General features: G+C 39.5%; 105 protein-coding genes and 1 other RNA gene (1 of these 106 running past the window's edge). 51 read left to right on the forward strand and 55 right to left on the reverse strand.

Features of this window, described 5'->3' with window-relative positions; genetic code table 11:
- Positions 1–68: 68 nt before the first annotated feature.
- The 5 genes from AACH28_RS11785 to AACH28_RS11805 form a co-directional block, all read right to left on the reverse strand.
- Positions 69–857 carry a GLPGLI family protein gene (locus tag AACH28_RS11785; protein WP_070562299.1) on the reverse strand — a complete coding sequence of 263 codons (789 nt, stop codon included), beginning with the start codon at positions 855–857 and terminating at the stop codon, positions 69–71.
- Between the two features lie 18 nt (positions 858–875).
- Positions 876–3,599, reverse strand: a complete 2,724-nt coding sequence (locus tag AACH28_RS11790) for an outer membrane beta-barrel protein (protein ID WP_341833021.1) — start codon at positions 3,597–3,599, stop codon at positions 876–878.
- 188 nt (positions 3,600–3,787) lie between these two features.
- Positions 3,788–4,141, reverse strand: a complete 354-nt coding sequence (locus AACH28_RS11795; protein WP_070562294.1) for a hypothetical protein — start codon at positions 4,139–4,141, stop codon at positions 3,788–3,790.
- Entirely contained in the window at positions 4,134–4,685 is a 552-nt protein-coding gene (locus tag AACH28_RS11800) for an RNA polymerase sigma factor (RefSeq protein WP_070562291.1), read from the reverse strand. The genes AACH28_RS11795 and AACH28_RS11800 overlap by 8 nt, the downstream gene beginning before the upstream one ends.
- A gap of 7 nt (positions 4,686–4,692) precedes the next feature.
- Positions 4,693–5,007: a hypothetical protein gene (locus AACH28_RS11805; protein WP_139144912.1), complete on the reverse strand. Its 315-nt coding sequence runs from the start codon at positions 5,005–5,007 to the stop codon at positions 4,693–4,695.
- 107 nt (positions 5,008–5,114) lie between these two features.
- Here AACH28_RS11805 and AACH28_RS11810 point away from each other — a divergent pair, with 107 nt between their 5' ends.
- The 16 genes from AACH28_RS11810 (at position 5,115) to AACH28_RS11885 (ending at position 22,688) form a co-directional block, all read left to right on the forward strand.
- Positions 5,115–6,485: a dipeptidase gene (locus tag AACH28_RS11810; RefSeq protein ID WP_112373775.1), complete on the forward strand. Its 1,371-nt coding sequence runs from the start codon at positions 5,115–5,117 to the stop codon at positions 6,483–6,485.
- 61 nt (positions 6,486–6,546) lie between these two features.
- Positions 6,547–7,449: a LysR family transcriptional regulator gene (locus AACH28_RS11815; protein ID WP_070562282.1), complete on the forward strand. Its 903-nt coding sequence runs from the start codon at positions 6,547–6,549 to the stop codon at positions 7,447–7,449.
- An 80-nt stretch (positions 7,450–7,529) separates the two neighbouring features.
- Positions 7,530–8,510, forward strand: a complete 981-nt coding sequence (locus AACH28_RS11820) for a c-type cytochrome (RefSeq protein WP_341833022.1) — start codon at positions 7,530–7,532, stop codon at positions 8,508–8,510.
- 31 nt (positions 8,511–8,541) lie between these two features.
- The gene (locus AACH28_RS11825) at positions 8,542–9,012 is read left to right on the forward strand and encodes a DsrE family protein (RefSeq protein WP_286710146.1); all 471 of its coding nucleotides are present in this window, start codon (positions 8,542–8,544) and stop codon (positions 9,010–9,012) included.
- A gap of 4 nt (positions 9,013–9,016) precedes the next feature.
- The gene (locus tag AACH28_RS11830; RefSeq protein WP_341833023.1) at positions 9,017–9,931 is read left to right on the forward strand and encodes a substrate-binding domain-containing protein; all 915 of its coding nucleotides are present in this window, start codon (positions 9,017–9,019) and stop codon (positions 9,929–9,931) included.
- Between the two features lie 66 nt (positions 9,932–9,997).
- A complete protein-coding gene (locus tag AACH28_RS11835; RefSeq protein ID WP_286710145.1) occupies positions 9,998–10,789 on the forward strand; it encodes a 1-acyl-sn-glycerol-3-phosphate acyltransferase in 792 nt (263 codons plus the stop codon).
- Complete coding sequence (locus tag AACH28_RS11840) at positions 10,771–11,529, forward strand: ABC transporter ATP-binding protein (protein ID WP_112373780.1); 759 nt, start codon at positions 10,771–10,773, stop codon at positions 11,527–11,529. Before AACH28_RS11835 ends, AACH28_RS11840 begins: the two co-directional genes overlap by 19 nt.
- Before the next feature lie 122 nt (positions 11,530–11,651).
- The gene (locus AACH28_RS11845; protein ID WP_028072584.1) at positions 11,652–11,873 is read left to right on the forward strand and encodes a DUF2795 domain-containing protein; all 222 of its coding nucleotides are present in this window, start codon (positions 11,652–11,654) and stop codon (positions 11,871–11,873) included.
- Between the two features lie 151 nt (positions 11,874–12,024).
- On the forward strand, positions 12,025–12,492 hold the full coding sequence (locus tag AACH28_RS11850; RefSeq protein WP_312482048.1) for a hypothetical protein: 468 nt from the start codon (positions 12,025–12,027) through the stop codon (positions 12,490–12,492).
- Positions 12,493–12,853: 361 nt separating this feature from the next.
- Positions 12,854–13,843, forward strand: a complete 990-nt coding sequence (gene trpD, locus AACH28_RS11855) for an anthranilate phosphoribosyltransferase (protein WP_070562080.1) — start codon at positions 12,854–12,856, stop codon at positions 13,841–13,843.
- Between the two features lie 28 nt (positions 13,844–13,871).
- Positions 13,872–14,471 carry a phosphoribosylanthranilate isomerase gene (locus tag AACH28_RS11860; RefSeq protein WP_376745392.1) on the forward strand — a complete coding sequence of 200 codons (600 nt, stop codon included), beginning with the start codon at positions 13,872–13,874 and terminating at the stop codon, positions 14,469–14,471.
- Positions 14,468–15,652, forward strand: a complete 1,185-nt coding sequence (gene trpB, locus AACH28_RS11865; protein ID WP_286710142.1) for a tryptophan synthase subunit beta — start codon at positions 14,468–14,470, stop codon at positions 15,650–15,652. The genes AACH28_RS11860 and trpB overlap by 4 nt, the downstream gene beginning before the upstream one ends.
- 3 nt (positions 15,653–15,655) lie before the next feature.
- Positions 15,656–16,417: a tryptophan synthase subunit alpha gene (gene trpA, locus AACH28_RS11870; protein WP_341833024.1), complete on the forward strand. Its 762-nt coding sequence runs from the start codon at positions 15,656–15,658 to the stop codon at positions 16,415–16,417.
- A 184-nt stretch (positions 16,418–16,601) separates the two neighbouring features.
- The gene (locus AACH28_RS11875; RefSeq protein WP_341833025.1) at positions 16,602–19,067 is read left to right on the forward strand and encodes a phosphocholine-specific phospholipase C; all 2,466 of its coding nucleotides are present in this window, start codon (positions 16,602–16,604) and stop codon (positions 19,065–19,067) included.
- A gap of 350 nt (positions 19,068–19,417) precedes the next feature.
- Positions 19,418–19,837 carry an HYC_CC_PP family protein gene (locus AACH28_RS11880; RefSeq protein WP_341833026.1) on the forward strand — a complete coding sequence of 140 codons (420 nt, stop codon included), beginning with the start codon at positions 19,418–19,420 and terminating at the stop codon, positions 19,835–19,837.
- Between the two features lie 265 nt (positions 19,838–20,102).
- Positions 20,103–22,688 (forward strand): TonB-dependent receptor domain-containing protein, encoded by a 2,586-nt coding sequence (locus AACH28_RS11885; protein ID WP_341833027.1) that lies wholly within the window; start codon positions 20,103–20,105, stop codon positions 22,686–22,688.
- 52 nt (positions 22,689–22,740) lie between these two features.
- On the opposite strand, the gene AACH28_RS11890 is transcribed toward AACH28_RS11885, so the two are convergent.
- Both AACH28_RS11890 and AACH28_RS11895 read right to left on the reverse strand, forming a co-directional pair.
- Positions 22,741–23,319, reverse strand: coding sequence for a Maf family protein (locus AACH28_RS11890; protein WP_341833028.1), 579 nt, complete (start codon positions 23,317–23,319; stop codon positions 22,741–22,743).
- Positions 23,320–23,321: 2 nt separating this feature from the next.
- Positions 23,322–23,840, reverse strand: a complete 519-nt coding sequence (locus tag AACH28_RS11895) for an HAD family hydrolase (protein ID WP_286896804.1) — start codon at positions 23,838–23,840, stop codon at positions 23,322–23,324.
- A gap of 527 nt (positions 23,841–24,367) precedes the next feature.
- Here AACH28_RS11895 and AACH28_RS11900 point away from each other — a divergent pair.
- From AACH28_RS11900 to AACH28_RS11955, 12 genes are all read left to right on the forward strand, one after another.
- The gene (locus tag AACH28_RS11900) at positions 24,368–24,562 is read left to right on the forward strand and encodes a hypothetical protein (protein WP_341833029.1); all 195 of its coding nucleotides are present in this window, start codon (positions 24,368–24,370) and stop codon (positions 24,560–24,562) included.
- Between the two features lie 30 nt (positions 24,563–24,592).
- Positions 24,593–24,958 (forward strand): transposase, encoded by a 366-nt coding sequence (locus AACH28_RS11905; RefSeq protein ID WP_149525777.1) that lies wholly within the window; start codon positions 24,593–24,595, stop codon positions 24,956–24,958.
- Between the two features lie 115 nt (positions 24,959–25,073).
- Positions 25,074–25,922: a transposase gene (locus AACH28_RS11910; protein ID WP_341831486.1), complete on the forward strand. Its 849-nt coding sequence runs from the start codon at positions 25,074–25,076 to the stop codon at positions 25,920–25,922.
- Between the two features lie 27 nt (positions 25,923–25,949).
- A complete protein-coding gene (locus AACH28_RS11915) occupies positions 25,950–26,150 on the forward strand; it encodes a hypothetical protein (protein ID WP_341833030.1) in 201 nt (66 codons plus the stop codon).
- The gene (locus AACH28_RS11920; RefSeq protein ID WP_341833031.1) at positions 26,143–27,126 is read left to right on the forward strand and encodes a transposase; all 984 of its coding nucleotides are present in this window, start codon (positions 26,143–26,145) and stop codon (positions 27,124–27,126) included. Before AACH28_RS11915 ends, AACH28_RS11920 begins: the two co-directional genes overlap by 8 nt.
- Positions 27,127–27,584: 458 nt before the next feature.
- Positions 27,585–31,016: a response regulator gene (locus tag AACH28_RS11925; RefSeq protein WP_341833032.1), complete on the forward strand. Its 3,432-nt coding sequence runs from the start codon at positions 27,585–27,587 to the stop codon at positions 31,014–31,016.
- The gene (locus AACH28_RS11930; protein WP_341833033.1) at positions 31,004–31,843 is read left to right on the forward strand and encodes a protein-glutamate O-methyltransferase CheR; all 840 of its coding nucleotides are present in this window, start codon (positions 31,004–31,006) and stop codon (positions 31,841–31,843) included. Before AACH28_RS11925 ends, AACH28_RS11930 begins: the two co-directional genes overlap by 13 nt.
- 6 nt (positions 31,844–31,849) lie before the next feature.
- Positions 31,850–32,410 (forward strand): chemotaxis protein CheB, encoded by a 561-nt coding sequence (locus AACH28_RS11935; RefSeq protein WP_341833034.1) that lies wholly within the window; start codon positions 31,850–31,852, stop codon positions 32,408–32,410.
- 22 nt (positions 32,411–32,432) lie between these two features.
- Positions 32,433–34,034, forward strand: coding sequence for a response regulator (locus AACH28_RS11940; protein WP_341833035.1), 1,602 nt, complete (start codon positions 32,433–32,435; stop codon positions 34,032–34,034).
- A 176-nt stretch (positions 34,035–34,210) separates the two neighbouring features.
- Positions 34,211–34,744: a plastocyanin/azurin family copper-binding protein gene (locus AACH28_RS11945; protein WP_070562060.1), complete on the forward strand. Its 534-nt coding sequence runs from the start codon at positions 34,211–34,213 to the stop codon at positions 34,742–34,744.
- Between the two features lie 214 nt (positions 34,745–34,958).
- Entirely contained in the window at positions 34,959–36,365 is a 1,407-nt protein-coding gene (gene lpdA, locus AACH28_RS11950) for a dihydrolipoyl dehydrogenase (protein ID WP_341833036.1), read from the forward strand.
- A 67-nt stretch (positions 36,366–36,432) separates the two neighbouring features.
- Positions 36,433–36,837, forward strand: coding sequence for an acyl-CoA thioesterase (locus AACH28_RS11955; RefSeq protein ID WP_075991086.1), 405 nt, complete (start codon positions 36,433–36,435; stop codon positions 36,835–36,837).
- Between the two features lie 168 nt (positions 36,838–37,005).
- Here the strand turns inward: AACH28_RS11955 and AACH28_RS11960 are convergent, their stop codons facing one another.
- On the reverse strand, positions 37,006–37,305 hold the full coding sequence (locus AACH28_RS11960; RefSeq protein WP_046674086.1) for a DUF3817 domain-containing protein: 300 nt from the start codon (positions 37,303–37,305) through the stop codon (positions 37,006–37,008).
- Positions 37,306–37,550: 245 nt separating this feature from the next.
- Between AACH28_RS11960 and lpdA (AACH28_RS11965) the strand changes: the two genes are divergently transcribed.
- The gene (gene lpdA, locus AACH28_RS11965) at positions 37,551–38,939 is read left to right on the forward strand and encodes a dihydrolipoyl dehydrogenase (protein ID WP_341833037.1); all 1,389 of its coding nucleotides are present in this window, start codon (positions 37,551–37,553) and stop codon (positions 38,937–38,939) included.
- 80 nt (positions 38,940–39,019) lie between these two features.
- Here lpdA (AACH28_RS11965) and AACH28_RS11970 read toward each other — a convergent pair whose 3' ends face one another.
- The 4 genes from AACH28_RS11970 to AACH28_RS11985 all read right to left on the reverse strand — a co-directional run bounded on the left by AACH28_RS11970 (position 39,020) and on the right by AACH28_RS11985 (position 41,919).
- Positions 39,020–40,024, reverse strand: coding sequence for a LacI family DNA-binding transcriptional regulator (locus AACH28_RS11970; protein WP_120333605.1), 1,005 nt, complete (start codon positions 40,022–40,024; stop codon positions 39,020–39,022).
- Positions 40,025–40,151: 127 nt separating this feature from the next.
- On the reverse strand, positions 40,152–40,682 hold the full coding sequence (locus AACH28_RS11975; protein ID WP_145327824.1) for an HAD family hydrolase: 531 nt from the start codon (positions 40,680–40,682) through the stop codon (positions 40,152–40,154).
- A gap of 77 nt (positions 40,683–40,759) precedes the next feature.
- Positions 40,760–41,239, reverse strand: a complete 480-nt coding sequence (locus tag AACH28_RS11980; RefSeq protein WP_341833038.1) for a hypothetical protein — start codon at positions 41,237–41,239, stop codon at positions 40,760–40,762.
- A 29-nt stretch (positions 41,240–41,268) separates the two neighbouring features.
- Positions 41,269–41,919 carry an ABC transporter ATP-binding protein gene (locus AACH28_RS11985; protein ID WP_341833115.1) on the reverse strand — a complete coding sequence of 217 codons (651 nt, stop codon included), beginning with the start codon at positions 41,917–41,919 and terminating at the stop codon, positions 41,269–41,271.
- Positions 41,920–42,091: 172 nt separating this feature from the next.
- Between AACH28_RS11985 and sucC the strand changes: the two genes are divergently transcribed.
- From sucC to AACH28_RS12000, 3 genes are all read left to right on the forward strand, one after another.
- Positions 42,092–43,285 carry an ADP-forming succinate--CoA ligase subunit beta gene (sucC, locus tag AACH28_RS11990; RefSeq protein ID WP_341833039.1) on the forward strand — a complete coding sequence of 398 codons (1,194 nt, stop codon included), beginning with the start codon at positions 42,092–42,094 and terminating at the stop codon, positions 43,283–43,285.
- 323 nt (positions 43,286–43,608) lie between these two features.
- On the forward strand, positions 43,609–45,054 hold the full coding sequence (gene asnS / locus AACH28_RS11995) for an asparagine--tRNA ligase (RefSeq protein ID WP_070560657.1): 1,446 nt from the start codon (positions 43,609–43,611) through the stop codon (positions 45,052–45,054).
- A 148-nt stretch (positions 45,055–45,202) separates the two neighbouring features.
- Positions 45,203–45,823, forward strand: a complete 621-nt coding sequence (locus tag AACH28_RS12000) for an L-threonylcarbamoyladenylate synthase (protein WP_070560659.1) — start codon at positions 45,203–45,205, stop codon at positions 45,821–45,823.
- A gap of 413 nt (positions 45,824–46,236) precedes the next feature.
- Here AACH28_RS12000 and AACH28_RS12005 read toward each other — a convergent pair whose 3' ends face one another.
- The 6 genes from AACH28_RS12005 to tilS form a co-directional block, all read right to left on the reverse strand.
- A complete protein-coding gene (locus AACH28_RS12005) occupies positions 46,237–46,401 on the reverse strand; it encodes a hypothetical protein (protein WP_286710135.1) in 165 nt (54 codons plus the stop codon).
- 99 nt (positions 46,402–46,500) lie between these two features.
- Positions 46,501–46,827: a DUF721 domain-containing protein gene (locus tag AACH28_RS12010; RefSeq protein WP_070560660.1), complete on the reverse strand. Its 327-nt coding sequence runs from the start codon at positions 46,825–46,827 to the stop codon at positions 46,501–46,503.
- Positions 46,820–47,923: a DNA replication/repair protein RecF gene (gene recF, locus AACH28_RS12015; protein ID WP_341833040.1), complete on the reverse strand. Its 1,104-nt coding sequence runs from the start codon at positions 47,921–47,923 to the stop codon at positions 46,820–46,822. Before recF ends, AACH28_RS12010 begins: the two co-directional genes overlap by 8 nt.
- A 33-nt stretch (positions 47,924–47,956) precedes the next feature.
- Positions 47,957–48,277, reverse strand: a complete 321-nt coding sequence (locus tag AACH28_RS12020; RefSeq protein ID WP_088160261.1) for a DUF4834 family protein — start codon at positions 48,275–48,277, stop codon at positions 47,957–47,959.
- 89 nt (positions 48,278–48,366) lie between these two features.
- Entirely contained in the window at positions 48,367–48,861 is a 495-nt protein-coding gene (locus AACH28_RS12025) for a hypothetical protein (protein ID WP_341833041.1), read from the reverse strand.
- 145 nt (positions 48,862–49,006) lie between these two features.
- Positions 49,007–50,338 (reverse strand): tRNA lysidine(34) synthetase TilS, encoded by a 1,332-nt coding sequence (gene tilS / locus AACH28_RS12030; protein ID WP_341833042.1) that lies wholly within the window; start codon positions 50,336–50,338, stop codon positions 49,007–49,009.
- Between the two features lie 99 nt (positions 50,339–50,437).
- Here tilS and AACH28_RS12035 point away from each other — a divergent pair, with 99 nt between their 5' ends.
- Positions 50,438–52,966: an OstA-like protein gene (locus AACH28_RS12035; protein ID WP_286710132.1), complete on the forward strand. Its 2,529-nt coding sequence runs from the start codon at positions 50,438–50,440 to the stop codon at positions 52,964–52,966.
- Between the two features lie 158 nt (positions 52,967–53,124).
- On the opposite strand, the gene AACH28_RS12040 is transcribed toward AACH28_RS12035, so the two are convergent.
- From AACH28_RS12040 to AACH28_RS12070, 7 genes are all read right to left on the reverse strand, one after another.
- The gene (locus AACH28_RS12040) at positions 53,125–53,700 is read right to left on the reverse strand and encodes a non-canonical purine NTP diphosphatase (protein WP_112374049.1); all 576 of its coding nucleotides are present in this window, start codon (positions 53,698–53,700) and stop codon (positions 53,125–53,127) included.
- 147 nt (positions 53,701–53,847) lie between these two features.
- Positions 53,848–54,507 (reverse strand): hypothetical protein, encoded by a 660-nt coding sequence (locus AACH28_RS12045; protein ID WP_286710131.1) that lies wholly within the window; start codon positions 54,505–54,507, stop codon positions 53,848–53,850.
- 91 nt (positions 54,508–54,598) lie between these two features.
- Positions 54,599–55,579 carry a deoxyhypusine synthase family protein gene (locus tag AACH28_RS12050; protein WP_046674101.1) on the reverse strand — a complete coding sequence of 327 codons (981 nt, stop codon included), beginning with the start codon at positions 55,577–55,579 and terminating at the stop codon, positions 54,599–54,601.
- Positions 55,580–55,708: 129 nt separating this feature from the next.
- A complete protein-coding gene (locus AACH28_RS12055; protein WP_115047250.1) occupies positions 55,709–56,548 on the reverse strand; it encodes a hypothetical protein in 840 nt (279 codons plus the stop codon).
- Between the two features lie 51 nt (positions 56,549–56,599).
- Complete coding sequence (locus tag AACH28_RS12060) at positions 56,600–58,075, reverse strand: N-acetylmuramoyl-L-alanine amidase (protein ID WP_286710130.1); 1,476 nt, start codon at positions 58,073–58,075, stop codon at positions 56,600–56,602.
- Positions 58,068–58,439 carry a BlaI/MecI/CopY family transcriptional regulator gene (locus AACH28_RS12065; protein ID WP_070560671.1) on the reverse strand — a complete coding sequence of 124 codons (372 nt, stop codon included), beginning with the start codon at positions 58,437–58,439 and terminating at the stop codon, positions 58,068–58,070. The genes AACH28_RS12060 and AACH28_RS12065 overlap by 8 nt, the downstream gene beginning before the upstream one ends.
- Before the next feature lie 250 nt (positions 58,440–58,689).
- Positions 58,690–59,787, reverse strand: a complete 1,098-nt coding sequence (locus AACH28_RS12070; protein ID WP_070560672.1) for a mandelate racemase/muconate lactonizing enzyme family protein — start codon at positions 59,785–59,787, stop codon at positions 58,690–58,692.
- Positions 59,788–60,090: 303 nt separating this feature from the next.
- Here AACH28_RS12070 and gltB point away from each other — a divergent pair, with 303 nt between their 5' ends.
- Positions 60,091–64,605, forward strand: coding sequence for a glutamate synthase large subunit (gene gltB, locus AACH28_RS12075; protein WP_046674106.1), 4,515 nt, complete (start codon positions 60,091–60,093; stop codon positions 64,603–64,605).
- A 17-nt stretch (positions 64,606–64,622) separates the two neighbouring features.
- Positions 64,623–66,083 carry a glutamate synthase subunit beta gene (locus tag AACH28_RS12080; protein ID WP_070560674.1) on the forward strand — a complete coding sequence of 487 codons (1,461 nt, stop codon included), beginning with the start codon at positions 64,623–64,625 and terminating at the stop codon, positions 66,081–66,083.
- A 148-nt stretch (positions 66,084–66,231) separates the two neighbouring features.
- On the opposite strand, the gene AACH28_RS12085 is transcribed toward AACH28_RS12080, so the two are convergent.
- Entirely contained in the window at positions 66,232–67,221 is a 990-nt protein-coding gene (locus AACH28_RS12085) for an esterase-like activity of phytase family protein (RefSeq protein ID WP_286710162.1), read from the reverse strand.
- 18 nt (positions 67,222–67,239) lie between these two features.
- The gene (locus AACH28_RS12090) at positions 67,240–67,521 is read right to left on the reverse strand and encodes a hypothetical protein (RefSeq protein ID WP_286710129.1); all 282 of its coding nucleotides are present in this window, start codon (positions 67,519–67,521) and stop codon (positions 67,240–67,242) included.
- A 347-nt stretch (positions 67,522–67,868) separates the two neighbouring features.
- On the opposite strand from AACH28_RS12090, the gene AACH28_RS12095 reads away from it, so the two are divergent.
- Complete coding sequence (locus tag AACH28_RS12095; RefSeq protein WP_070560677.1) at positions 67,869–70,907, forward strand: VIT domain-containing protein; 3,039 nt, start codon at positions 67,869–67,871, stop codon at positions 70,905–70,907.
- A gap of 139 nt (positions 70,908–71,046) precedes the next feature.
- Here the strand turns inward: AACH28_RS12095 and AACH28_RS12100 are convergent, their stop codons facing one another.
- The 3 genes from AACH28_RS12100 to tgt form a co-directional block, all read right to left on the reverse strand.
- Positions 71,047–71,958, reverse strand: a complete 912-nt coding sequence (locus AACH28_RS12100; protein ID WP_313419821.1) for an EamA family transporter — start codon at positions 71,956–71,958, stop codon at positions 71,047–71,049.
- A gap of 96 nt (positions 71,959–72,054) precedes the next feature.
- Complete coding sequence (locus tag AACH28_RS12105) at positions 72,055–73,131, reverse strand: LptF/LptG family permease (protein WP_286710233.1); 1,077 nt, start codon at positions 73,129–73,131, stop codon at positions 72,055–72,057.
- 27 nt (positions 73,132–73,158) lie between these two features.
- The gene (tgt, locus tag AACH28_RS12110; protein ID WP_341833043.1) at positions 73,159–74,289 is read right to left on the reverse strand and encodes a tRNA guanosine(34) transglycosylase Tgt; all 1,131 of its coding nucleotides are present in this window, start codon (positions 74,287–74,289) and stop codon (positions 73,159–73,161) included.
- 275 nt (positions 74,290–74,564) lie between these two features.
- Between tgt and AACH28_RS12115 the strand changes: the two genes are divergently transcribed.
- Entirely contained in the window at positions 74,565–75,707 is a 1,143-nt protein-coding gene (locus AACH28_RS12115) for a glycosyltransferase (protein ID WP_286710231.1), read from the forward strand.
- Positions 75,708–75,729: 22 nt separating this feature from the next.
- Entirely contained in the window at positions 75,730–76,365 is a 636-nt protein-coding gene (rsmG, locus tag AACH28_RS12120; protein ID WP_075991061.1) for a 16S rRNA (guanine(527)-N(7))-methyltransferase RsmG, read from the forward strand.
- Here the strand turns inward: rsmG and AACH28_RS12125 are convergent, their stop codons facing one another.
- Both AACH28_RS12125 and AACH28_RS12130 read right to left on the reverse strand, forming a co-directional pair.
- Entirely contained in the window at positions 76,366–76,956 is a 591-nt protein-coding gene (locus tag AACH28_RS12125) for a hypothetical protein (protein WP_286882628.1), read from the reverse strand. It abuts the gene before it with no gap.
- 75 nt (positions 76,957–77,031) lie between these two features.
- Positions 77,032–77,265, reverse strand: coding sequence for a hypothetical protein (locus AACH28_RS12130; protein ID WP_341833044.1), 234 nt, complete (start codon positions 77,263–77,265; stop codon positions 77,032–77,034).
- 262 nt (positions 77,266–77,527) lie between these two features.
- Here AACH28_RS12130 and dprA point away from each other — a divergent pair, with 262 nt between their 5' ends.
- The 5 genes from dprA to accD all read left to right on the forward strand — a co-directional run bounded on the left by dprA (position 77,528) and on the right by accD (position 81,929).
- Positions 77,528–78,646 carry a DNA-processing protein DprA gene (gene dprA / locus AACH28_RS12135; protein WP_286709443.1) on the forward strand — a complete coding sequence of 373 codons (1,119 nt, stop codon included), beginning with the start codon at positions 77,528–77,530 and terminating at the stop codon, positions 78,644–78,646.
- 87 nt (positions 78,647–78,733) lie between these two features.
- A complete protein-coding gene (locus AACH28_RS12140; protein ID WP_341833045.1) occupies positions 78,734–80,239 on the forward strand; it encodes an MFS transporter in 1,506 nt (501 codons plus the stop codon).
- On the forward strand, positions 80,232–80,459 hold the full coding sequence (locus tag AACH28_RS12145; RefSeq protein ID WP_075991056.1) for a DUF6814 family protein: 228 nt from the start codon (positions 80,232–80,234) through the stop codon (positions 80,457–80,459). Before AACH28_RS12140 ends, AACH28_RS12145 begins: the two co-directional genes overlap by 8 nt.
- A gap of 306 nt (positions 80,460–80,765) precedes the next feature.
- Positions 80,766–80,863: signal recognition particle sRNA small type (gene ffs, locus AACH28_RS12150), an RNA gene on the forward strand.
- A 223-nt stretch (positions 80,864–81,086) separates the two neighbouring features.
- Positions 81,087–81,929, forward strand: coding sequence for an acetyl-CoA carboxylase, carboxyltransferase subunit beta (accD, locus tag AACH28_RS12155; RefSeq protein WP_088160245.1), 843 nt, complete (start codon positions 81,087–81,089; stop codon positions 81,927–81,929).
- 166 nt (positions 81,930–82,095) lie between these two features.
- On the opposite strand, the gene AACH28_RS12160 is transcribed toward accD, so the two are convergent.
- Entirely contained in the window at positions 82,096–82,431 is a 336-nt protein-coding gene (locus AACH28_RS12160) for a hypothetical protein (RefSeq protein ID WP_088160244.1), read from the reverse strand.
- A gap of 188 nt (positions 82,432–82,619) precedes the next feature.
- Between AACH28_RS12160 and AACH28_RS12165 the strand changes: the two genes are divergently transcribed.
- The 3 genes from AACH28_RS12165 (at position 82,620) to AACH28_RS12175 (ending at position 83,845) form a co-directional block, all read left to right on the forward strand.
- A complete protein-coding gene (locus tag AACH28_RS12165; RefSeq protein WP_046674120.1) occupies positions 82,620–82,955 on the forward strand; it encodes a MerR family transcriptional regulator in 336 nt (111 codons plus the stop codon).
- Between the two features lie 193 nt (positions 82,956–83,148).
- Positions 83,149–83,523, forward strand: a complete 375-nt coding sequence (locus AACH28_RS12170) for a DUF488 domain-containing protein (protein ID WP_088160243.1) — start codon at positions 83,149–83,151, stop codon at positions 83,521–83,523.
- Positions 83,524–83,536: 13 nt separating this feature from the next.
- Positions 83,537–83,845 (forward strand): AraC family ligand binding domain-containing protein, encoded by a 309-nt coding sequence (locus AACH28_RS12175; protein WP_088160242.1) that lies wholly within the window; start codon positions 83,537–83,539, stop codon positions 83,843–83,845.
- A 17-nt stretch (positions 83,846–83,862) separates the two neighbouring features.
- Here AACH28_RS12175 and AACH28_RS12180 read toward each other — a convergent pair whose 3' ends face one another.
- Together AACH28_RS12180 and AACH28_RS12185 are read right to left on the reverse strand one after the other, a co-directional pair.
- A complete protein-coding gene (locus AACH28_RS12180) occupies positions 83,863–84,357 on the reverse strand; it encodes a metallophosphoesterase (RefSeq protein ID WP_088160241.1) in 495 nt (164 codons plus the stop codon).
- A 3-nt stretch (positions 84,358–84,360) separates the two neighbouring features.
- Positions 84,361–85,068: a tRNA1(Val) (adenine(37)-N6)-methyltransferase gene (locus tag AACH28_RS12185; protein WP_088160240.1), complete on the reverse strand. Its 708-nt coding sequence runs from the start codon at positions 85,066–85,068 to the stop codon at positions 84,361–84,363.
- A gap of 97 nt (positions 85,069–85,165) precedes the next feature.
- Between AACH28_RS12185 and AACH28_RS12190 the strand changes: the two genes are divergently transcribed.
- Positions 85,166–86,323, forward strand: a complete 1,158-nt coding sequence (locus tag AACH28_RS12190; RefSeq protein WP_145327835.1) for a hypothetical protein — start codon at positions 85,166–85,168, stop codon at positions 86,321–86,323.
- A 200-nt stretch (positions 86,324–86,523) separates the two neighbouring features.
- Here AACH28_RS12190 and mutS read toward each other — a convergent pair whose 3' ends face one another.
- Positions 86,524–89,130 (reverse strand): DNA mismatch repair protein MutS, encoded by a 2,607-nt coding sequence (mutS, locus tag AACH28_RS12195; protein WP_088160238.1) that lies wholly within the window; start codon positions 89,128–89,130, stop codon positions 86,524–86,526.
- A gap of 137 nt (positions 89,131–89,267) precedes the next feature.
- On the opposite strand from mutS, the gene mtgA reads away from it, so the two are divergent.
- On the forward strand, positions 89,268–90,032 hold the full coding sequence (mtgA, locus tag AACH28_RS12200; RefSeq protein ID WP_070560704.1) for a monofunctional biosynthetic peptidoglycan transglycosylase: 765 nt from the start codon (positions 89,268–89,270) through the stop codon (positions 90,030–90,032).
- A 112-nt stretch (positions 90,033–90,144) separates the two neighbouring features.
- Here the strand turns inward: mtgA and AACH28_RS12205 are convergent, their stop codons facing one another.
- From AACH28_RS12205 to AACH28_RS12280, 16 genes are all read right to left on the reverse strand, one after another.
- Entirely contained in the window at positions 90,145–90,600 is a 456-nt protein-coding gene (locus AACH28_RS12205) for an ABC transporter ATPase (protein WP_145327837.1), read from the reverse strand.
- A gap of 195 nt (positions 90,601–90,795) precedes the next feature.
- Positions 90,796–91,341, reverse strand: coding sequence for a DUF420 domain-containing protein (locus AACH28_RS12210; RefSeq protein ID WP_145327838.1), 546 nt, complete (start codon positions 91,339–91,341; stop codon positions 90,796–90,798).
- Positions 91,342–91,348: 7 nt separating this feature from the next.
- Complete coding sequence (locus AACH28_RS12215) at positions 91,349–92,077, reverse strand: SCO family protein (protein WP_145327839.1); 729 nt, start codon at positions 92,075–92,077, stop codon at positions 91,349–91,351.
- Positions 92,078–92,086: 9 nt separating this feature from the next.
- Entirely contained in the window at positions 92,087–92,464 is a 378-nt protein-coding gene (locus AACH28_RS12220; RefSeq protein ID WP_088160234.1) for a cytochrome C oxidase subunit IV family protein, read from the reverse strand.
- Positions 92,465–92,490: 26 nt separating this feature from the next.
- The gene (locus AACH28_RS12225) at positions 92,491–93,225 is read right to left on the reverse strand and encodes a cytochrome c oxidase subunit 3 (protein ID WP_046674128.1); all 735 of its coding nucleotides are present in this window, start codon (positions 93,223–93,225) and stop codon (positions 92,491–92,493) included.
- Between the two features lie 9 nt (positions 93,226–93,234).
- The gene (locus AACH28_RS12230; protein ID WP_075991043.1) at positions 93,235–93,816 is read right to left on the reverse strand and encodes a cytochrome c oxidase subunit 3; all 582 of its coding nucleotides are present in this window, start codon (positions 93,814–93,816) and stop codon (positions 93,235–93,237) included.
- The gene (cyoE, locus tag AACH28_RS12235; protein ID WP_070563553.1) at positions 93,816–94,721 is read right to left on the reverse strand and encodes a heme o synthase; all 906 of its coding nucleotides are present in this window, start codon (positions 94,719–94,721) and stop codon (positions 93,816–93,818) included. Before cyoE ends, AACH28_RS12230 begins: the two co-directional genes overlap by 1 nt.
- Positions 94,722–94,794: 73 nt before the next feature.
- Positions 94,795–95,838 carry a heme A synthase gene (locus AACH28_RS12240; RefSeq protein ID WP_070563550.1) on the reverse strand — a complete coding sequence of 348 codons (1,044 nt, stop codon included), beginning with the start codon at positions 95,836–95,838 and terminating at the stop codon, positions 94,795–94,797.
- 77 nt (positions 95,839–95,915) lie between these two features.
- A complete protein-coding gene (locus tag AACH28_RS12245) occupies positions 95,916–97,787 on the reverse strand; it encodes a cbb3-type cytochrome c oxidase subunit I (RefSeq protein WP_172462307.1) in 1,872 nt (623 codons plus the stop codon).
- Positions 97,788–97,815: 28 nt separating this feature from the next.
- Positions 97,816–99,153 carry a cytochrome c oxidase subunit II gene (locus AACH28_RS12250; protein ID WP_075991042.1) on the reverse strand — a complete coding sequence of 446 codons (1,338 nt, stop codon included), beginning with the start codon at positions 99,151–99,153 and terminating at the stop codon, positions 97,816–97,818.
- A gap of 43 nt (positions 99,154–99,196) precedes the next feature.
- Positions 99,197–100,432 carry a quinol:cytochrome C oxidoreductase gene (locus AACH28_RS12255; protein ID WP_145327840.1) on the reverse strand — a complete coding sequence of 412 codons (1,236 nt, stop codon included), beginning with the start codon at positions 100,430–100,432 and terminating at the stop codon, positions 99,197–99,199.
- Positions 100,433–100,451: 19 nt separating this feature from the next.
- Positions 100,452–101,090, reverse strand: a complete 639-nt coding sequence (locus AACH28_RS12260) for a c-type cytochrome (RefSeq protein WP_407073646.1) — start codon at positions 101,088–101,090, stop codon at positions 100,452–100,454.
- Positions 101,074–101,610, reverse strand: coding sequence for a DUF3341 domain-containing protein (locus AACH28_RS12265; RefSeq protein ID WP_088160227.1), 537 nt, complete (start codon positions 101,608–101,610; stop codon positions 101,074–101,076). The genes AACH28_RS12260 and AACH28_RS12265 overlap by 17 nt, the downstream gene beginning before the upstream one ends.
- A gap of 6 nt (positions 101,611–101,616) precedes the next feature.
- On the reverse strand, positions 101,617–103,101 hold the full coding sequence (nrfD, locus tag AACH28_RS12270) for an NrfD/PsrC family molybdoenzyme membrane anchor subunit (RefSeq protein ID WP_046674137.1): 1,485 nt from the start codon (positions 103,099–103,101) through the stop codon (positions 101,617–101,619).
- 29 nt (positions 103,102–103,130) lie between these two features.
- Entirely contained in the window at positions 103,131–106,145 is a 3,015-nt protein-coding gene (locus AACH28_RS12275) for a TAT-variant-translocated molybdopterin oxidoreductase (protein WP_341833047.1), read from the reverse strand.
- Positions 106,146–106,182: 37 nt separating this feature from the next.
- On the reverse strand, positions 106,183–107,445 hold the full coding sequence (locus tag AACH28_RS12280; RefSeq protein ID WP_341833048.1) for a cytochrome c3 family protein: 1,263 nt from the start codon (positions 107,443–107,445) through the stop codon (positions 106,183–106,185).
- A gap of 436 nt (positions 107,446–107,881) precedes the next feature.
- On the opposite strand from AACH28_RS12280, the gene AACH28_RS12285 reads away from it, so the two are divergent.
- Positions 107,882–108,325, forward strand: a complete 444-nt coding sequence (locus AACH28_RS12285) for a methionine-R-sulfoxide reductase (protein ID WP_407073647.1) — start codon at positions 107,882–107,884, stop codon at positions 108,323–108,325.
- On the opposite strand, the gene AACH28_RS12290 is transcribed toward AACH28_RS12285, so the two are convergent.
- Complete coding sequence (locus AACH28_RS12290; protein ID WP_312350683.1) at positions 108,315–109,325, reverse strand: LacI family DNA-binding transcriptional regulator; 1,011 nt, start codon at positions 109,323–109,325, stop codon at positions 108,315–108,317. The two genes, AACH28_RS12285 and AACH28_RS12290, sit on opposite strands and share 11 nt — an antisense overlap.
- Positions 109,326–109,472: 147 nt before the next feature.
- Between AACH28_RS12290 and AACH28_RS12295 the strand changes: the two genes are divergently transcribed.
- Complete coding sequence (locus AACH28_RS12295; RefSeq protein WP_341833049.1) at positions 109,473–111,755, forward strand: GH92 family glycosyl hydrolase; 2,283 nt, start codon at positions 109,473–109,475, stop codon at positions 111,753–111,755.
- Between the two features lie 77 nt (positions 111,756–111,832).
- Positions 111,833–112,159, forward strand: a complete 327-nt coding sequence (locus tag AACH28_RS12300; RefSeq protein WP_046674143.1) for a DUF493 domain-containing protein — start codon at positions 111,833–111,835, stop codon at positions 112,157–112,159.
- Between the two features lie 70 nt (positions 112,160–112,229).
- Here the strand turns inward: AACH28_RS12300 and AACH28_RS12305 are convergent, their stop codons facing one another.
- A complete protein-coding gene (locus tag AACH28_RS12305) occupies positions 112,230–113,177 on the reverse strand; it encodes a hypothetical protein (RefSeq protein ID WP_341833050.1) in 948 nt (315 codons plus the stop codon).
- An 84-nt stretch (positions 113,178–113,261) separates the two neighbouring features.
- On the reverse strand, positions 113,262–115,343 hold the 3' portion of the coding sequence (gene pnp, locus AACH28_RS12310) for a polyribonucleotide nucleotidyltransferase (RefSeq protein ID WP_075991035.1). It continues 105 nt past the right edge of the window; only the last 2,082 of its 2,187 coding nucleotides appear in the window; its start codon lies off the right edge, out of view; the stop codon is at positions 113,262–113,264.

Consider the following 115,343-nt stretch of genomic DNA (forward strand, 5'->3'; position numbering starts at 1 on the left):
TTGAAGAGCTTTTTTATCTAAACAGTTAGAAATATGCAACATATCGTATAAACAGCATGCTGTGATCTTTATAAATTGCCAAGTTCCATAATAAATTGAACAGTTTCTTTATTCATGTGTTGAGACAGCACACTTGTAATCTGATCTGTCATGGCCTTTCTTGTCATTCGTTTGACTTTGGTATTCTCGAATTTCTTTTTGTCCATCACTACGGTGTTGCTGAGTTCAACTTTTGTTGCAAAATAGGAAACGTGCTGACTAGGTACCACCAAGCCTAAAATCATTCCAGGGAGACCATTGATGGACTCTGGGCCACCACTGATCGGAATTTCATTGCAGTAATATCCAATGACATAAATGGAATCCGGTGTAATACCATTGGCTCTCCTGCAATTGTACCCAGCGATCTCACGGTATTCATCGGTGATTTTCCATTTGATACGCTTCATGGAATCCTGAACAATAATTTTTTCACCTACAATATCATTGTATCTCAAAAAAGATCGGTTGGACATATTTGAAAGTGTGGATGCATCAAAGTCTAGCGCAAGCATCATAATATACTGCTTAATCTCCGCATCCAGGCTCTCGTCTTTTACCGACTCAAACAAAGTCTCCGTGGTATTAAATTTCATAGACTTCTTTAACACGGCACTTTCTGGTAACCTCGGTATTATACGCTCAAAAAATTGTTTTGAGTTATCATCGGCTTTAGCGATGAATTTTTTACTTACGATATTCTTCATATACATCGTCTTATCGTAGGAAATAGTTCCCGATCGACCAAACAACGTATACTGTGCTTTAAGACCAAAGGCTGAACAACAGAAGAAGAGAAAAAAGATATATTTTAACATTGTATTTCGCTTAATATTTTATAAAAACATTTTTGTAAAATCCCATGATAGTTTAAGCATATAATATCTGCGTATCGTATCATATCGACGTTGCGTAAAGACAGAAGTCGATGCCGAACGACTAAAGCCCTTGTTTTGGTTAAGAACATCATTGATCATAAAATCCAACACCAACGATTCATTTTTCAAGAATTTCTTGCTTACACCCGGATGCAACAAAAACTGCTCAAACTTCTCATCAAAAGCTTTGGTCGCTGCCTCATAGGAGTAGATATAATTCGTGTAAACCTTAAATGTTTTGTTGAAGAAATACTCCACACTTCCGTTGGAAGCGAATACGAAACCATTGCTATTGGTATTGCGTTCCAAACTTGATTTCATCAAACGATATTGTGGACTAAAGTTCAGGTCAAAATTTAAACCTGTCTTGGTATCTCTTTTAAAATTATACGTAAAATTAAAGTTCGTCGTATTTACTTTATTCAATTGGTGATTGAACATGTTATAGTTGTCACTCATATTCACATAAAACTGTGGCGAGTTGGACAAGCCAAGTTTTTTGCTCAACTTGAAATAAACTCCAGACCATACGTTCAGCGAAGTATTTGTCTTACCATCAACATTATTCCAAGTATATGTATTGATTCCTTTTAGTGTATCGATATTCTGCGTAATCGGATTCTTTTCGGTAGAAATATTACCGCCGACATACACGTAATTCCCGGTCAACACACGGAACGAATTATAATTCAGATTCAATGAATTTCTAAAAGAAGGTTTTAGGTTTTCATTTCCCAAATAGCGATTAATCTGGTCTGAGTTGTCTAATATCGGTTGGATCTGACTCAAAGAAGGCAATTGATTTTTACCGGTATAATTCATCCATAACCCCTTAGTTTTTGTAAAGGAATAGCCTGCACTTACATTTGGATTGTAAGTAAAGTAACTTCTTGTAATCCCCATGCTTGTATAGTTATTGAACTGTTTCAATTTGTCATTATTGAAATTATTAGCCACCGTGAACTTAAATTTTTCAGTTGTATGGACTATAGCCAATTTGTACCTATTGCTGCTTCTATCAAAATCATAGTTATTACTGAAACGACGATCCAATTGCGTGTAATTTCCGGCTCCATCAATATTGAAAGACTCCACGATGGAACTACTATTACTTTGCTCAATTCCAGTTCCCACAACAAGATTCCAAATTTTGGACAAAGGTTCGGTATAGGAAATTGAAGCGCTTAGCACATCACTTGTATTGTTACGTACCTTACTTTGATCTGTAGTTGAATCTGTTTTTAAGCTATAATTTCTCAGGTCAGAATTTAAATGCCCAGTACCTTTCATTTCATTTCTTTTCCATTGACCATCAAATGTAAAAGAACGTCCCTTTTTCTTGAATTTATGGGTAAAATAGGTACTCAAGTTGAACTCGTTGATATTATTTTTCACCAATTCCCTTGTATTCTCGGCAATGGTTGTGTCTGCGTTTTGGCCAAACTGATAAGCTTCACGTTTGTTATCTGACCAAAGATTCTTTCTTGATGCTCCACCTCGTATGGTTAGGAGATTTAACGAATCTAATTTCAGGTCATATTTCAGATTCGCACGATGCTGGTCATTTTCGGAATCTATATTCTTCACCGATTTGTTATTGATCAAACCTGTTGTAATCGTCTCATCATTTCCATCACTGCTCAGTCTTCCGTATTTATAGTTAATGTTGACTGTATGTTTATCTTTATCAAATTTATCCGAGAAGTTAACGCCCGAATTTATGGCTTTAGGTACACCAATAACTCCTTGTCCAGAAAAAGGATCCGTAAAATTAGACCAGCTCATCGATCCGTCATCACCATAGGATACACCTGAATCACCACCATACTTTTGGGCATCCTGCCAGTTCATGCTCGTGGTACCATTATTACCGAAAAGCCCATAAACTGATATTTTTTGCGAACCCTTAAACTTGTTCAACATCAATTGCCCCATATAGTAGTCGTCGGTTCCACCACCAAGAAGCGCTTTTCCGAACATGCCATTTTTAGAGCCTTCTTTTAGCTTTACATTGATCGTTTGCTCACGCTGACCATCATCCACTCCTGTTCGCTCTGCCTGCTCGGATTTTTTCTCGTAAACCTGAACTTTATCCACCATATCCGATCGGATGTTGCGCGTTACCAGCGTCGGATCATCGCCAAAAAATTCCTCGCCGTCTACCAATACTTTTTTGACTGTTTTACCTTGTGCAGTAATCTTTCCAGATGCATCAACCGTGATGCCGGGCAAAGCTTTCAACAGGTCTTCAACTTTGGCATTCTTCTCAACTTTAAAACTGCCGGCGTCATATTCAGTGGTATCACCTTTAATGGTGATTGGGATACGGCCCGTAACGATGACTTCTTGTAATAATGTAGCTGTGTTTGTTAGACCAATAGCCAATTTGGAATAATCCACACCGGATTGGATCTCCGTATAAAAATCACCATACTTGGGGTAACTCACAATAAGCACATAAGATCCTGTATCGGGCTTGGCTAAGGAAAATAGACCATTTTCATCAGACCGGGTAAAGCCTGTTAATATAGAATCTTTAGCAGTCAATAGCATAACTGTTGCGTCTGATAACTTTAGTTGGTCCTTTACATCACTTATTTTTCCAGCAATCTTGGATTGACCCAAAGCCAGACCAGGAATAGCAAAAATGAAAAATAAGAGCATTTGTAAAACTCTTTTCATAAAATTGTTGGATAGTAAATTAATATCAATATAACATTAGTAGATAAAACCAATGTTTTGTTACAGTAAATTTAATTTTATTTCTAAAAAAACTAATTTTGGCCCACGCCCCCACTATTTGAACGAAATAGGAAGTCCTTTGTACAAAAACTCAGGTCCTATACCTTTACTCAAAAAAAGATTTTTTGCTAGACTTGATAATGTTTTTTCTGTTGCATATTGATCAACCGCCACAACTGCAGACAAAAGAAGCATATCAATAGGGCAAAAGATATTTGACAAGCTATCGCACTATAATTTTTAAGATCCGTGGTTATATCTGCAACTTCAATTTTGGCCATCAGATAATTATTTAACAGGATTCCGCAAACAGTCCCAAGGAGAAAAAATGTAATCGCATACTTTTTATTTGACAGGGCTTTTTCTTTATCTTTCTCAAGCGCTAAGATGCTGCCCATGATCCGTTGTTCAAAATCGTCGAATGGCATTTCTATTTTGCTCATTTGCATAACCCTTCTGAATTTTTCCTGCTGCTTATCCATAATACTCTGCTTTTTTAATTAACTGACTTAAGATGATCTGCATATTTTTACGGGCCCGGTGTAAGATCACTTTTGTATTTGCCAATGTCCAGCCCATAATTTCCTGAATTTCATCCATAGACTGTTCTTCTAAATAAAATAAACGTAATGCAACAGACTCCCGGGCGGGCAGGATAGTGAGTGCATCGTTGATCATTTCTTTTCTTTCATGCGCGATTATTTCATCCAATACAGAATCCTCATGCGATGTGTCATGGTGGGAAAGATCAAAATTGACCAGGTCCAGTTTCTTATGTCGAACGGCATTAAAAGCCACATGCACCACAATCCGGTAAAACCAGGTACTAAATTTAGATTTCCCTTTAAAGGAAGACAGCGATTGATAGCATTTTATAAATGCATCCTGAACGGCATCTTCTGCCAAATGCTCTTCCTTCACAATAGAAAGAGCGACAGAAAATGCCATATCCTTATACGTTTTTATAAAATAACGATAAGACTCCACATCACCTGACAGAACTTTTCGAATATAGATTTCATCCATTGGCGGGTTAAATATCGCGTTTTTTATCCAATCGGTTAGCAATTATCATCGCAACTCCTGCAGAAATAATCAAAATTGCTACGGCAAGTGAATCTGGCAAGTCTGTATTGATATAGTTATCCAAAATCCCGACAATGAACAGGCCTACTCCGATACCAAGGACCAAAATTCCGGGTTTTTGCCAATCCAAAGACTCCTTTTTCCTACTTTCGCTAGGTAGGTGTACTGTGGCACTTCGATAACGCATAATAAAATAAACACACAAGGTAATACACGTAAATAATCCAACGCCCAAAACGGCTGCTACTGATTGCTTTTCCATAATTATTTGAATTAGTTTTTACATTAGTCACGGCTATTCCCGAAAAGGTTACAACAAATTGAGTTAAATGTCTCGATTTGTGTAAATTTGTTTCAAACACAAACAATATGCAAAACATTAAAGAATATGTAGAAGCAAACAAGCAACGTTTTTTAGATGAGTTGTTTGATTTATTGCGTTTACCATCAGTAAGTGCCGATCCTAAATTTAAAGGAGATGTGGAAAAGACTGCTGACTTTGTTGCTCAGAAATTGCGTGAAGCCGGAGCCGACAATGTAGAAGTCTGTCCTACCGCTGGTAATCCAATCGTTTATGGAGAAAAAATTATCGATCCGGCACTTCCTACAGTGTTGACATATGGTCACTACGATGTACAACCTGCTGATCCTTACGAGCTGTGGGATACCCCTCCTTTCGAACCGACGGTCCGTGATGGCAAAATTTATGCACGTGGTTCTGCCGATGATAAAGGTCAGTTTTATATGCATGTAAAAGCCTTCGAATACATGATTAAAAATGATGCTTTAGCATGTAACATCAAATTTATGATTGAGGGTGAAGAGGAAGTAGGCTCAGTCAATTTGGGCACGTTTGTTAAAGAAAATACAGAGAGACTGAAAGCAGATGTTATCGTTATTTCTGATACCTCGATGATCAGCATGGAGCAACCTTCTTTAGAAACTGGCTTACGCGGCCTTTCTTATGTTGAAGTTGAAGTTACGGGGCCTAATAGAGATTTACACTCCGGCGTATATGGTGGAGCAGTAGCCAATCCGGCGACGATATTAGCAAAACTGATTGCATCATTACATGACGAAAACAATCATATCGCTATCCCTGGATTTTATGATGATGTTGTCGAATTGACCGCCGAAGAACGCAAAGCATTAAATGAAGCACCTTTTGACATTGAAGAATACAAAACAGACCTGGGTATCCAAAATATCTGGGGAGAAAAAGGTTTCACAACATTAGAACGCACCGGTATTCGACCAACCTTGGAGGTAAATGGTATCTGGGGTGGTTATATCGGTGAAGGCGCCAAAACAGTACTTCCATCAAAAGCGAATGCGAAAATCTCCATGCGTCTTGTACCAAACCAAAACTCTCACCGTATTACGGAGCTTTTCAAAAAACATTTTGAATCTATTGCACCAGATTATGTGAAAGTTGAAGTAAAGCCCCATCATGGTGGTGAGCCTGTCGTGACACCGACCGACAGCATTGCTTACAAAGCAGCAGAGAGAGCGCTACATGAAACATTTGGTGTTCAACCGATCCCAACTCGGGGTGGCGGATCTATTCCAATCGTTGCTCTTTTTGAGGAAGTATTGGGTTTAAAAACAGTACTTCTAGGCTTCGGTTTGGATAGTGACAACCTGCATTCGCCAAATGAAAAATATGGTATTGAGAATTACCTAATGGGAATTTCAACAATACCTTTATTTCATAAATATTACGCGGAACTAAGCAAATAATTTAGTTTTTCATTAGATAAAGGGTTATTTTTAAATTTTAGAAATAACCCTTTATCGTTTTATGGATTTTGACTTCCGCTTAATTGTATTTTACACTGCTGCTCAGCACCTTAACTTCACCAAAACGGCCGCTGCCCTTTTTATCTCGCAACCAGCAGTAAGCAAAAACATCCAAGAACTAGAAAAGAAACTTGGCGTACCACTCTTCGAAAGAAAGGGTAACAATCTTAATTTAACCGATTCAGGTCAAATTCTTTATAAATATGCCCAACAGATTATCAATCTATACAATCAGGCGGGCCAAGAAATACAGGAATTGCAAGAAGGACGAAAAGGAAATCTGGTGTTGGGAGCCAGCACAACCATCTCCCAATATGTTTTACCCGCTCTACTTGCTGATTTTCTATCCCAATACCCCAACAACCGTATTCAGTCTTTTCAATCCAATAGCCGCAGTATTGAGGAACAGCTTATTGATAAAACATTGGATTTAGGTATCACGGAGGGGTCTACCGACAACCGGGCCCTGAAATACATTCCTTTTATGAAGGATGAACTGGTTCTTGTCACAAATAGCCAAAACCCACTATTAGATCAATTAAAAAATCCAGTATTATCCGATATCACACGCTTACCTTTGGTACTACGCGAGCAGGGCTCGGGTACACGAACAATTATTGAGAACGCACTAAAAGATAACCGCATCAATCTATCCGAAGTACAGATAGAAATGATCTTACCTTCAACAGAGAGTATCAAAGGCTACCTTGCACGTCGCAACAGCTTTGCTTTTTTGTCAATTCATACCGTGCAAAAAGAAGTGTTAAATAATTTATTGACCATTGTCGATATTCCACAATTGACAATAGAACGTTACTTCTATTTTACCCATTTATATGGAGGACTTGCCGGTACGCCCAACCAGTTTCTGCAATTCTGTCTACGGCAAAACTTCAAGTTATAACCAAATGTTATGTCTCATAAACAAACTTCGTTTTAATTCCAGGTTGGAGCCGCATAGATTTGTACAAATGAATTAGCGGAATGGATTATAAAAAACTTACAAATTACTTAAAGGCACTCAGCTGGATCATCGTCGCATTTGTCATTACTTGTACAACTTTATGTGTGTTTCCACTCAAACATGAGAATCGGAAAAACCGAGCAGATGCTATTGATATACACAACGACTCCCTTATTACACACGTTTCCCAATTTAAGGAAATCTCCTTCAAAGATAGTCCCGAAGGTGAAATGGCCAGTTATGGTGAAAAGCTAATTAAAAACACATACGATTATTTTTATGATGGTGAAGTCAAGATTGGAAACAAGCTGGCCTGTAGCAGCTGCCATCTTAATGGCGGCACAAAGGCTTTTGCTGCTCCTTACGTCGGGCTCACCAATGTCTTTCCAACCTATATTGGACGAGAAAATAAGATTGAATCACTTGAAGAGCGAATCAATGGTTGTTTTGAGCGGAGTATGAATGGTCGAGCTATTCCCGAAAACAGCAAGGAAATGAGGGCTATTGTCACCTATATCAAGAACATCAGCGTGAATACAGTTAATAAAGGTCGGTTGGCAGGCCAAGGATTTATAAAAATGGATATTCCCAACCGTGCGGCGGACCTGAAACATGGTCAAGTGGTCTTTGAGAACAAATGTGCCAGTTGTCATGGACGAGATGGACAGGGGCTGCCTCAAACAGCTGGCAAAGGATATCAATATCCACCCTTATGGGGTAAAGACAGCTACAATGATGGCGCGGGGATGGCACGATTGCTTACCGCGGCCCGTTTTATCAAAGCGAATATGCCTTTAGGCGCAACTTATGATGCACCTCAGTTGAAAGACGACGAAGCCTATGATGTGGCGGCGTATATCAATTCTTTCGATAGACCTCAAAAAACAGATAAGCAATTGGACTATCCTAATCTAAGCAAAAAGCCCAAAGATAGCCCCTATCCACCTTATGCCGATAACATTAGTATAGAACAACATAAACTCGGACCTTTTAATTTTTAAACATACATATCCCTTTAAATCAATAATAAATATGAAAAAACAATTTACAATCGCTTGTATTTTATTAGCGATAATGACTATTCAAGCGAAAGCACAGGACAATAAATTGTTGCTCGATAACCATCAATACAGCGGTGCCGTTGCGAAGAAAAAAGCGTATAAAGCTATCTATCAACTGGACAGCAATGATCCAAAAACAATTGAAAAAGCAATTCGCAATATTAACAATGTCTTGAAGGACCCGCGATTAAAAGGACGTTTACAAATTGAACTGGTTGCATTTTCTGGCGGTACCGAAGCCTACCTAAAAAAGAACAGCCAATACGAGAAACCCTTGAAAGATCTCGTCGAGAAAGGCATTATCGTAGCGCAATGCCTGAATACGTTGGAAGAGAAACATATTGCCAAAGAAGAGCTATTTGATTTTATAGGTTATGTTCCTAGCGGAAATGGTGAATTAATCTTACGCGCAAATGAAGGTTGGGTTATCGTTAAACCATAGTATAATGAGAAATTTTCTACTGCTTGGTCTAACAATAGCATTATTGGGTGTCCAGGAAATTAAGGCACAAGAACATCGTTTTGATCCGCCCTGGAATACTCCACCAGAATCGGCGCTAAATTTTACGGTACCTGGGATAGACAATATTCCAGATTTATATGGTGATATCGAGAATCCGCAGCTTACCGTTTTTTTCGCTGGCAATCAATTTATGGTCGTCGATGATCTACTCGCATCATTCAAACAAGAATACCCACAATACGAACGTATTTTTGTTGAAACACTGCCACCAGGCATTTTAGCCAAGCAGATTAAAGGCGGTTCAATTACGATAGGCAATCTACGCATTACGCATAAACCCGATATTTACACGGCGAGTAAACGGGCGATCAACGAAATGGCAGATTATTTTAGCCATACGCAGGTGTATTGCTATAACAATATCTGTTTGATGGTTCCAAAAGGAAATCCCGCTAATATCAGCATATTGAATGATCTAGGGAATGACAAAGTTCGTATCAGCATGCCTAATCCCCAATGGGAAGGAATTGGGGAGCAGATCAAAGCATCCTATAGAAAAGCCGGGGGCGAACAACTCGTCAAAAAAATCATGGAAGATAAGGTCAATGACGGCAGCACTTATCTGACTAAGATCCACCATCGCGAAAGCCCCATGCGTGTATTGTATGGACAGGCTGATGCGGCTCCAGTTTGGGCTTCTGAAGTCGTTTATCAAAAACTAATTGGCCATCCTGTCGAAGGGATTACCATTCCTGATGCGCAAAATACAACCGCAACTTACGTTGCTGCAAAGCTTAAAAACGCACCGCATACGCAGGCTGCAGATGACTTTTTAAAATTCATGGACTCGCCAACAGCCAAGCGGATTTACAAGAAGTATGGTTTTACAGTAGACTAAAAAAGAAAATGGATAATTAATTATCCATTTTCTTTTTTTACTTTAGGTCAAAATTAGTTGACTTGTATGATCCTATTGCTCAAAAAACTCCATCGGTATTGGTATTTTATCAGCGTTCTACTTGTTTTTCTTCTGTTTTTCCCTTATATCTATTTTTTAGCACGACGTCCCGAAAAAAATTATGCTCGGATTGCCCGTATGCGACGCTGGGTATCAGTTGGTGGTTCGGCCTTAGCTGGTGTATTTTTTAAGGTGAGCTATGAATCAAAAATAGATTGGAACCGTTCCATGGTATTGTGTCCCAATCATACTTCGGTCTTGGATATAACAGCCCTCACCTACTTGTGCCCCGCTCCTTTTTCATTTATTGGAAAAGCTTCCCTGCTTAAAAACCCGGTTACACGCATTTTTTTCAAAACAATAGATATCCCGGTCACAAGAAGAAGTAAAGTATCTTCTTTCAAGGCTTTTCAACGTGCCAATGAACTCGTCCGAAGCGGAAGAAGTGTGGTTATCTTCCCAGAAGGAAAAATCGACGATGGTTTCCCCCCACAGATTCACGCATTTAAATCCGGAGCCTTTCGAATTGCTATTCAGAATGACGTTCCCACAGTACCCATTATTATTGAAAATGCCTGGGATATCTTTTTCGATGACGGCTCGAAAAGAGGATCTCGGCCGGGAATAGTTAAAATACATGTATTCAAGCCGATAGAGACTAAAGATTTTAACGATGATAATGCATCGGAACTAGAAAAAGTTGTATATGACAAAATGCATTCCTATTGGATTATGAAGAATAAATCGTATTTTCATAACCTAGAGAACCTCCAAAAAATATGTCAGGAAAGATCTTAATCGAAATCAAGGATATTGCCAGAGAGTACCAAATTGGTGCAGAAACAATTCATGCCTTAAGCTCCGTTACACTCAACATCAATAAAGGAGAATTTGTTGCCTTAATGGGGCCTTCAGGATCAGGCAAGTCCACGTTAATGAACATTCTCGGTTGTTTGGATACCCCTAGCCGGGGAGAATATATCCTCAACGGGATTAATGTGAGTGACATGACTGACGATGAACTCGCCGAAGTAAGAAACAAAGAAATTGGTTTTGTCTTTCAAACGTTTAACCTATTACCAAAGAATACAGCACTTGAAAATGTTGCACTTCCCCTAATTTATGCGGGCTATAATAAAGTTAAACGTGAGGAAAAAGCTACTGCAGCATTGGAAAGTGTCGGCTTAGGACATCGTATGGATCATAGGCCGAACGAGCTCTCAGGAGGACAACGACAACGTGTGGCTGTTGCAAGAGCGTTGATCAACGATCCATCCATTATACTTGCCGATGAGCCAACAGGAAACCTTGATACCAAAACGTCTATTGAAATTATGGGTCTACTGGAAGAAATTCACTCCAAGGGCAATACCATTATCCTAGTGACTCATGAAGAGGATATCGCATTACATGCACACCGTATTGTACGCATGCGAGATGGCTTGATCGAAAATGATTATCCAAATCCTGATATTAAATCCGTGTCCCCAAGACTTAATGCGTTAAACGAAAAGGGAAGTGATTTTGAGAATATCTAAAAATATTATAACGTTAAAAATCAACTACTTACATTAAAACCACAAAAATAACACGTGATTTACTTGCTTAAGTTAAATTAAATCATAGTTTTGCGAAAATAGAGAACTTAAATTGTTTTTATATGTATTGGACATTAGAATTAGCTTCGCATCTAGAAGATGCACCATGGCCAGCAACAAAAGATGAATTAATCGATTACGCTATTCGTTCGGGTGCACCTGTTGAGGTGATTGAAAACTTACAATCTCTTGAGGACGATGGTGAGCCATATGAAAATATCGAAGAAATTTGGCCCGACTATCCAACAAAAGACGATTTCTTCTTCAATGAAGATGAATACTAAAAAATAAAAAACGCCTTTTTAATAAAGGCGTTTTTTATTGAAAACATCCCCCTCTTTTCGGAGACACCTCAGTATGGTGTATACCGATTAGCTCCCGAGTTTTTTTATTCCCTAGTTTTAATCCATTTAGATGAAGCTAAGTCTTACAGATATGAAGATAAAATTAAAGCTGTTGTTGTTTCTATTGATTAGCTGTATGGTCAGCCAAAGCTTATTTGCTCAGGAACAACAAACATCCAATGAATATATTGTTGTTTTAAAAAGGTTTGTCCAACGTTTACATGATCCTAGTCTAGCTACTGATATTATACTAAGTCAAGATCTAATCACATCAAAAAAACTAAACGAAGACCTGCAAGAATACTTATTGGCAAGCATCGATGAAATCAGGATAAATGTACAGAGCAAGAATATCAACCAACTGGAATATCTTAGCTTTGCTCAAGCGGGAAGAAAAGAAACAAGTGATATCGATCTCGAAGGTATTGATCCACAACAAGTCTACTTTGTCAAATACCTCAAGCGTTTTGTATTTGCTGCCGTTATTCGTGATAGAAAAATAGCTTCTTTTACATTAGTCTCTAAAGGTAACAATAAGGTTCATTTTGTATTCTATTAATTTTCATCTTGTTTTCATCGCCCCCATTTTATCAGATACCTGCTCTTATAACCCTTAAATATCACGCTCAGGCTTACATAAACGCGCGCTTATCAGGTTTTATTTTACAGCATATTTGTGAGCAATATTAAGCCAATGATGCTTTCTTAAAAATTTTTCAATAAAAACACTTGCATTTTATAATTCTATCAACCATATTTGTATTAATAAAAACAACAATGATAACAACTGTCTCAAATAAAGCTTGGTGGTGGCACAACGAATAACGTTGTGGCAAATTCCTATTGCATTATTTGATTAATACGTCAAGATATGATGGGCTTGCCTAAATAAGGTAAGCCCTTTTTTTATTTAAATTACCATGAAAGAAATTTTAGCGCATTTATTTGAATACAAGACATTTTCTCGGCAAGAGGCCTACGAGATTCTAACCAACATTGCCATGGGCAAATATGACAGCCACCAAATTGCGGCATTTATGACCGCTTATGGTATGCGCAGCATTCGCGTTGAAGAGCTTGGAGGGTTTAGGGATGCGATGTATGATTTATGTCTCAAACTGGATTTTGATGGTTATGATTTAATTGACCTTTGCGGTACAGGTGGGGATGGTAAAAATACCTTTAATATCTCGACAATAGCATCTTTTATCACAGCTGGGGCTGGTTACCATGTCGCAAAACACGGTAATATCGGGGTATCTTCGAGCTGTGGTTCTTCCAATGTCATGGAATATTTAGGCTATCAATTCAGCAACGATAAGGCTGAACTACAACGCCAGCTTGATGAAGCCAACATCTGTTTTCTCCATGCACCATTGTTTCACCCTGCAATGAAAACTGTTGCCCCGATACGTCGTGCATTGGGTGTTAAGACTTTCTTTAACATGTTAGGGCCATTGACAAATCCTTCCAATCCTAGATTTCAGTCTGTTGGTGTATTTAGTTTAGAATTGGCAAGACTGTATGGTTATTTATACCAAAACACCAACAAACAATATTCCATTATTCATGCTTTGGACGGTTATGACGAGATATCCATGACCGGTGATTTTAAGTTAATCAACAACCAAGGGGAAAATTACTACAACATGGAAGAGCTTGGTTTCACCCCAGTCTCAGCCCAGGAGCTGACAGGAGGTGAAACGATAGCGGATGCCGCCCACACATTCTTATCGATATTGAACAATCAGGGTACAGATGTGCAGAACAATGTTGTTTTGACCAATGCCGCATTTGCGATCAAGACCTTTAACCCCGAAAAATCTTTTGGCGACTGTTTTTATGAAGCAGAAGGTTCATTGATGGGAGGTAAAGCTTTACGAAGTTTCCAAAAACTAATCAAAAAATAAAATGACGGTCAAAGTAAAAGTTTGTGGTATGAAATATCCCGACAATATAACCGCTGTAGCTTCCTTGGGCATCGATTATATGGGATTTATATTTTATGATCAATCCAAACGTTATGTTGGTCAAAGCTCCTCCGCATACATTAAGGAACTTGACGGCCTAAGCAAAGTCGGCGTTTTCGTCAATGCTAGCCTCTCAGCAATTCTAGATAAAATAACTGAATTCCAACTAAATGTAATTCAATTGCATGGCGATGAATCTGTCGAATTCTGTCTTGAATTGAAAGAAAAATCAGGGGTTATCATCTTGAAAGCCTTCGGAGTTGATCAAAACTTTGACTGGATACAGCTGGATCCTTACGCTAAAGTTGTGGACTACTTTTTATTTGATACCAAAAGTAGTTCCTATGGTGGTACAGGAGTACAATTTGACTGGTCCCTATTGGACCAATACAAACTTACTACCCCCTATTTTCTCAGCGGTGGTTTAGATCCCGAAAATATCAAAACAGCGCTAGAAAGAAATGATCCACGACTATATGCCCTGGATTTAAATTCAAAATTTGAAGTAGAACCCGGCTTAAAAGATATTGCGCTATTAAGCCACAGTATAAATACAATTAAAAAATGAGTATATATCAAGTCAATGAAAAAGGATATTATGGTCCCTTTGGAGGAGCCTATATCCCTGAGATGCTCTATCCAAATGTGAAAGAGCTACGTGAAGAATATCTCAAAATTATCGAAGAAGAGAGCTTTCAGGAGGAATTTAACCAACTGCTCAGCGATTATGTCGGACGTCCTTCTCCATTATATCATGCCAAGCGTCTATCTGAAAAATATGGAACTACGATTTACTTAAAACGGGAGGATCTTAACCATACCGGAGCGCATAAAATCAACAATACCATTGGCCAAATTCTATTAGCGGAACGCCTGGGCAAAAAGCGCATCATTGCGGAGACAGGCGCAGGACAGCATGGCGTAGCCACAGCGACCGTCTGTGCGCTCAAAGGTATACAATGTGCAGTGTACATGGGAGAAGTTGATATTCAACGTCAGGCTCCAAATGTAGCACGGATGAAAATGATGGGTGCCGAAGTTATTCCGGCAACATCAGGGTCCAAAACGCTAAAGGATGCTACCAATGAAGCTTTGCGAGATTGGATCAACAATCCTGTCGACACCCATTATATCATTGGATCTGTTGTGGGACCACACCCTTATCCCGATATGGTTGCTCGCTTTCAGTCGATTATTTCTGCCGAAACGAAAAAACAGCTCTTGACAAAAACAGGAAGAGAAAATCCAGATATTGTATTGGCCTGTGTCGGTGGAGGCTCCAATGCGGCAGGTATGTTCTATCATTACCTCGATGAAGAATCGGTTCAATTGTATGCCGTAGAGGCCGCTGGCCACGGTGTTGATTCAGGCGAATCCGCTGCTACAACAGCATTAGGAAAAGAGGGAGTTTTACATGGAAGCCGATCTATACTGATGCAAACAGCGGATGGCCAGGTCATTGAACCTTACTCCATATCAGCAGGACTCGATTACCCCGGTATTGGCCCTCAACACGCTTGGTTATTCAAATCTGGCAGAGGTAACTATGTCAGTGTGACTGACGACGAAGCGATGCAGGCCGGTCTTGAGCTTACGCGACTAGAAGGTATCATACCAGCTATTGAAAGTTCTCATGCCCTGGCTTATTTGGAAAAAATACCTTTTAAAGGTGATGAGACTGTTGTTGTCTGTCTTTCTGGACGTGGTGACAAGGATCTAGATAATTATATGAAATACTTTGATTTTTAAGGCATGAATACAATTGAAAAAAAAGAAGGTACTCCCCTTTTATCGATATATTTTACAGCTGGATATCCAACATTGGACAGCACAATAAGTATTGCCAAGAAATTGGAAGAAGCTGGCGCGGATTTTTTGGAAATCGGGTTTCCTTATTCCGACCCAGTGGCGGATGGACCTGTCATTCAGCACAGTTCAGAAGTTTCTTTGACGAATGGCATGACCGTAGAAAAATTGTTTGATCAATTGATTGACCTCCGTAAACATGTCAGCATCCCCGTATTTTTGATGGGCTACTTTAATCCTGTGCTCCAATTTGGTGTTGAAAGATTCTGTGAAGCATGTAAAAATGTAGGTGTGAATGGTGTTATTATACCTGACCTACCTATGGATGAATACGAAGAACTTTACAAAGAGACGTTCGAGAAAAATGGGATTGCAAATATATTCATTGTAACACCACAGACTTCTGAAGAACGAATCAGAAAAATAGACAGCCTTTCTAGGAGCTTTATTTATTTACTTTCTTCCAATGCAACGACGGGTAAAACACTTGATGTTGGAGACGATACAGCTGCTTACTTCAAGCGGATACATGATCTCCAATTAAAAAACCCATTGATCGTTGGTTTCGGTATCTCCGATAAACCTACCTTTCAAAAAGCAAGTAAACATACGGCCGGTGCCATTATAGGTACAGCATTTGTCAAACGGCTAAAAGAACCGGATTATCTTACACAGATTCCAGCATTTATCGCGTCTATCAAAGCTTAATATGTAGGCTAGAAATTAGCAAAGCGTTAATTTTTTAATAAGAGTTCGGTCTAAAGTCTTTTTTCTTGGATCGAACTCTTATTTTTAAGACAGTTTTCGAAAATATGATTTTTCGAAGAGAATAACTTTGTTGCCTTGATCAACCAAGCAATAGGCAGCCAATCAAATCAATACTGATATAACCATGGATACGCGAAGAGATTTTTTAAAGAAAGCAGCTATGCTTGCTGGGGGAGCTTCTATCTCCCATGTTATTCCATCCGCCATTGCGAAAGCGATGGCTATAAATCCAGCATTGGGCAGCACGTTTTATGATGCCGAGCATATTGTTTTATTAATGCAGGAAAACCGTTCATTTGATCATGCCTTTGGAACACTACGTGGTGTAAGAGGCTTCAATGATCCTAGAGCTATCCGTCAACCCAATCGGAATAAAGTCTGGTTTCAGACGCAAAAATCCGGCGAAACATTTGCTCCCTTCCGATTGGATATCAAAGATTCGAAAGTCACCTGGATGGGTTGTCTTCCCCACAACTGGACCGATCAAACAGATGCACGCAATAAAGGCAAGATGAACAAATGGCTGGATGTAAAACACTCCGGATTTAAAGAATTTTCGAATCTACCGTTGACCATGGGACATTATAACCGCGAAGACATTCCATTTTACTATTCTCTCGCGGACTCTTTCACAATCTGTGACCAACACTTTTGTTCGAGCATCACCGGCACGAATCCGAATAGGCTTTATTTCTGGACCGCCAATATACGGGAAAATCTTACAGGAAAGGCCTTAGTTTGGAATGGAGACTCCGAGTTTAGCGGGAAAGCAACATGGACAACTTTCCCCGAACGCCTTTCGGAATTAGGCGTAGACTGGAAAATCTATCAAAATGAAATTTCTTCAAGCAGCGCTGGCTATAGTGGTGAAGCAAACAGCTGGCTCGCCAATTTTGGTTGTAATCCGATGGAATACTTCCCCCAATATCAAGTCAAATATCATCCACGCTATCGTCAGCTCCTGAGATTAAAAAAAGAAGATCTCGAACGTAAAATTAGCGAAACAACAGCTGCCGAAGCACTTGAAAATTTAAAGAAAAATCTCAAACATATGCTAGAAGAATTACAGCTATATACTGCCGAGAACTTTGAAAAGCTCGATGAGCGGACAAAAGATATTCATCGCCGTGCCTTTGTTAACAACAGTGCACAGCCTGATTATATGGAATTGGAAACAATGCATTATCAAGAAGGGGGGCAACAGCGCGAGTTACAGATCCCTAAAGGAGATGTCCTGTACCAATTCCGAAAAGATGTCGAGGAAGGTAAACTTCCAAGCGTATCATGGCTAGCTCCACCGCAGCTTTTTTCTGACCATCCCGATTCTCCTTGGTTTGGCGCATGGTATGTTAGTGAAATCATGGACATTCTTACCCAAAATCCAGAAGTTTGGAAAAAAACAATTTTTATACTCACCTATGATGAGAACGACGGGTATTTTGATCACTTTGCACCCTTTACAGCGCCGAATCCTGATGATACAGAAAGCGGAAAAGTATCAGCGGGAATCAATCCTGGGTTAGAATATGTACGCCGCGATGAGCAATATTATCCTGAAAGCGGAAGAGAAAGCAATATCGGTCTTGGCTATCGTGTACCGATGATCATTGCTTCTCCATGGACCAGAGGCGGTTGGGTCAATTCGCAAGTGTTTGACCATACCTCTAGTTTACAATTCCTGGAGAAGTTTATTAACCACAAAATCAAGAAAGATATAAAAGAAACCAACATCAGCAGTTGGCGGCGTACCGTATGTGGAGACTTAACTTCGGCATTTAGGCCCTATCATTGCGAAACCATTAACAAACCGATTGTATTAGAACGGGAACCTTTTATCCAAGAGATTCACCAAGCCAAGTTCAAAGGCCTTCCCATGGGCTTCAAAGCGCTCAGCGCAATGGAGATCAAACAAATAGAGGAAGACCCCAGCAGCTCACCGTACTTCCCAAAACAAGAAAAAGGGCTCCGGGATTCATGTATCCTTCCCTATGAACTTTATGTGCATGGGGAATACCAATCCAAAGGGGATTACTTGGTCACATTTGAAGCTTCAAATAAAATTTTTGGTAAACAGGCCGCAGGCGCACCATTTACAGTTTACCATGCTGCTAGCTACAAAGGAGAAGTTGGAACCTCAAGAAATTATGCTATTTCTCCTGGAGATCGTCTAACGGACCAATGGTCGTTAGACGCCTTCGACAAAAAAATGTACCACCTCGAGATCTATGGCCCAAATGGATTTTATCGAGCGTTTAAAGGTGACACAAACAACCCAGAGTTAAAGGTCCGCTGTACCTATGAAAAAAGTAAAAATGAATCCGCGTTTACTGGGCGTTTGTCTTTTTCATGTACAAACAATGGGAAAACAACCCAGCAACTTGTTTTCGAGGATATCAGCTATGGAAAAGAAAAAAGGAGTCTGCAACTTAAAGGTGGGCAATCCATTAGGATACATTTTGATTTGGCTAAGCAAAACTTTTGGTATGATTTCCGCCTCACCTGCACTGGTTTTCTAAACTTTGAGGAACAATATGCGGGTCGTGTCGAGATTGGAAATGCGGGAAAAAGTGATCCTCTATTAAGCCGATAAACAAAACGAATGGGAGCATTAAAAAAATGTTCCCATTCTTATAACATCTTCCTGGAATAGGTAAATTTCAGGAATTAAATTACATACGCTGTTATCCGATAAAGTGTTCCGAAAAAAGATCGAACACACTGTACTATTCCTGTATACGACGAGCGAGATGATAGAATCCTTTGTACAATAAAATTGCCCCAACAATCAAAAAGATAGCTAACAAATACGAGCTGACTGGATTGATAAATAATAAATACATAACTCTGGTAATTTTTGGTTTTTCATTTGTTACTACAAGTTATAACATTTATCCAAAATATTACAAAAAAAAATTACATATTTTCTTTATTTTTGCTTCGATGAAGAAAATTGCACTATTTATCGGCTTATTTTTCTATTTGCTTGCAGCAAGTGGTGCCTCAGTGCATCTTCATTTTTGCCAAGGGGAAACAAAAAGTGTATCGTTATCGGAAAGCCATAATATGGCCTGCCCTCTTTGTGCCAAGTCTGCAAAAAAAAAGCAGAACCACTGTCATGAAACAGGAAGCTGTAAAGATGTTAAGATCGAAGCACAAAAGGTCGATCACTTCAGCCGAGTAACACAAAATCTTGATTTTAACACTTTTTCTCCCGTAATAGTTACGCTTCATTGGATACTTAATTATTATCATTTCTCTGGCGAAGAAGACGATTTCTCTAAACTAAAGTATACTGATTTTGCGAGCGACAATAGACAGACCCCACCTGTTTTTATTCTCAATCAAAATTTTAGAATTTAATATCACCTCTTTTCACCGAACGCAGTTCATTTCCTTGAATTGACCGAAGTCCAGTATAGTTTTTATATTTTGTGAGAACGGCAGACTGTCATTCCCAACATTGGTCTTTCCGTAGCTTATCACGGAACAAAAAACAGTGGATTTTAAATCATTCAGCAAAATAGTAGTAGAACTGAAAAAATAAATCCGTACCCATTAAATGTGGTTGCGTGGTATCATGAAGGTAAAAATTAAATGCTAGTTGAAGCGAATACTCTTAATTAAAATGATGAATCAAATTTTCAAAAAAATATATACGACAACCATTCTATGCTTATTTTTTCTGGCATTTGTACAGGCACAGACCGACAGTACGAGGACTCTTACCGTGGCTGGGAATTGTGCCATGTGTAAAAAACGTATTGAAACTGCCGCAAAAATGCATGGCGTAGAAACGGCTGTTTGGAATGCAGGAGACAACTTATTGCAAATCAAATATAACCCCCAAAAAGTTCAACTGGAGACAATCAAGAAAAATATTGCTCAAGTTGGTCATGATGTAGACAACTTAGTTGCCACTGATGAATCCTACGCTAAACTCCATGAATGTTGTATGTATCCGCGATTGGAAAATGGCAAGATACCCGAAAAGAAAACTATAACAACCGATAACCATGACCATCCACATACAGTTACCGGTGTTGTCGTTGAAGAAAACGAAAAGGGGGATCTTAAACCTATTATTGGCGCCAATTTACACTGGGCCAACCTTCCAACCAAAAACACAAGGACAAACGAAAATGGTGTTTTTAAATTGGATCATAAAGAAGGGTTCAACAAATTGGTTGTAAGTTATGTTGGGATGAAACCTGACACCATCACCGTCAAAGATCTCCATGAAGTCATCATGATTACAGCAAAGGGAAATGTGTTGATGGAAGTCGAGGTTAAAGGAACACGACGCTCAAATTACATCGACCGTATGACACCTGCACGACTGGAAGTTCTTACAGGAAAAGAGTTATTCAAAGCCGCTTGCTGTGATTTAAGCGAGAGCTTTGAAACCAATGCCTCCGTCGATGTCGTCAGTGCTGATGCTGTAACAGGCAGCAAACAGATTCAAATGCTGGGCCTTAGTGGTATTTATACCCAATTAACCGTTGAAAATTTACCCGGACCTCGTGGGCTCGCTTCTCCTTTAGGTTTAAATTCTATTGCAGGAACATGGATTGAATCAATTCAAATCGCGAAAGGTATCGGTTCCGTAGCCAACGGTTTCGAAAACATGGCCGGACAGATCAACGTCGAATTGAAAAAACCTCAAAATTCAGAAAGATTGTTTTTTAATGCCTATGCTAACAACATGGGACGCACAGATGTCAACTTAAATCTTTCACAAAAAATTGGTCAGCATTGGTCCACCGCAGTTCTGTTGCACGACAATTTCATGTACAATAAATCCATGAACTTTAGTCACAACGGGTTTAGAGATATACCCGTTGGCAATCTATTCTCTGGTGTCAACCGTTGGTTTTATGAAAATGGAAAAGGACTTATGGTACAATTTGGGGTAAAATATCTCAATGACGACCGTACGGGCGGGCAGATTGATTTTAACGAAAAGACAGATAAGGGTACAACGAATCGCTATGGTTTAGGGTTTGATATTGAACGTGTAGAAGGTTTCGCTAAAATTGGTTACGTGTTCCCCGAAAATAAGCACCGCAGCATAGGTCTCCAGCTTGCAGGGTCAAATTACAATCAAAAAAGCTATTTTGGGCTCAATAACTACAATTCGGACCAACAAAATGGATATGCTAACCTCTTATTTCAAGATATTATCGGTACAGTCGCTCACAAGTATCGCGTTGGTGCCTCCATTAATTATGACAATTACAATGAGTGGTATTTAAAAGATCAAAACTTCAAAAGGAAAGAAGTGGTTTCGGGAGCATTTGCAGAATATACCTATAGTCCATCAGAAAAATTTGATGCCATTATCGGTCTCCGCCAAGACTATAATTCCCTGTATGGTTGGTTTACAACACCACGCATCCATTTACGTTATGCACCGATTGCGGGAACAACGGTTCGAGCTAGCTCAGGAAGAGGTCAACGTACAGCAAATATATTTGCAGAGAACACGGCAGTATTGGCTAGTAGCAGAAAATTGGTTATCCAATCGCCTAATATATACGATAAAGCTTATGGCCTACAACCCGAAGTCTCCTGGAATAGCGGAATAGCGATAGACCAAAGTATGCGAATCTTTGGACGTGAGGCTTCGGCATCCGTTGAATTTTTCCATAACAGCTTCTCTAATCAGATCGTGGTCGATTACGAAAATCCCCGAGAGATCAATTTTTACAATTTGAATGGGAAGTCTTTCTCCAATAGCTTACAAACAGAATTTCGCTTTATGCCAGCACCACATTTTGAAACGAGATTGGCCTATCGTTTACTTGATGTCCAAACTGATTTTGAGAGTGGCAGAAAGACCAAACCGCTATTGGCCAAACACCGTGGTTTTGTCAACCTAGCTTATAATCACCATTCTGGCTGGAGTGTAGACTATACGTTGAATGTAGTTGGACAAAAACGCATTCCGTCAACAGCAGAGAACCCCGTTGAATATCAAATGCCTACAGCATCAAAAGCTTATGCGACCATGAATGCGCAGATTAGCAAAACTTTTGGGAAAGAGAAAAACTTCACTGTATATGTGGGCGGAGAAAATCTGTCTAATTATTTCCAAAATATGCCAATACTTGCAGCGGATCAACCCTTTGGAAACTATTTTGATACTTCGATGCTTTGGGGACCATTAACAGGACGCATGTTCTACACTGGGGTTCGTTATTTCATCAAATAACAGCTCAGCTAAAAAATCAAGGAATAATAAAAAAGCGGCATTTGCCGCTTTTTTACATTAACTTTTTCAATTCTTGATAAAGCTTTGCCGTTGGCAATCCGACCACATTATTATATTCTCCCTCTATTTTTTTTACAGCGATTAAGCCGATCCATTCCTGTATTCCATAAGAACCCGCTTTATCTAATGGTGAAAATTTAGTAACATAATGATCGATTTCATCCGCATCTAATTCGTAAAAATAAACAGTTGTCGTTTCGACGAAAGTACTAATCTTACCCTCCCATGAGATCGCTACAGCAGTCAACACCAAATGTTTCTTACCAGACAAGTTTGTTAGCGTTGCTCGGGCTTCCTGTTCATCTTTGGGTTTACCTAAAATTTCGCCCTTATCCGATACGACAATAGTATCGGCACAGATAACCAAACAATCGTCTTTATCCCCAAATGCCTCCGCTTTACGAATAGCGATTTGGCGAACGACCTCTGCAGCGGATAAATTCGGATCCACGTATTCTGCCGTTTCCCGAACGTCGACTTCAAATGTCAGCCCAAGCCCTGCTAACAGCTGTTTTCTCCGTGGAGATTGAGACCCTAATATAATTGTTCTATTTTTTAGATTTTTCAACATCCTTATATACTTTTTACTGTTTCATCCTCATACCAATTGCCCTGTACTTTCATGACCTTTTCGATCAATTCACGCACAACTCCCTTTCCGCCACAAAAACCAGACACATAATGCGAAATTTTCTTGATCTCTTCTACTGCATCTGCCGGAGAAACAGCTACGCCAACAGACTTCATGCAGCTAAAATCGGGGATATCGTCACCGATGTACATCAACTGATTTAATTCAAGCTTGTAATCATAAGCAAGTTCTTTCATTTTAGACAGCTTGTCAGTAACTTTTGAATATACTTCTTTGATTCCCAATCCTTTCATCCGCTGCTCTACACCCTTCGAACCTCCACCTGTGATGATAAAAATAGGATAGCCTTTCTTGATCGCCAACTGCATAGCATAGCCATCTTTTATATTAAATGTACGTAATTGATGCCCTTCTTCATTAACTTGTACAGTACCATCAGTCAATACACCATCTACATCCAATACAAATGCTCTTATCGCTTTAAATTCGGTCAATACCATAAAAATTTATTTTTGTAAAAGTAAGGCATTTCGAGTAATAATTCGCGTAGCGATACTGATCTAATTGACCGGGCTGTCAGATAATTATTCAGTTAAGCCAAAATATCATTTGTGTGTCACAACATAGTTGTATTAGCAACTTATTCTCAAAAATATTTGGATGCTACTGTATATTTACCGTATCTTTGTAGAAGATAATTAAAGGTTATCTCGCTATGAAACACTAACAGCAAGCAATCAGAAGAGTTATTTACTTGAAGCTTGCATAAGATTAAAAAAAACAATCATTTTTAGTTTTCATGGCACAACACGGCAACTAATTTAGTTTAGAAGCCCTTAAAGAGTCTTTTCATAATTTAGGTTTATAATTGGTTAGTAACGAACCCTGGTGCCCATCATCAGGGTTTTGTTTTTATAAGCATTTTTTCTTCTTCTATTTAATAGACTTGACCGAACCATGGATCAAGCAGAATTCTTGGGGGAATACAAAAAATTTCCTAGTTTAGTTTGTTTAATACAGATATCCCTTGCAAGACGCCGAACGTAAATTACTTTCCCTATTGATGCCCGAAGGGCTATTGGAATACTTTCAGATTTTAGAAGTCGATCAGGTTGACAATCAGCTCCACATTTATTTAGATGAGCTTAATATTGCTCCAACGGGCTATGAGAACAGCAAGTTGGGGATCATGTACAAAAGTTGTGGAGGGGATAAAAAATAATTAGATATTTGTGCTTTGATATTTATACAGATGCACGAATCTTTTAACGCGTTAATGCCCTTAATTATTCCCGAAGGAGTTTCCGATTATTTTGAGATGACCCACTATTCCAAAGAAGAAAAAAGACTGGATATCTTTCTGGAGGAACTCAATAATACACCTGAAGAATATCAAGGCCAGAAGTTGATTTCCAAGGGGTTTTTCGAACCCGTTACCCTTCAAGATTTTCCTATCCGTGGCATGCAGGTCTATCTTCATGTCAAGCGCCGCAGGTGGCTCAACCAGGATACCGATAAAGTAGTCTACAGAAATTGGGAACTAGTAGCCAAAGGGACGCGCATCACACAGGATTTCGCAGCTTTTTTAAAAGGTATCAGCGGACAACCAGGCTCATAGCATTCAGACCATCAGTTCATTCTATGGGATATCAGCCAGTAAACTAAGGAGATACTACCGCAATAAACTGAGCGGTTTCCAGGATTGGGAGCATCGCGAAAATGCGCGAGATGGATTGACCTTCCCACAGAATGTCAGCGGCCATCTTTCTATTGACGAGACCTGCCTATCCCATGGCGAGCTCTATACCGTTGTCACCAATAAAGAAGCACGGGGCAAAAAAGGGACCATTGTAGCCATACTGAACGGGACAAAATCAGAGAACATTATCCCGATCCTTCAAAAGATCCCACAGAGATTACGAAATAAAGTTCAAGAGATAACGCTTGATTTAGCCGGTAATATGGGATTGATAGCCAAAAGATGCTTTCCCAATGCTGTTCAGGTAATAGACCGTTTCCATGTTCAGCAACTTGCTAACGAAGCGCTTCAGGAAATAAGGATAAAGCACCGCTGGCAGGCCATTGACGATGAAAATCAAGCAATTGACCAAGCACGAAAGAATAAGGAAACCTATTTTCCGGAAGTCCTATCCAACAGTGAAACCATCAAACAGTTACTTGCAAGAAGCCGATACCTGCTTTATAAAAGTGAACATAAATGGACTTACGAGCAAAGAGAAAGGGCTGCTGTACTCTTTGAGCGATATCCCGATATTGAAAAGGCGTACAGGCTATCCCAAGAACTCTCTTGGATATTCAACACCACCATAGATAAGATCTACGCCTTTACAAGGTTGGCAAAATGGGCGGATAAAGTGGAACAGGCCGGCTTCAAGTCATTCAACACCGTCTCCAGAACCATAAATATCCATCACAAAAAAATATTGAACTACTTCGACAACAAGAGTACAAATGCTTCAGCAGAATCTTTCAATGCAAAGATAAAAGCTTTCAGAAGTCAGTTTAGAGGTGTAGGTGACATCAATTTCTTCCTGTTCAGATTGACCAAATTATTTGCGTAGTCCACAGGTTTTGAAACTGATCCCAAGTTGGAGTCAAAGGGCTTTATGCCTTCCACAGAGATTTCAGACTTTCCCATTAGAGGTCAGAAAGTTACTCTACATATCCGCCGCCGCCGCTGGACAGTGTTAGATACGGGAGAGATTATCACAAGAGATTGGAACCTGGTGCGTGAGGGTACTCGAATGACGACTGAATTCGGGCTTTTTTTAAAGAAGATATTTGGATAACTATCCTGTAAGTGCCCAATTGGTAGGGTTATTCTTCCAGATGGACGGCAAGCAACTTCAGGATCAATACAAGAACCATCTCAGTGACTTCCATGACTGGGGCCAAAAGCCACATGCACAGCGATGGACTCTTTTCCCGGGGAACATCTCTGAACGCTTGAGCATCGATGAGACCAGTTTTAGCAACGGTGAATTATATACCATTGTTAGCAGTAAATCGGCAAAAGGAGGTAAAGGGACGATCCTAGCGACTATCAAGGGCACCAAGGCCGAAGATATCATCACTGTTCTTGAGTTAATACCTTTACGTTCAATGAATAAGGTAAAGGAGGTAACTATGGATATGGCGCCGAACATGGCCAAGGCAATCCGTAGATGTTTCAGGAATGCCAGGCGTGTGGTCGACCGGTTCCATGTTCAAAAGTTAGCTTACGATGCAGTGCAGGAACTTCGTATTAAGTATCGTTGGGAAGTATTGGATGCGGAAAGCAAGAAGATAATGGAATCGCGAAAGGGAGGAATCCCATATGAACCCGAGTTGTTGCCTAATGGAGACACGCTCAAACAGCTACTGGCTAGATCCAGACACCTCTTGTTCAAGCACCCAAGCCGATGGTCCGAAAACCAGAAACACCGAGCTGAATTGTTGTTCATGCGGTTTCCCAGGCTAAAGCTCGCTTATGACCTTGGAATTGCCCTGGGTGACATATTCAATAAATGCCAGGACAAAAAGATAGCATTTACCAAACTGGGACTGTGGCATAATCAGGTTGAAAATGCGGGCATCGCTTCATTTGAGAGCGTGGCAAGATCCATTGCAGCGCATCATCAATACATTCTACACTACTTCGACAATAGAAGCACCAATGCTTCAGCAGAATCTTTCAATGCAAAGCTCAAAGCGTTCAGGAGTGTCTTTCGCGGCGTAAGGGACACCACATTCTTCCTATATAGAGTAATGAAATTGTATGCTTAAAAACTTCTCCTCCCCCAAACTTTCGGTATGATCCCGAACCATCTCCCTACCAACATATAGCTAAAAACAATTTTCAATCAATTTTTAGACAGTGATCAGTCACTGCTTATTCAGTTTATACTGAGTGATCACTGAACAAGCACTGAACAATTACTGAACGAGCACTGAACAAACACTGTTAAAATGCCTAATTTGATCACTACTTGATCCCTACTTGCCGCAACTCAGAATTAAAAGACAAAAAATGGTATGAGCTACGCTTACGTAACAAAAAATCGCTATTGCGCGGCAATCGATTATTTTGGGATGCCCCTTGACTGTTTATAGGTTTGTTTCTATCCTGACTTTTGATTATTTTAGGAATAGCAAGTTTTTTTGTTATTTTACATATATCTTTTTCCCCAGGTACGATCGAAATACAATACCTACAGAAAAGTAAACGATAAACTCATTCTAACATGGATCGAAAAAATTATAGAAAGCAAATTACCATAGGAGTGATAATTTCTTTTTCGCTTATCTTCCTTTCAGCCCTATATTTTTTCATATCGCTGCATCATAACTTAAATAACGAGCGAAGTATTGTTCGTGTTGCCGAAAATAGATTCAATATCATTAATGAAATTAAATCAAGTGTAGACGAGGTAAATGACATCAAACTGGATTACCTGAATAAGAAAGACGCTTCACTATTTATTCCTTATAAAATGGAATTAAAAAAAATGGACGAACTGTTGCGATCTTTAAGTCTGAAAGATGATTTCTATCATGTTCAGCCAAACAGCACTGAAAACATCCGCAAAGATATCGTTGCATTTTACGACTTTGAGCAGGATATCGATCACACAAAGGAAACTCAATCCATATCCCATAATATTCACGAACGAAAAGCCTCGATATTAAATCAGATCGATCTCATGTCGAGAGACTTATTGGATCAACGGGCGAGACTCTTAGAAAAATCAAGAAATGAACTGCAACTCGCCCAGTACATTACTTACTTATTTATCGCCATTGGCTTAAGTGGGTTCTTCTATATTCTCGCTAAAATTTCCTCGATCTCTAGATTTCTGAGGTCTACAGTGAAAAGTCAACAAGAATCCAATATCCGCCTCCAACTATTGCAAGACCAGACCAACAGTGATAACTGGATTTTGAATGCGATTAATGGCATCGACGAACAGTTACGCGGTGATTATACAGACAAGAAAATTGCCGAAATAAGCTTACATGCTATTGCTTCCACGACAAAAGCATTAGGTGGGACTATTTATATTTTCGATGATAACTATCAGGAGTATCAGCTTTGCCACAAAATTGGCATTTCGTCCACACAGTATATCAAACGAACGTTTAAAGAAAACGATGGCATTTTGGGTGAAGTTGCAAACAAACATGAAGTCGTTAAAATAAAAGATATTGACCACAAGCATCTTATCTTAGAAACCTCGTTATCCGATCACTTAGACGCTGAGATTTATATTGTTCCCTTCTCTTATGAAAGCCATTGTGTCGGTGTCATGGAAATTTGTTGCCCCACTATCAATGAGAAGGATGAGCAACTGCGATTTAACTTCTTGGATAAAGCAAAAGATAACATTGCCGTTATCATCAAAGTAGCCCAAACTCATGGAAAGCTAGCCGATCTTTATGAGGAACTTCAACAACAAACCGAGGAATTAGAGACGCAACAGGAAGAATTGAGAACAACCAATGAAGAGTTAATCCATAAGACACATTTGTTGGAGGCTTCTGAGGAAGAGCTTCGAGTACAGCAGGAAGAACTTATCCAAACCAATAACGAGCTGGACGAGAAGGCCAAATTGCTCTTTGCCCAAAATGAAGATCTAGAAAAAGCCCGCCAGGCCATAGCCCAAAAAATAGAGGAAGTAGAGCTGTCCAGCAAATATAAATCTGAATTTATGGCCAATATGAGCCATGAACTGCGGACTCCACTTAATAGTATTCTCATTCTTGCCAAATTACTTCAGGATAACAAAAAGAAAAACCTCAGTGAGGATCAAATAAAATATGCTTCTGTCATTCATAGTGCCGGCTCAGATCTCCTTCATTTAATTAACGAATTGTTGGATCTGGCAAAAATTGAATCCGGTAAAGTTGAAGTCCAAAAAGAACGTATCAACACAAACTACCTTGTCAATTATATTAAAGATTTTTTCAATGATACCGCAGCGTCGAAAAATATTGACTTCCGACTCGATGTCAATGTAAATGCACCGCAGGAATTCATCGGTGATGAACATCGTATACAACAAGTCCTCAAGAATTTATTATCCAATGCGTTCAAGTTTACAGGTGAAAAGGGCGAAGTCTCTTTAGCGATAGAAGCTGAAGCTGAAAATCTTCTTTTTACGGTTAAAGATAGCGGTATTGGCATTGCTCCTGAAAAACAAGAGCTAATCTTCGATGCTTTTAAACAAGAAGATGGCTCAACGAGTCGTAAATATGGTGGCACTGGTTTAGGCTTATCGATATGCCGCGAAATTGCTAGCTTATTAAAAGGGAAAATAACCTTATCCAGTAAGGTTGGTGAAGGTAGTATTTTCACCTTCAGTATCCCGCTAGAACAGGAGATTCAAATTTCAGTCCCGAAAGTAACATCGATCGAAAAAGAAAATAATCCACTAACGCAAATTCCGAAGGAAAATCCTATAGTCGAAAAAACGAAGTCGATCGACAACGATGGAAAACACAATAAACTTCTGATTATTGAGGATGATTTTATTTTTGCAGATATTCTAAAAGACTACGCCGAACAAAATGGCTACGATGTATACATCAGCTATGATGGGCAAGATGGGTTACAAAAAGCACAAAATTTACGACCTGCCGCAATTATCTTAGATATTATGTTGCCTAAAATGGATGGTTGGGAAGTTCTTCGTAACCTCAAAAAAATTGACAGCACCAAGGAGATTCCCGTACACATGATGTCGGCAGGAACATTTTTACATGATGAACCTATTTCTGCCGGAGCCATCGGGTTTATGGCTAAACCTGTGTCAGAAGAATCTTTGGCTGAAACATTCTTAAAAATAAAAGCATCGACTAGTCATCCACTGAAAAAAATTCTGCTGGTGGAAGATCAGGAAATCCAAAGCGATTTTATCAAACAATCTTTGGAAGAACAGCACATTCAGATATTTCAGGCCTTCAATGCGAGACAGGCGCTCGATTTATTAGATCAAGAGAAATTGTTTGACTGCATCATTATGGACCTAAACCTTCCTGACAAATCGGGCATTGAACTCCTGAATGAAATCAAATCGAACGATCAATTTAGGGATTTACCTATTATCGTCAATACAGCAATGGAACTCACGACAGAGCAGACTTCCGAAATTTTGCATCACAGCCAAGCGATGGTCCTTAAGTCAGCGAAATCAAATAATCGCCTGATCGATGAAGTTAATTTATTCTTAAATAAAATCCGCAGCAATAAGCGCGAATACAATATGTTCAATCACGCCGGAGCTTCTGTCATTGCTGAAAACAATTTAGCTTCCAAAACAGTACTACTAGCAGATGACGATATGCGAAATATATTTGCCCTTAGCACGGCGTTTGAAAGCTATGATATGAACATTGAAATTGCCAACAATGGTCAGGAAGCATTAGATATTCTTGAACGAAATGAACAGATTGACCTTGTCTTAATGGATATCATGATGCCCGTGATGGATGGTTATGAAGCTATTGAAAAAATAAGGGCAAACAAGAAATTTGCAAACCTTCCAATTATTGCTGTGACAGCGAAAGCCATGAAAGGTGATCGGGAAAAAACAATTGCTGTTGGTGCAAACGATTATATTAGTAAACCGGTTGATGTTGACAAATTAATATCCCTAATGCGCGTATGGCTGAGTTAACTGATAAAATAGTAGCAATGATCAATTTTGAAGAGTTAGAAGAAGTTATTGATATAGTCAAAAATCTCCACGGATATGATGTGTCCGGCTATACAAGAGCTTCTTTAAAAAGACGTGTGACTAGAATAATGGAACTTAACAAGCTCAATCTACAGGAGCTAAAGTCCAATTTGATCAATCAGCCCGGATTCAGCATCTATTTCCTACAGGAAATAACAGTCAATGTGACTGAAATGTTTAGGGATCCCGATTTTTATAAAGCTGTAAAAACGGATGTATTTCCCTATCTCGCAACTTATCCACATATCAAACTCTGGAGTGCAGGTTGTTCGACTGGCGAAGAAGTCTATTCGCTAGCCATCTTATTAGAAGAAGCAAATCTTTACCAACGGGCGTTTATCTATGGTACCGACATTAACGGCAAAGTGTTAGAAAAGGCAAAACGCGGTATCTATTCTCTTGCAAAAGTTAAAGAGTACTCGGAAAATTTTATTAAAACAGAGCCAAAAAACTCATTGTCGGATTATTATACAGCGATGTACAACGCCGCTACCATTAATAATAGTCTGAAAAAAAATGTCCTTTTCTCTATGCATAGCTTGGTGTCCGATGGCGTTTTTAATGAATTTCAACTGATTACCTGCCGTAATGTATTGATCTATTTTGATACTGAACTGCAAAATAAAGTCCTGGATTTATTCTATCATTCACTATGCCATCTGGGCTTCTTATGTTTGGGAGCGAAAGAATCTTTAATCAACTATAAAGACGCTGCTAAATTTAAGATCGTAAACAAAAAACAGAATATTTACCAAAAAATTGGGTAGTAGGTGATGGAAAGAAAAATTCTTTTGTTAGCGGGGTCTGCCGGTGGGTTTAGCGTCATTCTAAATATATTAAAGTCATTGGAACGACCAATCCGCATACCCGTTATTGTCATTGTACACAGAAACCCTAAATATGCTTCTAGTATTGAGGACACGCTTTCCAAAGCGCTTGTTCAAAAAATAAAAACTGCAGATGATAAGGAAGCGATAGAAGATGGGACTATTTATTTTGCCCCTGCTGGCTATCACCTTTTAGTTGAACCAGATTATAGCTTTTCTTTGGATATCTCGGAACCTGTTCAATACTCAAGACCATCAATTGATGTGACTTTCGAATCCGTGGCCGAAATATATAAAGAAAATTGTACAGCTATCCTATTCTCTGGAGCGAATCAGGATGGTGCACAGGGATTATTAATGATAAAACGATACGGCGGGACGACTTTTGTACAAGACCCTGCCACGGCTGAAGTTCCCATCATGCCCGAAGCAGCTATTCAACTCGATGCACAGGAAGGCATTTTGAGCATTCAAGAAATAAAAGATTACATCAAGCAATTGACTTAAAATTGTATTTAGATTTGCTATAATGAAGAAGATAAATATATTGATTGTCGATGATAAAATTGAAAATATTATCAGTCTTACAGCACTGCTGGAGGATATCGAAAATATAAATATAGTGACGAGCACAGATCCTAACGATGCTTTAAAAATCTGCTGGAAAGAGGATATTGATTTGGCGCTCGTTGACGTGCAGATGCCAGAAATCAATGGTTTTGAATTTGTTTCCTTCCTAAAGAAGAATCCGAAAACAAACCATATCATCCCCATTATGGTAACAGCGATTTCAAAAGAAGACAAATACCTCATTCAAGGACTTAATAGCGGGGCTGTGGATTATCTATATAAACCGCTTAACCCTGAAGCAACCATCGCGAAAGTAAAATCTTTTGTTCAGCAATTACTGATACAGCAGGAAATTAAAGAGAAAAACATTGCCTTAGAAGAGTCCAAGCAGGCTATTCTCAAAGCGAAAGAAGAGGCCGATCTTGCTCGAAAATCCAAGGAAACCTTTTTAGCCAATATGAGCCATGAGATCCGTACGCCAATTAATGGTATTATGGGCATTACACAGATGCTAAAAAATTCTCAACTGACGCTAGAACAAGAAAACTGGATTAACAAGCTGGATTCTGCCTCCCAAAATCTGCTCACTATTATCAACGATATATTGGACCTATCGAAAGTCGACTCAGGTATGATGAAACTTAACATGGAGTCAACATCAGTGCACGATATTACCGATGATCTAAACAACCTCTTTATTGATAAAGCCATCTACAAAGGGCTGAATTTTTCCATTGATGTGGACGATCGGATCACAAGTTATTTTCTGACAGATCCACTACGGTTGAAACAAATATTGACCAACTTTATCTCCAATAGTTTCAAATTCACCTCGGAAGGTTCTGTTGTATTAAAAATTCAGCTCCTAACAGAAGATAACCATAGCATCTGTTTACGATTTCAGGTGATAGACACAGGAATCGGCATCGTAGAAGATGCCCTGGAAAAAATATTTATTGCGTTTGAACAAGGAGAAGATAGTATAACCAAAAAATTTGGCGGTACTGGATTGGGCCTCGCAATTGTAAAACGTATTGCTGCGCTGCTCAACGGTCGGGTTTTTGCATCGAGTGAATATGGTAAGGGAAGTATATTTTCCTTTGAATGTACTTTCGACAAAATCAAAGATAAACCCGTGGAAAAAGAAACGCAGATACTCTATACGGAATTGCCCAAGTTCAACTTCCCGATGGTTCTCATTGCTGAGGACAATGAATTAAACAGCTTTATGCTCGCGAATATCCTCAAAAGCTGGAATTGCGAAATCACTTTGGCAACCAATGGCCTCATTGCGTTAGAAGAAATCAATAAGAAAAAAATTGATCTGGTGTTTATGGACGCCCATATGCCACTCATGAGTGGTTTTGAAGCAATCAAGGAAATACGTCGAAACACGAATCCGATAATCGCAAACATGCCGATTATTTCCATTTCAGCCTCTGTGCTTCAAGCCGAACAACAGGAAGCGCTCGATGCTGGAGCCAATGAAGTTGTCGGAAAGCCATTCGATCCTATCAAATTATATAAAACAATTGATACTTTATTGTCAAAATTGAAATGATAGTTTCAATTTATCAATGAAATCATTAATTTTAGAACATAAACAATATGTTTTGATGTTATTTCTCATGAACGCACATCCAGAAAGGAATCAAGTTCGTCATAACTTCATCACTAAACCGCTAGAGGCTGCGGAAATGCCTACAATAAATAAAAGATAAACAAACAATCATTCAAATGAAAAAACTTTTTATGATACCAGCAGTTGCAGTTGCTTTATCAATTGCATCTTGTGGTGGAAACAGTGACAAGTCTGAAAAATCAACTGGTACAGAAGCGACAACTTCAACCGAAAGCCAAGCAACAGAAACAGTGCCTGGTATTGAAAACGTAGCTATTTCCAACAGCTTATCTTTAGAAGGTAACGATCAAATGAAATATAATAAGGATCTTTTCCGGGTAAAAGCGGGTGAGCCAGTAGAATTATCTTTCAAAAATGCAGGTACTATGCCGAAAGAGTCCATGGGACATAACGTCGTTATCCTAAAACCAGGTGTTGACCTTCCAACTTTCGGTGCTGAGGCTGCTGCAGCTGCTGCAGACGAATATATTCCAAAATCAGCTTTATCTTCAATTGTTTCGCACACCAAATTATTGGGACCTGGAGAAACTGATAAAATCACTTTTACACTTGAAAAAGGAGTTTATACGTTTATTTGTAGCTTTCCTGGTCACTATGGTGTCATGCAAGGAAAAATTGTTGCAGAATAACTAATAAGTAAAAAAGGATATTCAAAATATGAATATCCTTTTTACGATTTTATATCCCCACTAGCACCGATTCATTGTTCCCCGAGGTGCATAATTTCCCTTCTTTTATCAAAAAAATGTAAAGTAAGGATCTTTGGTCACAAATCGTAAGTTTTGATTTCCTATCCCATTAATAATCATTAAATTTGTGGTACAAAAAAATAAAACGTAATCAATGCAATACGACGTAATTGTAATCGGAAGTGGTCCAGGCGGATATGTAGGAGCTATCCGTTGTGCCCAATTAGGATTAAAAACAGCTGTTATTGAAAAATATAGCACATTTGGTGGTACTTGTCTTAACGTTGGATGTATTCCTTCAAAAGCGCTTTTAGATTCTTCGGAGCATTACCACAATGCTGCGCACAATTTTGATGCATTTGGCATCAGCTTGAAAGATCTGAAAGTAGACATGGCAAAGATGATTGCTCGTAAAGACGATGTCATTGCCCAAAATACTGCTGGTATTACCTTCTTATTTAAGAAGAATAAAATTGACAGTTTTCAGGGTGTGGGTTCATTTGTGGACAAAAACACCATCAAAATAACGAAAGCAGATGGTTCTACAGAGCAGATCACTGGTAAAAATGTAATTATCGCAACGGGATCGAAACCGACTTATTTGCCTTTCCTACCTGTAGATAAAAAAAGAATCATTACCTCAACCGAAGCACTTAACCTAAAAGAGATTCCAAAACACCTTATTGTCATTGGTGGTGGTGTTATAGGTTTGGAACTAGGTTCAGTTTATGCTCGTTTGGGTTCAAAAGTTTCTGTTGTTGAATTTGCAAAATCTATCATCGGTACAATGGATGGTGGCTTAGGAAAAGAACTACAACGTGTTTTGAAAAAATCATTGGGCATGGAGTTCTATTTAGGTCATAAAGTGACTGGAGCTTCCGCGAAAGGTAAAGTTGTAAAAGTAACCGCTGAAGATCCAAAAGGACAAGAACTCACTTTAGAAGGCGACTATTGTATCGTAGCCGTTGGTCGTACCGCTTATTCTGAAGGCTTAGAATTAGAAAATATCGGCATCACAGTAGAAGAAAGAGGTAAGAAAATCCCAGTTAATGCCCATCTGGAAACAGCTGTACAAGGCGTATTTGCAATTGGTGATGTGATCACTGGAGCAATGTTGGCACACAAAGCTGAGGACGAAGGTGTATATGTTGCTGAATATATCGCAGGTCAAAAACCACATATTGATTATAATTTGATTCCAGGTGTTGTTTATACTTGGCCTGAAGTTGCTTCTGTTGGAAAGACTGAAGAGCAACTTAAAGAGGCAGGTGTGAAATACAAAGCTGGATCATTCTCTTTCAAAGCTTCTGGTCGTGCAAAAGCATCTGGTGACACGGATGGTTTTGTAAAAGTACTGGCAGACGCGACAACTGACGAAGTATTAGGTGTACATATGATTGGTCCTCGTGCAGCAGATATGATTGGTGAGGCAACCGTAGCTATGGAATACCGTGCATCTGCAGAAGATATCGCACGTATTTGCCATGCACACCCAACCTATACTGAAGCAATCAAAGAGGCGGCGCTAGCAGCTACAGCAAACAGAGCAATACACGCTTAGGCGATAAATATCGAATACTCAAGGGGAAAAGTTTCCTTTTCCCCTTTGTCATAAATACCTATACACGATGAATTTTTATACAAGAAAATGGGTCAAACCCGAAGACCTAAATCCCAATGGAACATTATTTGGTGGAACACTACTGCGATGGATTGATGAAGAAGCAGTCATCTATGCTATCGTTCAATTAGGAAATCCCAAAGTGGTTACGAAATTTATTTCAGAAATAAACTTTGTAAGCTCAGCCAAGCAAGGCGATATTCTCGAACTGGGTATTGAAGCGATCAATTTTGGAACAACATCGTTAACGATGCGCTGCGAGGTACGTAATAAAATATCCAGGAAAACAATTCTATCGATCGATAAATTGGTCTTTGTCAACCTGGATGAAGATGGCAATCCAGCTCCTCATGGAAAAGATAGCATTACCTATGCGTATATGGGGATTGAGAAGACAGGTAGAGATGATTAAACATCTCTCTCCTGTTCTTATTAATTGATATCTCCCGCAAAGGAGAGGGACACAAGTATTCGTCTATTGAATACAGGCGATTCCTCTGGTCTATTCGCAATCCAATTCCTTCTCTTACCTCTTCCTGAACCTTTATAAAAATCATGCATTTGAATTTTTATACAAACACTATGACTTCTGTCTTTTTCCTTCGATTTCTTTTTTAAGGTCCAATTCCACCCAAAAGCCAAAAATAGGGATCAAGGATGCTAAGAAATATTTCACGGCCTTTAATATAGGCCACTTGTATTCTACTGTTGACATGATCAGCATAACGACGAAGATAACGACAAAGAAGCCATGAATGGAACCGGCTATTTTGACTGCTTCGGGGATTCCCGCGAAATATTTCAACGGCATGGCAATAAAAAACAAGCAAATGGTGGAGATTGCTTCCCACAGGGCGATCTGTCTGAATATTCTTAACATAATGATAAACTGTGTATTGTGAACTTCAAAAATAAGACTCTAAAAACGCTTTAACTATTATTTTTCCCCCTTTGACCAGGATGTGACATTCAGCTAGAAACAGCGACAGCGTTTTATCAGAAACCGCCAATTTTACAATAAATAGTTCATATTCATCAGAAAAAATGCGTACTTTTGAATGAATATATGCTTCACAGATTTTGTCATTTGAAGCTATAACACTCAACTACAGAATATTTATTTATATGAATTACGACATCATTGTAATCGGTAGTGGTCCAGGCGGGTATGTTGCTGCCATTAGAGCCGCTCAGTTAGGGTTCAAAACAGCGATTATTGAACGCGAATCATTAGGCGGAATCTGTCTAAACTGGGGCTGTATCCCTACAAAAGCATTATTGAAAAGTGCTCAGGTATTTGAATATTTAAACCATGCCGCTGATTACGGCATCAATGTTCAAGGTGGTGAGGCTGATTTTGACGCTATTGTCAAAAGAAGTCGCGGGGTTGCTGAAGGAATGAGTAAAGGTATTCAGTTCTTGATGAAAAAGAATAAAATCGACGTCATCAATGGAACTGCAAAAATTAAAAAAGGTGGTAAAATCGATGTGAAAGGTGCAGACGGTTCTACTAAAGAATATTCGGCAACACATACCATCCTAGCGACTGGTGCACGTTCACGTGAATTGCCTAATTTACCTCAAGATGGTAAAAAAATCATCGGCTACCGTCAGGCAATGACGCTTCCTAAACAACCAAAATCTTTAGTTGTTGTTGGCTCAGGTGCTATCGGTGTTGAGTTCGCTTATTTCTATAATGCAATCGGAACAAAAGTAACTATCGTAGAGTTTATGGATAGAATCGTTCCTGTTGAAGATGAAGAAATTTCAAAACAATTAGAGAAAAGCTTAAAGAAACAAGGTATTACCATCTTAACGAAATCTGAAGTTCAATCCGTTGACACAACAGGTGAGTTGAGCAAAGTTTCTATCAAAGCAGAAAAAGGTACTGAAGTTATCGAAGCAGAGATTGTATTATCGGCTGTTGGTATCGCTCCAAATATCGAAAATATCGGCTTGGAAGAGGTTGGTGTAAAAACGGATCGCGGCCGTGTTGTTGTAGATGATTTCTACAAAACAAACATCGAAGGTGTATATGCGATCGGTGACATTGTTAAAGGCCAAGCCTTGGCTCACGTTGCCTCAGCAGAAGGAATCACTTGTGTGGAAAAAATCAAAGGTCTACATGTTGAACCTATTGACTACAATAATATCCCCGGCTGTACATATTGCTCCCCAGAAATTGCTTCTGTAGGTTATACCGAAAAAGCGGCGAAAGAAGCTGGCTATGAAATTAAAGTTGGTAAATTCCCATTCTCAGCTTCAGGAAAAGCGTCAGCTGCTGGTGCGAAAGATGGCTTTGTTAAAGTTATCTTTGATGCTAAATATGGTGAGTTCCTAGGCGCACACCTTATCGGAGCCAATGTTACAGAAATGATTGCGGAAGTTGTTGTGGCCCGCAAACTGGAAACAACAGGTCATGAAATGATTAAAACGATCCATCCTCACCCAACAATGAGTGAAGCGATTATGGAAGCTTGTGCTGATGCTTACGGTGAAGTGATCCACTTGTAGTATTAAAACAAAAAAACTAAAAAGGGGAAAATCTAACGATTTTCCCCTTTTTAGTTTTATGATCGAATGGTTAATAGCGATTACATAACCAATCGCGACTTAAAGACGATCTGTTGATCGACAATTTCGGTGTTGTCAATGCGTTCAAATAAAATTTCAGCCGCTTTACGCGCTTGCATTCCCGGAAATTGCTCTATGCGTCCCATTGGCGGATTTTCCATATATTGCCATAACGGATAGTTGGCATAACTAATAAAGAAAATATCTTGATTTAAGACAAGCCCCTTTTGTCTGGCCGCTTTCATCAAATCAAGTGTAACAAAGTCATTAAAAGATATAATTGCAGAAGGTCGCTCAGACATCGCAAATATACTATCCATAGCCTTTTCATTTCCTTCCGTACTCAGGTCTGTTTCGATGATATTCTTTTCTAGAATATCCATACCATTCCTTTTCATGGCGGATAGATAAGCTACTTTTCGATCTTCACTAGCCGGCAAGGTTTTGGGCCCATTTACAAGTGCAATAACTTTATGTCCACGCGCTACGAAAGCATCCACAGCTTCGTTCATACCCGTAGAAAGATCGCTTTGTACTTTATTGATATTGGGTAAACTAGGCACACAGTCAAAGAAGACAATCGGTATACCAGACGCTTCCAATTTCTCAATGAATTCTAAATTGGTCGTCTTTTTGCCTATAGACATCAAAATCCCATCGACACGATGGTTTTTAAACGTTTTTAAGATCTGCTCTTCACGCTCGGGGTCATCCAGTGATTGCCCCATCAGCACAGTATATCGGTGTTCTGATGCAACATTTTCAATTTCACTAATGGCGAAAGAAAAAAACGGTTCAGACAAACTCGGTAAGATAACAGCAATCGTAAATGTTTTACGCTGCTTGAAGAATATAGCCGTTTGATTGGGTTCATAATTCAATTCTTCGGCCATTTTTTTTACGCGCATTGTTGTTACCAATCCAATACTAGGATGATCATTCAATGCTCTAGAGACCGTCGAAGGACTGATTTTCAGCTTCTTGGCAATTTCTTTAATCGTGGCAGGCTTGTTCACTTTATTCATAAATCCAAGGGCTTTATATAAAAATAGGGCTTTTATATCCCTAATCATAATTTTTTCTCAACAATATCGACAACGACTTTAATAACAATTATTGTTGGTAGATTCAACAAAGATACTGACTGTAAAGTTAGTCTACAAATTGAATTGCGGTTGTGTCCACCGTAAACTCATTGGCGAGGAACTCCAATGGATCAATTCCCCTAAAAACAAGTTCATCCTTAAAGTAAACTTTTACAGCATCCCCATATTCACCCCAATCCACAAATTTGACTTTATTGAGTTGTTCTAGCGGATTTCCTTTCGTCAAAATACAAACATGTTTATCTGCGGCTTTTAACTGCCTAAACAGCGTATTAATATGATCAAACAAATGTAACCGTAGCGGCAAAATTGCATTGACATGAAGCCGCTCAAAATTCTCCTTATATTTTTGATCAAATCCAAAAGTTTGCTGCGCATGTTCGAACAATAAATTCTCACCTTGATGCTCGAGGTGATTTTTCATAAATTGAACCAAATCTGCTTGAGCCGGAACAGTCTCTGTAAATTCTATAAAATTAGCAAAAAGATAATATACTTGAAGTAAGTAATCCTTTTTAGGAAAAACAACATCATCTAATTCAAAAACATATACCTTTTTTTCTTCTGGGAACATCATATATGTAAAAGCTTAAAATTTAAGGGCTGTGTCAACAGGGTTAAAACCTTAATGACACTAACCACAAAAATAAGATTCTATTTGGATACACAGATTAATGCTAAATCCTCCCCGGAATCCGAAGCAACAAACAATCCATCCAGTGATCTTTCGAAAGTCGCTGAGTCCAATAAATCGTTGCCCTTTGACAGAAGTCTATAAGGCAAATCAGCTGGCGGATTTTCCATAACAGGAATAGTTTCAAGCAGATCCTTATCGGGGACAAGAACTGAAATCTGATATTCCTCAAATAAAACTTTAGCTGCAGCCAATGGTTCCAGTTCAAAACCACCTAAAGGGAGCACATAATCAATCTGTTGGTCTAAACTTAATTTGAGTACCTCGTGTGCAAAAGTGGGAAGAAGGCCTTTCGGAATTTTGGCATATTTCCCCGATGCTAAAAGCAATTCGGGAATATCTTCTGAACTTGCATATACTATTTCGAAATCAGCACCAAGTCTTTTCGCGATACGCATCGCCAAACGTCTGGTTCCGAAAGTTATGAGTATTTTCTTCATTAAAAATATAATTATAATCCGGATTACTGTTACACGACTAACCCATCGCGCATATGAATCGTTCGATCCGAAATTCGGGCAAGCTCCTCATTATGGGTAACGATAATAAATGTCTGCTGAAATTTATGTCTAAGATCAAAAAACAATTGATGTAAAGCGGCAGCATTTTCCGAATCGAGATTACCTGAAGGTTCATCTGCCAAAATAATGGAAGGATCATTGATCAGAGCACGAGCCACAGAAACACGTTGTTGTTCCCCGCCAGACATTTCAGCAGGCTTGTGGTCTATGCGATGAGAAACCCCCAATAGCTCAAGCAATTCTCTTGCTTTAGCTTCCGCCTCGGACCTCCCCTTTCCTTGAATATAAGCTGGAATACATACGTTTTCCAAGGCAGTAAATTCAGGTAGCAAATGGTGAAATTGAAAAACAAAACCAATATGTTCATTTCGGAAAGCACTGAGCTTTTTAGCATTTAATTTTTGAACATCAACACCATTGATGGAAACCGTTCCCTGATCAGGCTTATCCAAGGTACCAATGATGTGCAACAGTGTACTTTTACCAGCTCCTGAAGCACCAACAATACTGACGATTTCCCCTTTTTCAACAGCGATATCAACACCTTTCAAAATTGGTAATGACCCGTAAGCTTTGTGAATTCCTTTGGCATGTAACATCATAGGACAAAGATAAATAAATTTACGATACCACGAGTTTGAATAAATAAGCTGTTATTTCTCTATTCCAGCCATTTTATTTTGTCTAAATGTCAAAAAATAGATAAAAGAGCAACTTATCCCTTGTCTTATCCCCCAAAAAATTATATTTTTACGCCAAATATTTTTGCAAATGAACATTCACGAATATCAAGGAAAGCAAATACTAAAGAGCTTTGGTGTGCGCGTACAGGAAGGTATCGTAGCAGATACTCCAGAGCAAGCTGTGGAAGCGGCCAAAAAAATGAAAGAAGACTACAACTCTGATTGGGTTGTTGTTAAAGCTCAAATTCACGCTGGTGGCCGTGGTAAAGGTGGTGGTGTCAAGTTAGCTAAGAACTTAGATGAAGTCAAACAAAGAGCAACTGACATCATTGGCATGCAATTAGTAACGCCTCAAACTGGACCTGAAGGTAAAAAAGTAAACAAAGTTTTGGTAGCTCAAGACGTTTATTATCCTGGCGAGAGCGAAACAAAAGAATTCTACATGTCTGTATTATTAGACCGTGCTAAGGGACGTAACATCGTTATGTACTCTACAGAAGGTGGTATGGATATCGAAGAAGTTGCAGAAAAAACACCACACTTGATTTTCAAAGAAGAAATCGATCCAAAAGTAGGCTTACAAGGATTCCAAGCACGTAAAATTGCTTTCAATCTTGGTCTTTCTGGTGCTGCGCACAAAGAAATGGTGAAATTTGTTGCCGCTCTTTACAAAGCATATGATTCCACAGACTCTTCTATGTTTGAGATCAATCCGGTATTAAAAACTTCAGACAACAAGATCTTAGCAGTTGATGCGAAAGTAAATCTTGATGAGAATGCTTTGTACCGTCACCCAGATTACGCTGCTATGCGTGACGTAACTGAGGAAGATCCAACGGAAGTTGAAGCTGGTGAATCAAACCTAAACTACGTTAAATTAGATGGTAACGTAGGTTGTATGGTAAATGGTGCTGGTTTAGCAATGGCTACAATGGATATCATCAAATTAGCTGGTGGTGAACCTGCAAATTTCTTGGACGTAGGTGGTACTGCAAATGCTGAAACTGTAAAAGCTGGTTTCAATATCATTTTAAAGGACCCTAACGTAAAAGCGATCTTAATTAATATCTTCGGTGGTATTGTTCGTTGTGACCGTGTTGCTCAAGGTGTAATTGATGCTTACAGCGAAATCGGTAACATCCCTGTTCCAATCATCGTTCGCCTTCAAGGTACGAATGCTGAAGAGGCTAAAAAATTAATTGATGAGTCCGGTTTACAAGTTTATTCCGCAATCTTATTGAAAGAAGCTGCTGAATTGGTAACAAAAGTATTAAAAGGTTAGTTCCTTTAATCATCATAACAAAAAGCGCGGATTATAACTAATCCGCGCTTTTTTGTTTCTATCGGCTATTTCTGTACGCCACAACGAAAAAAAAGCACTTCCTACCGATCCGATATTTCATAGCAAAGTGAGCTATGTGTCGTTTCCCCTGCTTTGCGTTTTCACCCATCTTTATTTCAAAAAATATTTTTCCTTTGCACATTAACGAACCATCTTCAAGTGAATTAAATCAACATTTATAACCAATAAACCAACAGAATAGCTTACTTTTGTATTGCTTTTCTAACAAAGCATCTTTTACAAGTCAATCTCCAAAAATTAAGATGGAACACACAAGAATAAAGGAACTATTGAATGCCACAGAATTTGGCAAAGAGGTCGTTGTTAAAGGTTGGGTAAGAACTTTCCGTAACAATCAGTTTATAGCAATCAATGACGGTTCGTCAATCAATAATATTCAAGCAGTAGTCGATTTTGAAAATACACCTGAAGATATCTTAAAACGGATCACCACTGGAGCAGCAGTTCGCGTAAAAGGTCAATTGGTAGAATCACTGGGTAAAGGGCAAAAAGTTGAGGTTAAAGCGACAGAAGTTAGTATTATTGGCGACTCTGATCCCGAAAAATATCCATTACAGCCCAAAAAGCATAGCTTAGAATTTTTACGTGAAATTGCGCATTTGCGTTTCCGTACCGGAACATTCAATGCGGTTTTCAAAGTGCGTAATGCTTTAGCATTTGCAGTACACAAGTTTTTTCAGGAAAATGACTTTGTCTACATGCATACACCAATCATCACAGGTTCGGATGCGGAAGGTGCTGGAGAAATGTTCCAGGTTACAACCTTGGATTTAAAAAACCCGCCACGTAAAGAAAATGGAGATATCGATTTCAAAGAAGACTTCTTTGGGAAATCGACGAACCTTACTGTATCAGGCCAATTAGAAGGGGAGCTTGGCGCTATGGCCTTTGGAAACATCTATACGTTCGGCCCTACATTTAGAGCGGAAAACTCAAATACAACACGTCACTTAGCCGAATTTTGGATGATCGAACCAGAAATGGCTTTCTATGAATTGGAAGACAATATGGATCTGGCCGAAGCTTTGCTGAAATATGTCATCAAATACGCTTTGGAAACTTGTCCAGAAGAAATTGAGTTCTTAACAAATCGCTTATTGGAAGAAGAGAAATCGAAACCAGCTGCGGAACGGTCAGAATTAAACCTGGTAGAGAAATTGAACTTTGTTTTAACAAACGATTTTGAACGCGTAACCTATACAGATGCCGTTGAAATATTAAAGCGTAGCAAACCAAACCAGAAGAAACAATTCAAATATTTAATTGATGACTGGGGAGCTGATTTACAATCGGAACACGAACGTTATTTGGTGGAAAAACACTTCAAAAAACCTGTTATCTTAACAGACTATCCACGCGAAATCAAGTCCTTTTATATGAAGCAAAATGAGCCGGATGCACAAGGAAGAAACACAGTCCGTGCCATGGACATTCTTTTTCCAGGTATTGGTGAAATGGTCGGTGGTTCGCAACGTGAAGAAAATCTTGATCGCTTACTCGATCGCATGGCTGAAGTTGGTATTCCTGCAGAAGAAATGGAGTGGTTCTTGGATACACGACGCTTTGGTTCAGTCCCACATTCAGGATTTGGTGTAGGCTTTGAGCGCTTGGTATTATTCACAACCGGAATGACAAATATCCGCGATGTAATACCATTTCCGCGCACACCGAAAAACGCAGAATTTTAATCTAAAGAACAACAGCCAAAACAAAATATTTTGGCTGTTGTTCTTTTATATATAGTGTATCTGAATGCAGATAATAACCATTGCCCTATTGACATCCTACAATAGGGCCTGAGATTAGACCTAATTCAGGTGCTTAACAAAAATAAAAATGCTCATTAAGATATATAACGATAACCCCAATCCCAGGGCAATAGAACAGGCGGTTGATATTCTTCGCCGTGGTGGTGTAATTATCTACCCTACCGATACCGTATACGGTATTGGCTGTGATATCACGCAACAAAAAGCCATAGAACGCTTATGTGAAATTAGGGGGCTAAAACCAGAAAAGGCGAACCTATCATTTATCTGCTATGATTTAACAGATATTTCGCAGTACACAAAATCCTTCGATACCTCCGTATTCCGTGTATTGAAAAAAGCATTGCCAGGACCCTTTACTTTTATTTTTAACGCAACAACTAAAGTCCCTAAGCTCCTAAGTTCCAAAAAGAAGACCGTGGGTATCCGTGTTCCAGACAATAATATTGTTCGTGAAATTGTCAGACAATTAGGCAACCCTATTGTGACAGCCTCCATTCACGATGAAGATGAAATTATTGAATATTCTACCGATCCAGAATTAATTCACGAAAAATACGAAGATCTAGTTGATGCTGTTATAGATGGCGGTTATGGCGATAATGTCGCATCTACCGTGGTTGATCTTACAGAAGGAACTTTTGAAGTAATTCGTGAAGGAAAAGGTGACTTGGAGCAATTCCTATAAAAACCAACTTTCAATAGAAATTCTATATACTGACCTATTTGCAAAATTTTCCCCAGCGTCATTGTTGGTAATTTGTGCATAAACTACTCCCGTTAACATACTTATTAACAAAAAAAGCTACTTATTAACATAGAGAATGTTAATAAGTAGCTTAATGACCTACGCGCATCAACATAAAATGTGCACAAGTAACCACTTATCAACATGAAATTGTTAATAACACAAAGTATAAGGTTTCCAAAAAATGACAAAATGTGCAAAACTAAGTAGTTATACACATAAAAATGTGCATAAGTTAGCGGTCATCGACAAATTTGTTAAAAAGCGTGTTTATAAAAAAGCTATACTAACAGATCCCTGTGGAAAGTTAAGAACTATATGCTATCCGTCTTTTTATCGCTATGTTGAAAAGGTCAATTCTGCGCTTTGTTTCTATAAGTAGTTTTCCAGGAAAAAACAATCCAAAACAATTCACCTTGGACAAATCTAACCTGTGCATTTCCGACCGGTTGCTTTTCAAACTGTTTGATAGTTGGGCTCCATTCCTCTTCTGCTGTCGCGTCAATGAGAATACTCATTTTAATTCAATACGCTCGAAGTTTGAGAAAAGTTTTAAGGCACTAGCCTCAGATATAGGAAAAAATATTAAAAGAGTTGCTCTAACATGAAAGGAGGTTTTATAAAATCACGACTTCTTCAATAATGACGTGACCTACATATTCATTTACTCTTCCTAGAATTTGCCTTCGCATAAGCGCCAATTCATTCTTAATAACAGCAGACTCTACCCGTACGAACAGTTTTTTATCACGAACATATAGCTGCTGTGTACGATTAGCAATAGCCTTACCAATTAATTGAGGCCAAACAGATGCGATCGAAGTTTCATCAAATTTCCTTCGTAGCTTATAAGCCTCCAAAAGACGCTCAACCCCCTCTTTAATCGTCATATCGTCGCTTGACCGAATGAATTCTAGGCTTTTTTTAGTTTGCTTCTTATACATTGACTTGTCCTCCTTCAATATCAAATATACGAACAGGGCGGCTGATTTCGTCAAAGATTCGCTGAATTCTCATGGAATCTGTATCCGTCAGGAAAATCTGTCCAAAATCATCTTCTGAAACCATCTGCATCAATTTATGTGTACGGCGATCATCAAGTTTATCAAAGATGTCATCCAAAAGAAGTAAGGGCTTAAAACCCTTTTTCTGCTGGAGATAAGAATATTGTGCAAGCTTCAAAGCAATTAGAAAAGATTTTTGTTGGCCCTGAGAACCAAACTTCTTTAAGGGCATTCCACCGTGAATGGTAAAGATCAGATCATCTTTATGTATTCCTTGCGTTGTGCGTTCCAGCATACGGTCACGTTCCAAATTCTTCTCCAAAATATTTAGAAACGAATCTGTCATTAAAGGCGATTCATATTGTAATTGAACAGACTCTGCATCCTCGGTGAGGAACTGATAGTGTCGGTCAAACTCCGGCTGAAACTCCTCCATAAAAGACCTTCTTTTTTGAAAAATAATATTTCCAACTTCTTCAAGTTGAAAATTGAGAATTTCGATTAGGCCAAGATCCAATACACTGGTTTGACGTGCTTGTTTAAGGAGACTGTTACGTTGGGCTAAAAACTTATTATAAATAATCAGGGTATCTAAATATTTATTATCTGTTTGGGAAATTACATTATCCACAAACTTTCTACGCTCTTCACTTCCATCTGTTACAATGATGCTATCGTTTGGGGATACCATGACCAAAGGAAATAAGCCGATATGATCAGCCAATCGGGGATAATCCTTTTTATTTTTTTTAAATTGCTTTTTCTGATTTTTTTTAAGGCTACAAGAAATGAAATCACTATTGGATTCTTTATCAAACTCACCCTGTACCATAAACCAGTCATTGCCTGATTTGATATGCTGCGAATCAATTGGATTGAAATAACTTTTACAGAGTGATAAATAGTGAATCGCATCCAAAAGATTGGTTTTACCAACACCATTATTCCCTGTAAACGCATTTACCTCGGGGAGAAATTTCAAAGATGATTCCGAGTAATTCTTGAAATTTAGAACAGAAAGTTGCTTCAGCCACATAGCACAAAGATACGCTATTTGGATTGCTAAAAATTATTTTATTTCCTCAAAATCCACAAACTCACCAGCGGTTTCAGTTCCTTTACGTTCAGGGCTTTCTTTCGGTGGAATGTAATCGACATGTACTTTACCTTCGGGCTGAGACCTTTTACTTTCCTGTTGCCCTTGACCATTAAATTCATAATAAAAGGTACCGCCTGATCCTTGGCTACCGTATGCTCCACCCTGCTGTTGCGCTTTTTTCATCAACTTTTCAGCTGCTTTACGCATTGCAAATGGTAAAAATAATCTAAATAAGAATCTTACTACAAAGTAAACAGCGAATGTAATAAGTATAAATTTTAAAAATGCCATAGTTAATTCGTTGCTATTTTCTCAAATTTAACCAATAACTCGATAAACTGTTGTCTTTAAAATGTCAGATAAGAATTTATTAACAAATTTTAAGACTTTCCTAATAGCGCTTTTGTTTCCATAATAATTCGATAGAGCTCTTCCTGGCGCTGTGTACCCAACACATAAGTAAGACCATCTTTATCCGTTAAAAAAACTGCATTTTTGCCTCCAGCGAAAAATTTAATCTTTCCTTTAGTGTGCAGATTATAAACAGGATTATTGAAAAAGAATGTGCTATAAGGCGCCTTTTCTATTTTTGTGATAGAGGCAAGATCGATTTTGACGACTCGAGTAGACCATAGTCCACTAATAAGTATATGGTCTTGAAATACTTCCGTACGGAATAATACCATATACATCATGACAATAGACGTGATGATAATACCTACTCCTACAATAAAGAACAATTGGCTCGATATCAAATGGTCTAAATTCAAATAAAATGCCGTAAAACAAAAAAGTACGAGCACTAAACGCACGCTGATCCAAACACGGTCACGACCTAAATATTGATTTTCCGAATAGAGTACACCTTCTTTCATTTACTTAAGATTTAGCTATTAATTTGGAGACTTCGCACCATTGTCTCTTACTATTTTGAACTCCTCATTAGTATCATTTTTGCTTCAATAGATTTTGTATCATTCAGGATCCTTCCATCATTTTTAGCAGCAACAATTTTTCTTGTTAATCAGTTCTGCAAACTAAAGTAAGGACTTTTTTTGTATTGGCGGTAATTTTATAACGATTGTCCATGCGATAATTGGCTACCCAAAGGATATCTCTATTTCCATTCACCACGATCGGAATATTTTCCTTTTCAAATAAGCTGATCTTCTTGTTGATAAAAAAATCACTCAACTTCTTGCGCCCTTCCATACCTAAAGGATAAAAGCTATCACCAACTTTCCACGAACGAATCGTAAGCGGAAAAACCAATACATCATAATCCAGCTTTGCAACCTCACTCGCTTTGACAATAGCTAAATCCGCAGAAACATTGGCATGAAAACAATAGTGCTTCCACTCCACAGTTGAAGTTTCGGAGGTGATTAAAGCCTCATCGGGTGAAATAAATTCCTTTTCACGAATAAAAAGTTCATTTCTATCCAGGAGCATATGGTAGGCATCGGATTGAAAAATACGTCCAGACTCTCTAGACCAAGCTTGTTGAAGATCACTTAGTACCGGCTTTGAAAAATTAAAAGCCGAAAACAACTCATAGAGCAAAGGCAGATTATCCATATAGGGTTCCAGATCTTCTTTCCGAACTCCCCAACCTTCATCTATAGGGTAAAACAGTTTTCTCCGAATGGGCTCCACAAATTGCTGCAACAGCTGGTAAGATTCCTTAAAATGATTGATATTCTGCTCGAAGATCATTTCAAAATCTGGCTGAAGTTTTTTAAAATGTGGGATGATATCAATCCTTATTTTATTACGTGCATATTTTGTTGAAAAGTTGGATTGATCGTCTCGATAAGCAATCCCATACATATTCACAAAATGTTCAATTTCGCTTGCCTTCAGAAAAAGTAGTGGCCGAATGATACGCTCTCTGATAGGGAAAATACCCTGGAGTCCTTGGAGGCCGGTTCCACGTGAAAGGTTTAGGAGTACCGTTTCGATATGATCGTTCAGATGCTGAGCTACTGCAATTCGGTCGAACTGCAGCTCATGTCGCAATTTCTCAAACCAAGCATAACGAAGTTCCCGTGCCGCCATTTGAATCGAAATCTGATGGTCCTTTGCGTAAGCTTTTGTATCAAAGTGCTTCACGTATATTGGAACATTATTTTCCGTTGCAAATTTCCGAACTAAAGCTTCATCCTCATCAGATTCTGTTCCTCTTAATTGAAAATTGCAATGTGCAATCGCAATAGTATACCCTGCTTTTGCAAATAAATGTGCCATTAACATCGAGTCCTTTCCCCCACTCACCGTAAGCAATATTTTATCATGAGGCATCAACAAATGCTCCTTTTCAATATAGCCCATTAGTCTTTCCAGCACATTCATAGAACAAAGTTACGGTATATTTTGTCCGAATGATAAATTCAACTCTTAAAATTTGTGAAATCCAGTGAAGTAGCAATTAAAATCCATATTTTTGCCCTTGTGAAACAATACATTTATACACTTATTGTATTTATTTTAACTGGCTTGTCGGTCCAAGCACAGAAACAGGATGAACTAAAGCTTCTTTCGTCATCCCATATTATTACTGGGAAAGACGGCAATATTTTGTTTTACCGTCCAGTCTATGAACATGTGGGTTCAACGCTATCATCAGATAGTGGCTATTTACATAAAGACAACATTGGCCGACAATTTTTTGAAGCCTTTGGAAACGTAATCATTACTCAACCCGACGGTACACAGATATTTTCCAATAAATTACATTATGAAGCAGCAATGCAGCTCGCTACGCTTACAGGCGCTGTTCGAATGGTCAGCACTAGTGGATCGGTATTAACGACCGATCATCTTGTCTACAATATGCGAAGTAAAATCGGCAATTATTACAGCGGCGGGCGTATTCTATCAGGAAGCGATACAATTACAAGCCAGCGAGCTACTTATTTCGAAAATACAGGGGAATCTTATTTCAATCAAAAAGTTGTGGTTCGATCGACCAATGTAAAAGTCTACACAGACTCCATGAAATATAATGGTAATACACGCATTACTGATTTCTATGGTCCCACGAATATCAAGGGAAATAAAGGGGAAAACCTATATACTGAAAAAGGCCGATACCATATGGCAACGGGCCAGGCTTATTTCTCTAAAAACAACCTCTACACAGAAGGGACAAAGTTTCTTAAAGGAGACAGCCTATTCTACGATAGACAAGTGGGAATCGGTAAAGCCGTAAAAAATGTGGTCTTTGTTGATACCTTAGACAAATTTTACGCCTATGGTGGATTTGGTTTGTACAACGGGAGGAACGAATCCATTACAATGACAAACAAACCCCTGATCATTTCGGTGGTCAAAAAAGATTCAACACAAAAAGATTCTGTATCTTCTTTGTCTCCCGCCCAACAAAAATCGGAGAAAGAGCGAAAAAATGAAGCCAAGGAATTGAAGAAGATTGAAAAAGAACAAAACAAAGATGAACTCAAATCAAATAAAGCCACATCGCAAGTTGTTCTAGAAGAAAAGGAACATCCAGGTAAGAATATCAAAAGCGATAATAGTAAAACCCTTAAGGCTGATTCACAAGTCGATTCTGTTTTTATGACAGCCGACACCCTCTTCTCACAGATGATATTTCGCCGAGATTATATTGCAAAAGATTTTAAATTGAATCGTGAAGGTGGGGCTATTGAAGATGACAATGAAGTCGATTATGGTGACCAGGATTCCAGCTCAACAACAGTTGATTCTACTGGTACATTAGATAACACAAGAGTTAACCTTCACAAGGGAATAGACAGTTTGTCTAAAAAAGACAGTGACAAACCGGTTCTTGAAAAGAGCATTAAAAAAGTACAAGATACACTTATAAATAAAAAACCGATTGCACCAAAGAAAACACCAGTTATTGTCGGCGATCAAAACAAGATAGAAATTGAAAAAAACCTCAAGGCTGATAGTGTTTTGCGTAAAAAAGCGATCATCCCCAAAGGCGGTGAATCCGATAAATTGATGGGAGCAGCTTTAAAAAATGCCCAAGAGAATAGAAGAGATTCTCTCGCACAGGATACTGCTAAAACACGGATTATAAAAGCCTACTATAATGCACGATTATTTAAATCAGACTTGCAGGCTGTAGCAGATTCTATGTATTATGGTATGCAAGATTCGATGTTCAGGCTGATGGGAAAACCAATGATGTGGGCCGAAAACTCACAAATCTCCGGAGATACCATATTTTTACAGGTAAAGAATCAGAAATTGGACAATTCCTTACTCGTCGGTAATGCTTTCATGGTGAACGCAACAAGCGACTCATTAAAGTTCAATCAGATTAAGGGTCGTAAGATTACCAGCTTTTTCACCAATAACCGTATGGAACGTTTGTTTGTTGATGGCAATGCAGAAAATATCTTTTACAATATTGATGAAAAGACCAATGTAACCACTGAGCTTGTACATGATCGAAGCAGTCGTTTCAAGATCTTGATGGAAGATAATAAGTTGAAGGAATATGTATCTATTCGAAAAGTGGATGGCAAAGTCTATCCCATTGCTGAAGTCACGGCCGACAAAGAATTTCTTCCGAATTTCACCTGGCGTCCCGAAGATCGACCTAAATCAAAAGATGATTTATTAAATCGAAAAAGGGATCTTTCAAAAGCGTCATTTACGGTTCCGACTGCACCAGAAGGTGAAGAATCCGGGACAATGAAGTCTATTAAAAAAGGCGATAAAACAACGACCCCTCAAAAAGGTGCCGCTAAGAAAGCTGGTGCTAGCGAAACGCTCGAGGAAGAAAAAGAGGTGGGTGCTGCAAACAATAAAACAAACGCTGTAACCAAAACAGCTAAGCCATCTGAAACAACGGATAAAGTTAGCGCTACAAAAACAAATGTAAAGACCGCAACCGACAAAGCAGCTGCGAAGTCTGACTCAACAACCAATAAATCGGCGATAATACCTGCTCAAGATAGTATTCAAACAAAAGTAAAAGCTAAATAACCGTCAATACTGAGTCGCACAAAAAAGCAGCGCAAAACAAATTGTTTTGCGCTGCTTTTTTAATTTAAGGCTATCTCCTGATCGTATCAGACGCACTCATTCCTTAGCTCAGAGAAATGAAAATTTCTATTTATAACTCAAATGAGGTAGTTATTAACCTATTTCGTTTTTAAATATGTAGCAAGTTTACCAACAGCAATCGCTCGATGGCTAATGCTATTTTTTTCTGCCGCTGTCATTTCGGCAAACGTCCTATCATAGCCATTCGGAATAAAAATGGGATCATAACCAAAGCCATCAATACCTCTACGTTCTTCAATAATTTTCCCCTCGATACTTCCTTCAAAAAAGTGCTGCTGCTCATTCAAATATAATGAAATAACTGTTTTGAATCTCGCTGTACGATTGGTGTTATCGCCTAATTTTTGTAGTACAAGATCAATATTCTTTTCCATATCCCTTGATCCCGAATAACGTGCTGAATAAACTCCCGGTTCGCCATTTAATGCATCAATTTCCAAACCTGAGTCATCTCCAAAACAGTAAAGGCCATATTTATTAACCAAATAATCTGTTTTCTGCTTGGCATTTTCCTCAAAGGTCTCTCCTGTCTCTGGAATATCATCGCTACAGTCAATATCATTTAAACTCTTAATGATAAAAGCACTTCCCACGATCGCTTGGACTTCCTCCAATTTATGGGCATTATTGGTTGCAAATACAAGTTCTAGCATCTTCTTCAAATTTAGCTTTTTGTTTGTTCTTTCTCTTTGTTGACAGTGCTCCTCACGTTGTAGTATGTTACTATCTTTCCATGAATTCACGCCCCCAAAAATAAGCATTAAACCCCAATTTTTATTCAGAACAAGTATCTGATAAAATCAGGAAACAATAAAGGTCTTAAATTCGTTCCAGAACAGCTTCTTTTTATTCACATCGACAAACATCTCTTCAAAACTGAACGTATTAAAAACCGTTGCAATACGGCCTTTCATGTAGGAATTATGTTCAATAAATGGAAGTTTCAAAGACGCGGGTTCCACACCCAACAATATAATCTTAGTCGGTTGAAAAAACTGCATAATGCGCTTAAAATCATTCGGATTATGGGGATTTGCCAAATTGAGTACCGCAACGGTCTCTTTAGTCAATTTCAAGGCACCAATTGTTTTTTCAAAAGCGTCCAATGCTGCGGGAGAAAAGTAGGGATATTGCTCGTAGCGCAATATAAATAGTATGCCCTGATCCTTATTTCCTTGATAAATAAATTCACCTCCCAATACCTCCAGATTGTCAACAGTATCGCCAACCCTGCCGGACTCAATAGCCATAGCGGCCTGCTCCGCACCTACCCCCACTGCCACATACGAGGTATCCTTCGTTGTCGATGATGAGGGGTCAGCATATTGCACATGAGTACTGTTCTCCTCCTGTAAAGGATGTACAGACAGATCGGCTTTAAAATCAAAACCATTTCCAAAGATTGTTTCATCCATTAAGGTCTGAAGTGCAACGGGATTATCTGTTGTAAGATTGCTCATCGGGAAAAGAAATATTAGACCGTAAAGATAAAGAAGAAAAAGGGAAAAGAAAAAGGAGCGAAGAATCGCTCCTTTCTATATGTCAAAAAGATTAATGACCTAAGATATAGGAGAAAATTAATGGCGCAACGATCGTCGCGTCAGATTCCACGATAAATTTAGGTGTATCAATATCTAATTTGCCCCAAGTGATTTTCTCGTTTGGAACAGCACCAGAATAAGAACCATACGAAGTTGTTGAATCTGAAATCTGACAGAAATAAGCCCAAAAAGGCACTTCTTCCCATTCAAGATCCTGATACATCATCGGAACTACACAGATTGGGAAGTCACCAGAAATACCGCCTGCGATTTGGAAAAATCCAACACCTTTACCTGCGGAGTTGTTACGGTACCACTCTGTCAAGTAAATCATGTATTCGATACCCGATTTTACTGTACTTGCTTTCAATTTACCTTTTATCACATTGGAAGCGAAGATATTACCTGTCGTTGAATCTTCCCATCCCGGACATACGATCGGTAAATTTTTCTCAGCTGCTGCAACAATCCAAGAATCTTTTGGGTCGATCTCATAATATTGTTCCAACACACCTGAGTTAACAACTTGATAAAGAAACTCATGTGGTAAGTAACGCTCACCTTTAGCTTCAGCAGCATGCCAAACATCCTCGAGATGTTTTTGCAGACGACGAAAAGCTTCCTCTTCTGGAATACAAGTATCTGTAACGCGATTATAGTGATTATCCAATAGCTCTCTTTCTTGCTCAGCTGTCAAATCTCTATAATTCGGAATTCTTTTGTAGTGTGAGTGTGCGACAAGGTTCATCACGTCCTCTTCCAAATTGGCACCAGTACAAGAAATAAAGTGTACTTTATCTTGACGGATCATTTCTGCTAAAGAAACACCCAATTCGGCAGTAGACATTGCACCTCCCAAAGAGATCAACATTTTTCCACCATCCAACAGATGCTCCTCGTAACCTTTTGCAGCGTCTACTAATGCAGCTGCGTTAAAGTGACGGTAATTATGCTCAATAAATTGAGAAATAGGTCCTTTTTGAGTACTCATGATATTTTCTAACTTTTATAAAATAATAAGTACCGCAAAGGTACTGAATATAATCTATTTTCGTCCCAATAGAGATTTAAAACACGTATAGACCACATTTTTTTAACAAATGTAAAAGGAATCGTATTCCTAGGCTGCACTTATAAATGTTCCATCGGCTGAAAAATCATTTTGATAGACGCCTATCTCCTCATAATTATTGCGAAGATAATTCCAGTTCAATTCAATAGACGACTGCTTGTCGATTCGATAACTCATGCCCAAACGACCATTTAATTCCTGCGTGCTATTCGTCTCTTTATTCAGCTGTCCGATCACATAATGAACATTTTCACGATACGCAAGTTCACGCCTACGGTCAACATCAAAATAATTCGAAGAGCGTGCAACGGAAAAACTGGAGTTTAAGGTCCATTTCTTCATTCCATACTGCAGCCCCACGCCATTATTACATTTCCAAAGCCTTCCTTTTGATGCTCCTAAAAAAACATTTCCTGTTAGACCTTTCAGGACATCCTTTTTGATACGAATATCAATTACTCCACCGGCCCCTTCCGCACTCCATTTTGCTGGTGGAATGGTCATGAGATCAATGCTCTCTAAAGAGCTTGCCGGGATAGATTTTAAATAGGCGATCAAAGAGGTTCCGTTGAGATAGGTCTGCTTGCCGTTGACGGTAATCAACACGCCCGTTTTTCCCTGTAAAGAAAAATTGCCTAATTCGTCTACCTGTATACTCGGAATGGCATTTAAAACAGCCAACGTATTTCCATTCAATAAAACGGGATTGCTGTCCGTTCGAATACGGACCCGATCCAAAAGTTGCTGTTCGAGAGGCCCTGATCCCTCAACAAGCACTGTATCTATCCTCCTTGAATCGGATCCAGTATTTCGCAGCATCGTGCTGTCGATTAATTGCTGTTTAGTTTTGGGGACTATTTGCGCCGATAACAGACATGGCAATGCCATGGATAACCCTATAAGTATCCTAAACTTCATGATATCTACGAAAATTAACGCTTAGTCTTCAAAGCTTTGGTCTATAGCCTGTGCTAGTTTATGGATAAATTCAGGTTTTACGTTTTTATCAATGGCATTGATGTTCTCCAGCTCAAGGAGAAGCGCCGGTATTTTAGCACCGCGTAAAATTGCAAGCTTTGTATTTATCGCTGGAGTACCCGCAGCCAGTCCATTCTGTTGCAACATTTGGCCCAAACTAAACGCAAATTTGCGGTTAAGTTCTTCTAGCATCGTATGACTAACCCCCGACTGATATAATATTCGTATAGGAAGAGATTGTTTGCCCTTTACATTGTCGAAATGGATTGATAACAATAAATCCCCTTCAACGTTCGATCGGTCTCTGAGTAATTTATATTCATCAGCCGCTCTTGACAATACGACTTTGTGCCCCTTGCGCTCCAGCTCCTGTTTCAAAAGCAAACAGGTTTCCCAGGTCAATGATTTTTCTTCCAATCCGAAAGATGAAATACCACCCGTGTCTTTTCCTCCATGTCCGGGGTCAAGGATGATCGTTTTAGACCGATTACTTCCTTCTTTTAAAGAAGCAGAAAACCAAGAACTCTTCGGCGGATTAATAAAAGAGTAAAATAACAGTGAAAGACCTAGTAATGGAATGGTCAATACGTACTGCCATCTTGCCTTTTTGGAGGAAGGTTTTGACATCATAACCTGTACCCGCTCCACCAACTCATGTCTATTCTTAAATAAACTACTCTGCAACCCAGTGGGACATGGCTGCTGTGTTTGAGTCAGTAGAAAACGGGCATAGCCGCTGTTACCATATCGATTGGCCAATACCTCGTCAACCTGATATTCATGCAGCAAATACAGCTGTCTACGCAACCAATAAACAAATGGATTTAGCCAATAAAGGCAACGAAAAATTTCTATCAACCATTTATCCCGGCAATGGTTAAAAACAATATGCTGACGCTCATGCTCAAAAATCAATTTTCCTTCTGACGTATCGAGCTGATCCTCTTCCATAACAATGACATGCTGCACAGAACAATTCGCATAATGTCCAAAAGGAGCAACCATTGTAAATCCGTCAAATTTATACTGACTTAACTGTCCAATTCGACGGTATAAGCGGATATAGCGAAACGCAAAGCGGCACAACAATACAAAAGATACAAGCAGATAACCATAAGCAATGCCATATCCGATCGAAAAGGAGTGCCAGAAAGAATCGGCCATTTCTACTTCTGACACGAGACCACTCGCAGTTCCGATGGAATGAGTTAGTGTATTGGATTGTCCAAAAGCGAGAGCCGGACTTGCCGACGGAAGAAATAATTCGCCCAAACGTACAGTTCCAAATGGCAGAAGCAGACTCAACAAACATAAACCTAGGATAAAATAACGGTTCCATTGAAAAAATGAAAGCTGTCTGAATACCAGAAAATAAAGAACTGCCCCGATTACCAGACTGCAGTTAACTTCAAATAAATAATAAAGTAAGCTATTCATGATCTTCTTGTTTTTTGATGAGTTGTTCTATTTTCTGAATATCCTCCGCCGAAAGCTTCTTTTCTTTTACCATAAAAGAGAGTAAATTCTCTACCGAATCATCAAAATAATGATCGAGCACTCTCGAGAATGATAATTTCCGGTATTGCATCTTTGAAATCAAAGGATAATATTGGTAAGTTTTTCCGAAGGCCTTATAACCTACATACCCTTTCTTTTCCAATATTCTTACAATCGAGGAGATTGTATTATAAGGAATTGAACTGCTTGGATCCAGATACTCAATAATATCTTTGACAAAGACCTCGTTGAGTTTCCAGATCACCTGCATGACTTCCTCTTCTTTTTTTGTTAATTCTTCCATAATTTGATGCGTTGTTTATACTAATATAAAGCTATAACTTATTTTTCAGTTTTACAACTTAAAAATAAGTTATAAAACTGAAAAACAAGTTCACAGAAGGAATTCAATCAAAAAAAGGCAATTAAAACCTACTTTTTCAACAACTTAGAGAAAAACAAATAGGCCGCTATCAAAAAGATAATGATAATAATCAGGACAATAATCTCTTGTGTCCCTATTCCCCAGTTCATACTATTCATATTTTTTCAATTTAAATGATCCATTTCTCGCATTGATCTAAAAATGTCTGTTCCATATCTGCTCCGATTCCAATTTGGTCTGAGATATGTATTTTGTATCCATCATATTGAATCCCACCTATAACAGGGTCCTTCAGATGGCCAACCATACAGGTGTCCAGATCAAAAAACTTGACATTCGGTGCAGCATAAGCGAAATGTACTTTAGCTGCTAAAGCCAAGCGAGATTCCAACATCCCTCCGATCATACAAGTAATACCGTATTCCGCGGCAATATGATTAATTTTTAAGGCTTCCTGTATGCCTCCTGATTTCGAAAATTTAATATTGATATAATCGCAAGCATCCGCTTTGCAGAGACGCTCTGCGTCATGTTGAGAATAAACGGATTCATCCGCCATCACGGGAACAATTGTTTCTGCACGCAATTGCGGTAAATATTCGTCGTCCCATGTACGCATCGGTTGCTCGCAAAATTGTATCTTATAAGGTTCCAACCCCTGTAATGCTTCTAATGCCTCCTCATAAGACCAGCCTTGGTTTGCATCAACACGAATAGGCATTTCGAATCCAACAGCCTTACGTATTTCACGTATACGCGCAATATCTGTTTTTGGATCCTTTCCCAACTTAACTTTCAACATGACCGCACCTTCGCTCTGTAAACGTTTTGCTTTCAACGCCATCTCTTCTGGAGACGCAATTCCCAAGGTGATATCTGTCGTAATCTCTCGCTTCGCTCCCTTTAGAAATTGATAAAGTGGCAGACCAGCATGTTTGGCCGCCAGATCATGCAAGGCCATATCAAAAGCTGATTTGATCGTCTTGTTACCGGCGATATATAGGTCCAATTCTGCCAAACGCTCTTCTATAGCCAAAGGATCGCGCCCCTTCCAAATCTTTGCAAAATCCCTTGCCAGAACTAAACAAGTATCTTGTGTTTCTCCTACGATCATCGGAAAGGCAGAACATTCGCCCACACCATATATATTAGCATCTGTATATATACGTATAAAAGTATTTTGCGCATAATCCATCGTCCCTGTTGCGATAACAAAAGGTTCCATAGGAATGCTTAGTCGATAAATTTCAATTTCAGTTATTTTCATCTCACTCTTTAGTTAAGCCATGTCTATACAGCATAAAGGATATGCAATACTTTGCCTAATTTATATATATTCTTGCAATCTTGGGATGATTTTTCCATATCCCACAAAAAATATTGCCAAATGTTGCATTATTCAGCGATGCATCAAACTGAATTGATTGCGGCGAATATCAAATACAATATCGGCAATAAAACATATCAAAAGAAATGATAAAATCAAACTAAATACATTTTCATTATAATATTTATAATATTTCCGTTTTTTATTCCTATATTAGCAATGTATAATATTTGAAAAGGAAAGATGATTCAACAAAGACCGAAAACGGAGGGCCTCTACGACCCTAATTTTGAGCATGACGCCTGTGGGGTAGGCTTTGTCGCCCATATCAAAGGGAATAAATCACACGCACAAGTAAAAGATGCATTAACCATGTTGGAGAATATGGAGCACCGTGGTGCTTGTGGCTGTGACCCAGAAAGCGGTGATGGAGCGGGTATCATGATCCAGCTTCCCCATGAATTTTTATGGGAAGAATGTATCAACTTGGGTATACAATTGGAAGAGCCAGGTTATTATGGCACAGGTATGGTCTTTCTTCCAAAAGAAGAAGACATGAACAAAATATGTCGGGATTTGATTGAGGAAGCGGCAGCAGAAAGGGGTATGAAATTCCTTGGCTACCGTCCAGTACCAGTCAATCGTGAAGGTATTGGACCAACAGCGCTCAGTGCAGAACCTGAAATAGTCCAATTTTTTGTTAGCAGACCGGACGGCGTTTCAAACACTGAAGAATTTGAACGCAAACTTTTTGTACTACGTCGCCTGATCATTCAAAAAGTTAAACAACAACAAGAATACCCTCTCCCCCTTTACTTTGCATCGCTTTCTTGCAAAACAATTATTTACAAAGGTCAATTAACAACATACCAGGTCGGAACTTATTATCTTGATTTACGCGATCCTCGTGTGGTATCTGCTTTTGGCTTAGTTCACTCGCGCTTTTCCACCAATACTTTTCCTTCATGGTCCCTCGCTCAGCCATTCCGTATGCTGGCACACAATGGCGAGATCAATACATTGACAGGTAACCTGAATTGGTTTTACGCAGGTATGCGCGCTTTATCATCGCCGTATTTTACGGAAGAAGAGATGGAAATCTTACTTCCTATTGTTGACCGTGGTCAATCAGATTCTGCCTGCCTTGACAATGTAGCCGAGCTGCTTTTACATAGCGGACGTAGTCTCACCCATGTGATGTTGATGTTGGTCCCTGAGGCTTGGGATGGCAATACGCAAATGGATCCTTTAAAACGTGCTTTCTACGAATATCACGCAACCTTGATGGAGCCTTGGGATGGTCCTGCAGCACTCTGCTTCACCGATGGCAAGCATATTGGTGCTACATTAGACCGCAACGGCTTACGCCCGCTACGTTATGCCGTAACCTCAGACGACCGCGTCGTTGTTGCTTCTGAAGCAGGGGCACTTCCGATCGAGGAGTCTACCATCATCAAAAAAGGCCGTCAACAAGCAGGCAAGATTTTCCTTGTCGACATGGAACAAGGCCGTATCCTCACCGATAACGAAGTAAAAGATCAATTGATCAACCAACAGCCTTATAGTGATTGGTTGGACAACTATAAAATTAAGCTAGAAGAACTGGAAGAACCTCGTGTAACCTACACCTATCTTTCCAAAGATTCTGTTTTCAAATATCAAAAGACGTTTGGTTTCTCCCGCGAGGATCTAGAAACCATCCTGACCCCAATGGCATTGACAGGATACGAACCAACAGGCTCCATGGGGTCCGATGTTCCGCTAGCCATTCTTTCCGATCAACCACAACATATTTCAAGTTATTTTAAGCAATTTTTTGCCCAAGTAACCAACCCACCGATCGATCCGATTCGCGAACGCTTGGTCATGAGTTTAGCAACATTTATCGGTAACGCAGGCAATATCCTAATCGAAGACAAGAAATTCTGTCACTGTGTAACCTTACCGCATCCGATCCTGACCTCCAAAGAACTGGAGAAATTGCGTTCGATCGATACAGGATTGTTCCAAGCAAAAACCATCCAGTCTTACTTCCGCTCAGATGGTAAACCTGGATCATTGGAAGCCGGTCTGGAACGCTTGTGCCGCTATGCGGATGATGCTGTACGTGATGGTTTTGAAGTACTCATTCTTTCGGATCGTGCGATTGACTCCAAACATGCAGCTATACCTTCATTACTTGCTGTTTCGGCAGTCCATCACCACTTGATCAAAACAGGTAATCGTGGTGCTGTAGGCCTAGTGGTCGAAGCCGGTGATGCTTGGGAAGTACACCATTTTGCCTGCCTATTGGCATTCGGTGCCACAGCGATCAATCCTTATATGGCCTTGGCAAGTATCCGTACCATGAAGGAACAAAACACCTTGGATACCGAACTGACTTGGCCTGAACTATCCAAAAATTACGTCAAAGCCGTTAACAATGGTTTGTTGAAAATTTTCTCCAAAATGGGGATCTCCACATTGCAATCCTACCACGGTGCACAGATCTTTGAGGTACTTGGTATTGACAAGTCTGTTGTCGATAAATTCTTTTGCGGAGCTGTCTCACGTATCGGCGGTATGACCTTGGATGATCTGGCTAAAGAAGCTCTTTCAAAACATTGGCGCGGATTTGAAAAAAGCCGTACTCCACAAAATCTATTGCCAGAAGGCGGTATTTATCAATGGAAGCGTCGTGGTGAAGGCCACCTTTGGAATCCAGACACGATTCACCTATTGCAACAAGCCTGTCGCACTGGAGATTATGCGACCTATAAAAAATACGCGCAGAAAATCAATGAGCAAAAAGAACACATGTTTACCCTTCGCGGATTGTTGGACTTTGCAAAACATCGCAATTCTATTCCATTGGAGCAAGTAGAACCTGCTAGTGAAATTCTAAAACGTTTCGCAACCGGTGCGATGTCTTTTGGATCAATTTCCCACGAAGCGCATAGCACCCTTGCCATCGCCATGAACCGCATCGGCGCAAAATCGAACACCGGTGAAGGCGGCGAAGATGAATTGCGTTATCAACCGCTTCCAAATGGAGATTCTATGCGCTCGGCAATAAAACAGGTTGCCTCGGCTCGTTTTGGTGTTACTTCCAACTATCTGACACAAGCAGACGAACTACAAATCAAAATGGCGCAAGGTGCCAAACCGGGAGAAGGAGGTCAATTACCCGGCCCCAAAGTGGATGCCTGGATTGCAAAAACCAGACACTCTACACCGGGTGTCGGTCTAATTTCACCACCACCCCATCACGATATTTACTCCATCGAAGATTTAGCGCAGCTGATCTTTGACCTAAAGAATGCTAACCGTCAAGCAAGAATCAACGTAAAGTTGGTCTCTAAAGCGGGTGTTGGTACCATTGCTGCCGGAGTGGCGAAGGCCCATGCCGACGTGATTCTTATCGCAGGTTTTGATGGTGGTACAGGTGCATCCCCGATCAGTTCAATCAAACACGCTGGATTGCCTTGGGAATTAGGGCTTGCAGAAGCGCATCAGACACTTGTTAAAAACAAATTGCGCAGTCGCGTTGTGTTGCAGGCGGACGGTCAGGTAAAAACAGGTCGTGACATCATCATCGCCACACTATTGGGCGCTGAGGAATGGGGCGTATCTACAGCAGCATTGGTTGCCGGTGGCTGTATCATGATGCGTAAATGCCACTTGAATACATGCCCTGTGGGTGTTGCAACGCAAGATCCAGAACTGCGTAAATTATTCTCTGGAAAACCAGAAGATATTGTCAACTTATTTACCTTCCTAGCAGAGGAAGTCCGTGAAACGATGGCTTATCTTGGCTTCCGCACCATCAACGAGATGGTCGGGCGGGCTCAGTTCTTAAAGAAACGGGAAAATATAGACCATTGGAAAGCTAAGAAAATTGATTTCACAGACATTCTACATGTGGAACGCAACGAGCCTGGACAATCGTTATACAATACCGAAGAGCAGGATCACGGTATGGCCATGATTTTGGATTGGGGCTTATTAAAACAATCCAAGTTGGCTTTAGAAAGCAAAACGCCTGTATTTGGCACATTTAAAGTAAAAAACACAGACCGTACCATCGGAACCATGCTGTCCAATGAAATTTCAAAACTTTATGGTTCAGAAGGTCTTCCAGACAATACCATCAATTTCAAATTTGAAGGTTCTGCCGGACAGAGTTTTGGTGCATTTTCAACGAAAGGTCTTTCATTTGAATTACAAGGTGAAGCCAATGACTATGTTGGAAAAGGACTATCAGGAGCTCAGTTAGCCATCTATCCAGTTGCAGAAAGTGCTCTAGTACCGGAAGATAATATCATTATTGGCAACGTTGCACTATTTGGAGCAACATCTGGGCATCTATTCGTCAACGGACAGGCCGGTGAACGCTTCGCCGTACGTAACTCTGGTGCAACAGCTGTAGTTGAAGGTGTTGGTGACCATGGCTGTGAGTACATGACAGGGGGGCGTGCGCTGATCTTGGGTGCTACAGGTCGTAACTTTGCTGCCGGAATGAGCGGTGGTATTGCGTGGATCTACGACATTAATGAAGATTTCCGCGAAAACTGTAATCAGGAAATGGTCGATCTGGATCCATTGGAAAGTGAAGACGAAACCGCAATTATCGCCTTACTGAAACGTCATATCTTGCTCACCAATAGCCGTAGAGCAGATTTCATACTACAAAATTGGTCAAGAGAAAAAAATAAATTCATTAAGGTATTCCCGAGAGAATACAAAAATGTCATTCGTCAAAAATTAGTTGAAGCATAATATAGGAAGCACAGATCATGGGAAAAATTACAGGTTTTAAAGAATTTGAGCGCGTGCTTCCAACAAAAGAAGCTGTTGAAGGTCGCGTACAGCACTATAAAGAATTCAATAAAGGGTATTCTGAGAACGAGCTCAATAAGCAGGCCGCGCGCTGCATGGACTGCGGTATTCCATTTTGTCATTCAGGCTGTCCACTGGGCAATGTCATCCCTGAATTTAACGATGCCGTATACGATGGAAAATGGGAAGAGGCCTATCAGATTTTGTCCTCCACCAATAACTTCCCTGAATTTACAGGTAGAATATGTCCGGCACCATGCGAATCAGCCTGTGTACTTGGTATACATAGTACTCCGATCACTATCGAGGAGATCGAAAAACATATTATCGAGATTGCTTTTAAAAAGGGTTATGTCAAAGCACATAAAAGTTATTTAAAAACAGGCAAACGCGTCGCCGTCGTGGGCTCCGGTCCAGCCGGACTAGCGGCTGCTGCTCAGCTCAATAAAGCAGGACACGATGTTGTTGTTTTCGAACGTGATGATCAGGTTGGAGGATTACTCCGCTACGGTATTCCGGATTTTAAATTAGAAAAATCGGTGATCGATCGCCGTGTCAATCTCCTGAAAGAATCGGGAATAGAATTCAAGGTTAATACAGAAGTTGGCAAAGATATCAGCTTTTATGAATTAAAAGCTTATGATGCAGTTATATTGGCAACAGGCTCTACCGTTCCATGGCACATGCAATTACCAGGGCATGAAGCTAAAGGCATACATTTTGCTATGGACTTTCTGACCCAGCAAAATAAAGAAGTAAGTGGAATTGCTATCGAACAAGACCGCATCCTGGCAACAGACAAGCATGTTGTTGTCATCGGTGATGGTGATACCGGATCAGACTGTATTGGTACATCCAATCGTCATCGTGCAAAAAGTATCACACAGATTGCCCGCAAACCTACACCTTCTAAACAACGTCTAAAGAACAATCCTTGGCCAATGGACAAGCTCACATTCGGAACCTCCTCTTCTCAGGAAGAAGGCTGTGAAAGACTTTGGGCTACAGAAACGCAAGAATTTGTTAAAGATGAAGATGGCCATATCAAAGCTATAAAAATCAAAGAGGTTCAATACGAAGTTGATGAATTTGGAAAAAGAACCCGCTTAGGAGAATCCGAGATCCGTGAAATACCAGCAGACCTCGTCTTATTGGCTATTGGTTATCAACACACTGAACATACGCTCCTAGAACAATTGGGTGTACGTGTCGATGAAAAAGGAAATATCCTTGCAAATGATAAAGACTACCAAACGACAATTGATAATATCTTCACTGCTGGAGATTGCCGTAAAGGCCAGTCGCTTGTTGTTTGGGCCATCTCTGAAGGACGCGAATGTGCTCGAAAAGTAGACGAATACTTAATGGGGTATTCAGAGCTTGAAAGCAAGGACTTCCTGGCAACAATAAATGCTTAAAAGAAGGAAGTTCTCAATAGAGAGATCATACCAGTGATATGCTAAGCTACGTTTAGACTTCGTAACAAGGATAAAAGCTTGGACAGCACAAAACATAAAAAGGTCCGTTGAGAATTCAACGGACCTTTTTATAATTAATAGTTAGCCACTATTTCAATGGATCCTTAAGTTTAACAAAATAAATACTGTTTTTGTCTACGGTCTTTATATAAGGTAATATTTTCGTCGCATAAAAACCTTTTCCCGTTACCCCAAAATCATCATCATTACATACCGCGATCAGAGATGGATTAATGACAGCCAGGCCCTCAGCTTTATCATGCGGATACAATTCCTTGATATCCGTCATTAAATCGGCGACCAATGTCTTATTGACTGGTTTAATATTATATTTTGCCAATGTAGCCGCGTCTTTGAGTTCCTCCACAGTTTTACCATCAAATAATTTCCCCGTTGCCGTATTATTCGCATCTGAGATATCTGTTGCGCCAGAAAGATCTATTTTATAAATCTTCTTAAATACAGTAGAACGAGTTGTTTCTGTCGCGTATTCCCCGTCACGTTCCAATACAATAAATGTTGAATTGCTCACGGCAGCGATTTCACTTACTGCCTGCAAATCGGTACGCTCCATCATATAGACATATTGTTTCGTGACGCCGCTCGCAATATCCAGCGTAACAATACGGATTGCCAATGAATTTTTAATCGCATCTTTAGATGGATTATAAAGTGGAAATTGCATAATTCCGACCAGTGTTTTACCATCTGGTGTGAGCGTCAATCCTTCCATTCCACGATTAGGACGACGTTTGGCAAATACCAAAGGCAACTTTTTACCCGTAGACCACGGATTGATCCGCTCTATTTCCTTTCCCGAAGCGTCAAAATGAACGATATGTGGTCCGTATTCGTCACTGACCCACCAAGAACCATCCGCCGCTCTCGCTAGTCCCTCTGAATCGATTCCATCCTCACTTTTCCCTAGATCATTACCATCAACCCCCAATGCTTTTTCCCCAGAACCACCTTTCCCTTCTGGATTTGGTAGACCATTCAATTTCACACCATCTTTATTTTTCAATTCGATAACAGATTCCAATGTTAGCGTATTGTCTTTTAATCTGAATTTACCGATCTGCGGTGTAAATGTTGGCTAAGCAAATACTTTACTATCATTTTCCGTCCCATCAATATTTGGTCCCCTATCCGTTAAAAGATAAAATATAGATTTATCAGTAGGATCTTGAGCCATCGATGATCCATAACCCCCATTATACACTTTTACCCCATTAACATCAATCAATACTTTGGGATCTGTTGCTATGGCCTTTTCGGGATAGGTCAGTTCAATCGGATCAGTAATCTGCGATACGTCATCTTTACTACATGAAGCACATAATAGGGCCAACGCCAATACACTGTATATTTTTTTCATCTGTCTAAATTTTTCAAATAATGCTTACTGTTATCCATATTTCGGACACGTTCAACTAGTTAAATTTCATTCTTATCGTCTTGCTTAGGCTATAACACAGCAGGTTTTGTCTACACAATCCATGCGCAGTGGGCAACCCAACGGTATTGCAAACATAAAAGCCAAATATTAGCCAATGATTAACATAAGTTTAAATAAACTGCATCAACCGTAAAAAACACGGTATAAAAATTAATTATCCTCGATTATGGAATTTTGAATTTCCCGGCATCACTACAAGAATAAATAGCTAATTGTGCAGCGAATTAACAGTATATTCTCTGCCCTCACCTACTAAAAATAGAAAGATGAAAAAGATCATAGTTGCCCTTTGCATAATTTTGGTATTTTCCAATGTGGATACGAAATCTCAGATCAGAACTACACGCGAAATACCAAGCTTAAAAATTAAAGATGGCGATGGCCAGCAAAACAAGGTGATATTGGCAGACCTAAAAATAGCTGTCGTCATATTCGGAAATATAGCCAAAACGACGATGACAATGGTCTTTGATAACAAGACCAACCGCGATCTCGAGGGCGAACTGACATTCCCTATGCCTGAAGGTGTCTCCGTGAGCGGCTACGCCTTAGATATCAACGGCAAATTACGACAAGCAGTTCCAGTCGATAAGAATAAAGGAACCGAAGTATTTGAAAGTATAGAAACACGCCGCATTGATCCGGGTTTATTGGAAAAAGTCGAAGGAAATAATTTCCGAACTCGAATTTACCCTTTACCAGCGAATGGGAAGCGTACCGTTCAGATTAGCTATTCAGAAAATCTGACCACAACATCGGATCAGGCTCGGTACTACCATCTACCCTTAAACTATAGTTCCCCCATTGAAAACTTCGCATTGGATATTCATGTCTTTCAAAATACCGATAAGCCAGATTTCACCGAGAAACCAGACGGTTCTTTGGCTTTCTCACAGCATAACAGCAATTACACAGCTTCTTTACATAAACAACAGTTTAAATCCCAGCGAAATTTAGTTCTTCAACTGCCGACAGGCAACAAGGAAGCATCTGGCCTATTTCAGGAAAATGGGGATAAAAGCTTCTACTTTCTTGCCAATGTAACGGCAAACGCGACAAAATCTACTCAAAAAAAATGGGGGCACAGTATTGGAATTATATGGGACCGCTCGCTCAGCAGTAAAAATAGAGATATAGAAAAGGAACTCGCCCTATTAGATCTCTTTTTTAAAGAAAACCCCAATATGACTGTCGATCTCGGCTTATTGGATATCCGCTTTGTAAAAGGTCATACGTTTCAGGTACGACAAGGTAATTGGAATGATCTCAAAAACTACATCAAAGGAATTGACTACGATGGCGGCACAGACTATAGTCAAATAAAAACCGGTGTAATACAGGCCAACAATTACCTGCTGTTTAGCGATGGCCTTTCTACATTTGGTCAAAGTAAAATCAACCTTGACAATCCAGTTTATTGCATTACTTCGTCCAATGGATCGGACTACGGTGTCCTAAAACAAATTTCCCAGAAACATCTTGGAAAGATGATCAATTTAGCCAATACCTCAACAACTGAAGCGTACCATAAGCTAAATACGATAGACCTTATTTACCTGGGGATAAAAGAAAAAAATGATTTTGAGGAAGTTTATCCTCAAAAAGGCACGCCAGTACAAGCCAATTTTTCTCTCGCAGGCGTAGGGAAAAGCCCGGGATTAAAGCAGATCACCGTACTTGTAGGAGATGGGCAACAAGCACCGCAAGAGATTAGTATAGCGCTACAGCCTGACCATGGTGAAATTGACCTACAGCAGATCTGGGCACAAAAGAAAATTGAAGCGTTGGATCTTCAATACGAAGACAATCGTGAAGAAATTGAAACACTTGGCAAACAGTTCGGTATTGTTACCCGAAATACCAGCCTGATTGTACTGGAAACCACAGAAGATTACGTACGTTATGCAATAACTCCGCCCGCCGAATTGCTTTCCGAATTCAATCGGCTCATCAAAGAAGAACATATAGAAAAGGAAGAACGTGTAGCAGACTTGTTGGATCAGGCTCAAGACATTACCAAACAGCTTCAGTCCTGGTGGAATACCGATTTTCAGCAAAAAAAGAAATACCCAACGCGTAAAAAATTGATTTCCATCCCTGAACTTGCTGTTGCCGAAGAAATGGCTACCGGAGTTGCTCCTGTTACACCTATACCGTCGCGTCCTTCAGCTAGCCCTGCCGCGACATCACGAGCCGAAGAACTCAGGTCATCAGCTCCCGCTAGTGAAAAAAGAGTGTCAGCCGAAGGCAATTCAAATACCGCCAAAGCTGTTACCAGTGAATTGGCGATGGCGGCATCTGATGATGTTCTTCAGGATTTCGCTGTTGTTCAATCCTTAGAAGAACGCGTAGCTGGCATACAAACGACAAGCAGCATCAACAGCATACATGGAAAAATAAGCATCCCTGAAATTAAAGAAGACCAAGCCTATTTACAGGACCTTAATCAATCCAAAGATCCTTACAAAAGCTATCTCCAACTTCGGAATCAGTATATGGGAACGCCAACTTTCTATTTTGATGTCGCAAACTTCTTTTTCAAAAGAGGAGATCACAACAAAGCCTTACTCATCTTAAGCGCACTTGCAGACTTACAAATTGAAAATGCAGATCTCTACAAAACCATTTCCTATAAGTTACGGGAATGGGGAGATTACGACAATGCACTGTTCATTACTGCTAAGGTATTAAAATGGCGTCCCATGGATCCACAAAGCCACCGCGATTATGCCCTCGTTTTACAAGACAAAGGTATGTTCAAGGAGGCACTAGAACAATTATATGGGATTTTGACCCAGAGCTACTCCCCAGAAGCTGCCGATCGCGATGATGGTATTGAAGAAACATTGGTCATGGAAATCAATAATCTCATTAAAGCAAACAAAGCTGCAAGCTCCAAAGTTGCCGTGAACAAAAAATTGATTGCTGACCTACCCGTCGACATTCGTGTTGTCATTAATTGGAATTCACGAAACACCGATATCGACCTTTGGGTAACTGATCCAAATCAAGAAAAATGCTTCTATAGTAATCCTGCCACAGCCATTGGGGGCCGACTCAGCAATGACTTTACTGGTGGCTATGGCCCTGAACAATTTCTATTAAAAAAAGCTTTAAAAGGAAAATACAAAATTGAAGTTGACTTCTATAACGATGATTCCCTTACTTTAGCAGGACCAGCAGCGGTCATGGCCGAAATTTATACCTACTATAGCAGTGGCAAGCAAGAACGAAAAATCGTTACGATCTATCTTGACCGCAATAAAGAGCGCAATATTGGGATTGGCGAATTTTCATTCCAGTAGTTGAGCAGAGACAGAAGGTGTTCAAAAAAACAAATCAAACCCTTTGAAAATTAGCTCTATGAAATGATGCTTTAGGGGAAAGGTATATAACCACATGAAATCGGGGCTATCCAAAAAGATTGGATAGCCCCGATTTCAATTAATGCAATTTACGAATAACAAGATCTTTTTGTCTATTCTCTAATTTCGTTTTGACATAAGGGTAAGTGAATACTGCTCCCAAAACGATACAAGTGCCAAGATAAAACCCACCGCTCATGGTCTCCTTTTGTCCAAATATCAACATCGCCAACAGAATACCATAAACAGGTTCCAGATTTGTTGTCAGCGCAACAGTAAAAGCAGATAATTCCTTCATGACAGCAACCCCCATAACATAGGCCACCGCCGTACAAACCACACCTAACAACAGCAGATAAATTAAATCTTGCTGTCCCAATTTCATTTCAGCATTGAAATCTCCTGTAAACAACATCAATATGCTGATCCAGAAGCATGCCCCCATCATCTCATAGAACGTAATCAAGGTCGGGCTCGATTTTTTAACCATGCGCGCATTGGCGATAGAAAATATACTCGCGCAAAACGCACAGCCAAGCCCTGCCAATAGACCAACAAGATAATGTGTTTCAAAAGAAAAGATCGTATAAATACCGATGATAATGACCAAACCAACAACAATATCCAACAGCGCAATACGCTTTTTATTCACAATAGGCTCCAATATTGCCGTAAATAAAGTCACCGAGGATAGCGTGACCAATGTCACCGATACGGTAGATACTTTGATCGAATAAAAAAATAATACCCAATGCAGTCCAACAACGGCCCCCACCATAAAAAATTGGAGAAATTGTTTCCGCGAAACTACAATCGATTGTTTAGTTACCAAGAAATAGATCAACAGCGCGATAGACGCTATTGCAACACGATACCACACTAAATGAAGGGCAGATACGGAAATCAAGCTACCCAAAATTCCGGTAAATCCCCAAATAAGTATTGTTAAATGCAGAATTAGAATATTCCGATTTAATTGAATTTTAATCATATTCTCTAGAATACATTTGTATAGAAATGATGAGCAATACCTATTATTTCCCTTTATAAGGCAGGCTCACTGAAGTTATTGAAAACTAACAAAAAATTACTTTGGCGCTTTTATCGCCAGGTATAGTGCTACCAAAAAGAAGGTAACATTCGGAATTAATACGGCTATCAACGGTGGCAGTCCCCCTTTCAAAGAAAACATGTTTGCAAACTGTATAAAGACGATATACGTAAAACTTAGCGCGATACCGATACCAAGACTCAATCCTATCCCCCCACGCACTTTCTTGGAGGACAGTGCCACACCCATCAAGGTCAGTACAAAAGCTGAAAATGGATACACATAACGCTTGTATTTCTCAAGCAATAAATCGTTCATGACTCCTGTTCCTCTGATCTCCTCCTTATGGATACGAATATTTAATTCGCGTGTATCCATGGCGGTAAACATATTGTCACGTACCTCAAAATCCGAAGGTTTCATATCCAAGGTTGTGTCTTTAACGGCTCCTTTGTCCATGCGTTCATGCAGTCCGTTGATAATACGATTGGTATACCCCTCGATCTTCCATTTTGTTGCCACCGAGTCCCAGGTAATACGGTCAGCCATCATTTTTTCCTTGAGGGTATCCCCTTTGAAAATTTCAAGTACAAAGCCGTATCCTGTTTTGGTTGTATTATCAAAATTATCTATATAAACATAGCTGTTTTTGTCCAACTGCATGTGAGTAGAAACCCTCGAGTTATCCTTGGGTGGCTTTACATAGATATTTTCAAAATCAACCTTCATCTTATTGGTATTCGGAATAATAAAAATGTTGAATACCAAAGAAATGGCAAATATCAGGGTTGCAGCGATCATGTAAGGACGAAGCAAACGGTTAAAGCTATACCCGGCACTTAGAATTGGGACAATTTCAGTTTGGTCCGCCATCTTGGACGTAAAGAAAATAACCGCAATAAAGTTGATCAGCGGACAAAGAAAATTTAAGTAAAAAGGAATAAATCCAGCATAATACTCAAAAATAATCTTATCGAGGGGTGCATGATATTTTAAAAAATCATCCAGTCGTTCGGACACGTCAAAAACCACCATGACAACAGTAAATATGGCCATAGTGAATAAAAAAGTACTTAGATACTTTTTGATAATGTAACGATCGATTAACGACAGCATTTTTTTTACTTGAGCTATTTAGTTCTACAAACGTTGATCCAATATTTTTACCATTTTGTTTTTCCAATCGTAGAAAGTTCCATCAATGATTCGCTCCCTAGCCTGATTAACCAACCAAAGGTAAAAATGTAAATTATGTAAAGAAGCAATTTGTGCCCCAAGAATTTCTTGTGATTTAATCAAATGCCTTAGATAGGCTTTCGAATAAAAGTGATCTGCATGCAGATCACTTTCCGCCTCTATTGGTGAAAAATCATCTTTCCACTTTTCATTTTTGATATTGATAATACCATTTTGTGTGAATAGCATACCATTTCTAGCATTACGGGTTGGCATAACGCAATCGAACATATCCACCCCTAAGGCAATATTTTCAAGAATATTTACCGGTGTTCCCACCCCCATAAGATAACGTGGTTTGTCATGCGGTAAGATGTCACAGACAACTTCGGTCATAGCATACATTTCTTCCGCAGGCTCGCCTACCGATAATCCACCTATCGCATTCCCTTCACGGTTAAACGAAGCAATAGTCTCCGCAGATTTTATTCTTAAATCTTTGTAAACAGATCCTTGAACAATTGGAAACAAAGTCTGATCATACCCATAAAGCGGATCAGTGCTATCAAAACGATCCACACAGCGTTTCAGCCAACGATGGGTCATATCCAAAGAACGACGTGCATACCCATAATCACATGGATAAGGCGTACACTCATCAAATGCCATAATGATGTCTGCACCGATAATACGCTGCGTATCCATGACATTTTCTGGTGTAAATAGATGTTTTGATCCATCGATATGGGAACGAAAGGTAACCCCTTCTTCTTTGATCTTACGTACTTCGGTCAACGAATACACTTGATAACCACCAGAATCTGTTAAAATAGGTCGATCCCAACCATTGAATTTATGCAATCCGCCGGCTTTATTCAACACATTCAACCCTGGACGTAAATAGAGGTGGTACGTATTACCCAGAATAATCTGCGCTTCAATATCGTTCTTCAATTCATGTTGATGAATTGCTTTCACTGTACCTGCCGTACCAACAGGCATAAAAATAGGTGTTTGAATGGGACCGTGTGCAGTTTCGACAACACCTGCACGTGCTTTTGACAACTTATCTTGTGCTTGTAGCGTAAATTTCATTAATATTTTTCCTCTGAGACTATTTCTATTTTAAAGAATGATTTGCCATGGAAATGGCGATATCGGCATTTGGAGTAAAAAATTAAAAACTCATTTTCAACTAGTTGCAACTTAAAAAGTCGCTATAGCTTTCCTAATTTCCACCCAAGCTCGGATTCATCCCTAGAATACGTTGCAAAAATACTATAAAAAGATTTGCAAACAGGATGTTTCAAAAATAAATTATCATTTTTCCCCTATAAAAAAGTTGCGGAAAGCACTTATCTTTGTGAGCTATGCTTGACCTTCACGTATTTTTGGCCAATCTTCCATATATTGCTTTCGGAGTATTGGGTCTTTTCCTATTGATACAATTGTACTACATCTTATTTGTATATAGTAAATTGAGTAATTATCAAATTGAACCTGTACAAGAAGGAACCGAATTCCCACCGCTATCCGTTATTATTTGTGCGCACAATGAACAGGATAATATTCCTGAATTCCTTCCGACTATACTGAATCAAGACTATCCCAATTTTGAAGTAATTGTTGTCAATGACTTCTCGACAGACAATACGCCTTGGATATTGCATGATTTCGAAGCAAAATATCCCCATTTAAAAATTGTGGATATCAAAGAGCATATTCGCTTGAAACATGGTAAAAAGTTTGCTGTCAGTATGGGGATCAAAGCATCAAAGCACCAGACACTGGTGTTTACCGATGCGGATTGTGCGCCACAATCTGATCAATGGCTCAAAGAAATTGCAGCAGCTTTCAGACCAGAAACAGAAATTGTACTAGGCTATTCTCCTTATTTTAAGAAAAAGAGCTTGCTAAATCTATTGATTCGATTTGAAACCAGCCATACGGCCATGAGTTATTTCTCCTATGCACTAAAGGGAGATGCCTATATGGGAGTAGGGCGTAACATGGCTTACCAAAAAGACCTTTTCTTTCGCAACAAAGGATTTGCAGCCCATATGCATATTAAATCGGGCGATGATGATCTTTTTGTCAACCAAAATGCAAATCCGACCAACGTTAATATTGCACTGGCAGCCGAATCTATTGTCTATTCAGAACCCAAAGCGACCTGGAGGAGCTATTACAAGCAAAAAGCAAGACACTCAGGAGCCTCTACTATTTACAAAAAGCGACATCAGCGCATGCTGGGCACCCAGCTGGTATCGGCAGTATTCTTTTACATAGCACTTATCGCAACAGCGATTGCCTTTCCAATGTACTGGTATGTTCCTGTTACAGCCTACCTCCTAAGGCTGATTGCACAATGGATAATATTTGCCAACATCTATAAAAAACTAGAAGTAAAGGAACTGATTTGGTGGCTGCCTTTGGTAGACTTCATCTACTATTTCTATATTTGCATCAATGGCATCTTCAGCAGAAAAAAGAAAAAAATAAGCTGGAAATAATTCACTTTTAAAATACGAAGCTTTGAATCCAACAGTTGATATCATCTATAACTATTTTCCAAAATTAACGGATATTCAAAAAGAACAGTTTGCAAAACTTGCCGACCTCTATACATTTTGGAATAGCCAAATCAATGTTATTTCACGTAAAGACATTGATAGCCTCTACCTGCACCATGTGTTACACTCGCTAGGGATCGCTAAATTTGTCCAAGAGCTCACGCCAGGAACACAAATTTTGGATGTGGGAACCGGAGGAGGCTTTCCAGGTATCCCAATGGCCATTATGTTTCCTGAAGTCAAATTCCATTTGGTCGATTCTATCGGCAAAAAAATTAAGGTCGTACGTGAAGTTGCAGCTGGACTCGGTCTCCAGAATGTTGAAGCAGATCATATTCGCGCAGAACAACTCGACGACAAATATGATTTTGTCATATCACGTGCGGTGACAAGACTTGGAGAATTTACGCCTTGGATACAGAATAAATTCGCAAAAAAAGATAAAAACGGGATCCCTAATGGAATTCTTTACTTAAAAGGCGGAGATCTCACCGAAGAGATCAAAGAATCTAAACTCAAAGCAGAATTACACCCACTTTCAGATTACTTTAAAGAAGATTTCTTTGATACAAAATATCTGGTATATGTACCGATGTAATTAAAGTTTGGCATTACCCATAGGAAACTGAAGTCGCCTATGGATAATGTCTACAGAATCGAGGTAGTTCGTTAAACACTTATGGATATAAGCGATCTTCTCATAACGATCATTCTCACGAAGCCACTTTAAGGAAGGCTCATAGTATATCCTAAATTTCCGCAAAGAATCTCCCGATAGCTTGCTGTATTCCCCAGTCAAAGGATACCATTCCTCGCGAATCAGATCCTGTTGGTACTCTTTTTCAAACTGACGTTGAAGTTTTCTCGAATTTCGTCCTTTTCGACTGAATTTATTGTAAAGCTTGTTCAGATTGACAGCAATTCCACCCTGATGAGGCAAGGTCACCATATTTTTCGTATCACCCCAGAAAAAGATCGACTTATACTCCTCCTTTTTTTCTTCCCATTTATCCGCTGCTGATTTACGTTTGATCGAAACAGTATCCAAACGTAAAGTATCGTTTGGACTTCCTTTTTTCCCAATGGTATCCTGATGATAAAATTCCGATGGATAGGCAAAAAGTCCCTGCCGATAAAATGAAAAGTAGACACAGAAAAACAATAAAGATAGAAATCCGATACGTACCATATTTATATTTGATAAACCAAAATAACCAACTATAAATAAAATTAAAAAGTATTTAACTATCTTTAACTTAAGGAACTAAAGACCTAATTCCTTTTTAATTTCTAGGCCAATTAGATTGCCTTCTTCATCCATACCGAACATAGGAAGCTCCGTTTCTGGATTCAGTTTCAGCCAGTTTGTATCATTGTCTTTAATAATCTTTACGTATTCCACGCCATCCTTAAAAATAACATACGTATCTTCTTCCTCAGGGAAAACAGAATAAACTATATCCCCCAATTCGATATCAAAAGGTTCTTTCATTTCCATAGTTAAAATATCATTAATCGCTCAAAGTTACCAATTCCTCTTCTTTCTTTCCAAAATTGACCAATATTTCATCCCACGCGATCTCAAATAAGCTCAGGAAAATTGCATTCATTCCATACCAATCCGCGGGTATTCCAGCAAGCACGTGATCTCCTCCGATTAACAACTTCGCAATTCCACTAAAAATACAACAAGCCTGAGCAATTCTAACAAAAAGTACAACAGCTAGTTATATTTTTCATATATTTAGATAAACCCAATTATGAAACTAATTTATCCCATAGCTTTGACGAAAATCAAGGGGATTGGCCCTAAAACAGCGCGTCACATCATTGACCAAGGTCACGATTTAGCGGACTTATTTGCGTACTCAAAAAAAGATTTGATGCAAATTCTTGGGATACGTGAGCCAATCGCCGAAGCAATATACAATAAAAGCTATATGCCCGCCTGTGAAAAAGAACTCGCTTTTATCGAAAAACATCAGATACAAGCGTTATGGCTGGAAGACGAAAATTACCCCGATAGGCTGCGGCAATGTGAAGACGCTCCGCTTGTTGTCTATTATAAAGGGAATCAACCACTCAACAGCGCAAAAGTTATTAGTATCGTCGGCACTAGACATTCAACCTATTATGGCCAGAAAATATGCGAAGATTTGCTAGATGCCATGAATTGTACCAAAGACACCCTAATCGTTAGTGGTCTTGCTTATGGTATTGACGCATTAGCACATCGCAACGCCCTAAAAAATAATATTCCCACTGTTGCTGTATTAGGGCATGGTCTCGATCGAATTTACCCTGCATCTCATCGCGAACTTGCCACAAAAATGCTAGACCAAGGCGGTTTATTGACAGAATTTACATCCAACACATTACCTGAGCGCAGTAATTTTCCTATGCGCAATCGCATCATAGCCGGTATGGCAGATGTCACCATTGTCGTCGAGGCGGCCATTAAAGGTGGTGCTTTAATTACTGCAGAAATAGCCAACAGCTACAACCGTGATGTATGTGCCTTCCCTGGCTCCATTTTTGAAAAAAGTTCTGAAGGCACAAACTACCTCATCAAAACCAACCGTGCTCATATGATTAGAGGTCTTCAGGATCTCGAATACCTCATGAATTGGGAAATCAGCACAAAAGCCGTTGACCAACAGCTTAGCCTTCCTTTGACACTGACAAAAGACCAACAACTCCTTTTTACACTCATTCAGCAAAAAGGACAATTAGAAATAGACCACATGATTGACCTCACAAAATGGCCACAAAGTAAATTGGCCTTAATCCTATTGGAACTTGAAATGCAGTCACTCATTCACGCCCTACCTGGAAAACGTTATAAAACTACCGGACAGACGGAAATTCAAAAAAACTAGCTCATTTCATAGCATGCACCAGCGCCGAAATGTTATTCGGAGCACAATAAAAATTCACCATTATACCCAACCAAAAACCAAGAATTAATGAACGAAAACAATACAAAAAGTATCTGGAAAGTCATCGGAGCTTCCTCCATGGGAACACTAATCGAATGGTATGACTTTTTCATTTTTGGCAGCCTATCCATTGTCATTTCCACCAAATTCTTTCCTGCAGAAAATCCAACAGCGGCTTTTCTTTCAACCCTAGCCACATTTGCCGCTGGATTTGTTGTCCGACCATTTGGCGCCCTATTTTTTGGCCGACTAGGTGATATTATCGGTCGAAAATATACGTTTATGGTTACTTTAATGCTCATGGGCGGAGCAACATTTCTCATAGGTTGTATCCCCAGCTATGAGAGTATTGGGTTTTGGGCACCGCTGCTCGTGTTGATCCTTCGTCTCTTGCAAGGTCTTGCTCTAGGAGGAGAATATGGAGGTGCAGCAACTTACGTCGCCGAACATGCCCCATTGGGCCAGCGGGGTTATTGGACATCATGGATACAAACAACAGCTACCTTTGGCCTTTTCATATCACTCGTTGTCATCCTCCTGACCAAAGGCTTTCTCAGCGAATCACAATTTGATTCTTGGGGATGGCGGGTTCCCTTCCTCCTATCTTTAGTCATGGTATACGTTTCCTATCTTATTCGTAAGAAGATGAAGGAATCACCCGAATTTAGCAAGGCCAAAGCGGAAGGAAAAACAAGTACAAATCCGCTAAAAGAAAGCTTTGGTAACCGATACAACCTCAAATTTGTACTGCTCGCACTTTTTGGTGCAGCCATGGGACAGGGCGTTGTTTGGTACACGGGACAGTTTTACTCGATGAGTTTCATGAAGACGGTCATGCACCTTCAATCTGACCAGGCCGATACAATCCTCGGCATCGCACTACTGTTGGGAACTCCATTTTTTGTCGTATTTGGGTGGCTTAGTGACAAAGTTGGACGAAAATGGATCATGCTCGGTGGGATGTTACTTGCCGTATTGACTTACCGCCCGATTTACGAATCCATGTACCAACTTTCTAATGCAGAACAGAAAGTCAAGGTGAACGAAACAACGGAGGTCCCCCTTGGACCGCAATCAACAGAAGTCATTTCGATCATCAAGACTCAATATGAGGACCAGACCGAAGTTACTAGAGCCAGCATGATACATCAGTCAGGAAAACTCAAAGGACAGCCAATGACCAAAACCACAGTCCATCTTGCAGGCAAGAACTATATGCTGCTCGTCCTGCTGATCTTTATACAAGTGATTTATATTACAATGGTGTACGGGCCCATCGCGGCATTTCTTGTTGAACTATTCCCTGTAAAGATCCGGTACACATCCATGTCCTTACCCTATCATGTTGGAAATGGAATATTCGGCGGCCTCCTTCCTGCGGTATCGACATACTTAACAACAAATGCTGAAGCATCCAATACCCCGCAATTCTATCTTGCAGGTTTGTGGTACCCTATTATCATTGCCATTGTATGTTTTATCATTGGTAGTATTTATATCAACAACAAATCAACTCCCGCAACACATGAATAATCTCAAAAAATTCCTCGGCATACTTTGGATCGTTTTAGCATTGTTTACCGCTTATTTCTCCATTTTTGAACTGGCCCTGCCAAAGATTTCAACGGGACATCAGGAAGATCTCGTTTTCGGAATCATTATCCTGTGCATCTTAACTCCCATAATCTCCATTGGACTCGGCTTATTTGGCTATTATTCCCTATTGGGCGAATACAATCAAGAAAAAATGTAGTCCAAAAAATGAGATCGACTTTGAATAAGGGAAATTAGACTATATAAGCCTATTCAAAGTCGATCTCATATACGCCAGATTATACTACTTCCGACGTTTCCAAAAGAACAATTACAGCCAGTGGACTTCGCCAAGCACTTATTTTACGCCATTGTTAGCGGATTTACACAGATACCAGCTATTTTCCACCATAAAATAAAGCTAAGAGCAGCTACTAAATACAATTTATTGCAATGATAATCAGCAGCATAAGATAAAATAGCATTTTTTCTTTCCTAAAACTGTTTTTTTTTCTACTTTTGTGGCGGGTAAGTCTTCTACGACCAGCTCCCATTGACTCCCCCAGGTTGGGAACAAAGCAAGGGTATTTGGTTGAGCGGTGCGATAGGAGTAGCTTACCCTTTTTTTATGCCCATTTTTTTTGACTAATCCTCCGGTCCAAAATTCAATTCTAACCTAATAATCAGCTAAATACCTTATATATCCCAATTGTTACCCGCATTTCCCCTATTTATAGAAGCCCTGTTACACAAGGAGTTTTAATCGCTTGGCATGTACATTCAACACAATTATAATTGTATATAAAAGCAAATTTATATAAGTTTGTAATCGAATAAGAACTATCGTATGAGTTGGTTTAAAAGAGAAAAAGCTGGTATTAGCACAGCTACCGCTAATAAAAAAGAAGCACCTGATGGTATGTGGAACAAATGTCCCACATGTAAAAAACCATTGTTGCATCTTGAACAAGTAGAAAACGACTATGTTTGTCAATATTGTGGGCACCACTTAAGAATTGGCTCCAAAGAATATTTTTCAATTTTATTTGACAATAACGAATTTACAGAACTATTTCCTAATCTAAATTCTGGTGATCCATTAGAATTTTTCGATTCAAAGCCATACCCTGAACGTTTAAAGGAAAGTCAAGCCAAAACAGGCCTGAAAGATGCTTTACGTTCTGGCCATGGAAAAATGAATGGTCAAGACATCGTTATTGCTTGTATGGACTTTAGTTTCATCGGCGGATCAATGGGATCTGTCGTTGGTGAAAAAATCGCGCGTTCGATAGATTACTGTATTGAGCATAAAATTCCATTTATGCTAATCTCCAAATCAGGAGGTGCACGTATGATGGAAGCCGCATTTTCATTGATGCAAATGGCTAAAACTTCGGCTAAATTAGCGTTATTGGCAAAGGCAGGACTTCCTTACGTTTGTTTATTGACTGACCCTACGACAGGAGGAGTTACAGCATCTTACGCGATGTTAGGTGATGTAAATATCGCAGAACCGGGAGCATTAATCGGATTTGCAGGACCACGTGTCATTAAAGAAACAATCAAAAAGGATCTTCCAAAAGGATTCCAGACTTCAGAATTTGTTCTTGAGCATGGATTTTTGGATTTCATTGTCGACCGTAGACAGTTAAAAAACAAAGTAGCTACTTATCTTAAATTAGTGGGATAATCATCCTCAAAATAAAAAAGAAAGCGGTGCCAAGAATATTCTTGGCACCGCTTTCTTTTTTGAAAGTGTCTATTTTATCGGCTAGAAAGCATCTTCAATTCAGCTCATAATTGTTGTGCCTATGACCTTATGAGGCTTTTATGGCAGGGTTGAATAGGCCATCTTTTTAAAGATATCGCCAAAAAGCCCATATTTTTCTTTTGGACAAATAATCTGTTTCGCCCTCCCTGTCATACGCTTCCCGCTCAAAAGAAATACGCCGGTAGGCTTTATCAAAATCTCTAAATTGAATAAAATGAACGACAAATTCTATGAGATACCATACATAGAAAAAGAGAATACCTAATTCAAGCGCCTGTCGCAAATGTATACGCTCATGACGAATCAAGTCGTCCTGCTGTTTAAAAAAGGTATTTTTCAGAAAGATAAAAGGATAAATAGTAATTGCATTGGCTTTTCCAAAAGAGAAGAAATTCGTCCAAAATTTGCTAACTATAATCATATATGATGTTTAGACCGTTTTCAAACTAGTCAAACTTAGAAAAATTTCCCTTTATACACAATTATTATTGGCTTCTCATGAATTGTACGATATCCCTCTCGGTCAGTCCCTAATCAGATAAGAGATCGCAAAAATTTCTTTTTGAATTGGAATTTTTATTAAGTTTGCTATAGATTAATCGTGAAGATATGCCGTACAAAGAGCGTGAAATAAATAAATTGTATTATACAATGGGAGAAGTTACAGAAATGTTTGATGTAAATGCGTCCCAAATACGTTTTTATGAGCGTGAATTTGACATTCTACAACCTAAGAAAAATAAAAAAGGCAATCGCTTATTTACGCAAGAAGATATTGCCAATTTAAAGATCATCTTCAATTTGGTTAAAGATAAAGGTTATACCCTACAGGGTGCACGTGATTACCTGCGTGACAACAAATCTGAGGCAAAAGAAAATCAACGTGTTGTAGATTCATTGGAGCGCTTGAAGAACTTTCTTCTTGAAGTTCGTGATTCACTATAGTACCTGAGAAACTTCTTTTAAAACTCCCGCCATAGGAAACTTTCCATCGTTTTCACCAACTTCTTCCCGTCTATCCGAGAGGGAAATTCTTTCGATTTATAGAAGAAATAAGATAACGAGCTGACACATTTTACAGCTGAAAATCATATATTTGTTTTACATCAGTAATAGTGTTATTTTATAATATATAGCCATGAAAATTGTGCTAAAAAGAATATATGATGCAGCTTCCCCTAGTGATGGGTATCGTGTACTCATCGATAGACTTTGGCCTCGTGGAATAACAAAGGAAAAGGCTCATTTGTCTGAATGGAATAAGAATCTTGCCCCTTCAAAAGAACTTCGGATCTGGTATCACCACAATCCAGCTTTGTGGGATGACTTCTCGGAAAAATATCGAACAGAACTAAAGCATAACAACTATTGCAAGGAATTTCTTGACCACAACAAGCAACAAGAAATCATTACGTTATTATATGCCGCCCATGACACCTTGCATACCCACGCCCTGATCTTACAGACCTATTTACAGGACCTTTATCAACAATATATCAGCAACAACAGATAATAGTACAACGACCATGCAGACAGCATCTATTTTTCAAAACGTCACATTTCAGGACAAAAAACCCAAAATGGACCTCCTGCTAGAAACAAATGGCAGCAAAGAATATCGCTTGGCTTTTGCAGAAGGGCAATATCTAAAGGAGCATACAACAGCTGCATCAATTATTGTGGAAATTGTCGAAGGCAATATTGATTTTGGCGTTAACGGAAGCAAAATCAGTCTAACGAAAGGCATGTTAGTGACATTAGAGCCGAATGTACCGCACGATCTCTTTGCCATTACCCAAAGTATCGTCCGGCTGTCTATTCATAAAAAAGACTAAAGAAGAATCTAGGTGACTTAACGGTCTTTGAGTTCAATAACCTCCAGGTTCTCAATTTTATCTTTATTGATCTCAAACCGCATTAATGTCCTTACTTTGTGCCAGCCCTGCTTACCTGCCGCCCCAGGGTTAAGATGGAGACAATGGATCTTGGGGTCGAAGATAACCTTTAAGATATGTGAATGTCCAGTAATAAATAATTTAGGTGGATTTTTCATCAATTCCCCTTTTATGCGTGCAGCATATTTCCCCGGATAACCACCAATATGTGTCATAAATACGTCCACTTCCTCACACCTAAACCTCAAATCTTCTGGAAATTGTAAACGAATTTCCTGACCATCAATGTTTCCGTATACTCCGCGCAGTGGCTTAAAAGCGGCTAACCGATCCGCAACATCAGGATCACCAAAATCGCCCACATGCCATATCTCGTCGCAGGCTGCAAAATGAGTAAATACAGCTTCATCTAAAAAAGAATGTGTATCCGAGAGTAATCCGATCTTTGTCATCACTTAAAAAGCTAAAAAATAAGGTGCCAAGGCATTTCGATAAGCTTCTGAATAAATACCCTTGGCGGCATAAATAACAAACGTACGTTGAGCGAGCAGTTCGACGCGTAAGCGTTCAAATGTAACGATTTTCCGAATGGCCGACTCCCCTTCAAAGGAGCTTATTTGTACTTCACTGGAACAGTATAATCCCCTTTCCGCCGAAATTTTAGTCAACGTTTCCGCTAATGCCGTTGGAACGATCAACACTAATTTTCCCCGATCCGATAAACGTAAAGCGGCGAAATCCAGCAGTTCAGCAAAAAAATCCAGATCGGTATGTCGCGCCAGCTTCTTGCGTTCATCCGGGTTATGTAAGGAATCTGTATAAAAGGGTGGATTTGATACGATCAGATCGTAATGCCCTTGTACATCCATTTGTTGAAAGGAGGAAGCATGCAGCACTAAACGTTCCTGGAAAATGGAATTACGGAAGTTTCTGTCAGCCATCGCAGCAGCCAAAGGGTCAATTTCGACAGCCTCTACCCTACTGTCTACGAGCCGTTGAGCCAACATCAATGCAATGACTCCCGTACCTGTACCTACGTCCAGTATCCGGTCCACAGGTTCTACTTCCAGCAAGGAAGCCAGCAGTACACCATCTGTGTTAATTTTCATTGCACAGTCAGACTGATCAACCTCAAACTGTTTAAACCGAAATATCGACGCCATACATCAAAGATAAAACTTTTAGAACCTTTGGTACAAACAAACCAGTGTATCCTGCAATTTATTTGCTAATTTAGTCAGCAACAAATCTATATAAGCCATGAATATCCGTCAGCTTGCTTTTATGATATTGATCATCATCGGTGTGCTTCCTACAAAACTATTGCATGCACAAGAGAATTGTGACCGGCATACAACTGAAATACTTCCCTTATTGACAAAAACATTGAACAACAATGACTTTGACAAAATTGATCCTTTACTCAATAGTATACAAGCTAGCTGTGGTACCAACGAGTTTGTACAGCGTTTACGTATTCTTATATACATCATTGAAAAAAAGAATACCACAACAGAGATCAAAAATTATATAGACAATCAATTCGATAAAAATTTTCTACAAAGACTGGATGCGGCAGACCAGGACGATTTTACAACACAATACGAACAGCATAAGGAAAAATACAATTTCGTGCCATTAAGACATCCCCTGGAGGGCATGATAAAAGTAAGAGCCAAAGCCCTGCTTGCTTCCGATAGTTATACGTTAACCGATCAGGAAAAAACTATTTTAGAGCTTTTTTCAGATACTGAAGTTGCCAATGCCGTACAAGACCAACAAGCTAACGAACAAGATAATCAACAGCGGTTTCCAGTCCCCAAAGTGTACAGAGATAGACAGAAAGCCAAACTGGGCTATGTTCCTTCAATCGGCGTAGTCACCCCACTTGGCGGAGCCAACAAAATTTTCGGAACCAACATAAACTTTGGATTTATGCTGATGAGCTCGCTGGAAAGAAAATTTATTTTCGAAGGTGGCTTCAAGGTGCGCATCAACTCAAACGACCGCAATATTGATTACAATTACGAGGGCTCCAATGTTTCGGTCAATTCTTCAGCGACCGCATTTATGGGCGGTGCTGTAGGTTACAAAGTTTTTGACAACGACAAATTTATACTGATTCCAAAAGGTATCCTTGGCATAGATATTACAGATACCGGCATCACAGAAAGTGCTTATTCCTCCGGTTATTATGATCCGGATGGTTATTATTATGATGGCGGATACACCGATCGTATGGTAACCATCAATAATGTGCACTTAGGACTTGGTCTCGCATCCCTATTTCGCATGAAAAACCAAAAGTACATTGGTTTCGAACTCGGCTATCATTACACGCCTTATGATGCAAGCAGCAAGGTATTGATCCCGATACAGGCAAATTATGGAAGCTTGGAGCTATTCTTCAGGTTTTAGGCAAATAGCCCTCAAAAACCTGATGACTTCGCAGACACCAACAGCAATGAAAGCGAGCTGAAGGTTCTTTCTGGCCAATAAGACCAGACACTTTCAGAAAAAAATACGCCAGATGATGTCTATCTTAAAAAACATCATCTGGCGTATATAAATCGAAAAAAATTCCGCTTGAGATCAATTTCCCAAGCCAAAAGGAAGATTTAATTCTTTAAAAGGCGTTGTATCTCATCCAATTTCATTAATGCTTCAACCGGAGTAAGCGAATTAACATCCAGATTATTCAGCATATCCCTGATCTTATTCAAGACAGGATCATCAATAGAAAACATCTGCAATTGGTAGGCCTGTTTCTGGATTTTGCGCATGCTATCTTTAATCTGCTCACCACCTGTGCGCTCCTGCTCCAGCCTTTTCAAAATTTGATTGGCCCGACTAAGCAACTTTTGCGGCATTCCAGCGAGCTTTGCCACATGGATTCCGAAACTATGCTCTGAGCCTCCTGGAACAAGTTTACGCAAGAAAATAACTTTGTTATTAACCTCCTTCACCGTTACATTATAGTTTTTTATACGATCCAGCGAAGTAGTCAGCTCGTTTAATTCATGGTAATGCGTGGCAAACAAGGTTTTGGCCTTAGCAGCAGGATGATTATGTAAAAACTCGGCAATAGCCCAGGCAATAGAAATACCGTCATAAGTACTTGTACCACGACCGATTTCATCCAAAAGAATAAGACTGCGGTCCGATAGATTATTCATGATGCTCGCGGTTTCATTCATCTCCACCATAAACGTAGATTCACCCGAAGAAAGATTGTCCGAAGCACCTACACGGGTGAAAATTTTGTCAACCAGGCCAATCTTAGCCTCTTTTGCTGGCACAAAACAACCAATTTGCGCCATTAACACGATCAATCCAGTCTGACGGAGCAATGCAGATTTACCCGCCATGTTAGGGCCCGTAATAATAATAATCTGCTGTGTTTTTGGATCTAAAAAAGTATCATTGGTAATATAATCCTCACCTATCGGCAGGTTTCTTTCAATGACAGGGTGTCTTCCACCTTTAATATCCAAAATCTTGCTCTCGCTGACTTCGGGTTTTACATAATAGTTTTTCTCCGCTACAACAGCAAAGTTAAGCAGTACATCCAACTTGGCTATGAGCTGGGCGTTGAGTTGAATAGGTTTGATGTATTCAGCAATGGCAACCAATAGCTCAGCATATAATCTATTCTCAAGCGCTTGTATCTTCTCCTCAGCACCGAGAATCTGTTCTTCATATTCTTTAAGTTCCTCCGTAATGTAACGTTCAGCATTCACCAGTGTCTGTTTACGGATCCACGTCGTCGGAACCTTATCTTTGTGCGTATTTGTGACCTCCAGATAATAACCGAAAACATTATTGAACGCTATTTTTAAAGAAGGAATCCCTGTGAGTTCCGCTTCCCTTTTTTGGATCTCAAGCAGATAATCCTTGCCACCAAAAGCGATCTTGCGCAATCGATCCAATTCAGGGTCCACCCCTTCCGCGATTACACTCCCCTTATTGATTGCGGCAGGAGGCTCCGCCTGAACCTGTTGCTCGATTTTTTCACGTATAACAGCACAAGCATCTAACTGATCTGAGATTGTCCGAAGAGCATCAGCATCTTTACGATCCGTAAGTTCCTTCAATTTCTCAATAGCATATAATGCGCGCTTCAATTGCACAATTTCCCGCGGATTCGCTTTTTGCAGTCCGATCTTGGAAATTAAACGTTCCAGATCTCCCACCTGCTTGATCTGACCAATCAGCTCATCCCGCAAATCACGGTTAGTGAAAAAGAAATCGACCACATTCAATCGCTCCTGAATACTCTTTTTGTCTTTGAGCGGCATCACGATCCAGCGCTTGAGCAGACGCGCTCCCATTGGACTGGATGTATGATCCAATACATCGGATAGCGTTACCGCATTTTCATTCAACGATCCGATTAATTCCAAATTGCGAATCGTAAAACGATCCAGCCACATAAAACGGTCCTCTTCAATACGGGAAAGCGTAGAAATGTGTTGCAGATTACGATGCTCGGTTTCATTGAGGTAATGCAATGCTACACCAGCAGCAACAACTCCTGCAGTCATGCGGTCCACACCAAATCCTTTCATCGAGGAGACTTCAAAATGCTTCAATAGCGTTTCAGTGGCATAATCACCCGTATAAGGCCACTCGTCAAGAAAATAGGTGTAATATTGTGATCCAAACTGCTCTGTAAACTCCTTGCTCTGTTTTTTTGAAAGAATAATTTCTCTCGGTTTAAAACCTTGAAGCAATTTATCTATATAGGCCACACTACCTTGAGCAACCAGAAATTCACCTGTTGAAATATCTAAGAAAGAAATACCGATCCGCTCCTTTTCGATAAAAATTGATGCTAAATAATTATTCGATTTCTGTTGAACAATATTGTCACTGTAGGAGACTCCAGGTGTCACTAGCTCGGTCACACCGCGCTTAACAATTGTTTTTGTCGTCTTCGGATCCTCCAGCTGATCACAGATCGCCACCCGTTGGCCAGCACGCACCAGTTTCGGAAGATAGGTTTCCAATGAATGATGGGGAAAACCAGCCAATGCAGTTTCCGATTCCGAGCCATTGCCACGCTTTGTCAAAACGATGCCCAAAATCTGGGCAGCTTTGATCGCATCCTCACCAAATGTCTCGTAAAAATCGCCAACACGGAACAACAACAACGCTCCAGGATACTTAATCTTGATCGCATTGTACTGTTGCATCAATGGGGTCACTTTCTTTTCTTTTGCCAACTTTTAAAATCAATTTTTATGAAGCGTAAAAATAGGATAATATCGTCGCTTTGGCAAACGATACACTCAACTTCTCGACAAAATCATTTCCATTAAACAAGAATATAAGCTAAGTTTGTATCCGAAAAAAATTAGTCATGGCCATCAAAAGATCTGGTAAACAAAATACGTCCAGCAAACAACAAAATACCTTCAAAAAAAAATCCTTCAACCCATTGAAGTCCATAAAATCTCCGATCCTGCGCATTGTGACACGGGTAGTACTCTATTTTATTGGCATTTCACTCTTTTGGGTCATTAGCCTGCGGTTTATTAATCCTCCCATCACTTGGTTGATGATTCAACGTGGGTTTGAGCTAAAAGAACAGGGCAAGGGATTTAAACTGGAAAAAAACTGGCTGGATTACGATGAACTTTCGGACAACCTAAAGTTAGCGGCCATTGCCGGAGAAGACGCTCACTTTATGACACACTGGGGATTCGACATGCAAGGAATTCAGAATGCCATTAAAAAAAATGCACAGGGAAAGAAATTACGCGGCGGAAGTACAATCAGTCAGCAGGTAGCCAAAAATGTCTTTTTATGGCCAGGGCGCTCCTGGTTAAGAAAAGGCTTCGAGACCTACTTTACCATTCTTATCGAAACATTCTGGAGCAAGAAACGCATCCTCGAAGTTTATCTTAATGTGATTGAAATGGGACAGGGAGTTTATGGTGCGGATGCGGCAGCTTCGTATTACTTTAGCAAAACAGGCAGCAATCTTTCCAAAAAACAAGCCGCATTGATTATAGCCATATTGCCAAACCCAAGAGAATGGGATGCGCGTAACCCTTCTGCTTATGTCAATAGACGTGCAAATGCGATAGCAAAATATATGCATCATTATACTATTCCTGAATAAGCGAAACCATCGCTATTCGGCGGATCGACCAGAAGAAAAGCAATACAGATCTATAGATCAAAAAAAAGGCCATATGTAATTATGGCCTTTCTTATATAACTCGTTTTACAACCTATCTAAAAAGTCGTTTATGCCAGCTCTGATGGAAGGGTATTACCCAAGCGTCTTCCATTTGGTGCTCATGGGTAATGGTATTATCAAATACTAAGGTATTATCGTTGATGGTACCTTCTGCCAGTAACTTCTCAAATCCGTCACGGTTAACCACGCCTATTCCCTGATCCCCTTTATATGCAAATTGCATGCGATCAAATAGTTGAATACCATACTTCGATTCAACTCCTTTTAAAAACCGAACCGAACTATCAATAGAACAACCTGATGCAGCCGCTACTTCCTCGTCCACCTTAAGGATGATAAAAAGATTATCCCGCAATTCTGCGGAAGCAGAAAGTGGTTTCCCATGCACTTTCCATTGTTCAGCAAAAGCTTCCAGGTCAGTAACAATCTCCTGTCCCTCTGTCGCCGTTAACAGGCGATCGGCCTGATAAATCCAGATACGCTTCATATGCAATGATTTTTTTACAGATCCATTTAGCCGATATGAATTGGCTGATTAATCCTATACTGTTTACACTCCCGGACACATGAAATAACTGTTCCATTATATCCGTTTCTATTTCAATTTTAAACCAGATTAAACAACTCGAATCCGGCGTGCCATTGTATTTCATCACAATACCTTGACCCTCAACTCTTACCACTAACCAATATAATACGGAGAGATCATTAAGTAAACGATCACGCCGGTAACAGCTACATAAAGCCACATGGGATAAGTAATACGGGCAAGCTTTTTATGACGCTCATAAGAACCCGATATGCCTCTAACAAATGTAAAGAGTACAAAAGGGATGATGATAATGGAAAGCAAGATATGCGTGATCAGGATAAAGAAATAGATCGGTCTCAAAATTCCCTCGCCACCATATTTTGTTTCGATTGAAGTCATGTGATAAGCGACATACATCGCTAGAAAAGCTAAGGAACAAGCAATACACCATTTGATCAAACGCTCGTGTAAAGCCTTATTACCCTTTTTTATCGCAGCCACAGCCCAAAATAGTAATACAGCCGTAATCCCATTGATAGCCGCGTAGATAGGAGGCAAAAATGTTAGCGGTTTTACATCATAACCCAGCTTTTGTAAATTCACCGTAAAAAGGATAGCAACCACTATCGGTATCACAATCGATAGCAACCAAATCCATTTACTATACTTTTTTTCCTTGTTAAGACTCTCTTCCATGATATAATTACCTCTTTTGTTCTATTGTAGCTGGATGGTTTCGGACTTCCTCGACCAATAATAATTTGATTTCATCCTCAAGGCGGTCAACATCCGTTTTGACATTAATGTCATAAATACCTCTTATCCGTCCTTTTGTATCAAGTAAAAGATAATTAGACCCAATAATAAATGGTTTGCTGCCCTCCTTATTGACAAGTGCATCCTGCAATAAACTTTCCTGGGCAAATTTAAAGATATCAACAGAAGGATCTGTCACAAAAAACCAAGATTTGGTCCAAGGTTTGTAAACTTTTGCGTATTTGGCTAACACTTCTGGTGTATCGTATGCCGTATCAACCGTAATTGAATACAAGCGGACCTTCTTATTCTGAATAAATCGATTAGCGATTTGATCCAAACGCTTAATCATCGTCCGCGATAATGAAGCATCTCTAGAGTACATCAGATGGACGACAGAAAGTGTTGTATCATTATCCAATAGATGCACTTTCTTGCCATCGAAATTCACAAAATCAACCGGGGGTACAGTATGATAGATAGTATCGGGAATATCACGTCCCCATTTACGATGGGTAGTTCCCGGAACCACTTTCTTTCCAAAAATTGGCAAAGAGGCGTAGCTATTAGAACCGCTTTTATTTAGTACAAAATATAAAAATCCTGGCAATAAAAGAATTACTGCCAGGATCAATATAGTTTTAATACCTTTCTTTTGTCCAGTATTATTATCCATTCACTTTATCTATTTATTTGGAAACAATTGATGTTCTTGAAAAGCAGATGCTAAATACCCTCCTTCAACAAGCATCAAAACAATAAAATAAATAATAAAAATAAACACAATTGCAACGGTAACAATGAAACTCGACTTCTCGAATTTCAAGTGCATAAAGAATGCAACGATATAATAAGCTTTAACTAAAGTAAGCACGATATAAATAGTATTTACTAACGCACCTTTAGCTAAAATTTGCCAATGGTGCACGAAGCCCAATGCAATTAAAAACTCTAGACAAGTAAGGGCTAAAAGTACACCAAATACTCTCCAGATGGCCTTCTTATCCATCCCACCTTCGTGAGCGTGCTCGCCATGAGCGATATTATCTTGATATTGTGACATAGCTATCTAAATTTATTATTTCGGAATTAGATTAAGTAGAAGAACGTAAATACGAATACCCACACTAAATCCACAAAGTGCCAATATAAACCTACTTTCTCGATCATAAGATAAGAACCACGGTTTTCGAATGTATTATTTAATGTCATACATAGAATGATGATATTCAAAATAATACCCACAGTAACGTGGAAACCGTGAAAACCAGTAATTGTAAAGAACAAGTTAGCAAATTGCAAGGCCGAAGTGTAAGAAATGTCATGTGTGAAATATGGCATTAATGCTGTTTTGATGGCATCACCTTCCAAACCTGTTGCTGGATTTTTACCAAACCAGAAACCCATGTGGTGTAAGTGAGTCCACTCGATAGCCTGACAACCTACGAAACAGATACCTCCCAAAATAGTCCAAAGCATCCATTTAACAACTTCATTCTTTTGGTTACGGTGACCAGCTTCCACGGCCAAAACCATAGTTACAGATGACATAATCAAAATAAAGGTCATTAAACCGACAAATACCAACGGTTGACCATGTTCTGCAATTCCTGGGATAGATTGGAAGATCTTATCAGGATCAGGCCATGTTGGATGAGAAAAGCGTTGTGCGCCGTAATAAACCAAAAATGCAGAAAATGTGAAGGCATCCCCTACCAAGAAAAACCACATCATGATTTTTCCATACTCTAAGTTCCAAGGTGATTTCCCACCATTCCATGGACCAGTTTTTACCTTATCCAATTGCGATACTGTTGTACTCATTGTTTACTATTATTGATTCAAAAGTAAGAAAACATATATATAAATCCATAAAAGATCGAGAAAATGCCAAAAAATACTGGCAAGATCCATGCGGAAAAGATTGCCGTCTTTAGGAAGTTTGTTAATTCCTATAATCGCGCCAATCAAAACGATCAACCCCGCAATAATATGCGCCAAGTGCATCCAGATAAAAACGTAAATAAAAGATTGCGATGCATTGTTATTCACAAAATAAACACCCCTATCGATCAATACATTCCAAGCATGAACTTGCAAGGCAAAAAATACAACTCCCAAAATAAAAGTTGCTATCAAAAACAACCGCTGTTTGGAAGACTCGCCATTTTTAGCCGCTTTATGTGCTAAAAACATCGTTAGACTACTAACCACAATCACCAAGGTACTATATAAAAGTGCATTTGGCAATAGGGTCTTAATCCCTTTGTCCACGCCGCTCGCTGTATATACAATGAAACCACTGGATAACGCCGCAAACATCATGAACATACCCAACATACCCAACCATAGGTTGAACTTTTGGGCTTTTCTCTGTACTAACTTCTCGTCAGTTTGTGCTTGTATATCTAACATTATTTCAACGGAATAAAGTTAAGCAATAATACGAGTTGTGTCACAGGTAAATAAATAAATGAGGTAAACATCACTTTCTTCGCTGAAGGAATATCACAATTCTTAAACAGCAAATAACCGTAATAACCAAACATTATTCCACCGACCACGGATACAATCGTAAACCAAATTCCACCAAAGCCAAAATGATAAGGTATAAAACCTGCAGGTATCATAAACAAACCTGAAATGAATACCATAAACGCAGATATCTTATCACGTTTTGTCGTCGGCAATAAGCGAAAGCCCGCTAATTTATAGTCATCATCCACAACCCAGGCAATTGCCCAGAAATGCGGAAACTGCCATAAAAACTGAATAGCAAACAACACAAAGGGAATAATAATAATTGCCGCTTCGTTATGTCCACTATAGTAGGCTAAATCGTCTTGCGAAAAGGCTGCATAATATCCAATTAATGGCGGAAATGCACCCGGAAACGCGCCGACAAACACTGCTATTGGTGATTTTCTTTTTAATGGTGTATAGATAAAGGCGTAAAGAAGGATACAGAAAACCGACAGCAGACCAGCGACAAAATTTAAACGAACAAGCACCAAGGTTCCTAAGATGCCCATAAAGACACTCAATACCAAAGCCTGTCCTGTTGTCATGCGGCCTGATGGCAACGGTCTGTCCTCCGTACGTTTCATCAGTTTATCCAAATCCTTTTCAATGATCTCATTAAAACCGTTGGCAGAACCTGTCACCAGAAAACCACCTATAGTCAACAATAACCAATTGAACCAGAATATATCACCCTGTTGTTTTGATCCTATCAGAAAAGCAATTGACGCGGAAAATACGACCGTCAATGTAAGTCTCAACTTAACAAGCTTTTTGAAATCTGAAATAAATTCTTTCATAACTAAAAGAGACCTCCTACTATCAGTGTAATTAAACACGTACTTTTAAACATAAACATCCCGAATTCCAAGATTAGTGCCTTTGCTTGTTTAACAATAACAACAGGTAGAACTGTGCCCCAAATAAGAGCGTAGCTACCACCAAATGCGTTGTCTGTGCAAATGCAGGTATTGCAAATCGAGCTAAGATAATTCCTGATAGCATTTGGATACCCACTAGAATCAATGCGATTAAAGCAAATTTATATTGCTTAGAACCCGTATTAAAACTCGTGCGGACCAAAAAGAATAATACAATAACTAAAATCAAAGAACAATATGCCAACCAGCGATGTAACTCAAACTGTTGGCCAATAGTTGTTATAAAATCAGTCCGGGCTATCGTTGAACCGGTTAATAAATCAACCTCCTCTCGAACTCCCGTTCCGACAATTACCTGTGTTAGCATCAATAAAATTGAAGCAATAGCAAGCCCTTTTAATATACCCAAAGAACGATTGACCAGTAAGGTCTTGTTTCGCAAAGTAACTGCTTTGAAATATGTATAAATACTAATACAAACAATTACAATGGCTAAGAGCATATGTACCGTAATAATCCAGGGCATCAGATTTGTCGATACAACGATCGATCCCAGCCAAGCCTGAAGTACGACAACAAAAAGATTAATCACTGACCAAACAACGATCGAGCTTTTTGATTTTAAATAGGTGAAAGAATAAATAGCTGTAAATAACAAACAGAATCCGGAAACAACGCCTACCAACCGATTGATATATTCCGTCCAAGTTTTCGCAACATTAAACTCTTCATGCTGCAAAATACTCTTATCGGTACGGAGCTTGTAAGCCATTTCCTTATCGCCGAAAAATTCTACAATTTTCGCGAAACGTTCGTTCTTCTTTGCTCTTCCTTCAATATAATGCTGTTCATATCCTTGAGGTAATTGGGAGATATCTGTTGGAGGAATAATACGGTTAAAACATCTTGGCCAATCTGGGCATCCCATTCCTGACCCTGTACTCCGAACAACTCCGCCAGCAATAATGACCAAAAACAACACAATGATCGTTATAAAATTGGTCTTTATAAATCGCTTCTCAGCTGCTGGAAACATAATACTACCCCTACCTCTTAAAATACAAACTTCCATAAAATAGAGTAGGAATTCCTACTCTATTTTATAAGATTTTATTAGTCTTTTCTACCATTTTGAGCATTCCATTCTGCCTGGATACGCTCAGCTTCCTCGTCTCCTTCGAAATCATGAGGCAAATTAGAGCTCATTGTTTCAGAGAAAGGAACACTTTGAGGAATAAAATCCTCACCATGACCTGGCTTACTGTAATCGTAAGGCCAACGGTGTACAGTTGGAATTTCTCCTGGCCAGTTACCATGGATATGCTCTACTGGAGTAGTCCATTCCAATGTGTTTGACTGCCAAGGGTTTTGTGGGGCTTTTTTACCGAAGAAAATCGATGTAAAGAAGTTCCACAAGAAAGCTACCTGACCTAAAGCAGCGATGATTGCAGCCCATGTTACCAATTTGTTGACAGAAACCCATTTCGCCATGAAAGCAAACTCTGTAAATGCATAGTAACGGCGAGGCACACCATCGATACCCATAAAGTGCATTGGGAAGAATACCATGTAAGCACCAATGAAAGTCAACCAGAAGTGTAAATAACCCAATTTTGTGTTCATCATACGACCGAACATCTTAGGATACCAGTGGTAAACACCACAAAGCATACCGAAGATTGACGCCGATCCCATTACCAAGTGGAAGTGGGCAACAACAAAATACGTATCGTGTAAGTTGATATCTAACGCTGCATTACCTAGGAACAATCCTGTCAAACCACCAGAGATAAAGAACGATACCAAACCGATAGCAAACATCATCGCTGGAGTGAAACGGATATTACCTTTCCACAACGTTGCAAGATAGTTAAACGCTTTTACAGCAGAAGGAACCGCGATAATCAATGTTGTAATCATAAATACACCACCCAAGAACGGGTTCATACCTGTTACAAACATGTGGTGACCCCATACGATAAACGATAATACGGTGATACCGATCAATGAATAAACCATTGCATGGTAACCAAAGATTGGTTTACGTGAGTTGGTCGCAATAACCTCAGAAGTTAAACCTAAAGCAGGCATAACAACGATATATACCTCAGGGTGACCTAAGAACCAGAACAAGTGTTGGAACAAAATTGGTGAACCACCTTCGTTCGGTAAAATTTGTCCTTGAACAACAAGATCCGACAAATAGAATGACGTACCAGCAGCACGGTCAAAAATCAGAAGAACAACCGCCGAAACCAATACTGGGAATGACAACATACCCACGATAGCAGTTAAGAAGAACGCCCAGATTGTCAAAGGCATTTTCCATAAGTCCATTCCTTTTGTACGCATGTTCAAAATTGTACTTACATAGTTAATACCACCGATCAACTGTGAAGCTACAAATAGAACCATACTCACCAACCACAAAGTCATACCAGTTGCAGATCCTGCGATTGCAGTAGGAACAGCCGATAGTGGGGGATAGATTGTCCAACCAGCAGAAGCAGGTCCACTTTCTACGAAGAACGATGCAACCATAATCACTGATGCTACAAAGAACAACCAGTAAGATAACATGTTCATAAAAGGAGATGCCATATCGCGTGCTCCGATTTGATATGGAATCAATAAGTTACTAAAAGTACCTGATAGACCAGCCGTTAACACGAAGAATACCATAACGGTACCGTGAATGGTTACCAAGGAAAGGAAAAACTCCGGTTTTATACGACCGCCTTCAGCCCATTTACCCAAGAATACTTCTAATATAGGGAACTCTTTATCCGGCCATGCTAATTGGATACGGAATAATACTGATAAAAGCATCGCAAAAACTGCCATGATGATACCAGTGATCAAGAATTGCTTAGCAATCATCTTGTGGTCACCCGAGAAGATATACTTTCTGATGAACGACTCCTCGTGATGATGGCCGTGCGAATCGTGATGTTCAGCGCTATGCGATATTACTGTACTTGACATATTCGATTTTATATTCAAAAATTCTTAATTAGTTCAAAGATGCTGTAACTTGTACGCTATCCTTTTTCACGTTAGCTGTTTTACCGCTGAACTCTTTTTGCAAATCCTCAGTAAAATATTTGTTTTGTTTAGCTAACCACTCTTTATATTTCTCTTCAGTTACGACAACCACTTTCTTTTGCATGTTGTAGTGACCAGATCCACAGATCTTGTTACACAACATCACGAAGTCATAGTTATAATCACCCAAACGATCACGCATCTCTTCTGTTGTAACAGTAGGTGTGAACTGGAAGTAATTGGTCATTCCCGGTACCGCATTGATCTGAACACGGAAATCAGGAATATAGAAAGAGTGAATAATATCTTTTGAAACGATATGGAAACGAACCGGTTTATTTACAGGCAACCAAATTTCAGATCCTTGAATATCATCCCAAGAATTTTTATCATTAAAGTCAATACCGTACGGGTTGGTTGGTGTCGTCATTTTATAATTACGTTTACCAATAATCCCATCTGAACCAGCATAACGGACATTCCATTGGAATTGCTCGCCTAATACCTCAACTTGTAATGCTGACTTTTGTAGATCCTCAGGAATATTTGTGATTGATCTCCATGTAAAGAAACCGAACAATACCAAAACTGTCAAAACAACAGCGGGAACAATTGTCCACAATTTCTCAATTGCATTGTTATGAGGATAATAATAAGCCTGACGTTTTGCACGCATGCGATACAAAAATGTAAAAGTCATCAACAAGATGTGTGTGATAACCAATACAAATGTTGTAATTGCAGTCGTAATGATAAACATTGTATCAATACGCTCACCGTGCTCAGTTACTGCAGATCTCCAATAAGCGGCTCCCCAGTGTACATATGACCAATATACACCGTAAAGGAATACAACCAAGAAAATGAATAACAATGCCGATTGAAACGTGTTATTCGCAAACGGATTGTATTTACCGTTCATCTTTCTTGTCAATTCATAGATCGAAAGTACTTTACCGATAACGGCAACAACTGTACATATAACCAAGAATAACAAGACATAATATGTGAAGTTTTTATAAACCTGAGGGTCTATTTGCTTCACTTCTTCAACAGCAGGAGCAGCAGCACTAGCTTCTGTAGAAGAACTAGCAGATGCAACAGCAGCAGTACCTGCTGCCGCTGTTGTATCTTTTGCAACCGAATCCGTTGCTGCAGGGGCAGCCACTGCTGTAGTCGCCGCTTTAGCAGAATCAGATGCTACTGTATCTTGTTGACTTGCTAGGATAGGAGTCGCAAAAAGCAATCCTAGTGCAAGCACAAAACCCGAGATGGATTTGAATCTATTATTTAATTTAAAGCTCATTTCTTTTATAACGTTTTTACGTAACCTTCCTTTAAAAGTGAAACTATATCTGATGATGCAAACTCTCATCCAAGAAAGGATGATTTTTAGGCACCAATGCTTGTTTACTCAATTTACTCATCACTAAGAAGATGAACAAACCTAAGAAACCAAGTGCAGTTCCGATTTCAATGATACCAAATCCTCTATGTTCAGCAACAGTACCAGGCATGATCATGATATAATAATCTAGCCAGTGACCAGCCAATAATAGAATCGCTACGAACAACATCACGTTTTGTTTCCGTTTCGCATCGCGATCCACTAATAGTAACAATGGTGCCACAAAGTTAATGATAATACTCAACCAAAACCAAGGTTTGTATTCAGGTTCCCAACGTTTGTAGAAATAAACTGTTTCCTCTGGGATGTTTGAATACCAAATCAACATGAATTGTGCAAACCAAACATAAGTCCAGAAGATAGAGAAACCGAACATCAATTTACCCAAATCGTGTAAATGATTTTCGTTTACCCAGTTCATATAACCAGCTTTCTTCAATACAACAACGATGATCGTGATACATGAAATACCACTTACCCACATTGCTGCAAAGTTATACCAACCGAACATTGTCGAAAACCAGTGTGCCTCTAAAGACATTACTGTATCGAAAGACCAGATAGGTGTAGTAAAACCGAAGATAACTAAGAAGATTGCCGACAATTTGAATGACTTTTTATAAGAAGTCAATCCACCTTCTAAATCTTCTTTATAAGAAAGTTTCGCAAAAATAACGGCAAAAATGCTATATGTACCCATAAACACGACCTGACGGATCAAGAAGAATGGAACATTTAAATAAGCAGATTTACCTGCGATAATAGGGTCAAAATTTGTACTATGCGGATCAGTGATACCATCTGCATTCCAGTGGTGATATAAGTTATGTGTGGTTAAACCTAAACCTACAATAACTAATAAAACTAATGATGCAATTGGTAAAACACTCGCCATAGCCTGAGGTATACGTACCAAACCTGCAGACCATGCAGATTGTGTTACATATTGCAAGGCAACAAAGAATGTTCCAGCTGCGCATACACATGTAAAGTAATAACCCATCAATAACAAGTTGGCATAAGTACGCTCTACAGTAACGTGATCGCCCGAAAGCAACCCGAAAGCTACAGCAGCTACGCCTAGTACAACAGCGATAATACTGTACAATTTAGCCTTGCCAGCAAACTCGTATCGCTCGTTGAAATTATAATCGTGATGATGACTGTGAGTTCCCATTTATATATCTGATGTTAGATTATTTCTTTTGTAATTCGTGAACATACATAACAACTTTCCATCTCTCCTCTGGAGACAATTGAGATGCATGTGATCCCATGGAGTTGTGTCCGTAATAAATTGTATGGTAAATTTTACCATCAGTCAAGTCAGCCATCAAACCACCCCGTGAAGAGCTCGCTGCATCTGTTCTTTGATAAGATGGTGGCGGAGGAAAGTTCTCTAATTGACGAGTACCTCTTGAATCAGTCACGCTACGGTCTTTCGTGATAGGACCATCACCTTTACCTTCTACTCCATGACATATCGAGCAGTAAGTGGTGAACAAAGCTTTACCTTTTTCAAGATTTTCGGCATTTACGACCAAAGGACTTTTTACTTCTCTTCCTGCACGTTCATAATCCTCTAATGTATTGGCATACTCAAAACGAGTGAAACCAATTGGATCCGTACCTTTAGGAGGTGCTTGTGCTGTTTTTCCATCAGCAAAATTCGCATTAGGTTGATCCGGATTGAAAGCAAGCGGATCGTACATGTTACGAGAAAACTCTAAACCTGTACTACGAGTTGTTTTGTCACCACAAGAAGAAACAAGTGCTGTCAATGCCACAGCTGCGCATAGCGTTCCAAGTAAATTCTTCTTATTCATAGCTAACATATTTTCTATCATTGTACTTAACTTCAACAGCTCCAGCTTCTTTCAATAAGCTATCGATCAAAGCGTGATCTGTATTTTCATTGGCATCTACTGCAAGGATGAAACGATCATCTGTTGCTCTCAAGTCCATTACACGAGGTGCACGTCCCGGAAATAAGTGGTTACGGAAGAAAAACGTGGCAACCATACCCAAGGCACACAATAAGATCGTAACCTCAAATGTAACTGGAACAAAGTTTGGCATACCAAAAGATGGTTTACCACCGATATTCATCGGCCAATCATAGGCCATTGTATAATACAACAAACTAAAACCCAATGTCGTTCCTAATGCTCCAAAGCAAAATGCTGCGATAGGCAAGCGAGAAGGTTTCACACCCAGCTTTGCTTCGATGCCGTGAATAGGCATCGGAGTAAAGCAGTCGTAAATACTTATATTGTTTGCTTGCAATTTGTCGATCCCATGCATCATTTCATCGGGATCCGCAAAACTACCTAATATATATTTTGTATTGCTCATTGCTGATTATTTTCTAACTGATAATTCTTTAATCTCTTCTTCTGTCACTGAATCATATTTCTCTAATGACTCTTGGAAGTACTTAACTTGTTCCTCAGGGAATGCGCCTTCTTGAGCCAATTTAGTTTTATGTTGTAATGAAGATGATTTCAACAACAATTTCACTTCGGCGATAGCGATACCTGGTAAGAAACGTAAGAACAACAAGAATAATGTAAAGAATAATCCGATTGAACCTACAAAGATACCTACGTCTGTCCAAGTTGGGTAGAACATTGCCCAAGATGAAGGCAAGTAATCACGGTGCAATGAAGTCACGATAATTACAAAACGCTCAAACCACATACCGATGTTTACAACAATCGATAAGATCCATGAGATTGGAATACTTGTACGGATTTTTTTGAACCAGAATAACTGTGGAGAAATTACGTTACACGTCATCATTGACCAGTAAGCCCAAGCGTATGGACCCAACATACGGTTCTCGAAAGCATACATTTCGTATTCTGAACGAGAGTACATGGCGATAAACAACTCAGTCAAATAAGCCACACCTACGATAGAACCTGTCGTCATGATAATGATATTCATCGACTCAATGTGGAACATCGTGATGTAGTTCTCAAAGTTCATTACTTTACGTAAGATCAACAATAAAGTCTGTACCATCGCGAAACCAGAGAAGATCGCACCCGCCACGAAATATGGAGGGAAGATCGTTGTATGCCATCCAGGGATAACCGAAGTTGCAAAGTCCATGGATACGATCGTGTGTACAGAAAGTACCAGCGGAGTAGAAATACCTGCCAAGATCAATGACACGATTTCAAAACGTTGCCAAGTCTTAACTGAACCATTCCATCCGAATGATAATACAGAATAGATTTTTTGTTTTAATCCAGTAGCACGGTCACGAATTGTCGCGATATCCGGCAACAAACCACAGTACCAGAATACCAAGGATACTGTAAAGTAAGTCGAGATCGCAAACGCATCCCATACCAAAGGAGAGTTGAAGTTTACCCAAAGTGATCCAAATTGATTTGGAAGTGGGAAAATCCAATAAGCCAACCAAGGACGACCCATGTGAGCTACAACGTATGTAGCCGCACAGATTACCGCAAAGATCGTCATCGCCTCTGCAGAACGGTTGATTGAATTACGCCAGTTCTGGCGGAAGATTAATAATACAGCTGAAATCAACGTACCCGCGTGACCGATACCTACCCACCATACGAAGTCGGTGATATCCCAAGCCCAGCCTACAGTTTTATTCAGACCCCAAGCGCCGATACCTGTCCAAAAGGTATAACTAACGCTAACTACCCATAATAAAGCACCTAATACAGCAACGGTAAAACCAATCCACCATGCTTTATTCGGTTTATTTTCAACCGGTAGTAAGATATCATCCGTAATTTTTGCATACGTAATGTCCTTACCGGTCATTAATGGTTCTCTTAATATTGATTCGTTATGCGATGACATAGTATTTTTATTTCAAATATTGTACAAGATTACGCCTCAAAAGTGTTTCTAACTTTTGTCATATAACCGATACCCGGTTGAACATTGATTTCCTCAAGTACGTAATAAACACGCTCGTTGCGTAATGCTTTAGATACTTCTGATTCTGGATCATTTGCATCACCAAAGATAATTGCATTTGCAGAACATGCTTGTTGACAAGCCATTTGGATATCGCCATCTTTAACTTTGCGATTTTGAATCTTAGCTTGTAATTTACCTGCTTGAATACGTTGGATACACATTGAACATTTCTCCATTACCCCACGTGAACGAGTAACAACATCTGGATTCAATACCAATTGTGTGAACTCATTGTTCAAGTAGTTGTCAAAACGTGAATCATTCCAGTATGCAAACCAGTTGAAACGACGAACTTTGAAAGGACAGTTGTTCGCACAGTAACGTGTACCAAAACAACGGTTATATGCCATATGGTTCAAACCTTCTGAAGAGTGTACTGTTGCCAATACTGGACAAACCGTTTCACAAGGTGCGTGACCACAGTGTTGACACAACATCGGTTGGTGAACAACAGTGATATCTTCGAAATCCAAATCAGCCGAAGCTCTCGCAATTTCTTTCTCTTTTGTAAGATCTTGATCTTTTCCTTCGATTGTATAGTAACGGTCAATACGTAACCAGTGCATTTCACGACGACGACGAACCTCATCACGACCTACAACAGGAATATTATTTTCAACGTTACAAGCAACGATACAAGCACCACACCCTGTACATGCGTTCAAGTCGATCGCCATCACCCATTTGTGACCAGGTTGCTCATATTTGTTCCACAAATCGTATGTTTTGTGATTATCCGTAAAGCGGCCTGCCTCAGAGTTAGGATCTTTCAGATATTTCGCAAATGTCGTTTCACGAATAACGTTACGACCTTCGATCGTGTGGTGTGTTTGTGTTTGTGCCAATTGGTAAGTACCAGACGCTTTCGCTACAGTTGCTTTAGCAACACCTTGTACTGTACCATTGATGATAGAAGCAAAAGGGAATGCGTTTTTACCAACTTCATTACCTGCTTTACCAACTTTTGTACGGCCGTAACCTACAGCAACTGAAACTGTTCCTTGTGCTTGACCTGGTTGTTGTACAACTGGCAATTCCAATTCAACACCATTTGCTTTTACAGTTACTTTACCATCTTCACCCAAACCTAATTTCTCAGCATCTTTCGGGTTAAGCGCAGCGTAGTTGTCCCAAGTTACTTTAGAAACCGGGTCAGGCAATTCCTGTAAATAAGCGTTGTTTGCGTAGCGACCGTCACGAAGACCAGCAGGCTCATAAAGTTTCAATTCAAACTCACCTGTAATCGCTTTGCTTGATGCCTCAATTGCCGAAGCTGCTGCTGCTGCATTTCCTGTAAATGCAGGAGCTGTTGCCGCTTTAGCACCTTTATATTCAAAACCAGTTTGCAATACAGCATCCCAGTTTTTCGTAGAACCTGCTAAGATTTGTGTAGACCACAAGTTCTTAACGAAGTTGTACATATCGGTATCATTTCCTGCCCAAGTCAATAAGCTTTGCTCAGCTTGACGTGTTTTGAAAACAGGATTAATTGTTGGTTGAACGATAGAGAACAAACCTTCTTTTGGATTCGCATCACCCCAAGATTCCAAGAACGTACTTGCTGGAGCAATCGCGGTCAATTCAGAAGCTGTTTCATCCGCACGTTGCGAAAATGATAAGGTGAAAGGAACTTGTTTCAACGCCGCTTTTACATCATCTGCTTTGAAGTAGTCATACACCGGGTTGCTATTCAAGAAGAACGCAACACCAACTTGACCTGATTTCGCTGCTGCTAAGAAAGCTTGGAACGAAGAATCCGAACCTTGGTATTGTTTAGAATAGTTATCCAAATCGATGATTGTACCGTAAGCACCTAATGCAACGTTGATTGCATTCACTAATACTTGTACATTGACATCGTTAGATCCAGCAACAACAACTGCTGCGCCTTTGCTGTTCACCAATTCTTTCGCCGCTAGAGCGACACCTTTTTGTGCTTTTTTGTTTGCAGTAGCACCAGCCAAAGACTGACCAGTGATTGCATTATATAAAGCAACCAATGTAGCACCTTCTTCCGAAGGTTTGATTGCGATACGTGCATCCGCATTTGTACCCGTCATGGAAAGACCAGACTCAAATTGCACGTGACGTGACATTTTGCCGTTTTTCAACGATTTATAATCACGGTTTTTAGCGTATTGTTGTGTATGCTCCTCACCTGCTAACCAAGTTCCTAAGAAATCAGCTGCAACGGAAACAATCACATTTGCCTTTTCAAAATTGTATGAAGGGACAACAGCTTTACCAAATGAAGCTTTATTCGCCTCGATAATACCGCTGTAAGAAACAGCATCGTATTGTACATGGTTAACTGTTGGGAATTTCGTTGCGAAAGCAGCGATAGCCGCCAACGTTGAAGGACTGTTTACGGTGTTAGAAACGATCGTAATTTGTTTACCAGAAGATGCTGCTGCATTCAAAGCTTTAACAACCTCCCCATCCAATTTAGACCACTCAACATCTTGACCTTTCAATTGCGCCTGTTTCAATTTGGACTCATCATATAAATCCAATACAGAAGCAGCAGTCGTTGAATCCAAACCTTGGTTCAAACCAATTGCATTCGGGTTAGGCTCAACATTGATCGGACGACCTTCACGAGTTTTAACCAAGATGCTTTGACCGTTGAACGTCGAAGCATAATAGTTAGGGATACCTGGAGTTACCTCTTCAGGTTTAATCAAATAAGGAACTGCCTTATGCACAGGAGTACGGTTACAAGCCGCTAAAGAAACAGCACCCAAACCAAATCCTAATGCTTTCAAGAAGTCACGGCGAGGAGTTTTAGTACTCAAGCCAGCTTCGTTTAATACATCTTCTACAGGAATAGATTCGGCAAACTCACCCTTGCTTCCTTCAACGAAAGCATGAGTTTGATTTAACTCTTCCAAACCTTTCCAATATTTTTTATTGCTATCCATTTAAGCTGTATATAAGATTGCGTATTTCAAATAATTATTAATAGTGACACTTACCACACTCAAGACCACCGATCATGGCTGCAGTCATTTTCTCACCTTTCTTAATTCTTTCGTGTGCTTTAATCAAATCTTCATAGTATTTGTTATCCGATTTGATATCTGTCTTTTTGTGACAATCAACACACCATTTCATCGTCAATGGAGAGTATTGGTATACTTCTTCCATATTTTGGATTGGACCGTGACAAGTTTGACACTCAACACCAGCTACCACAACGTGTTGTGAGTGGTTGAAGTAAGCAAAGTCAGGTAAGTTGTGAATACGAACCCATTGAATTGGTTTCGGATTGTTACCGTAAGTACGCGTATCAGGATTCCAATCCAATGCACGATAGATTTTAGCAATTTCCGGAGAAATTTCACCATCATAATGCTCTGAAGCAGTGATTGTATTGTGACAGTTCATACATACGTTGGCCGATGGAATAGACGCATTTTTAGATTTAAATGCTCCACCGTGACAGTATTGACACTCAATTTTGTTAACACCAGCGTGGATTTGGTGAGAGAACTTAATTGGTTGAACCGGCTGATAGCCTTGGTGAACACCAACGTTCCACATTGTTTTCCAACCACCTACAGCTAATAATGCAACTAACATCAAGACTGTAAAGCCAACCAACTTCTTGTTCTTAACGAATGCTTTCGCAAACTTCACAAAACGTTGGCTATCTTCTGGCTCTTGTTGCGCAGCAATAGCTTCTTGGTTCTTAGCAATTACATTTTCTAAGGTACGGATCACACGATTCAACACCACGATAACGACAACAGCCAAAACAACAACTGCGATCAAGCCCAAAATCATGAACATAGACGCGTTATCATCTTTAGCTCCAGCGCCACCAGCAGCAGCCTCTTTCGGTTTCTCCTTAGAAGCATCTGTGATATACACTAATACCGACTTGATCTGATCGTCAGATAAATCAGTAAAAGAAGTCATCACAAGCTTGTTGTTCTCTTCGAAGATTTTAACTGCATCAGCATCGCCAGACGCAATTAAAGCCTGAGAGTTCTTGATCCACTTGACTAACCAAGCTTCGTCTTTCGTCTCTGGAATCCCCTTTAAAGCAGGACCAACCACTTTTCTGTCAATGGCGTGACAGGATGTACACTTAGATTTGAAGATTTTTTCACCTTCCTTGACATCTTGCGCATGCAACGTCGTAACGGCAAATAATAGCATCAAACTCGTTGACACCACCCTCGCAAGGCTTCCCAAAACGGATGAGATAGTTCTCATATTTAGCACTTTATACTATTTATTTGTGAATGTAAAAAATTAACTCCCATGGTTAAAGGAGCCACTACCCCCCTAACAATGCCACAAAAGTATGATTTATTAACAAATCGCTGACAATTTTGTGACCTTTAATATCAATTTATAATCATTCTAAACAAATGCGTTTAAACAAGGATAAAAACAGCATTAAGCTATTAAAGTGGTTCCATCGCTACAACTTTTCATTTGGATAGCCACTCAAATATAAGACAATTCCATGACAATTTAAAATACTCAAAATAACAGATCGCAGAAGACACAAAAGGTTTTTTTTCGACTTAATTTCCGTAACTTTATCAAGATGAATGGAGAACTTTTTCAAAATGAATGGAGATGTTCAGGGTCAAGTCGCAAACTAACAATAAAAGAATCTGGATAATATCTTTATATAGAAGGAATAGCTCATTCTTATTGCGTAGTTCCTAGTAAAGCCAGCTTCAACACCAAACACACGACAACAATGGAAACAAACAAAAAATACAACCCGTTAAGTAAAGAAGAGGAATACATTATTATACATAAGGGAACTGAACGGCCTTTTACCGGCGAACTTTTAGACAATAAGCTCAAAGGAACTTATATCTGCCGCCGTTGTGACAGCCCACTATACCGTTCGGAGTCAAAATTTGAATCCGGCTGTGGCTGGCCAAGTTTTGATGATGAAATTCCTGGGGCAATTACAAGGATCACCGATGCAGATGGCCGCCGCACTGAAATCCTTTGTAGTAACTGTGGCGCGCATTTAGGCCACGTATTCCTCGGAGAAGGCTTTACGACAAAAAACACGCGTCACTGCGTTAATTCTATTTCAATGAAATTTGTAGCCGATACTACGAAGTAGCTTTCACTTTAGTCGACTCACGAACTTTCAGTTCACAAGGCAACACCATTCTACGTGTTGCTTTTATTTTGCCCTGAAGACGCAGCAACAAAATATTGATCAGATTCTCCGCAATGTCCTTGATCGGCTGCGAAACAACCGTAATAGCAGGTTCGACCAGCTTAAAAACCGTATGGTCGTCAAAAGCAATCACCGCCGGCATCGTAAAATTAAATTTTTTGGAAGCCTTCAAACCCGAAATCGCCAGATAGTTCGTAGAGAACAAAACGGCATCCAGTCTGTTTTCACAGATAAACTCCTGCAATAGTTCCATTGCTTCCTCATCCGAAGCATCCATCTGAATCTTTTGAATAAAACTTTGTTGCTTATTATTATCCATAGCCTTCATATAGCCATCTGAACGCTCTTTCATTTGGGTCTGATCCGAATAGAGCGATACAAATCCGATACGTCTATAACCTTGTTGACACAAATGGTTACTGGCATCAAAGGCCCCCTGAAAATTGTCTGCACCAACATAGTCTGTTTCAAGCCCCGGAAAATAACGGTCAAAGAGCACAACCGGAATATTATTCTGCTGCAACTGTTTTACGGTATCTTCCAAACCATCGGAAGGCGTAATAATAAAACCATCTACCTGACGATCGTAAAACATCTGGATTAACTCTTTCGCTTTTTCTACATCATTGTTGGTACTACAATAAATAATACGATAGCCCTGCTCATAGACCTTACTTTCGATCAGACGAGCAATATTCCCAAAAAAGGGATTGGAAATATCTTCGATAATTAAACCCAAAATCTTTGTCTTCCCTGTGCGCAGACTTTTCGCCAATTCGTTGGGCTTATAGCCGACCTTTTTGACATAGTCCAAAACCCGCTTAGTCAAAGCCTCACTAATACGCTTTTCTTTTGCCTTATCATTCAAAATAAAGGACACAGTAGTTACAGAAATCCCCAACGCCTTTGCGATATCACTGATCAGAATACGTTTCTTCATGTAGTAGTAGTAGGTTTGTTAAGTTTTTTATTACGAAGCTTACTAAAGTAAAAAATTTAACGACAATTTACTAAAATAATAATAAAATTGCGCTAAAAGGTTTTATTTACTAATTTTAAGCAGTTTTCAAATACCCGAACAAAACCTATGACAGGAAATAAACTATTCAAAACAGTGTTGGGCACACTAATTTTGCCATTTTGTGCGCAAGCCCAGCAAAATCTTACACAATATGTCAACCCCTTTATTGGTTCCGCGGATCATGGCCACGTGTTTGTTGGTGCCAACGTACCTTTAGGTGCAGTACAATTGGGGCCTACCCAAATTCCACAGATTTGGGACAAGTTCAACGGATGGGACTGGTGCAGTGGATACAATTACAAAAGCCAGGAAATTTTGGGTTTTACCCATACACACCTGAGCGGAACAGGTATCGGTGACCTCAACGACCTCATGATCGTTCCAGCCAACGGAAAATTACAATTAACGCCAGCGGAATTCAATAAAATGAATACAGGTTATGGCTCTTCCTTCAAAAAGGAAAATGAGGTTGCCAAACCCGGATTCTATAGCGCTTATTTAGATGACTATCAGGTACAGGCCAACCTGACAGCAACCGAACGTGTTGGCTATCACCAATATCGCTATGAAAAAACAGACAATGCGCATATTTTGGTCGACTTAGGCTACCATATCAATTGGGATAAACCGACAGACACCTACATCAAACAGGTGAACGACTCGACCTTTGTTGGTTACCGCTTTTCAACAGGATGGGCAGCTGACCAAAAATTGTATTTTGCCATCAGAACTTCCCAGCCGATACAAAAAGTAAGATTTTTTGACGGTAAAGAAGAAAAATTAGGCCAAACAACATTTAAAGGACAGGCAATCAAAGCGGCTTTATTCTTTGATGCTGTTAAAAACAAAACCATCGAACTTAAAGTCGGTATTTCTCCAGTAAGCTCGACCAATGCCCTGAATAATATCAATGCAGAGATCCCGGGCTGGAATTTTGAAAAAGTAAAACAAGAAGCCGATCAGCGTTGGAATAAAACCTTAAATAAGATTCAATTTGAAGCCGACAAAGATACGAAGACAATCTTCTATACGGCATTATACCATACCTACTTCGCTCCTACCATCTTCAACGATGCCAATGGCGATTATTTAGGAACTGACAAACAAGTATACGAGAAACAGGATTTTGTCAACCATACGGTATTTTCGCTTTGGGATACTTACCGTGGCCTTCATCCTTTGATGACGATCTTGGAGGATCGTAAAATCAACCAGGATTTTATCAAAACCATGTTGGCGATCTATCAACAACAAGGTAAATTGCCCATGTGGCACTTACAAGGTAATGAAACCAATACAATGGTTGGATTACCTGCGATTCCAGTCATTGCGGATGCCTTCTTAAAAGGGATTATTGACGAGAAAGATTATCCTTTGGTTTGGGAAGCTGTAAAAACCACAGCCATGGGCAACGATCACGGCCTCAAATATGCTCGTGAACTGACTTATATCCCGATCGACAGCATGCCGAATGAATCTGTAGCATGGGCATTAGAATATGCGATTGCCGACTTTGGTGCCTATAAAATTGCTGAAAAACTAGGTAAAACAGAAGACGCTGCCTATTTCAAAAAACGTTACAAACTATATGAGCAGTATTTTGACAAAGAAGTAGGTCATTTCGTCGGTAAAAAAGCCAATGGCGACTTCCGCAGACCTTTCGACCCATTGATGGCCAAACACCGTGAGAATGATTATTGCGAAGGAAATGCATGGCAATATACCTGGTTAGTACCTCAAGATGTCAAAGGTCTGATCAATCTTTTCGGTGGCGAGGAGAAATTTTTGAAAAAACTGGATTATTTTACGACCATGTCATCGGATCTTGGTGGTGAAGCTTCTCCAGATATTTCAGGACTAATCGGCCAATATGCGCAAGGGAACGAACCAAATCACCATATCCCTTACTTATATGCTTACGCTGGACAACCTTGGAAAGGTGCAGCCTTAGCCCGTAAAGCGATGACGGAGTTTTACACAAACAGTCCAGCTGGTCTATGTGGCAATGATGACGTCGGACAAATGAGTGCCTGGTATGTGTTCTCAGCGATGGGCTTCTATCCACTGAATGCAATGAGTGGTGTTTATGTCTTCGGATCACCGATGATGCAACATGCGAACATCAATTTACCAAATGGCAAAACGTTAGCGATCGATGTTAAAAATCAAGGTAAATCAAATCAATACATTAAATCGATCAAATTGAATGGTAGACCTTATGCTAAGTCGTTCATTACACATGCACAGCTTTTAGAAGGCGGACAGATGGAAATCGAGATGAGTGCTACACCAAACAAAAACTTTGGTAAAAACAAAGCCGATTGGCCTTCAAGTATTGACAATAATTAACTGAAAAATTGTCAGTAAAACATTACTGGATTAATATTTGTTAATACCCTAATAACATATTTAAGGAGAAATAAAACATGGCAGATTACAAAAACATCAATATACAAGATATCCCTGACGGAGGTGATAATCCAAAAGACTTCTATGAAACTTTCAAAGAGCGCTTAGAAGACTTAGAAACATTTCCAAAGGACTATACGTATAAATTTATCTTACCAAAAGATCAGGACCACTTCAATCAGATCCAGAGCGTATTTGATGACACAGGTGCTCAGTTTGACTTCAAGGACTCCAAAACAGGTAAGTATACTTCAATTACGGTAAACTTGAACGTAAAAGACGCCGATCAGGTCATCTACTACTACAAAGAAGTAGCGAAGATAAAAGGTGTTATCATGTTATAAAAGAACAAATCAGACTGTCGAATTGACAGCCTGACTTGTTTTCTGATCTACATATTAACCTAACTCCTCCCTATTTTAGCATAACGACATCAAGCCAATAATCGCCGCTAAATCTTTTACTAGCATAGTGCAACTTGAATAGTTTAACAGCAGTCTCCTCATTTAAAAAATCCAAAATTCGTTTGACATCCCGCCGGGCAGCAAACTGTTTCCAGCTATTTTTCCGATCATAAAAAAAAGACATTTGTCCATTCACGCTATTCCAAGCCCTTCCCAGCGCATATAACTTCGTTTCACTAAACAGTATATTAAAATAGTCTTTATATACCGCACAATCGAGCGTAATCTCTTTATTTTTATTAGCCATCCAGTCAAATCGATACGAACAATACATTGGATTCCCATAGTAAATACCAGGTTTATGGGGAATCTTGGCCTCCTCAAAAAATTGCTTGAGCAATTTCACTACTTCTGGCTCGCCATCGTATGCTAAGGGCACAACACTACGCTCACGACCCATATATAAGGTAAAAGAAGACAGATTGAAGCCCCAGCGTCCTTGATGATCCAATAAAAACTTGGACAAACGCTCCACAAGCGGTGACATCCCACCTCTGAATGAGCCTTGCACGGAAAGTGCTTCAAATGGTCTCGCCTCGTTAAATTTATAAGGGCTTTCATACGCATCCATCACAAAGCGGTTATATTCCCGATCAAAATTAATGTAAAGCTCGTCTCTCATTGAATCTCTGATAGCTTTATCCTTTAAGATTAACCTATTAAGAGGCCAAAATAAATCCTGTTTATAGGACCACAAAATGGCACGATCCAGTGTATAAAACTCATAACGCCCCTTGGGCAAGATCATATTATTTTTAGCTGCATAATGCTGGACAGTGGCAGATAGCTTCTGAAATTTATCCCCATAAGACCGCTGACCATAAACTGACCCATGCATGAGGACAAACACCAAAATCTGACCAGGTTTAAACAGAAACAAACGCAGTATACTTTTCATAGGATAAAGATGTAGGTAAGTCTTATTTTCCATAAAAAAAGCCCGCTTAAAGCGAGCTTTTCATATCATTTGAAAGGAATAAACTTATTCTTGTCCAGCACCAGCTACAGGAGCTTCACCGGCAGGTTTATCCTGCTTTGGTTTGTCTTCTTTCGGAGGACGAGGCAATAACGCTTTACGCGAAAGCTTCATCTTACCTTGTTTGTCGATATCCAACAATTTAACCGTTACTTTATCACCTTCTTTGAAAATACCGTCCATTGTTTCAAGACGTTTCCAGTCGATTTCAGAGATGTGCAATAAACCATCTTTACCAGGCATGATTTCAACGAAAGCACCGAATGGCATAATTGATTTCACTTTACCTTCGTAAGTTTCACCAATCTCTGGTTTAGAAGCGATTGCTTTAATACGACCTACGGCATCATCGATAGCGGCTTTATTATCTGCGAATACTTGAACAACACCTTTGTTATCAACTTCTTCGATCGAAATTGTAGCACCGGTCTCACGTTGCATCTCTTGGATAATTTTACCGCCTGGTCCGATTACAGCACCAATAAATTCTTTATCGATCAACAATTGAACGATACGAGGTGCATGTGGTTTGTAGTCTTCACGTGGAGCAGAAATTGTTTTCTTCATTTCACCTAAGATGTGTAAACGCGCTTCTTTTGCTTGATCCAAAGCTTGCGTCAACACTTCCCATTTCAAACCATTGATTTTTAAGTCCATTTGACAAGCAACGATACCTTTTTCTGTACCAGTTACTTTAAAGTCCATATCCCCTAAATGATCTTCATCACCTAAGATATCCGATAAGATCGCGTATTTACCAGTTTTCTCATCAGAAATCAATCCCATGGCAATACCTGAAACTGGCGCTTTCAATTTCACACCGGCATCCAAAAGTGCTAATGTACCAGCACATACCGTAGCCATTGAAGAAGATCCATTTGATTCCAAGATATCAGAAACAACACGGATCGTATATGGATTTTCACTGTCTGCAGGAAGTACCTGTTTCAATGAACGCATAGCCAAGTTACCGTGACCAACTTCACGACGGCCAGGACCTCTATTAGGTCTTACCTCACCTGTAGAGAATGCAGGGAAGTTGTAGTGAAGAATAAATTTGTTATAACCGTTGATAAAAGCACCATCAATCATTTGCTCATCGTCTTTAGCACCTAAAGTAACCGAAGTCAATGATTGTGTTTCACCACGTGTGAATACAGCCGAACCGTGTGCAGCAGGCAAGTAATCTACTTCAGACCAGATCGGACGTACAGTACGTACATCACGGCCATCTAAACGCATACCTTCATCCAAAACCAGGTTACGGACAGCATCATACTGAACATCGTGGAAATATTTTTTAAATAAGAATGCGGTATCATCATCCAATTCCTCGGGCATTGTTGCTCTGTACTCTTCCGCGATTTTTGCGAAATTCTCAGAACGGTCATGTTTGGCAGAAGCAGATTTTGCAATAGCGTAAACTTTATCGTAAGTAGCTGCAAAAATAGCATCTCTCAATTCAAGGTTTTCAGGCTCGTGGTTATACTCACGCTTCACAGTTTTACCAACTAAGTTAGCCAGTTCTACCTGAGCAGCAACTTGTTTTTTGATAGCTTCATGAGCAAAAGCAATTGCTTCTACCATTTCAGCTTCAGAAATTTCTTTCGCTTCACCTTCAACCATACCGATATCCTGTGCCGAACCAGCAACAATAAACTCTAAAGTTGCATTTTCAAGCTCAGACAATTTTGGGTTGATCACTAACTGACCGTCAATTTTCGCAACACGAACTTCAGAAATTGGTCCATTGAAAGGAATATCAGAAACAGCAATAGCTGCAGAAGCCGCCAAACCTGCTAAAGCGTCAGGCATAATATCTTTATCTGCCGAAATCAAGCTGATTGCAACTTGTGTATCTGCGTGATAATTTTCAGGGAACAAAGGACGTAATGCACGGTCTACCAAACGTGAGATCAATACCTCATAATCTGACAATCTAGCCTCACGACGTAAGAAACCTCCTGGAATACGGCCAGTTGCCGCATATTTTTCTTGATAATCTACAGAAAGGGGTAAAAAATCAACGCCAGATTTCGCTTCTTTAGCTGAAACAACTGTTGCAAGCAACATCGTATCACCTTGTTT

It is taken from the genome of Sphingobacterium thalpophilum (genome assembly GCF_038396785.1).
GTDB classification, from domain to species: Bacteria; Bacteroidota; Bacteroidia; order Sphingobacteriales; family Sphingobacteriaceae; genus Sphingobacterium; species Sphingobacterium thalpophilum_A.

Bases quoted from the DNA above. Each gene is read 5' to 3' on its own strand.
- AACH28_RS11945 (WP_070562060.1), top strand. From the start codon at position 34,211: ATGAAAAAACTTTTTATGATACCAGCAGTTGCAGTTGCTTTATCAATT.
- lpdA (WP_341833036.1), top strand. From the start codon at position 34,959: ATGCAATACGACGTAATTGTAATCGGAAGTGGTCCAGGCGGATATGTA.
- AACH28_RS12205 (WP_145327837.1), bottom strand. From the start codon at position 90,600: ATGAAGCGTATCTGGATTTATCAGGCCGATCGCCTGTTAACGGCGACA.
- AACH28_RS12280 (WP_341833048.1), bottom strand. From the start codon at position 107,445: ATGAGAACTATCTCATCCGTTTTGGGAAGCCTTGCGAGGGTGGTGTCA.
- AACH28_RS12180 (WP_088160241.1), bottom strand. From the start codon at position 84,357: ATGACAAAGATCGGATTACTCTCGGATACACATTCTTTTTTAGATGAA.
- AACH28_RS12070 (WP_070560672.1), bottom strand. From the start codon at position 59,787: ATGAAAATAACTGAAATTGAAATTTATCGACTAAGCATTCCTATGGAA.
- AACH28_RS12060 (WP_286710130.1), bottom strand. From the start codon at position 58,075: ATGAATAGCTTACTTTATTATTTATTTGAAGTTAACTGCAGTCTGGTA.
- cyoE (WP_070563553.1), bottom strand. From the start codon at position 94,721: ATGAAAGAATTTATTTCAGATTTCAAAAAGCTTGTTAAGTTGAGACTT.
- nrfD (WP_046674137.1), bottom strand. From the start codon at position 103,101: ATGTCATCGCATAACGAATCAATATTAAGAGAACCATTAATGACCGGT.
- AACH28_RS11880 (WP_341833026.1), top strand. From the start codon at position 19,418: ATGAAGAAAATTGCACTATTTATCGGCTTATTTTTCTATTTGCTTGCA.
- AACH28_RS11850 (WP_312482048.1), top strand. From the start codon at position 12,025: ATGAAGATAAAATTAAAGCTGTTGTTGTTTCTATTGATTAGCTGTATG.
- trpA (WP_341833024.1), top strand. From the start codon at position 15,656: ATGAATACAATTGAAAAAAAAGAAGGTACTCCCCTTTTATCGATATAT.
- AACH28_RS12290 (WP_312350683.1), bottom strand. From the start codon at position 109,325: ATGAAGAAACGTATTCTGATCAGTGATATCGCAAAGGCGTTGGGGATT.
- AACH28_RS12125 (WP_286882628.1), bottom strand. From the start codon at position 76,956: ATGGTACGTATCGGATTTCTATCTTTATTGTTTTTCTGTGTCTACTTT.
- AACH28_RS11795 (WP_070562294.1), bottom strand. From the start codon at position 4,141: ATGGATAAGCAGCAGGAAAAATTCAGAAGGGTTATGCAAATGAGCAAA.
- AACH28_RS12010 (WP_070560660.1), bottom strand. From the start codon at position 46,827: ATGTATAAGAAGCAAACTAAAAAAAGCCTAGAATTCATTCGGTCAAGC.
- AACH28_RS11875 (WP_341833025.1), top strand. From the start codon at position 16,602: ATGGATACGCGAAGAGATTTTTTAAAGAAAGCAGCTATGCTTGCTGGG.
- tgt (WP_341833043.1), bottom strand. From the start codon at position 74,289: ATGAAATTTACGCTACAAGCACAAGATAAGTTGTCAAAAGCACGTGCA.
- AACH28_RS12140 (WP_341833045.1), top strand. From the start codon at position 78,734: ATGAACGAAAACAATACAAAAAGTATCTGGAAAGTCATCGGAGCTTCC.
- AACH28_RS12115 (WP_286710231.1), top strand. From the start codon at position 74,565: ATGCTTGACCTTCACGTATTTTTGGCCAATCTTCCATATATTGCTTTC.
- AACH28_RS12275 (WP_341833047.1), bottom strand. From the start codon at position 106,145: ATGGATAGCAATAAAAAATATTGGAAAGGTTTGGAAGAGTTAAATCAA.
- lpdA (WP_341833037.1), top strand. From the start codon at position 37,551: ATGAATTACGACATCATTGTAATCGGTAGTGGTCCAGGCGGGTATGTT.
- AACH28_RS11860 (WP_376745392.1), top strand. From the start codon at position 13,872: ATGAAATATCCCGACAATATAACCGCTGTAGCTTCCTTGGGCATCGAT.
- AACH28_RS11960 (WP_046674086.1), bottom strand. From the start codon at position 37,305: ATGTTAAGAATATTCAGACAGATCGCCCTGTGGGAAGCAATCTCCACC.
- gltB (WP_046674106.1), top strand. From the start codon at position 60,091: ATGATTCAACAAAGACCGAAAACGGAGGGCCTCTACGACCCTAATTTT.
- AACH28_RS11810 (WP_112373775.1), top strand. From the start codon at position 5,115: ATGCAAAACATTAAAGAATATGTAGAAGCAAACAAGCAACGTTTTTTA.
- AACH28_RS11845 (WP_028072584.1), top strand. From the start codon at position 11,652: ATGTATTGGACATTAGAATTAGCTTCGCATCTAGAAGATGCACCATGG.
- AACH28_RS12080 (WP_070560674.1), top strand. From the start codon at position 64,623: ATGGGAAAAATTACAGGTTTTAAAGAATTTGAGCGCGTGCTTCCAACA.
- asnS (WP_070560657.1), top strand. From the start codon at position 43,609: ATGGAACACACAAGAATAAAGGAACTATTGAATGCCACAGAATTTGGC.
- tilS (WP_341833042.1), bottom strand. From the start codon at position 50,338: ATGAATGTGCTGGAAAGACTAATGGGCTATATTGAAAAGGAGCATTTG.
- AACH28_RS12050 (WP_046674101.1), bottom strand. From the start codon at position 55,579: ATGAGTACTCAAAAAGGACCTATTTCTCAATTTATTGAGCATAATTAC.
- AACH28_RS11885 (WP_341833027.1), top strand. From the start codon at position 20,103: ATGATGAATCAAATTTTCAAAAAAATATATACGACAACCATTCTATGC.
- AACH28_RS12025 (WP_341833041.1), bottom strand. From the start codon at position 48,861: ATGAAAGAAGGTGTACTCTATTCGGAAAATCAATATTTAGGTCGTGAC.
- AACH28_RS11820 (WP_341833022.1), top strand. From the start codon at position 7,530: ATGGATTATAAAAAACTTACAAATTACTTAAAGGCACTCAGCTGGATC.
- AACH28_RS11790 (WP_341833021.1), bottom strand. From the start codon at position 3,599: ATGAAAAGAGTTTTACAAATGCTCTTATTTTTCATTTTTGCTATTCCT.
- AACH28_RS12045 (WP_286710131.1), bottom strand. From the start codon at position 54,507: ATGAGCAATCTTACAACAGATAATCCCGTTGCACTTCAGACCTTAATG.
- AACH28_RS12305 (WP_341833050.1), bottom strand. From the start codon at position 113,177: ATGAAAAGTATACTGCGTTTGTTTCTGTTTAAACCTGGTCAGATTTTG.
- AACH28_RS11935 (WP_341833034.1), top strand. From the start codon at position 31,850: ATGGAAAGAAAAATTCTTTTGTTAGCGGGGTCTGCCGGTGGGTTTAGC.
- AACH28_RS11835 (WP_286710145.1), top strand. From the start codon at position 9,998: ATGATCCTATTGCTCAAAAAACTCCATCGGTATTGGTATTTTATCAGC.
- AACH28_RS12095 (WP_070560677.1), top strand. From the start codon at position 67,869: ATGAAAAAGATCATAGTTGCCCTTTGCATAATTTTGGTATTTTCCAAT.
- AACH28_RS11800 (WP_070562291.1), bottom strand. From the start codon at position 4,685: ATGGATGAAATCTATATTCGAAAAGTTCTGTCAGGTGATGTGGAGTCT.
- AACH28_RS11840 (WP_112373780.1), top strand. From the start codon at position 10,771: ATGTCAGGAAAGATCTTAATCGAAATCAAGGATATTGCCAGAGAGTAC.
- AACH28_RS11905 (WP_149525777.1), top strand. From the start codon at position 24,593: ATGCACGAATCTTTTAACGCGTTAATGCCCTTAATTATTCCCGAAGGA.
- trpD (WP_070562080.1), top strand. From the start codon at position 12,854: ATGAAAGAAATTTTAGCGCATTTATTTGAATACAAGACATTTTCTCGG.
- dprA (WP_286709443.1), top strand. From the start codon at position 77,528: ATGAAACTAATTTATCCCATAGCTTTGACGAAAATCAAGGGGATTGGC.
- AACH28_RS11970 (WP_120333605.1), bottom strand. From the start codon at position 40,024: ATGAATAAAGTGAACAAGCCTGCCACGATTAAAGAAATTGCCAAGAAG.
- AACH28_RS11940 (WP_341833035.1), top strand. From the start codon at position 32,433: ATGAAGAAGATAAATATATTGATTGTCGATGATAAAATTGAAAATATT.
- AACH28_RS12090 (WP_286710129.1), bottom strand. From the start codon at position 67,521: ATGAAAAAAATATACAGTGTATTGGCGTTGGCCCTATTATGTGCTTCA.
- AACH28_RS12255 (WP_145327840.1), bottom strand. From the start codon at position 100,432: ATGGGAACTCACAGTCATCATCACGATTATAATTTCAACGAGCGATAC.
- AACH28_RS12165 (WP_046674120.1), top strand. From the start codon at position 82,620: ATGCCGTACAAAGAGCGTGAAATAAATAAATTGTATTATACAATGGGA.
- AACH28_RS12260 (WP_407073646.1), bottom strand. From the start codon at position 101,090: ATGTTAGCTATGAATAAGAAGAATTTACTTGGAACGCTATGCGCAGCT.
- AACH28_RS12185 (WP_088160240.1), bottom strand. From the start codon at position 85,068: ATGGCGTCGATATTTCGGTTTAAACAGTTTGAGGTTGATCAGTCTGAC.
- AACH28_RS12245 (WP_172462307.1), bottom strand. From the start codon at position 97,787: ATGTCAAGTACAGTAATATCGCATAGCGCTGAACATCACGATTCGCAC.
- AACH28_RS12175 (WP_088160242.1), top strand. From the start codon at position 83,537: ATGCAGACAGCATCTATTTTTCAAAACGTCACATTTCAGGACAAAAAA.
- AACH28_RS12130 (WP_341833044.1), bottom strand. From the start codon at position 77,265: ATGGAAATGAAAGAACCTTTTGATATCGAATTGGGGGATATAGTTTAT.
- AACH28_RS12190 (WP_145327835.1), top strand. From the start codon at position 85,166: ATGAATATCCGTCAGCTTGCTTTTATGATATTGATCATCATCGGTGTG.
- AACH28_RS11805 (WP_139144912.1), bottom strand. From the start codon at position 5,007: ATGGAAAAGCAATCAGTAGCAGCCGTTTTGGGCGTTGGATTATTTACG.
- AACH28_RS12145 (WP_075991056.1), top strand. From the start codon at position 80,232: ATGAATAATCTCAAAAAATTCCTCGGCATACTTTGGATCGTTTTAGCA.
- AACH28_RS11830 (WP_341833023.1), top strand. From the start codon at position 9,017: ATGAGAAATTTTCTACTGCTTGGTCTAACAATAGCATTATTGGGTGTC.
- AACH28_RS12300 (WP_046674143.1), top strand. From the start codon at position 111,833: ATGGCAGATTACAAAAACATCAATATACAAGATATCCCTGACGGAGGT.
- AACH28_RS11955 (WP_075991086.1), top strand. From the start codon at position 36,433: ATGAATTTTTATACAAGAAAATGGGTCAAACCCGAAGACCTAAATCCC.
- AACH28_RS11895 (WP_286896804.1), bottom strand. From the start codon at position 23,840: ATGGTATTGACCGAATTTAAAGCGATAAGAGCATTTGTATTGGATGTA.
- recF (WP_341833040.1), bottom strand. From the start codon at position 47,923: ATGTGGCTGAAGCAACTTTCTGTTCTAAATTTCAAGAATTACTCGGAA.
- AACH28_RS12225 (WP_046674128.1), bottom strand. From the start codon at position 93,225: ATGAGTACAACAGTATCGCAATTGGATAAGGTAAAAACTGGTCCATGG.
- AACH28_RS11925 (WP_341833032.1), top strand. From the start codon at position 27,585: ATGGATCGAAAAAATTATAGAAAGCAAATTACCATAGGAGTGATAATT.
- AACH28_RS12020 (WP_088160261.1), bottom strand. From the start codon at position 48,277: ATGGCATTTTTAAAATTTATACTTATTACATTCGCTGTTTACTTTGTA.
- AACH28_RS12220 (WP_088160234.1), bottom strand. From the start codon at position 92,464: ATGTCACAATATCAAGATAATATCGCTCATGGCGAGCACGCTCACGAA.
- AACH28_RS11825 (WP_286710146.1), top strand. From the start codon at position 8,542: ATGAAAAAACAATTTACAATCGCTTGTATTTTATTAGCGATAATGACT.
- AACH28_RS12100 (WP_313419821.1), bottom strand. From the start codon at position 71,958: ATGATTAAAATTCAATTAAATCGGAATATTCTAATTCTGCATTTAACA.
- AACH28_RS12000 (WP_070560659.1), top strand. From the start codon at position 45,203: ATGCTCATTAAGATATATAACGATAACCCCAATCCCAGGGCAATAGAA.
- AACH28_RS11985 (WP_341833115.1), bottom strand. From the start codon at position 41,919: ATGTTACATGCCAAAGGAATTCACAAAGCTTACGGGTCATTACCAATT.
- sucC (WP_341833039.1), top strand. From the start codon at position 42,092: ATGAACATTCACGAATATCAAGGAAAGCAAATACTAAAGAGCTTTGGT.
- AACH28_RS12240 (WP_070563550.1), bottom strand. From the start codon at position 95,838: ATGTTTCCAGCAGCTGAGAAGCGATTTATAAAGACCAATTTTATAACG.
- AACH28_RS11975 (WP_145327824.1), bottom strand. From the start codon at position 40,682: ATGATGTTCCCAGAAGAAAAAAAGGTATATGTTTTTGAATTAGATGAT.
- AACH28_RS11930 (WP_341833033.1), top strand. From the start codon at position 31,004: ATGGCTGAGTTAACTGATAAAATAGTAGCAATGATCAATTTTGAAGAG.
- AACH28_RS12040 (WP_112374049.1), bottom strand. From the start codon at position 53,700: ATGCTAGAACTTGTATTTGCAACCAATAATGCCCATAAATTGGAGGAA.
- trpB (WP_286710142.1), top strand. From the start codon at position 14,468: ATGAGTATATATCAAGTCAATGAAAAAGGATATTATGGTCCCTTTGGA.
- AACH28_RS11785 (WP_070562299.1), bottom strand. From the start codon at position 857: ATGTTAAAATATATCTTTTTTCTCTTCTTCTGTTGTTCAGCCTTTGGT.
- AACH28_RS12005 (WP_286710135.1), bottom strand. From the start codon at position 46,401: ATGAGTATTCTCATTGACGCGACAGCAGAAGAGGAATGGAGCCCAACT.
- AACH28_RS12160 (WP_088160244.1), bottom strand. From the start codon at position 82,431: ATGATTATAGTTAGCAAATTTTGGACGAATTTCTTCTCTTTTGGAAAA.
- mtgA (WP_070560704.1), top strand. From the start codon at position 89,268: ATGGCCATCAAAAGATCTGGTAAACAAAATACGTCCAGCAAACAACAA.
- AACH28_RS12265 (WP_088160227.1), bottom strand. From the start codon at position 101,610: ATGAGCAATACAAAATATATATTAGGTAGTTTTGCGGATCCCGATGAA.
- AACH28_RS12065 (WP_070560671.1), bottom strand. From the start codon at position 58,439: ATGGAAGAATTAACAAAAAAAGAAGAGGAAGTCATGCAGGTGATCTGG.
- AACH28_RS11980 (WP_341833038.1), bottom strand. From the start codon at position 41,239: ATGAAGAAAATACTCATAACTTTCGGAACCAGACGTTTGGCGATGCGT.
- AACH28_RS12295 (WP_341833049.1), top strand. From the start codon at position 109,473: ATGACAGGAAATAAACTATTCAAAACAGTGTTGGGCACACTAATTTTG.
- AACH28_RS11890 (WP_341833028.1), bottom strand. From the start codon at position 23,319: ATGTTGAAAAATCTAAAAAATAGAACAATTATATTAGGGTCTCAATCT.
- AACH28_RS12250 (WP_075991042.1), bottom strand. From the start codon at position 99,153: ATGAGCTTTAAATTAAATAATAGATTCAAATCCATCTCGGGTTTTGTG.
- AACH28_RS12215 (WP_145327839.1), bottom strand. From the start codon at position 92,077: ATGGATAATAATACTGGACAAAAGAAAGGTATTAAAACTATATTGATC.
- AACH28_RS12230 (WP_075991043.1), bottom strand. From the start codon at position 93,816: ATGTTAGATATACAAGCACAAACTGACGAGAAGTTAGTACAGAGAAAA.
- accD (WP_088160245.1), top strand. From the start codon at position 81,087: ATGAGTTGGTTTAAAAGAGAAAAAGCTGGTATTAGCACAGCTACCGCT.
- AACH28_RS12055 (WP_115047250.1), bottom strand. From the start codon at position 56,548: ATGGCATTGCCATGTCTGTTATCGGCGCAAATAGTCCCCAAAACTAAA.
- AACH28_RS12210 (WP_145327838.1), bottom strand. From the start codon at position 91,341: ATGGAAGAGAGTCTTAACAAGGAAAAAAAGTATAGTAAATGGATTTGG.
- AACH28_RS12170 (WP_088160243.1), top strand. From the start codon at position 83,149: ATGAAAATTGTGCTAAAAAGAATATATGATGCAGCTTCCCCTAGTGAT.
- AACH28_RS11815 (WP_070562282.1), top strand. From the start codon at position 6,547: ATGGATTTTGACTTCCGCTTAATTGTATTTTACACTGCTGCTCAGCAC.